The sequence below is a fragment of the Stenotrophomonas sp. TWI377 genome, from assembly GCF_039674525.1.
Lineage (GTDB): Bacteria > Pseudomonadota > Gammaproteobacteria > Xanthomonadales > Xanthomonadaceae > Stenotrophomonas.
Genome location: NZ_JBDJNT010000001.1, coordinates 230,687 through 346,029 on the forward strand (window position 1 = coordinate 230,687; position 115,343 = coordinate 346,029).

A 115,343-nucleotide genomic window follows, 5' to 3' on the forward strand; every position below is an offset into this window, starting at 1 on the left:
AGGCTGCAAGGGCGTCCAGATCGGACCCGGAGCGACCGCGTTCACGCGGACGCCGCGCTGGGCCACCTGCTGGGCCAGGGCCTTGGTAAAGTTCACAATGGCCGCCTTGGTGGGAGCGTAGTCCAGCAGGTTGGGCGAGGGCTGATAAGCCTGGATGGACGCGGTGTTGATGATGGTGGCGCCGGCCGGCAGATGCGGCAGGGCAGCCTTGCACACCCAGAACAGCGCGTGCACGTTGGTGCGGAAGGTGGCGTCGAATTGCTCGGAGGTGAGGTCTTCGATCTTTTCCACGGCCAACTGTTTGCCGGCGATGTTGGCGACCACGTCCAGCCCGCCCAGGCCCTTGACCGCCTGCGCCACCAAGTCGCCGCAGAACTGCTCGTCCTGGAGGTCACCCGGGATGGCGATCGCCTTGCGGCCTTCGGCTTCAATCAGCGCCACCACTTCGGCAGCGTCGTCTTCTTCTTCGGGCAGGTAGTTCAGCGCCACGTCGGCGCCTTCGCGCGCGAAGGCAATGGCCACCGCGCGGCCGATGCCGGAATCGGCGCCGGTCACCAGCGCCTTGCGACCCTTCATGCGCCCCAGGCCTACGTAGCTTTTCTCGCCATGGTCGGCCGCCGGCTTGAGCTCATGAACAGTGCCGGGCGGGGTTTGAACCTGGGCCGGGTAGGTCGGCTGTGGGAACTGGGTCAGCGGGTTCTGCATGTCGTATTGGTTGCGGGACGTCATTGGAATCCTTGGGGGAGGAGGGAGATACAGGCCTTACAGGGTGACCGCGCCGCCGGAGACGGTAAGCAGTGCGCCGGAGGTGTAGCTCGCGCTGTCGGCAGCGAGCATCACGTAGGCCGAGGCGAGCTCTGCCGGCTGGCCGGGACGACCGAACGGGGTCTGGCTGCCGAACTGCTCAACTTCCTCTGCGGCCATGCCGGCGGGAATGAAAGGCGTCCAGATCGGGCCGGGCAATACTGCGTTGACACGGATGCCCTTCTCGGCGAGAAGACCGGCCAGGCCGATGGTGAGGTTGGCCACCGCGCCCTTGGTGGCCGAGTAAGGCAGGATGTTGGGCGTGGGCTTCTTGGAGTTCACGGAGGCGGTATTGATGACCGAGCCGCCGTCCTGCAGGTGCGGCACGCACAAACGGGTCAGGTTGAAGACGGCATGCACATTGGTATCGAACGTCTTTCGCCAGTCGTCCAACGTGATGTCATCAAAGGATTCGTAGTAGCGCTGATACGCGGCGTTGTTGACCAGAATGTCCAGGCCCCCAAGTTCGCGAGTGACCTGCTCGATGAGCGCTTCAGCCTGGGCGTCGTCGCTGATGTCGCAGGGGCACAGGACGGCCTTCTGGCCCGCCTCTTCTATGAGGACCCCAATGCTGGCGGCATCCTTCTCCTCGCCCTCAAGGAACGCGATCGCCACATCGGCGCCTTCCCGGGCGTAGGCAATGGCTACTGCCGCACCAATACCGCTGTCGCCGCCGGTAATCAGCGCTTTCTTGCCTTTCAGCATGCCGTGACCAACGTAGCTTTCCTCACCGTGGTCTGGCCGAGGATCGAGCTTGTCGGTCTTGCCGGGAAACGACTGCTGCTGCGCCTTGAACGGCGGCCGGGGATAGTTGGGCACGGGCATTTGCTGAGCCTCTATTGGGTTGAGGAAGGTCAGTGTGCGGACGCCTTGGTAAACGTCGCGGCCCAGTGGTGTCGATGCGATGTGCAGGGGTCGGATCGACCGGAGGGTCAGAGCGGGTAGGCGATGGTCGTCATGATGCTGTTCTCGGCTTGGCGTGAATCAAGCCGGGTGTGCTGGACGACGACCGGAACATCGGATTCGATGACGCACGAAAAACCCACGCCACGGGGCACCGGGGCAGGCACCTCGAGATCGTTGAAGCGCTTGTGACACGTGCGCCGGGCGGGGACGGTGAAGCGGTAAGGGCCCTGCGGGTCGCGATCCTCGAAATACAGCGTCAGGGTGATCGCCGCATCGGTGGAACCGGTGTTGAGGATGCAGCAGGTCTCGTGGCTTTGCAGCTCTGGTTCCGGCCCGTTGCTCCACGCAGGGATGTAGCCCTCGGCGATAGCCCAGCACCGCCGACCGAGGGACGTCCGCTCATTGAGGTTCATCCGCGACGTCCCCTTGGCTTGGCGCCCCCGGCAGCCCATTGTGTGATGAGGGCAGCACTGCCGACGGCAATGGCGTCTTCCACGGCGCCGGTGCTGCTTTGACCGTAGCGGGCGATCGCCCGCATGCGCAGGTTGAAGGTCACGTAGGCCATACCAACGGCGGCGCCTGCACCCAGAAGCGCGCCCAGCTTTCGCTGCCGATGGGGAGCGAGCGCTGCGCCTGCAATCATCCCGGTAGCGACGCGCGCAACCATGCCTGCCGGAACGATGCGGTCGGGGGCCGTTTTCATCTTGTCACCAACGAGCTCACCGCCTGCCAACGCGAGCATCCCTGCGGAAGCGAGCTTGTTGGCCAGAAGGCGAGGGGCACCGTTATCGGCCGGCAAGTTACCGCTCCGCGCGGCGTTGGTCACCGCGGCCAAGGGGGTCATCGCGCGCATTCCTGCGACGGCTCCCATCAAAATCGAATGGATCAAGGCCATCTGGCTCTCCTGAATAGGGTGGAATCGCCGGAGCCGGCCCTCAGGGCTTTGCCGGACGCTCGTAATCTTCCGGTTTGGCGGTGTGCTCCGCCTCAGGCATGTCCTTGTCTTTCCACGTGGCGTCATCGTTCCGGAGCTTGTCCGGGGTGTGCGCTTTATCCTGGTCATCCACGTCGGCGCCGGGATTAAGGGGCAGTTTGCTCATGGGTCGCTCCGTGTTGGTGTCAACCTCTATGCTGCTCCCGCCGCCATGAGAACGGCGTTTGGGCGGACTCCACATTTTCACGACGCCGCGGTCACCGTCTGGCTACGTTGACGCGGGTATCTGTTCGTCGCAACGGACGGAGGACCTTACGATGCATGGACCGACCAGGGAGGGCCTGCGGTGATCGCAGTGATAGTTCCGGCCCACAATGAGGCAGCAGACATTGGCCGCTGCCTGGAATCAATCACCGTGGCCGCCAGGCATCCTGGACTTCGAGGCGAGCCCGTAGTGGCAGTCGTGGCGCTCGATGCCTGCACCGATAAAACGCCAGACGTATGTTTGCACCACGGTGCCGTGGCCATCTCGATTGAGGCACGGTGCGTGGGCGTGGCACGTGCGGCGGCTGCCAGCCATGCCCTTGGCTTGGGTGCGCGCTGGATAGCCAGCACTGACGCCGATACGCACGTCCCGTTTGACTGGCTCTGGAAACAAGCAAGCTGTGGGGCCGATGCGTTTTGCGGCGTAGTGGAGGTGCGTGACTGGCTTGATTACCCGGCTGCCGTGCGCCAAGCATTCGCTAGGCGCGAGCATGCGCGCGAAGGCCATCGCCATATCCACGGTGCCAACATGGGTGTCAGTGCTGCGGCCTATCGGGAGGTGGGCGGCTTCTCACCGCTGTTCACGGGGGAGGATGTGGCGCTGGCTCAGGCGCTTCAGCGCTCGGGGGCCAGCATCGCTTGGCGAGCTCGACCAGTCGTCACCACGAGTGCCCGCCGGTCAGCCAGGGCACCTCACGGGTTCAGTGGCTTCCTGCGTGCCTTGGAACGCGAAGTGCTCGAAGCGGGTGGGGCGTTGTTACCATCGCGGGAACTGGTGCGATGACGCTGAGGCCAGAGGAAGTCCAGACCCCAGGTGGATGGCTCCGCTGCCCGGTCTCCGTATGCGGGGACAATGTCCGGTGCTTTCCAAGCTCCCGGCAGTCCGGGGGTGCATGGTCTCGCGTGACCATCTTGGGCGAGGGGCATTCGTCCACAAGGTGGAAAAGCGGGACGAGGGCAAAGTTGGAGCATCTACGAATAGCCCCAAGTTGCACGTGGGAGCAGGGATGCTCATGTGCGCCCTGAATCGCCATAGCTGCACTAGGGCCTGAGCCTACTCACCAGGTGCAGAAGCTCTTTGACACTGAACGGTTTGGTGACAAATGGCGCGCCCTGATGCCGCTTCGGAACCGCTTGAAAGTAGACAGCGGAAGCGAATAAGAACGGGATTCCACGAGCCGCCATTTGATCTGCAACAGGGAACACCGGCCCGTCTCGCAGCTCAACGTCCAAAATGGCCGCATCAACGGTGTGGCTGGCAAGGGAGCTTAGCGCATCGGCAACAGAATACGCAGGCACGACCCGAAATCCCGCATCGCCTAAAGCCTCGACAAAAAGCCTGGAGAGCTCGATCTCGTCCTCGACTACCAAAATGACACTGCCTGATTCAGATTCAGCCGGACGGGTCATGAACTAATGAAGTTGCGGAGAGAATCGAATCGTCCTCTTCGACGTGTCAACGTCGAGCCAAGGGCTTTTGGCTCTGCGTTGACATGCACGCGCCGATAGGCGATGGATTCGTGGCTCAATTCAATTGTTCGTGGATCGCAGTGATGAGCTGTTTGAAGCGGTAAGGCTTCGGCAGAAAACGCACGGACGCAGGAATGGGGGGGAGCTGGGAGCGCTGGAGCCCGGACACCACCAACACACGGGCGCCGGGCTGCGTTTCGGCGACCGCAGCCGCCACCTCAAGGCCTGAAACACCACCCGGCATGCTGACATCCGTAACCACCACGGCGTATTGCGTTTCACCCCTCAACTGGGCGATCGCTTCTATTCCATCGGATGCGGGAGTGACCGCGAAACCCTGATCGGACAACGCTTGGGTCACCACCGAGCGCAAATCGGCTTCGTCTTCAACGAACAGCAAATTAATGGGCATATCAAGGCTCGTGGATAGGAAAGCAAAGCACGATGCGGGTCCCTTTTCCCGGAACGCTGCTCAGTTGGGGAAAGCCGCCTGATTGTTTCGTGAAACCAAACACCTGGCTAAGCCCTAGACCGCTGCCCCGTCCCACGGGCTTTGTGGTGAAAAATGGTTCGAACACGCGTGCCTGCTGGGCGATTGGAATGCCCTCACCATCATCCGCAACGGTCACGCAGACGTGAGGCGCAGGGGCGTGACCCTCTGAGGCAGGATCGAGGGTCTCCTTGGCGCTGGCTGAGATGGTGATAGTGCCGCCGTCGGGCATCGCATCGCGGCTGTTGCACACGAGGTTTAGGACCGCTGCCTCAAGTTGTGCCTTGTCGACGAATACCAAGGGGAGATGCTGGTCGAGGTCGAAGGTCACCTCGACCCCGTCTCCCGCCGAACGCTGCAAGAGTTCATGGGATTCTCGCAGCGCGGCGGCGACATTCAAGGGTTCGGGAGACAGCTTCTGGCCTCGGCCAAACGTCAGTAGTTGTCGCGAGAGCAGCGCCCCACGCTCCGCCGCCCGTAGGGCCGTCTCTATCAGCTTCGACGCAGGGCCGTCCTTAACCCTCAAGCTGATGAGGTCAAGGCAGTTGACAATGATGGTCAGGAGGTTATTGAAGTCATGGGCCAATCCAAGGGTCAGCTTGCCGATGGCTTCCATTTTCTGTGCTTGCAGCAGGCTGTGCTGGACCTTTTCTAGCCGCTCTTGAGCGTCATGACGCTCAGTGATGTCTCTGGTCACTTTGGCGTATCCCACCAACGTGCCGTCGATCCAGATGGGATCGATCACTACGCTTGCCAAGAAGCGTGAACCGTCTTGCCGGACCCGCCACCCCTCCTCGATACACCGTCCCTCCGCGGCTGCTGTCCGCAGGTTGCGCTGAGGCACGCCCGCAGCGGCATCCTCGGGGAGGTAGAACCGGGAGAAATTTGTTCCAATGACATCTTGGGCGGTGTAGCCCTTGATCCGCTGCCCGCCCGGGTTCCAAGTCCGAATTACGCCATGCTCGTCAAGCATGTAAATTGCATAGTCAGTGACGGAGTTGACCAAGAGGACGAACTGTCGGGACTCGTCATTCAACACGTCTTTGGGGTGTTCCAACTGTGTCACGTCCATCTCCCCGGCATCGCGTCACCCTAAGGGATGGTTTGTAAAGAAATCGTAAAAATGCGTGCTCCCGTGCTCGCTTTGATGTGGCCTTTACACACTGATGCTGCGTCATGGTCACACTGTATCTGCATGGACAGAACGCGACACGCGGGAGGGTGGCCGTATGGCAGACGGAATGGGAGCAGTGAGTGTATTCCTGGTAGAGGATGAGCCGAGCTTGATGTATGTGCTTGAGGAGTCGATCAAGACCCTTGGTTACGCGGTCATTGAGAAGGCGGAGTACCTGCCGGACGCTCTGGAGCGCGCGAAAAGTGTCGCGTTCGATGTGGCAATGCTGGACGTCAATCTGCATGGGCAAGAGTCCTTCCCTGTTGCAGACGTTCTGATGGAGCGGGGAATCCCGTTTGTCTTTACAACGGGGTTTGGTAAAACCACTTTGCCTGAGCGCTTCAAGCGCGCCCCTCTGATGGAGAAGCCGTTTCGTCTCAAAGACATCCATCGCGCGATCACTGAGCTTCAAGGGAAGCTGTCGGCTTGACCGGGTCTTTATAACTTCGCCTGGTCTTCACCCAAACATCGCCTCCCGGCGATGCCTCGCTGGATAGGGTGCGTTCTCCCTTGTCCAACCAGGAGATTTCCATGGCCGAACCCAAAGAGAACCTGCTTGACTGGCTGCGCGACGCCCATGCAATGGAGCAGCAGGCGGAGACGATGTTGAAGGGGCAGGCGTCCCGTATTGAGCACTATCCCGTGCTGAAGGCGCGGATCGAAGAGCACATCCAAGAGACGATCGGACAACGAGAGCTGCTCGAGGGCTGCATCAAGCGCCTCGGCGGCTCTCCATCCACCATCAAAGACGTGATGGGAAAAATGGCCGCATTCGGCCAGGCGCTGGGTGGGATGACCGCATCCGACGAGATCGTGAAAGGCGCGATGGCCGGCTACGTGTTCGAGCACTTTGAAATTGCCTCATACACCGCTTTGATCGCAGCGGCCAAGACCGCCGGTGACCCGGAAACCGCACGCGTGTGTCAGGAAATTCTGGTCCAGGAAGAGGCGATGGCCGACTGGCTTGCAACGCATTTGCCGGAAGTTACCGAAGAGTTCCTGGTGCGCGATGCCGCCCCTGGTGTTGAGGCAAAGAAGTAAAGTCCCGCTCATCATTGCCGACGCCCCGTCGGAGGGGTTTCACTCTCCGACGGGGCGACGAGGACGCCCGGTTTATCTTGTCCGCCGGTAGCTCAAGCATCGACGGAGTTCACCCAGGGCCGGCAAGACCACCAGAAGCATCGCGGGCACAAGCGCAAAGGCCCATAAGGCGGCTGGCGCCGGGTCAAACGCCACGACTGGTCCGACATGGGTGCTGGGCAGTGACCAGTAAACGGCACCTACCGCGACCCACGGCGCTAAGTCCAGAATACTGTGAACGTGCTGCTCCAAGGGGCGAATCGCGCGCTTGGGATAGGCCACCCGCGTGTCCCAATAGCCTGTTATTGCGTGCAGGCACACCAGTGCCAAGAGGATGGCGAAAAGCCCATGCGAGGCTCCGAATCCCAGCCAAAGAGCCGTCGCCAGCCCGAGGATCGCAATCTGAGCCAAGTGCAGCCTTGACTCCGGAATGCCCGAGGTGGATTCGATACTGCTGGCCCTGTGCAGCCAGAAATCCATGGCGCCCGCAACCAACCAAAGGACATACAGGACATGCCAGGCCGTTACGTCCATGGCGGGATCGGGCTTTCGATGTTGAAGGTCCGGCTGCGTCTAAAGCTCATAGCGATTCCTCCTGACAGGTCAAGCATCGGTTGGTCCGGAAATTCTAGAAAAGCCGCTCGCACGACGATGTGTTTTCGGCACGAGGGACTTACCCGTTCCGCTTGACGGGCCTGAGATTCCCTCGGTTTGACGGACCCTTGACGCCACGCTGACACGCCGTGCCGTCTGGGGAGCGGATATTCGTCTTCAACCTTGTCAGGAGAAACGTATGAGTGCTTATCCACAATTTACGGCAGCAACGCCGCGGGTAACTCGGATGGAGATGGCTGATCTGTACGTGGGCGATGACACCACCGTGGTCCAGCTGGACGCGCTCCCCTGCGAGGCCTGGATCAAGAACCTCCGAGAATTGGTGAGTCAGTGCTCAGAGCTCGCCGGAGCAAAGGTGGAGGTGGAGGGCTCGTGGGTCCACTTCATCGGAGTACGGAAGGCTTTTGGCCCTGTTGCGCCCCGCGTATTGGAAGTCATCGCAGCCGCAGGCGAGATGGCCTATGCCCCCCACACCGTTCGGCCGTCATTGTTTACCTCGGCCGCGGACTTAGCGATGCAGTGACACGGCGCCAGTGACGCCGACCGCCCAAATGCTTCCAAGGGCGCTCACGGGATGACCATGGCTGATGACAAGAGACTGGACACGGTATCGATTCCCTGCGCGGTGTTATCCAGCCGGAATAACTCAACTAGACTCTAGTACCCCCGGGGGAGATCGAAGGTGCAGAGGGTTCAGATGAGCGAGCGCATGACCCTCAGCCATGCCACCCATGCCACCCAATGCGATGGCGCTCCACACAGGCGGCCAGTTCCCGGCGGACTACCTGGGATCCGCTCGTGGCCAGAAGTGGACCTTGGCCCCACGGATAGCACAAGGGACCTGCTATCCAATTTTATCGCTTTGGTGACGAGGCAACAGGCGCCCCTATTTGGATGCACCCTTGGTCACTCGCCGCGCCTGTCTCAAGTGTCGGGGCGTCCGCTGGCCAAAATGGGGTGCAGGCTCGGTCTTAGCTTTCTCGCTCAACGGGATCGGTTAGGGATGTTTATCGGGGGTAGGCGGAGTTTCGCTACTGGCAGAAGCAAGCGTTCCCCGAGCAATGGATCAGGGCTCCAGATCACGACTAAGGTTGACGAGACCACACCGTCGCCCGCGCGTCCCCGTTTGCTAGAGAAAGCCCTTAGTCCAACTATTCCTACTAGTTCCTTAAACATGCGGGAGCAGATACTGCTGATCACCAAGGCAGGAAGCTTCTGCACGGTCAGGACTGACGTTGGCAGACCACCTCCACGTTGACGCCATCTGGGTCCAGCACGTAGGCGGCGTAGTAGTGCGGGTGATACTGCAGCCGTATGCCAGGTGGCCCATTGTCGACACCACCAGCGGCCACCGCCTCACGGTGGAATGCGTCGACGGCTGCCCGGCTGTCGGTCGCGAACGCGATGTGCGTGCCCGTCCCCGGTGCCTCATGGTCGTGAATCCATAGGCATGGATAGCCCTCCTTGCCGAAACCATGGCGGGAGCCGCCGGTGCGAGTGCGCTCGGGGCCAATGGTGATGACGAGGAGGATTTCTAGAGGAGCCAGGGCGGCTTCGTAAAAGCGCCGGGATGTCTCAGCATCGCTGACCGCAAACTCAATGTGATCAAGGATCGTCATGACGTGGATTGCTCCGAGGTAGCTAAGAACGTTTCGAAGGCGAGGCCGGCAAGTTTGGCGACCGAAGTCACTCGGGGCCTGGACAATCCGGCGCGTGCCGAAGCAGACAAGCCCTGCAATGTCGTCACGACGTAATCGGCCAGTTCGCGCGCACGCTGCGGCTCTGACCGGCTGATGTAATGCTCGATGAAGGTGGCAGAGGCGTCCGCGTAGGCACCGGCCAATGCACGCGCCTGCGGATCATCAGCGCGCATCCCTTCGGCCGCCATGCAGCCACGCCGGGATTTCGATCTGGTATAGAGGGCTGCGGCATGCAGCAGGAGGTCGCTGATGGCCTCACCCAGCTGCCGATCAGGCGTCAGGATCCTGTCTGCTGGCAGGTTCGCCTCTTCCACATAAACCGCTAGACATCGCTCGAACAGGCCAGCCTTGTTTCCATAGGCGGCGTACAGACTCGGTGGATTGATGTCGAGCGCGCGGACGAGCTCGGAGATGCCCACCGCGTCATATCCCCGTTCGTGGAAAAGATCTTTTGCGATGAGAACGCCCGCCTCGCGGTCAAAGGGGCGCCGTGATGGCCGCGCCGACGAAGGCGAATCCTTGAAGCGGGTCGATCCTGGAAGTTTCTGGCTCATGGTTTCCTCCGACGTCGGCGTAGCTGCGTGGGTGGCGAAGTGTTGCGAGGACGCAGTGGCATGTTTGCGTCCGTTGCTTTAGTGGTCACTATATACTAGATTAGTGATCACTACAACGCGGAGCGTGCAATGTACAACTTGAACAATAAAACAGCTGTTGTGACTGGCGGTGGCAGTGGAATCGGCCTGGCGATCGCCAAACGGCTGACGCAGGAGGGGGCCCGGGTGGTCATCACAGGCAGGCGCCAGCAGGTACTGGATGAAGCGCTTGCCACGCTGGGCGAAAACGCGGTCGGGCTGGTCGCCGACGTCAGCAGCGCGTCCAGCCTGGAGGCGCTGTATACCGAGGTGAAACGGCTTTTCGGCGGGATCGACGTGCTGGTGGCCAACGCAGGTGGTGGTGTACATGCACCACTTGGAAAGATCACCGAGGAGCAGATCGACCAGCAGTTCTCGACCAACGTAAAGGGCGTAGTGCTGACGCTGCAGGGTGCGCTGCCCCTGCTTGGCTCCGGATCGAGCGTGGTGATCATCGGGTCGACGTCCTCCATGGATCCGGGCCCTACCATGAGCATCTACGGCGGTACCAAGGCGGCAGTTCGCAACATGGTCCGGAGCTGGACGGCCGAACTCAAAGGGACGGGGATCCGGATCAATATCCTGAGCCCTGGGCCGACCAATACGCCATCGCTGCGCGAAGCTTTCGGAGACGATGCCGAGGCGGGCATGGCGTTTCTGACGGCAAAAAGTCCGCTGGGCCGCATCGGCGAGCCGGAGGAAATCGCGTCGGCCGTCGCGTTCCTGGCAAGTGATGCAGCCAGCTACGTCAATGGCGTAGAGCTGTTTGCTGACGGTGGCGCTTCCCAGAGCTGACCGGGGGCAGGGCTGCACCCGCCGGCTAGGCGAGTGCAGGTCCGCGGACGCTCGCCATGATGCGTGCAGCGTCCCGGGAAGGCGGCAGACCGAACGCGCGTACGTACTCTCGACTGAACTGCGTCGGGCTTTCGTAGCCCACATCAAGCGCGGTCGCGGTCACGCTCTTGCCATGCGCCGTCAACAGCTGGCGTGCCTGCAGCAGGCGCAGCTGCTTCTGGTACTGAAGCGGACTCAGTGCGGTGGCGGACTTGAAGTGACGGTGGAAGGCCGACTCGCTCATTGCCACCTGTTCGGCCAAGGCGGCGATTCGAAGCGGTTTGGCGTAGTCGCTACGGATGCGCTGGATCGCGCTGCTGATACGCGCCAGCGCCGAATCCGGCGTGGCCAACTGTCGCAGCATGCATCCGTGTGGTCCCTGCAGCACGCGGTACAGGATCTCGCGCTCGTAGGCCGGGGCCAGTGCAGGTATCTCGCCGGGGCGTTCCATCAGGCGCAGCATGCGCACCCACGCATCCATCAGCTCCGGGGTGACGGCAGCGACGTTGAAGGCCTCGGTCTGGGTGGAGGGCTCGCCGCGCCCGGTGGCGGCATCGGTGGTGTCGCACAGCAGCGCTGCGAGGATGCTCGGGTCCAGCGTGAGGCTCACCGCCAGGTACGGTTCGCCGCTGCTGGCCGGGTGCACGGCACCCACCGCCGGTAGGTCCACGGACATGATGAAATAAGTGGCGGGGTCGTAGTGGAGCGTCTTCTCACCCACCGTCATGGATTTGGTGCCCTGCAGGATCAGGTTGATCATCGGCTCGTATACGGCCGCCAAGGCATGCTCCGGGATCTCCCCCTGCACCATGGCCACACGGGGAATACCCGTATCAGTGCGGCGATTTTCGGCATGCGCCGCGAGCCGGCGCAGTTCATCCAGTGCGTTTTCCATGGCCACATTGGACACCCACCGGAGCGGGCTGGCAAGGCGAGGAGCAGGAATAGGCAGGAAATAGCGAGGATCAGGGCGGCGCTCCACGGCCAGCGAGCCTAGCCTGTGGATCACCCTTCACTGCACAGGAGTACCTGCATGAAAAATGTACTGATCACCGGCGGCAGCCGTGGCATTGGTGCCAGCGCCGCGTTGCACTGCGCGCAGCGCGGCATGGGCGTCGTCCTCACCTACAACGCCCAGCCCCATGCTGCCCAGCAGGTGGTGGAGCGCATCCAGGCAGAGGGCGGTACGGCAGTGGCCCTGCAGCTGGATGTGGGCAAAACCGGCAGCTTTGCGGCGTTTGCCGCGCAGGTGAAGGACACCTTGCAGGGCACCTGGGGCGCCTCCGCGCTGGATGGCCTGGTGAACAACGCCGGGTTCGGGCTGTTCAATCCGATAGAGACGGTGACCGAGGAACAGTTCGACGGTCTGTTCAACGTGCACCTGAAGGGGCCGTTCTTCCTTACCCAGGCACTGCTGCCGCTGCTGGGTACTGGCGCGAGCATCGTCAACGTCACCAGTGCCACCACGCGTGTGGCCACCGCCGGGGTGGCGCCATACGCCGCCTTCAAGGGCGGGTTGGAGGTGCTTACCCGCTACATGGCCAAGGAGTTCGGCGAGCGCCGCATCCGCGTCAACGCCGTCGCACCCGGGGCGATCCGTACCGAACTGGGCGGCGGCCTCAATGATGAGTTCGAAGCCCTGCTGGCCGCGCAGACGGCGCTGGGCCGGGTAGGCGAGCCGGACGACGTGGGCCGCGTAATCGCTGGGCTGCTCGGTGATGAGCAGGCCTGGGTCAATGCGCAGACCATTGAAGTTGCAGGCGGCTACAACATCTAGTTCGCAACGGGAGTACGACATGCTCGACCACATTTTCCTCACTGTCACTGACACCACCCGCTCGGTCGCGTTCTACACGGCCGCGCTGGCCCCGCTGGGAATCGTCAACCGGCTCGACTACGACGGCCGGCAGGGCCCACCCGGCCACCCGGACCTGAAGGGCTTCGGCGCAGGCGGCCGGGTCTTCTTCTGGCTGCGCCAGGGCGTGGCGGCAGCGCAGGCGGCACATATTGGATTCGTGGCGGATTCCAGCGCGATGGTCGACGCGGCTTATGCCGCCGCGATGGCCGCCGGCGCCAGCGAGATCCATCCGCCTGGCCCGCAGCTGCACTACGACCCCCGCTACTACGCCGCGCAGGTGCGCGATCCGGATGGCTACAGCCTGGAGTTCGTCTACAAGAGCTGGCAGCACGGCCATGAATGACGGCGTCGAGTCGCACCCCCTGCAGGCCACAGTGGTGGCCTTCATCAACGCCACGAACGCCTTCGATATCGAACGGGCCCTGGCGTTGTTCAGCACGACGGCAGTGATCGATGACCCTTCCACCGGATCCACCTTCAACAAGCATGCCGGGGTGCGCGACTATCTGGAAAGGTACTTCCTGGGTTACCACACGGTCACCCGGCTGCTGTCGCTGGAACGCCTTGGCGATGTACGCGCACGCGTCCGGGTCGATTTCACCGGCGATTTCGGTCACGAGATCGGATTGCTTCTGGTGGCCGTGGATTCCGCAGGCCGCATCTCCCGCATTGACGCCTCACTCGAATAGGGTGGCGAGGAACACACCATGAAAACATTGATGATCTACGGTGCATCCGGCTACACCGGGCGCATGGCTGCAGCACACGCGAAGGAAGCTGGGCTGAAGCTGGTATTGGCAGGGCGCGACGAAGCTCCGCTGCAGGCGCTGGCCACACGCCTTGGCGTGGCGTACCGCGTGTTCGCGCTGGATTCCGCTGCCGATGTGGACTACGGATTGCAGGATATCGCGGTGCTGCTTAACTGCGCAGGTCCGTTCGCGCATACCGCAGGAGCGCTGATCGAGGCGTGCCTGCGCGCCGGCGTCCACTACCTGGATATTGCCGCCGAGCTGGACAGCTACCAGTTGGCCGAGCGCCATGACCTGAACGCCGCAAAGGCCAGGGTAATGCTGATGCCGGGCAGCGGGGGCAGCGTGGCGATGCTTGGCAGCCTGGCCGCGCGTGCCGTGGAGCGTGTGCCGTCACCGGTGGCCATCCGTATCGCGTTGCATGTAGCAGGTTCGATGTCGCGCGGATCGGCTATCAGCGCCAGCCAACACGTAACGGCCACGTGCCTTATGCGCAAGGACGATGTGCTCACGGCACGTGCCCCGGACGCGCTGCGCGACATCGATTTCGGCAACGGGCCGGTGAGTTGCTTTCCAGTGACGCTGCCTGACCTGATCACCATCGCCCGGCAAACCGGGGTGGGCGATATCGAAACCTACGTACATGTTTCTGGCAGCGCTTTCCCCGAAGGCGGCATCGATGCACTGCCGGATGGTCCCACCGCGCAGGAGCGCACCGACAACCGGTACCAGGCAGCGGTAGAGGTAGTCGGCGCCAACGGTACCGTAACCCGCGCAGTGCTGGATACGGTGAACGGCTACAGCTTCACTCCCCTTGCCGCGGTCGTGGCTGCGCGCCGTGTGCTGGCAGGGGAGGCGCGTCCAGGCTTCCAGACGCCTGTAGGTGTATTCGGCAGCGGCTTCGCTGAGACCATCGCCGACACCCGTATCACTCTCATTGACCCAACCACCCCCACGGCTCGCTAAGGAATCCACTTCATGTCGCTGCACCTCAACGCTCCCGATACTCTTCACGACATACATGCCGTGGTCGACACGCTGTACCGCTTCGCCGCAGGTATCGATCTTCGCGACCGCAAGCTGCTCTCGTCGGCCTTTACAGAGGACGCCATCTCCGACTTCCGCCCCGCTGGCGCAAAGGCGGGCTTCGAGTACCCGGTGCTGCAGGGGCGGGAAACCATCGTCGAGGCGCTGTCCACTTCGCTCAACGGGCTCGATACCTCCCACTCGTTCAGCAACCCGAGGGTGGCGGTGGACGGTGATACGGCCCGGGTGGATGTGTTGGTCGAAGCGCAGCACGTATCGAGGGTCGACGGCACACGCCAGTATCTGATGAAGAACCGCTATGACGTTTTCTTGGCCCGCCGCGACGCGGGGTGGGAGATCAAGCATGTGATAGTGGACAACGTCTGGAGGACCGGTGATCCGGGCGTGCTCGCCGGAATCTGAGCGGAGTGGGTGGTCAGTGGTCCGCTTCTGGCCGGAAGCGGACCCTGGCCCAACGGGTAGGGTAGGGGAACTGCAATCCAGCATTAGGATCAGGGATGGTTATCAGGGGTAGGGCGGATGTCCGTTTCTGGCTGAAAGCGGACGAAGGTCGAGGCTCGAGTTGAACTGCCAATCGGCCTGTCGCTGGCGCATTGCGCGCGGCGAGCAATCCACAGCCTGTCCGCGACCAAGCATCGCGCGACATCTGCCGTCTGAACACTATCTCCGCAACGGGCAGTAGGTAGTTGACCCTGCCGACGTGATCCGTAAAATTGACTTACGGCGTGTGCTGCGTGCGCCCGGGGGTAGGTCCCGATTACGGAGAACGACCTGTCGTTTTCCGAGTCTACGCATGCTGATACTCCAAAGTTCCGACCATCTCGATGTCTCACAGCTCTCACAGGCTTGGGCTGGATGGCATCTTCCACACCTCGATCAACCATGAGCTGACGAACCCTTCAGGTGCGTCGAGTCTGGTCGTACCTATCCGGTTTGTTCTCTCCTTGCTTTAAGGGAGCACGATGACAACGATAGACCGACCGCCCAGCATCTTTGCGCGCATGCTCGCCAACGAGGCATCTGCGGGTGTCGCACTAATGATGGCGTCGATGGTCGCCATCTTGCTGGCCAACAGTCCAGCTGCGGGCAGCTACTTAGCATTTTTGCATGCTCATGCCGGCCCGGTTCTCAGTTAGAAACTCGGGCCAATGACGCCGCATCTTTGGATCAACGACGGGTTGATGGCGATCTTCTTTCTTCTTGTCGGCTTGGAGATCAAGCGCGAGCTTATCAGTGGGCGGCTGTCCTCCTGGCAGCAGCGCAGACTACCAGCTGTGCCTGCGCTGCTCGGCATGGCACTTCCTGCTCTGATCTTTCTGATCGCATCTCGGCACGAGTCCTCCCTGTCCAACGGCTGGGCCATTCCTGCGGCCACAGACATTGCCTTTGCGGTGGGGGTGCTGGCGCTTTTGGGGCGGCACGCGCCTCCCAGCTTGAAGCTCTTGCTGCTGTCGGTGGCCATCATCGACGACATGGGTGCAGTGGCAATCATTGCCCTGTTTTACACCTCGTCCCTCGACATCGGAGCTCTGGCGGCTGCAATCGGCGCGGGGCTTGCCATGGATGCGCTAAAGAGAAGCGGTGTGGAGCGGCTCTGGCCCTACTTGGCTCTGCTCTTGGCCATGTGGTATGCCACGCTTCTTTCAGGCGTCCACGCCACGATTGCAGGCGTTGTCGGTGCATTCCTGATCCCCTACGGCGCCAGTGCCAAGTCGCCACTGGTTCGCTTGGAGCACGGCATTGCTCCTTGGGTTGGCTTCGTGATCGTGCCGATCTTTGGCTTTGCCAATGCCGGCGTGGATCTGTCTGGAATTTCGATGAGCGCCATTTTGGCACCGCTGCCGTTGGGAATCGCTGCTGGGCTCTTCGTCGGCAAGCAAATTGGTGTGTTCGGTGGCGTTGCCCTTGCGGTCAAGACCGGGCTTGCTGAAAAGCCAACGGGCGCATCGTGGCTACAAATCTACGGCGTGAGTTTGCTCTGCGGGATTGGCTTTACGATGAGCCTCTTCATCAGCTCGCTCGCGTTCCCATTGGACCCTGCGTTCGTTGAGGACGCCAAGGTCGGTATTTTGCTCGGATCGCTGCTTTCCGCGCTGCTGGGAGCAGTCCTATTGAGGTTTGCACCCCGAAGCTAGAACAGGTTGCCGATCTGTATCTAAGGCATCTTGGCCCAGGTCCCGGCCAACCGAATCCGGTTGGCCGGGGCATTGATCAGCGAACGTGATCCAGGAACTGGCGGTGGCGCTCGTATTGGTCCAACACATCGTGGATCAACTGCACCTTTGGCCAGCCCATAACGTCGTAGTCTTGCCCGCCTTCGCGCAGGTAGACCTCAGCCCGATAGTGGCGGGTGCCCTCGCTCACCGGGCGACGCGGGTCCTGCAACGCAAAGGTGGGCGGCTCGTAAGGCTGGGGACGCACGGAGTAGAAGAAGTCCATTTCCTCGCCATGGCCTACGCGAAGCCAGGCGCGCCCATCCTCTCCCTGGGTAACTTCAACCGGAAGATCCTGCTTGCGCAGCTCCACTGCGACCTCTTGGAGTGCGGGCAGCACCTGATCCTTGATAAAGCCAACGACCTCGATCTTGACGGGGTTATGAGCGAGGAGTTTGAGCCTGGCGCGCCAATCGTCGCTGGTGCCCGGAAGCAATCGTGCATCACGAGAAATCGAGCGCTTGGTTGCGTCCAGATGCATGGCTTTCAGAAGCCCCCAACACATCAAGATCATGACGATCGTAAAGGGGAGGGCGCTGGCAATAGTCGCAGCTTGGAGTGATTCAAGACCGCCTGCAATGAGCAGGGCAACAGCGATGCCGCCGACCAGTAGCGCCCAGAAGATGCGCTGCCAAACCGGAGACTCTTCCTCACCTTTTGAGGTCAGCATGTCTATGACCAGGGCGCCGGAGTCAGCGGAGGTGACGAAGAATAGCGCGACAAGGACAACGGCAAGCGAGGAGGTGATCATCGTCAGTGGAAGGTGACGCAGGAACTCAAACAACGCCATGGAGCTGTCATTTGACACCGCCGTGACGAGCTCTTGAACACCTTCGGAGCGGACCATGAACAAGGCGGAGTTGCCGTAGATGGTCATCCAAAGGAACGTAAAACCGAGTGGCACCAGCAAGACGCCAACCACAAATTCACGCACTGTGCGGCCTCGCGAGATGCGGGCGATGAACATGCCAACGAAGGGCGACCACGCAATCCACCAACCCCAGTAGAACAAGGTCCAGCCGCCAAGCCAGCCACTTGGCTCATAGGCATACAGGTTGAAGGTCATTGAAAAGAGCTGGGAGGCATACATGCCGGTGTTCTGGACAAATGCCTGCATCAGGTGGACAGTGGGGCCGCAGACAAGCACGAATGCAAGCAGTGCCACGGCCATGATCATGTTGATCTCAGACAGGCGACGGACACCACTGTCGAGTCCAGCGACGACCGACCCTGTCGCCACAAGGATGATGATGCCGATCAACGACACCTGCACGACGGTGCTCACTTCCAGGCCAAACAGGTAGTTCAGTCCGGAGTTGATCTGCATTACCCCCAGGCCAAGCGACGTGGCCAGGCCAAAGATGGTCCCAAGGGCCGCAAACGTATCCACCGCGTGTCCGATGGGGCCGTGGATGCGTTCTCCGATGAGCGGATAGAGCGCTGATCGCACCCGCAACGGCAGGTTGTGGCGATAGGCAAAGTAGGCCAGTGCCAGCGCAACAACGGCGTAGATGGCCCACGCATGCACGCCCCAATGGAAGAAGGTGATACGCATCGCCTGGCGAGCTGCCTCGGCAGACTCGGCCGTGCCTGTCGGCGGGGTGGCGTAGTGCATGATCGGCTCAGCCACACCGAAGAACATCAGGCCAATTCCCATGCCTGCGGCAAAGAGCATGGCAAACCAGGAGGCATAGCTGTAATCAGGGCGACTGTGGTCTGGGCCGAGCTTGATGCGCCCGTAGCCACTGATCGCTACACCGACCACAAACACCAGGAAGCCTGCGACCGATAAGATGGTGAACCAGCCCGCGTCATTGGCGGTCCAGTTCTTGGCCGCTGTGAACCAAGTCGTCGCTTTTTCTGGAACGAAGATGGATAGCGCCAACAGTAAAAGCACGATGGCCGCAGTGGGAATGAACACCTGCGGCAAGATGCGCTGGCGAACAGGAGTGGATGGCGGAGCTAGGCTCTGCATAAATTCCTCCGGTTGATGATCGTTGAAGCAGGAGTGCGACTTGCGCTTAGAAATAGAACCCGATGTTGAGGTTGAGTCGGCTATGCCAGCGGGAGGGGCCGCCGTCATCGATTCCGATGCCGTCGCCGCCTGCAAACCACATGTTCTTGCCAGCAATCCAGTCTACGTAAGTCAACATGATCCCTTTTTGCAGGCTGCATCCGGTGACGTTCTGCCATGACTCCCTCACGCCTTGGCTGCGTCCCACCGGGCGCGTCATGCTGAGGTTGTTGTAGCAGGTGATGTCATCAAGCCAACGCTTCTCACCGAAGGAGTAGGCCACGTTTGCGCTGGGGACATCGGCTTCCGACGCAATCTCGAAAGGGGCAAGAAACGCTGACATCGCAATCCTGTCGCCTGGCACGCTGTAACGGTAGCGAGCCCATTGCAGCTGAGTCGTCCAGCCATCGCGTTTCCACTGGGCATGCAGCGCTGCACCCTGGTGGCCATAGTGACGGCGGGTGGTGGTGTTCTGAACCTGACCGCTGAATGCAGAAGCCCCGAGCAGCAGCTCACCGTCATGCAAGGAGCTGGTGTGTTCGTATCTGAAATGAACGCGCTCCCGCTCCTTGTAGGGCAGATCAGCGGTCTGGGCCACGTCAAAGGAGTATCGGTCGTAGCGGGAGCCGCTTCCGTATTCATCGCCCGAGAACCAGCCGGCTATCCAGTGATGGTCGCCACTCCGATGGCTAACCGTCACGCCCGGATCGTAATCGTCTTCAATGCCAAGGTAGTAGCCTGAGCCGAACCAAAAGCTCTGGGAAACGGTAGGCAGAAGTCCGAAGGGGACCTGCTGGATGCCCGCTTTGAGCTGCGTTTGGTCGTTGAAATTCCATCCGGCGTAGGCATGATGGACGGCATCGAAGCCGTCATACCAGCGATACTGGGCCGATAAGAAAAAGGGACCAGCGCCGGCTTTGACGTCTGCGCGAAGCAGTTCAAGTTGCAAGCGACTTGTGGGGCCGTAGTCCAGCCAGCCATAATTGAACCGGACGGCGCCACCCACATCGACAAACGGTTCAACCTGAGTGTCGGGCGCTGCTTGAGCGTGGATTGTGCCTGTGGCCGTTGCCGCAGCACACAGAAAAATCAGGGGAAATACCTTCACGATAGTGTCCCGTGGCCTCCATTTTGCGAATGAAAGCGTCCAAGTCTAGCGCGTTGGCGCGAGCCACCCAAGCGAGGGCTATCTTCCGCATGGTGCGCGCGGCATGGTTAGGCGGCAACTGGGACGCATTGGGGCGGTATAGAACCATGATGCCCGTGAAAACGAGGGGAGGGCGTGGCGGACGACTGTCGGAAGTAGTGATACATCGCGCGTGCGGCAAGTTGAAGGAGAGCAATGTGCCCAATCGAGTGCGGTTTTACGATCGCGACGGAAATGGAATACGATTGCCTGAGGGGTGGTGGTTGGATCTTGATAGAGAGATCCCTTCGCTGGTGAGCGTCGCAAAGAAGATTGATCTTCCTGTTTCCATTCGGAGCGACCAGCCCAATCTCAGCCCGTCATTCCTAGTAGAAATCTTGGCCCAAGTTCCAGATGCGGTCAGGATTGAATAACGCCAAGTGGATTCGATTGAGCTCCATCGACATCAGTTCGGTTGCGCTGCGGCCTGGGGGGCGACAGCCTGTTGCGCCCTTCTGTGTTCTAGGGCGGCGATGGTTCGAAGCTTGTCGCGATCCTGAGAGAACCGAAGCGTCTGCAAGGCGCGCTCCAGAGACAGATCAGCATAGCGCCGTGCCGCGTGGCGCGTCGTGGATGAGCAGCCAGCAGACAATGCGGCGAAAGCCTTCTGGAGCCTGATGTTGACTTCAAGCGACCCTGCTGCATCAGTCGATATGGGCGCGAACACATCTTCAAACAGGTCATCCACATCAAGCTGAGCCATGTGCACGAACGGATATTGAACGTCCTTGGCCTCGGATCCGGTTGACAAGGCGTCCCATCTGAACAGCAGGCGCACACAGGTGCCGATGACCGTAATGCACGTCCCTGGATCATTGACGGCCGGCGACAGCGCTCGCACACCAATCTCAGCAAGGACGACCAAGCCGTAACGCGGATCGTTCTCTATTCGACGAGAGCCGCCGATGGTGAAAGCTGCAAGCAATTGCGTTCTCTGGTCATCGTGAAGGGTGCCCCAGACACTGAGCAGCGCACGGTTTGGGGTTGCAAACGTGCCGGGCTGACAGGTCACATAGATGATGAGGTCGTGTTGTTCTGCAACGGCGTTGAGGCGCTGCACATCGATGTGTTCGACGTGGCCTACGTCCGCAGCGAAGACATCGATTGTGTTGCTCGGAGCGAGGCCGGCGTAGGGGGTAGCGCCAAGGAAGGGCTCTTCTGCGCGCTGCTTCATGGATTTCAAGGTGGCTTGTTCGACAAGATCGACCGTTTCGCCAAGTCGCCCAAAGCGGGAAAACTGCTCAATGGCGCGAAGAAGCGTGACAGTGATGACGATGATGACCGCGATGGTCGCGCCAAAGAGAACAAGTCTCCCGCTGTCACCGTAGATGCCGGTGCTCAGCGCAATGAGCCCGACGATGGAGAACAAGAACGCACCGATAAATGTGGCAAGCGTGCCCTGCGCACGCGTGTCTTCAATCAGGAGCCGGGACGCGCGGGGCGTAGCGTTGGTTGACGCCGAGCCGTAGGCAGCGACCATGGTGGATAGGGCAAAGGTCGTCACCGTCAGCATTGACGCCGCAAGGATGCCAAGGATGTTGCCAACTGAATCGGCACCAATCTGCGTCGCCAGCCCCTCCGGGAGCACGAATTTGGCACCCGCACCCGCCAAGGCAGTAGCCACGCCTAGCACGCCGTAGAGGGTGGATCGGAACCACATCCTCTTGCTGATCCTGAATAGGGCCAGCCGCCACTTTGTCATCATCGGACGCTTGCTCTGTTGTCTGTGCGGGCAGTATCCCAGTCGATCAGGCCTTTGCGCGTCAATACCAGGTGAGCGGGCTGCAACGCTCTGGCGTCCATGCCATACGGTGGCACTCCCTGCCAGAGGCCTTTAAAATTGACCTTCTCAGACCGATTCGGAGCTTGGGTTTTTGACATTGGCACATGTCCTGTCAGCCCTTTATCCATGAAGATTATTGTGTGCGGCGCGGGGCAGGTGGGGATGACGATCGCGCGCCAGTTGGCCTCGGAAGGTGTGGCGATCACGATCATTGACACCGATGCCGAGCTGATCAGGCGGGCGGATGAAAGCCACGACATTCGCGGAGTCGTCGGGCATGCCTCTTACCCGGATACGCTCCGGGAAGCTGGCGCGATGGATGCTGACATGCTGATCGCTGTGACGCGTTCGGATGAAGTCAATATGGTCGCCTGCCAAGTCGCCTACTCGCTTTAAAGTAAAGCGCCGAATCGCCCGTCTTCGCCATGTTGGATACACCGCGCGCGATGCAAACGGCCTGTTTGCGGCTGAGCATCTGCCCATTGATGTGATCATTTCCCCGGAGGCTGAGGTTGCCGAGGGAATTACCAGGCGGCTTCGTACGCCAGGTGCCTTTACGATCCTCCCCTTGGCTCGCGGACAGTTGGAAGTGATCGGAATCGGCGTGACGGATCCAGATTGTCCGGCGATGGGTGAGCGCATCTGTGACCTCGAGTCAAACGGAAAGTTTGAGCACATCACGGTCCTCGCCATAACCCGCAAGGGTATTACGTTCATTCCCACGCCGCAGGATCGCGCTGAGCTGGCGGACGAACTTTACATACTCGCGCGGTCAGAGCGGCGCAAGGCGACCATGGCGCTTTTCGGGCACCGCGAGCGCCCCGTTGCCGAACTTGTGATCGCAGGTGCTGGCAATGTGGGCATGCACCTGGTTCGAAACATCCGGGCCTTGCTTCCAAAGGCGCGCATGACGGTCATTGAGCGGGATCGGGATCGGGCGCGCTACGCGGCCGAAACACTTGGCAGCGATGTTGTCGTGCTCCATGGTGATGCGCTGGATCGGTCAGTGCTTGAAGAGGCTCGGGTCGATCAGAAGGAAACTCTGGTTGCCGTCACCAACGATGACGAGTCCAACATCTTCTGCTCGCTCTTGGCGCGCAAATTGGGCTGCCGCCAAGCCGTGACATTGGTCAACAAGAGCACCTACGCCACACTTCTTCCCGGAATGGGCATCAACGCAGTCGTCAGTCCGAGCGCGGTGACGGTCTCCACCGTGCTGCGGCACGTCCGTCGAGGGGCCATTGTCGGTTTGCAGACGTTGCGCGAGGACTTTGGTGAAGTCATTGAAGCCACGATTGATGCCGGAAGTTCGCCACTTTTAACGCACACCATCGGTGCGCTCGGTCTACCAGAAGGCATTAAAGTCGGTGCCGTCATTCGAGAAGACCACCCACTTGACCTGACAGGCGAGACCCGGATCAATGCCGGTGACAGGGTCGTGCTGGTCGTGGCATATGGCGAGATCGATGTTGCAGAGAAGCTTCTTGGCGGAGCGGGCGGGCGGTCGTTTTGAAAGCGAACGGTAGCGGGATGCGTTGGGCACCAGGTCAGACGTCGATACCACGCAACGGCTTTCGTCTGGTGGGGGCGATCATTGGGCAAGTGCTGTTGGCAACAGCTGCCTTCATGCTGCTGCCCATGGTGGCGGATCTCTATTACGACAACCGGGATTGGTTAGCATTTGGGATGGCCTCTTTGGTTTCAGCCGCCTGTGGCAGTGTGCTGAGCTGGGGCTATTGGCGCTCGGGTGGGAAATGGGGGAAATCGGGTCTGACATTGAGGCAGGCCTTCGCCTTGACGCCGCTGAGCTGGGCTGCCGTCTCCGCCGTGAGTGCGCTGCCGTTTCTATTCTCGGAACACCCGCAGCTTCGCGGACATCTTGCCAACGCTCTTTTTGAAGCCATCTCCGGCATTACAACGACCGGCGCCACGGTCATGACGGGTCTTGATACCGCGCCGCCAGGCTTGTTGCTTTGGCGAGGGCTGCTTCAATGGATGGGGGGCATCGGCATTATCGCGACTGCCATTGCCATCTTACCCGCGCTCGGCGTGGGCGGCATGCAGCTGTTTCGCACCGAGTCCTCAGATCGCTCGCAAAAGGCCATGCCCCGGGTTCGGCAGATCGCCTCGACGATCGGGTATGCCTACATTGGTCTGACGGTTGTGGCCGGTGTGGCCTATTGGCTGGCAGGCATGAACCCCTTTGATGCCATCGTGCACGCGCTCACCTCGATTGCGACGGGCGGATATTCGACCTCAGATCAATCGTTCGGTCGATGGCAAGACAACGGGATCCAGTGGCTTGCCACGCTCTTCATGCTGTCAGGGACCTTGCCCTTCGTCTTGTATGTGCGGTTCTTGGCTGGGGACCGTAGGGCGTTCTTTGATCGCCAGGTCAAATCTCTGTTGGGGCTTCTGGCAGTGTCGGTGGGTGGGATTGGAACGTGGTTGGCTGCATCCGGCCACTATGGATTTGAGCAGGCTTATCGATACGCGGCTTTCAGTGTGGTTTCCGTGGTCACCACCACAGGCTATGCCGTAACGGACTATGGCCAGTGGGGAGCGGCCATAGTAGGAGTGTTTTTCTTGCTGACGTTTGTTGGCGGGTGCACAGGCTCCACGAGCGGGGGCATCAAGATCTTCCGCTTCGAGGTCATGGCAGTGATGCTTCGCGTCCACTTCCTACGCCTGCTTTATCCCAATGGGGTCTTTCCTCGGTCCTACGACGGCAAGCCGCTCTCCGACGAGGTGATCGGCTCAGTGGTGGCATTTTTAACAGTGTTTTTGGTCTGCTATGCCGTCATTACGGTCGTTCTGCTTGGGCTAGGGTTGGACTTCCTAACCAGCGCCAGCGGCGCGGCCACGGCGCTGTCCAACGTAGGGCCGGGATTAGGGGAGACCATTGGGCCAGCAGGGGCGTTCGCCTCGCTGCCAAGCGCAGCCAAATGGGTGCTGTCGTTCGCGATGCTGCTGGGGAGACTCGAGCTCTTCACGGTGTTGATCATCTTCCTGCCTCGCTTCTGGCGGGGATGACGTATAGTTCGTGCATGTGCGGATGCTTAATTTCCCCGTGCCGAAAGACCCTTTGTCCCCACACGCAGCTCGACCAATGCCGCACTCGTATTTGATCTCCACGAGCCTTGTCGCGCCGGGGCTAGAGAGCAAGAACTTTCCCGAGCTTTGGAGAGAGGCGGAGCGGGCGAATGCAGGGTGGGGTGTCACGGGCACCGTGGTCTTTGATGGTGCAATTTTTTTGCAGTATCTAGAAGGTCCGAAGTCAGGCTTGGACGTAATCTATCGAAGACTGCTTCGAGCAAGCTCCCATCGAGATACCACGATTATTGACCGTGGTCTTACGTCTTATCGCCGTTTTCCTGAGCCCCGCCTCGTTTGCTTGACTGTGACGCCAGAGGCCATGGCTCAGGCGCTTAAGCTACGTGGCTTTCTTTTCCGGAGAAGGGGCCGGGCTGCAAGAGCACTGCATCTTCTTGAGCAAACCGTGACGTCCTATTCCTCTCCGCACTGGGCGGCCCAGTCAAAGCTCTGAGCCACTTGGGGTCGCCCTCGTTACCCCGTATTTTTTTTGGGCAAGCGATCGTCGGATGACCGCGCTGGCCATTCTGGCTAGTCTCATGACCAGTGCGAGGGCATCTATTGGCCGTCTTCTACGATGGCGATGTACTGGCAGGAAGCGTACATCGGAGGGCAGGGGATTAGGAAGATTTATCGGGGGTAAGGCACAGGTAGTTCTCCACCAAGAGCGGACCCTAAATGGCCCTGTAAACCACTACTCAGGCACTACCAACGCCTCGACATTGTCTGCGCCGAACAGCTTCGTAGCCGTCGTCAATGACGTGGCGGACAAAGTCTGCGTCGCTAGCACCGCGAGCCGCTTCATGGGCCTGGATATGGCTGTCATCTGAGCAACAAAAACCTCAATTAAATCAATGGCTGGCAGGGTTAAGGGTAAAAATGACAACAATTAGGAAAGCCGACACCCACGTGGTACCTCACTGCCGCTGCCAGTCTCTTTACATAATATACATTATGCGAAATGCCGTTTGGCAGTCTGAGACTGGTCTGGCTGTGGATCCGAGTCTTGCCTCCCTTGACGCAGCAGGTAAATCTGTAACCCGGCGCCACGTAAATCTGCAATTACTTCAAGCAAAGTGCGTTCAAAGACGGCGCAGCAGTTCGTTTGTGTTCCCACAATGGCAGCTCGATCCAGCCAGTGCTTCTGGACATGGGAAGCGCCAGAATGGCCAACAGGTAATAGCTGCTGGCCCACGCAATGATCTGGCCCACTCCCAGCGCAACGATCAGCCGGGGCAGCTTTTGCGGCTGCTTGGACGCGCTTTGCATGCTCGCGAACTCTCCCTGCCACTTGGCAACTCAGCGGACGCGCTTGCCGTCCTGATCGATCACCACTTCGCCATCTTCCTTGGTAAAGGGCTCGTGCACTGCTGGCAGGATGTCCAGAACCACCTCGGAGGGCCGGCACAGGCGCGTGCCCATGGTGGTCTGGACGAAGGGTCGATTGATGAGAATAGGATTGGCCAGCATGGCATCCAGCAGTGCGTCCTCGCTCAACGCGAGATCGTCCAACCCCAGTTCCAGATAAGGGGTGCCCTTCTGGCGGATCGCGCTGCGAACATCCAAACCGGCGGCGGCAATCAGCTCGGCAAGGCGCGCTCGGCTGAGTGGGGTGACCAGGTACTCAATGACTTCAGGCTCAATGCCGGCGTGGCGAATCAACGCCAAGGTGTTTCGCGAGGTGCCGCACTTGGGGTTGTGATAAATGACAGCGTTCATGCGTTCTCCTTTTCATTAAGTGCAGTCTCGACGACACCGGCCGCGGCGGTAAGCGCGGCAGCTTCGACAGCCCCCTTTCGTTCGCTGTAGCGATCAACCAGGTAGTCACTGCGGCCACGCACCAGGAGGGTGAACTTGACCAGCTCTTCCATCACATCCACGACGCGATCGTAGTAGGCCGACGGCTTCATGCGCCCCTCGTCATCGAACTCCTGCCAGGCCTTGGCCACCGAGGACTGGTTCGGAATCGTGACCATCCGCATCCAGCGGCCGAGAACGCGCAACGCGTTGACCACGTTGAAGGACTGGGAGCCACCGCAGACCTGCATCACTGCCAGGGTGCGACCTTGGGTCGGGCGTACGCTGCCCTCTTCCAGCGGTAGCCAGTCAATCTGGTTCTTGAACACGGCAGTCAGCGTCCCGTGCCGTTCCGGGCTGACCCACACGTGCCCTTCGGACCACAACGAGGCCTGACGCAGCTCCTGCACCTTGGGGTGGGAGGCGGGCACCGAATCGAGCATCGGCAGCGCATGCGGATCAAACACTCGGGTCTCTGCGCCCAGATGTTCCAGCAACCGCTGTGCCTCCAACGCCAGCTTTCGGCTGAACGACTGCGGGCGCAGGGAACCGTACAAGATCAGGATGCGGGGCCGGTGCGGCGCGGCATTCGGCTCGCTCAGCTTTTCGGCCACCGGAGGGTTCAAGGCGCCCGGGACGACATTGGGAAGGTGTTGCATGGGGGGTTGTTCTGCTTATTCGCTTCGACTATTCTCGAATCATGGAACATAAAAATGCAACTCACGCCCTGGCCGCCCTGGGTCACGCCACCCGGCTTTCTATCTTCCGCCTGCTGGTCCAGGCCGGAAGTGGCGGCAAGCTGGCCGGCGACATCGCCCAGTCCCTCTCCCTTCCCGGCGCCACCCTCTCCTTCCATCTGAAGGAGTTGCTGGCCGCTGGCCTGATCACCGCCGAGCAGCGCGGTCGCACCATCTGCTACCGGGCCGAGTTCGAGGCAATGAGCGCGCTGGTGGCCTACCTGACCGAAAACTGCTGCGCCGACGAACAAGCCTGCGAACGTCCTGCTGGCTGCTGACCTTCCCCCGTCATAGAGATCGCTCAAATGACCCGTCGTGTTCTGTTCTTGTGTACTGGCAACTCCGCCCGCAGCGTGCTTGCCGAATCGACCCTTAAAAAAATGGGGCGAAGGCCGCTATCTCTCCTTCAGTGCGGGCAGCCAGCCGGCCGGTCGCGTCAATCCCTTCGCCATTGCCCAGCTGGAGCGCGAAGGATTCCCGGTCGAGGGCATGCGTAGCAAGTCCTGGGACGAATTTGCCGAAGCCGATGCCGCTGCCATGGACCTGATCGTCACCGTGTGTGACAGCGCGGCCGCCGAGGCGTGCCCGGTGGTGTTTGGTGACTTCGCCCGCGTGCATTGGGGTCTGTTCGACCCGGCCGGCGTGGAAGGTTCGGATGCCCAGAAGGCAGAAGCCTTTGATCGTGCCCATCAGATCATCAAGCGACGCCTGCAGGCCTTCCTGGAGATTCCTGACAGCGCCTGGGACGACCGCGTGGCGCTGAAGGCCCGCCTCGACCCGATCGCGCAGATTGACTAAGCGCTTTTCCGAGACCTGCCATGACTACTGATTCCCCCCGCCTGTCCTTCCTGGACCGGTACCTTACGCTCTGGATTTTCCTGGCGATGGCCCTGGGCGTCGGCTTGGGCGCGATGTTCGAAGGCGTGCCCAGCGCGCTCCACAGCCTGTCGATCGGATCGACCAACATCCCGATCGCCATTGGCCTGATCCTGATGATGTATCCGCCGCTGGCCAAGGTGAAGTACGAAGAGCTGCCCAAGGTGTTTGCCGACAAGCGCGTACTGATGCTCTCGCTGGTGCAGAACTGGATCATCGGTCCGTTCCTGATGTTCGGCTTGGCGGTGCTGTTCCTGCGCGACTACCCCGAATACATGACCGGCCTGATCCTGATTGGCCTGGCACGCTGCATTGCCATGGTGCTGGTCTGGAACCAGCTCGCCCGCGGTGATGGAGAGTACGTGGCGGGCTTGGTGGCCTTCAACTCGATCTTCCAGATCGCGCTATTCACTGTCTATGCCTGGTTCTTTCTGTCGTGGCTGCCGCCGGTGTTCGGGCTGCAGGGCAGCGTGATCGACGTCAGCTTCTGGACCATTGCCGAGGCGGTGTTGATCTATCTGGGCATCCCCTTCCTCGCAGGGTTCCTCACCAGCCGCTGGCTCAAGGCGCGCAAGGGCGTGCGTTGGTATGAAGATAAGTTCCTGCCGGCGATCAGTCCGATCACGCTGGCGGCGCTGCTCTTCACGATCGTTGCCATGTTCAGCCTGAAGGGGGGCGATGTGCTGCGCATCCCGATGGACGCAGTGCGCATCGCGATCCCGCTGACACTCTATTTCATCATTCAGTTCGTGCTGAGCTTCTTCATGGGCAAGTTCATTGCCAAGGACTACCCACGCACGACTGCAATCGCTTTCACGGCGGCTGGCAACAACTTCGAGCTGGCCATTGCCGTCGCCATCGCCGCCTTTGGTCTGGCTTCGCCGGTCGCCTTCGCTGCAGTCATCGGTCCGTTGGTGGAGGTGCCGGTGCTTATCCTGTTGGTCCATGTCGCCCTGCGGCTGGGCAAGCGCTACTTTCCTGCCGACGCACGGAGTCATTGAGTCATGAGCACGATCCGACACATCCTGCTGTTGATCCTCGGTTCCGGCCCGGCCGGCTGGACCGCCGCCGTCTACGCGGCGCGCGCCAACCTCAAGCCCGTCGTGATCACCGGCCTGCAGCAGGGCGGCCAGCTGATGACCACCACCGAGGCGGACAACTGGCCTGGAGATGCACACGGCCTGATGAGCCGCATGCAGGCGCATGCCGAGCGCTACCTGGATGCACTCAAAATCTCCGATCAACAGCAGCGTAAGAACGCCGCCTGAGCGCGGCGGCGCGAGGGAGCACAGATGGACAGCGTTGATGTGGTGGTAATTGGAGGTGGCCAGTCGGGTCTTTCAGCCGGCTATTTCCTGCGTCGCAGCGGGCTGTCCTATGTGATTCTCGATGCACAAGCGTCGCCCGGCGGCGCATGGCAGCATGCCTGGCAATCGCTGCATCTGTTTTCCCCGGCGGGCTGGAGCTCCATTCCCGGATGGCCCATGCCCGCCAGCCAAGGCCCCTACCCTGCGCGTGCGGAGGTGCTGGCCTACTTGGCGCAGTACGAACAGAAATATGCGCTGCCGATCATTCGCCCCATCGGCGTGCAACGAATCACCCGCGTCGGCGAACGGCTGCGGGTGGAGGCCAGCGACGGTCGGCAATGGTTGGCGCGGGCGGTGATCAGCGCCACCGGAACATGGGGAGAACCCTACACGCCTGAGTACGAGGGGCTGGACTCCTTTGCCGGGATCCAGCTGCACTCTGCCCACTACAGTGCCGCTACGCCTTTTGCCGGAATGCGGCTGGCCATCATGGGCGGTGGCAACTCCGGTGCGCAGATTCTGGCTGAAGTATCGATGGTGGCTGAAACCACCTGGATCACCCGGCACGAACCGGCTTTCCTGGCCGATGACGTCGATGGCCGCGTGCTGTTCGAACGCGCCACTGAGCGATGGAAGGCGCAGCAAGAAGGCAGGGAGCCCGAGCTGCTGCCAGGTGGTTTCGGCGACATCGTGATGGTGCCGCCGGTGCTCGACGCGCGGGCGCGAGGGGTACTCGCCGCGGTCCCACCGCCTGCCCGCTTCTCCCCCGCCGGCATGCAATGGGCCGATGGCACCGAACGGCCGTTCGATGCGGTGATCTGGTGCAACGGCTTCCGCCCGGCGTTGTCGCACCTGAAGGGTTTGGACCTTGTAACCCCGAAGGGCCGGGTGGAGGTCGACGGCAGCGGCCTGCGCGCGGTGGCGATGCCCTCAGTTTGGTTGTTGGGATACGGGGATTGGAATGGTATGGCCTCTGCCACGCTGATTGGGGTCACGCGTTACGCACGCGAGGCCGTCAGGCAGGTCACTGACTATTGCGTACCCAATGACATGTAGCGAAGACCCGTGTCGACAGTAGCCCCGGCGCTGCTTGCCCGTTTCAGCGAACAGGGGGAGCAGTTGATCCCTGCCGTGTCCCACTGATGTCTGACCGCCATCGACGCCCTAGCCATCCTTGGCCATGCGCCTGTGCTGAAATCAAGCCGATGCTTTCGCGGCAATCTTGATCGACTTGACGTTCACAAACTCCTTCAGACCTTCCGGACCGTGCTCGCGACCATAGCCCGACGCCTTCACACCACCAAACGGAAGCGCTGGCGATGCCACGTCGAAGGTGTTGATGAAGATCATGCCGGTGTCGAAGTACTTGGTGGCCAGCTCCCGGGCACGCTGCACGTCGCGGCTGAAGATGCCGCCGCCCAGGCCGTAGCGGCTGTCGTTGGCGATGCGCATCGCATCCTCATCGTTCTCGGCGCGGATGATGGCCGCAGCAGGGCCGAACAGCTCATCTTCGTAGGCCACCTGCCCCGGCGCCACATCCGCCAGCACCGTGGCCGGGTAGAACCAGCCGGTGCGGTCTGGTACTTCGCCGCCAACCACCAGACGTGCCCCCTGGGAGACACTCTTGGTCACCTGTTCGTGCAGCTTGTCGCGCTGCGCCTTGGAGACCATGGGGCCGAGCTGGGTGTCGTCGGCATTCGGATCGCCCATGCGGATCGCTTCGAACGCCTTTGCATAGCCGCTGACGAAGGCGTCGTAGTTCTTCTTTGTCACGATGAAGCGCTTGGCATTGACGCAGGTCTGCCCGTTGTTGAACAGGCGGCCTTTCACACAGGTCGCCACCGCCAGATCCAGGTCGGCATCGTCCAGCACCAGATAGGCGTCGTTGGAGCCCAGCTCAAGCACGGTCTTCTTGAGGGCCGCGCCGGCCTTGGCCGCCACGGTGCGCCCCGCCGCCTCGCTGCCGGTCAGGGTCACCGCGCGCACCAGATCGTTTTCCACGATGTCATTGGATTGGTCGTGGCTGATCAACAGCACCCCGAACAGCCCCTTGGGCAGCCCGGCGCTTTCGTAAATATCGCGGAGCAGCAGCCCACTGCCGGTGCAGCTCTCGGCATGCTTGAGCAATACGCCATTGCCGGCCATCAGGCTGGCGATGGAATAGCGGATCGCCTGGTAGGCCGGGAAGTTCCATGGCTGAATACCGTACACAACGCCGATGGGCGCGTGGGTCACGATGCCTGTGGCACCGTCCACGTCGCGCTCCTCATCGGCCAGAGCGACCGGACCCTGCTTGGCGGTGTAGTCACAGATAGCGGCACACAGCTCGATTTCGGTGCGGCTGTCTTCAATGAGCTTGCCGACCTCGTCGGTCATCAGCTGTGCAAATTCTTCCTTGCGCTCACGAAGCGCCTTGGCGATGTTCGCAATCATCTTTGCGCGCTCATCCAGGCTGCGCAGACGCCATTGCAAATAGGCTTCATGGCTTGCCTTCACGACGGCGGCGGCTTCGGCGTCAGACATGTAGGAATAGGTGGCGAGCACTTCTTCGGTCAGCGGATTGATCGTGGTGAGTTGCTTGTTGGGCATGGAAAGAGACTCTTCACTTCAAAAGGCGGTCCGTAAAGGGTCGCTTTCGTGCAGTTCCTCTGCCGTGAATTCTTCAGCAGAGGGCATCACTGGAGGTTCACTGGACCCCATTGCTACAGTGCGCCTTCGGCTTGTCCTGACGAACTCCCTGCATGCGCTCTTGGTTGCGAACAGTCTCCATCACTCTGACGGCGACACTGGCTACCGCCGCGGTTGCCAGCCTGCTGCAGACCCAGATCAATCTGCATGCGCTGACCCAGCTCGGCCTGGAGGTCGGCTGGCAGGCCCGGGCTGACGTTACCGTGGAGGATCTGGCCCGGTTCGGGCCGGTGATGTTCGGCTTTTCACTGGCAGGCGGCGTCCTCGCGCTGGGTCTGCAAGCAGGCCTGCGGCGCCTGGGGTTGAGCGCCCTGCCCTGCGCGCTGCTCGCCGGTGTGGCCGGGCTGGCCATCGTGCTGGCGCTGCTGCGCAGTGTGATCCCGATGCCGGCGATCGCTGCGATCCGGGAGATGCCGGGCTTCGCCGCGCTCAGCTTGTGTGGGCTGGTCGGAGGATATGTGAGCCACGCGCTGGCGGCGCGTGCCGTGCGCGGGCCGCGTCTGCACCGTGTCCGTGCTTACCTGCTGCCTGCTTGCCTGGTGTTGCTGCCGCTTACGTCGTTCCTGTTGATGCGCCCGACGCCGAAACAGCCGCCTGCGGCGGCGGGATACCAAGCCACCATCGTCGCTGACGGCCTGCAGTCGCCGTGGTCGTTGGCGGAACTGCCGGACGGAAGCCTGCTCGTCACCGAAATGGCTGGCCAGCTTAAGGTGATTGACCGGGCCGGCAAACGTGTGGGCGTCAACCTTTCCAGGATACCCGCGGGATATCAGCGGGAGCGTGTGATCGGCCTGATGGACATTGCCCTTTCACCGGATTTCGAGAGAGACCACCGCATCTATCTGACGCAGGGCTACCGTGATCCTCGCGGCGTTGGCGTCCGTTTGATTCGTGGCGCGCTGATGTTCGCCGACGGTGAGTGGTCCGTAGATCAGGTGGAGGTTCTATTCGAGTCCACGCCAAAACCCAGCGACGGCAATAACGGCGGGCGCTTGGCGTTTCTTGGCACGCACACCGTGCTGATGACGGTGGGCGACGGCAGTGCACGCCGGGAAGACGCCCAGAACGAAAACAACTCGCTGGGCAAAGTGATGCGCATTTCTCTCGCCCCGAATGCCAGCGGCGCGACCGTTTACACCTCAGGGCACCGCAATCCGCAAGGCATCGTGCGTGACCCCGTCACCGGCGCCATCTATGTCAGCGAACATGGGCCGCGCGGCGGCGATGAGCTCAACCGGCTTCGACCGGGTGGCAATTACGGCTGGCCTCTGGTCAGTCACGGTATCGACTACCCGTTTGCCCGGGTGAGCCCGTTTACGCAGCACCAGGGGTTCGAGGACCCGGAGGTGATCTGGTCGCCGTCCATCGCACCTTCTGGCTTGACCGTCTATCACGGCACCCTTTTCAAGGGATGGCAGGGAGATTTCCTGGTGCCTGCATTGCGTGAGCACAGTATCCGACGCCTCGTTCGCGACGGTGATCGGGTGGAACGCCAGGAGCTGTTGCTGGCTGAACTAGGTGCACGCATTCGTGACGTCAAGGTCGCCGCAGACGGTGCCATCTACGCGCTCACCGACGGCGCGGATGGGAAACTGCTGCGGCTGGTGCCGAAGGACATCCCTTGAGTGTGCCCACTAGCTGCCGTGATCGGCCAATGCATCGTGAAAGTCTAGCTCGTGGACGATGACGACCCGTGATCCTGCTTTGCGTAGCTCAATGGCCTTCTCGACCTTGCGTCCGTAGCATGCAAATGCCCAGCAAGGATTGCCTTCCGCACCGATGACCAGGTAGTGGACTTTCTTCGACGGAGATGAATGGGCTGATCCGCCCAGCTTTTCAACGGCGCGTTGGAATTCGGCGCGGGTGAAGCGCGATGACGCGCCTGTAAAGCAGAACCCCCTGTCCAGGAAGCTGATCTCTGGGTCTACCGCGCATAGGCCAACGATCTGCCGCCCCTGCAATACGGGCGGACTGGTGATTGTGCGATCGTCAAGCAAGGGCGTGAACTCCGCGAAGAAAGCCTGCAGCAACGCGTGTTCCTTCGCGTCTATCTGCTTGTCGGCGAGCACGCCTGTGATCAGGCTGCCCACCTCGTCGAAGGGCCAGAATGTCTTCAGGTGCTCGTGATCTGCCATCCACTCGGACAGGGCGCGCAGCTCTTCCACGGAGATATGCGTGTCCGCAACGATGCCCCCCATGATGGCGTGCAACCGCTGCAGGTCCGCAGTCACGTCGTCGTAGAACTCAGTCGAGCGCAGACGTTCACACAGCCACACGATGTCTGCATGCTCTTCCTCGGTCAGGACGCCGTCGGCTACCGCGGCAGTGACAACCGGCACGAGCTCGCTGAAGGGGTGCTGGTCACGCACGGCGTCGTGCTCGGCCAGCCACAGGTTGAGGTAGTCGAGCTCAAGGGCGTTGATCTGGCCGTCGATCACGATACCTTCGACGATGCCGATGAGCGCTTTGACGGACTTGTCCAGGCGGGCCTTCGAAGTGAACTTGAAGTAATTGCGGTGATCCGTGTGCATTGAGCTACGTCCCTGTTCGACGCCGTCCGGCGGCGTGTTATGGAAACTTACCGCCTGAATACGGTATCCAACCTTCCCGTGATGTGGGGCTGAAGCTGATACGCGTCACAGCCAAGACTACATCAGCTTTGAATCGGTCACGGGCGATCTGGCGCATTTGCGGCACGTCCACGTGCTATCTCTAGGCTCTTGAGGTCGCTCGCTGGCAGAAGTAATGTCGCTTTTCGCGCCATATCCCAAAAAGCATAGGTGTCGCCCAAGCGGCCAATCAGATTCAGCCCATCAAGCGTCTTGGGGCCGACCGTCACGCTTGCGACGTACTTTCCGTCCCCTTGTATGATCTTTTCCGCACGCTCAGCGCCCAACCAGCTCGAAGCTGTCGAAACATAAACAAGCATCGCTACAGCGGACGTCAGCAAGGGCGAGCTTTTTACTGAGCTGGGCACTGCCGGTGCATTCATTACTACAACTAGGCAGACAACCGTGAGCAGACCGCCCAGCAGGATGGTCCATGCGCTTGCCCACCAGATGATCGCTCCCGTCCCTATGAGTAGAGCAACTGGTGCGATCCGCGTGAGCACTCTGCGATCTGGGCTGGTGCTGACTAGCTTGCCCTCCAGCCAGCCTCCCAACAAAATGGCAACAAGCATGAGGCCGAGCACCACTCCAATACCCGCTAGGCCGGCCAGTGCAATCTCGCTCACGGCGACAAACTGGAATGGATCTACGCCGAACTGGCTCCAGTACGACTGCAGATAAAGCGCGCCCTGGACGAGCCCGAACGTTACGAGGCCAGACCCCCAGCCGGCGACGTCGGCGATCGATAGTTCCTTCTTTATCCGCTCCATCAGCTATCCCCCACCCTGAAGTTCAACTATAGCGATGTGGGCATAGTTCGGCGAATTGAATGGATCTGCGACGTTGGCAGATCGCGGGGCCACGCGGGGCGTGTTCTACGCCTTCGCGCACTCGATCATGAGGTTCAGCTCAAGCGTCTGTCCTGGCTCCAGCCGCTTCGGCGCCAACGTAAACCCATCAGGCGGCCCGGTCTGCGGCTCCACACACGTCGCGTGCGCAGCACCGTCATACACCACCCAGTGATCCGTATCCGCCCGCAGCTGCAGCCGCTGGTCTCCTGACACCAGCGTCACCTCAGCCTGGCTGATGAAGCAGTCATCCCAAGGCCCAGGCGTGGGAGCAATACAGGGCAATACAGCTATGCCCTCCCCGTCCCGTGGATACATCGCACTCGGCGAGAACAGCACCTGATCGGGCTTCCGAAACCACGGGTGCCATCCAAGCGTCGCCGGCATCGCCTGGTCGCCGGCTTGCACCGCAAGGCGCAGCTCCAGACGGTCAGCCAGCATACGGATTACCTGAGTCGCGCGCCCCCCGAAGGGCCAATACCCATCCTCAGGCAACTCGAGCGACAGGGTCGCGCTATCCGCCCCGAGACTGTCGACCTGCCACGGCCGTGAAAAACCCACCCCGTGGATCGCATGCCCGCCGAAGTTCGTCGGCAGCGCATATCGGTTTCCATCAAACACAAAGCGCCCGCGCCGCAGGCGCCCCGCCCACGGCACCATCGGATAGCACCCCCATCCGATCGCAGCTGCCCCACCCTCCTGCTCGCCCACCAGCCAGTCCACACCGTCGTACCGCATCTGGGCAACGCGTCCACCGGCGTCCGGTGCAAGCGCGACCTCCAGCCTTCCTGCCCGCAACCAGTACAGGCGCCCAGCAGGCAACGGCGCCTGCGCATCGTCTTTCGGTGATGCGGTTTCAAGCGCCATACGGATCGATCGTCCGGATGCTGCCGTCCGCCTCCATCTGCAGCGGCGTGCACTTGACCGAGCGCAGGTGGGTCACGCCGCCGGACAACAAGGCGTCGTGATAGAAGAGGTACCACTGCGCCCCAAACGCGCAGATGGAGTGATGCGTGGTCCAGCCCACCACGGGTTTGAGGATCACGCCGGTATAGGTGAACGGTCCATATGGGCTGTCACTGATGGCGTAGCACAGCAGATGCGTATCGCCGGTCGAATACGAAAGGTAGTACCGCCCCTGGTATTTGTGCAGCCACGGCCCTTCGAAGAACCGACGCGCATGGTCGTCAGCCCGCAGCGGCTGTCCGTGCTCGTCCAGGATGACGATCTCGCGCGTGGGCTCCGCCAGCCGTGTCATGCCCGCGTCCAACCGGCCGACTCGCGGGCCGAGTGCCGGCGCGTCGCCGGTGGGCTCCTCATGCGCCACATCAAAGCGGTTGTCCCGGTACTTCTGCAGTTGGCCGCCCCATATGCCGCCGAAGTAGAGGTAATGGGTGCCGTCATCATCCTCGTACACGGCCGGGTCGATCGAGTACGTGCCCTCCATCGGCTCGGGCTCCGCAGTGAACGGGCCCTCGGGGTGATCTGCCACCGCGACGCCTATGCGGAACATGCCCTGCGCGTCCTTGGCCGGGAAGTACAGGTAGTAACGGCCGTCGCGGTGCGCCGCATCCGGTGCCCACATCTGCTGCGCGGCCCAGGGCACGTCGCGCACATGCAGCGCCACGCCGCAATCGGTGGCCTCGCCCTCGGGGGAGTCCATCCGCAGCACGTGGTAATCCTCCATGCGGAAGTGGCCACCCTCGTCGTCGAAGGGCGCGCCGCCGTCGATATCGTGCGACGGATAGATGTACAGGCGCCCTTCGAATACATGGGCCGAGGGGTCGGCCGTGTAGATGTGGGTCACCAGCGGCGGGGAGATGGCATGCGCCTTGAGCTGATCAAGAGTGGGTCCCTGCCGACGCAGGTGCAGGTCCTGCTCGATGCGCGTCTCCATGCGCTTGTCGATCTTGTAGAAGAAGAGCAGCGCGACCGCGACCAGGAACGGCAGGGAGCAGTAGATGCTTACGGTCAGGCGGATGCCGTCCACCACGGCCTGGGGCTGTTGTTCCGCGCCGGCCTGATAGCCGTGGTGCGCAAGAATGCCGGCAACCAGCGCACCGCCGATGCTGAGCCCGATCTTCAGCCCGCACAGCATCGCGGAGAAGATGATTGCCGTGGCGCGGCGATGGTTCTTCCATTCGGAGTAATCGGCCACATCGGCGATCATCGCCCAGAGCAGCGGGATGGTGATGCCGTAGCAGAACCCGTGCAGCATGAAGGCGCCAAAGGCCACCCCCACCGCTGTAGGCGGAAACAGGTAGAACACCAGCAGGAACACGGTAGAGACCAGCAGCGCGCCACCGAACACATCACGCTTGCCGAAGCCGTCGGCCAGGCGCCGGGAGACCCCGATGCCCAGGATCATGCAGAGGATGCCGCAGGCGTTGAACAGGCTGAAGGCCGAGGTCGCCGGATCCTCCGGCCAGGTGAAGCCGGACAGGCCCCATCCGTTGAGGGTCGCGTTCAATCCGCCGATGAAGCGGTTGAAACCGGAAGCATCGAGAAAGCCCGCCAGCGCGGCCTCGCTCATGTAGTACTGGAAGTAGTAGATGTAGGTGCCGCCCTTCAGGGCCAGGTTGATGAAGACCAGCACGGTGAGAGCCAGCATCACTTTCCACGGCCGGTTGTGCAGCAGGTCGGTCAGATCCTGCAGCACCCCGCCCGTCTGTTCCTTGGCAGGCACGATGCGCTCGCGCGTGGTGGCGAAGGTGATCAGGAAGAACAGCGTTCCCACTACCGCGAAGACGGTCATCACCCGTTCGAAGCCCTGCACGCGATCGCCGTCGCCCAGGATCAATACCAGCGGCAACAGCAGCACCTGGATGATGAACTGCGCGATCATTACCGCCACGAAGCGGTAGGCCGAGAGGCTGTTGCGCTGGGCCATGCTGCCAGTCAGCACGCCGCTGAGCGCGGAGTACGGCAGGTTGTTGGCCGCGTACACGAACATCAGCAGGCCATAGGTCACCACTGCATAGAGGACCTTGCCCTGTGCGCCCAGGTCCGGCGTGCTGAAGGCGAGCAGTGACAGCACGCCGAACGGGATCGCCGTCCACAGGATCCACGGCCGGAACTTTCCCCAGCGGCTGGCGGTGCGGTCGGCGGCAATGCCGATCAGCGGGGTGAACACGAAGGCACCCAGCAGGCCGATCACGAAGATGATGGTGGCCGCCGTGGCGGGCGGCAACCGGTACACATCGGTATAGAAGAACGCCAGGTAGGTGATCAGCGTCTGGAAGATCAGGTTGGCCGCGAGGTCGCCCAGGCTGTAGCCCAGCTTCTCCCGGACGGACAGCGTGTGCTCGGGGGTCTCCCCGTGGCGGGCATCAGTCACGATTCGCCTCCACGGTGAAGCGGCTCCGCACGCGGGCATCGGCGCTTGAGCCGCCTATCCGTACCTCATACGCCCCGGGCAGCACGGCATAGGTGCCGCGCGCGTCGTCGTACTCGCGCAGCGCCTGCTGCGCCTCGAGATCGAACGCCACGATGCGCCGCTCGCCCGGCGCCAGATGAACGCGCTGGAAGCCGCGCAGCGTCTGTTGCGCATCGCCTGCGCCGGCCGCCAACCGCCGGACGTACAGCTGCACCACTTCATCGCCCGCACGCTCGCCGGTGTTGGCCACCTCCACCTGCACCTTGAGCGCGCCGTTGTCGGCGATGCGGGATGCGCCGAGGCTCAGCTTGCCGTAGTCGAAACGGGTATAGGACAGCCCGTAGCCGAAGGGATACAGCGGCGTGCCGCGGAAGTAGCGGTAGGTGCGGCCCTCCATCGCGTAATCATCAAATGCGGGCATCACCTGGTCTGCGCTGTAGAACGTTACCGGTAGCCGGCCGCCCGGGTTGACGTCGCCGAACAGCGCTTCGCCCACGGCGGTGCCGCCGCGTTGCCCGGGATACCAGCTCATCAGGATCGCGGACAGGTTCGCCTGGGCCCACTCCACCGCCAGCGCCGATCCTCCCGTCAGCACCATCACCACCGGCGTGCCCGTGGCGTGCAGCGCGTCCAGCAGGGCGCGCTGGGTGGCGGGCAGGCGCAGGTCGGTGCGGTCGCCGCCGGCGAAGCCCGGATAGTTGACCGTCATCTCTTCGCCTTCCACGTCGCCGGTCAGGCCGCCGACGAACACCACCACATCCGCGCTGCGGGCGGCATCGACGGCTTCTTCGAACGGCGGCTTCGCCCCGGGCATGCGCCAACCCAGCCGCACGCCGGCGTCGCGCTCGGCATCGTAGTACTCCAGCGTCAGTTCATAGGCACGGCCCGCCCGCAGGTCCAGGTCCACCCCGTCGCTGCGCAGGCGATCGCTGTTGGCCCAATGGTCCAGCACCCGCTTGCCATCCACGTAGAGACGGAAGCCGTCATCGGCGGCCGCCTCGATCCGGTAACGGCCCGAGACCGGCGGCAGCAGCTGGCCACGCCAGCGGATGCTGAAGCCATCGTTGGGAATGCCCTGCCCCGGCGCCGCTTCACCGCGGGCCAGCAGGTTGTCGGTCGGCGAGCCGCGGTCCCAGCGGAAGCCGATCTGCGCATCGGTGCGGACCAGCGCCGGTGTCCCGGACAGATCGGGCGTACGGAAGTACTCGCCGCGCAGGCCGCGTTCCGGGGAGTCGGCCGAGGGTCGCAGATACGCCGCCTCGATCAGCGGCGTCGCGCTGGGATCATCGCGTCCTTCGACCAGATCCACGCCGCGTGCATAGCGCACCTCGATGCCCTTCGCCGCGTCGCGGATGCCCTGCAGGATCGTCACCGGTGCCGCCGGTGTGCCGAAGTAGTTGCCGAGCAGTGCCATGGTGTCATCGGCAGTCGGGCCGACCACGGCAATGCGCTTGAGGGTGCGTGACAGCGGCAGCACGCCATCGTTCTTCAGCAGCACCAGCGATGCCTGGGCGGCCTTCAACGCCAGCGCATCGTGTGCCGGGGCCTGGTTCACCGACGCGGGAATCCGCGCCCAGCGGACGCGCTCGGGTGGATCGAACATGCCCAGCCGCATCCGCGCGGTGAACAGGCGCGTCACCGCGTCGTCGATCTCCGCCTCGCTGATCAGGCCCTGGCGTACGGCTGCGGGCAGCGTGGCGTACTCCTGGCCGCACTCCAGCTCGGTGCCATTCTTGACCGCCAGCGCCGCGGCGGCCTCGCGGGTCGGCACGATTTTGTGATGCTTCCAGATATCGACGATGGCCCAGCAGTCGGACACCACGTAGCCCTTGAAGCCCCAGTCCCGGCGCAGCACGTCGCGCAGCAGGAACTTGCTGGCGCTGGCGGACTCGCCGTACACCCGGTTGTAGGCGCCCATCACCGCGTCGACCTGGCCTTCCTTGACCAGTGCCTCGAAGGCCGGGAGGTAGGTGTCGTACAGGTCGCGCTTGCTGGGCCGTGCGTCGAAGTGGTGGCGATCCGCTTCGGGACCACTGTGCACCGCCAAGTGCTTGGCCGTGGCGTCGAGCTTGCGGTACACCGGGTCGTCGCCCTGCAGGCCGTGCACGAAGGCGACGCCCATGCGCGCGGTGAGGTACGGGTCTTCGCCGTAGGTTTCCTGGCCCCGGCCCCACCGCGGATCGCGGAAGATGTTGATGTTCGGCGACCAGTAGGTCAGGCCCTGGTAGCGGCCATGCGAGCCCTCGCGCACGAACTGGTGATGCTTGGCGCGTGCCTCGTCGCTGATGGTGGTGGCCACCTGCCCCATCAACGGCACATCGAACGTGGCGGCCAGCCCGATGGCCTGCGGGAACACCGTGGCCTGTCCTGCCCGCGCCACACCGTGCAGGCCCTCGTTCCACCAGTCGTAGGCCGGAACGCCCAGGCGCTCGATGGCCGGCGCGGCGTTCTGCATCTGGGCGGCCTTTTCCTCCAGGGTCATCTGCCCCACCAGCGCGGCGGCGCGGGTTTCAAAGCTGGCCGAGGTGTCCAGCCACGGCTGGGTTTCCGCGGCATGACCGGCGGTCGCCGCTGCCATGGCAGCGCACAGCACCAGGGTGCGGAAGGTGGGGCCACGACGGCCACTGCAGAGGTAAGGCGCACGCGTCATCATTTGCTCCTCAAGGCGCGCTCGTCGCGCGCGAATGGTCCCAGCAGCGCGCCGACAAAGCCGCCTGCGCGATCCGTACTCAACACCGTTCCGTCCACGTCGTCGGCGAGCGTCTGCCAGCCCTGCCCATCATCCGTGTCGAATGCGAACGCATAGCGGCCCCCGTCACCGGCGATCTTCAGGCGCAGCGACGTGGACGCCGTCGCGGTGCGCGTGGCCAGGGTGCGGGTCACGCCGCTGCCATCGCGCCCTTCCAAGAAGATCGCCACGCGATCCCCGCCGAGGCTTCGCACGCCCAGGAAGTACCAGTAACGCTCGCTCTGGAACGCAGCAAGGCCCGCCGCCACACCCGTCGCCGGCCGCGTCATGTCGGTGCTGGCCTCGAAGCGCAGATGCTGCTGACGGCGGCCAAGGAAGGCGGGGTTGCGCAGCGTATCCAGGTTCTCCGGCAACGGATGCACGGCCAAGCTACCCGGACGCAGGCCCAGGTCTGCCCACGCCTGTTTGGGGACGCGTACCCGCAACCATCCCATGCCGAGCGTCGGTGCATCGAAGCCGTCGCGATCGACGAAGTTGCCGGTTGATGGGGCCTGCGAGGCATCGCCCTGCATCCACGACGGCGCCTTGACCACGTACGGAATGGCCTGGTTGGCCGGCAGGATCACCGGCCAGCCATCCCGCCATTGCACGGGCAGCAGATACGTCTCCCGCCCCGTGTTGTAGTGGCGCGTCTGGTAATTGCGACTGGCCAGGAACACCGCCCACCAGGCCCCGTCCGGACCTTCCACCAGATCGGCATGGCCGGCGTTGGTGATCGGCAGCGGCCGGTCGTCCGGCAGGTCGCGCTGGGTAAGAATCGGATTGCCCGCATACGGGAGGTAGGGTCCCCAGACCTCGCGGCTGCGCAGGACCACCTGGGAATGCTGCGGCCCGGTGCCACCCTCGGCATCGGAAAGGTAGTACCAGCCATCGCGCTTGAAGACATGCGGACCTTCGATCCAGATCGGGTTCTTCGCCGGCTCCACCCCGCCGTCGATGAGCACCCTGCGCGGCCCCACCGGCTTGAACGCAGCCAGATCGATCTGCTGCATCCAGATGGCGCGGTGGCCTTCGTAGCGCTGCGGACCGGGTGGCACATCGTTGTTGACCAGGTAGACGGCGCCGTCTTCGTCGAAGAACAGCGACGGGTCGATGCCCTCCACGCTGGGCAGCCAGTGCGGGTCGGACCAGGGGCCGGCAGGGTCGCGCGCGGTCGCGATGAAGTTGCCGCCACTGTCGACGGCCGTGGTGACCACATAGAACATGCCGTCGTGGTACTCGATAGCCGGCGCGAAGATGCCGCGCGATACGTTCAATCCATCGAAGTCCAGCTGCGTCGGGCGGTCGATCACGTTGCCGATCTGTTTCCAGTGCACCAGATCGATGCTCTCGAATACCGGAATGCCCGGGAAGAACGTGAAGCTCGAATTGACCAGATAGAAGCGGTCGTTGGCGCGGACGATGCTGGGATCCGCATGGAAGCCGGCCAGGATCGGGTTGCGGTAGTGACCGGCGGGCAGCGGTGCTTCAAAGGCCGCGTCGTGACCCGAATAGTCGAACCAGTCGAAATAAACCGGCGGCGCAGGCGCAGGCGCAGCGCCCAGTGGCGACACTGTCGCCGACAACAGCAGAACGACCGTGGCCATCAGCAGGCGCATCAGCGAACCTCCGCAGCGTTAAGGGAAAGCTCGAAGGGCCCGGCCGGCGCACCGCTGCTGTCGCGCAGCGTGCAGACCGGACCGTCCGCCCAGCAATAGCGCACACGCAACGCGCCGCTCCGGTCGTGCCGGCCGCTGGCCGGCTCCGCGCAATCCGCGCAAGAAAGCACAACCTCACGCCCCTCCAGCACCGCGTCGGCATAGCGGCAGTGCCGTGCATCGGCGTCACAGAGCTCGAATCCTATGGGGCCGTTCGCACCGGTCGTGACCAGGGTGCCGGTGACATTGTCGAACGCAATCCTTGCTTCGCCCTGCCCGCGCGACACGGTGCGAACCGTCGGGCCGGAAGGTGCCAGCGCCCGTTCGCCGTAGGCCACGTGACGTGCCACCCGGGCCAGGCGCCGGCCCAGCTCCTGTTTGTTGGGCGGGTGGATGTCGTACGCATCGCCGATGTCGATGGCCACCGCGAGCCCGGTAAGCGGGTCTTCCGCCGCGACGCGACGCTGCGCCTCGCGCACCTGCGCCCAGCCACTCTCCACCGGCGCCTGGGGCGGCTGCCCATAGCCGGCCAACTGCACCACCAGCAACGGCAACCGCGCACCGAACCGGCTGCGCCAGTCATCGCGCAGGCTGCGCAGCTGGTTGGCATAAGCGGCACCGTCCGCCGTGTTCGACTCGCCTTGGTACCAGAGCATCCCACGCAGGCCATAGCCGCCGAGCGGTGCGATCATGCCGTTGTACAGCGTCGACAGACCGGTGGCGGCATGCCAGGGCGCCACCGGCGGTGGTTGTGTGCCGGGCGCCACCCGGTAGTGCCACGGTGCGTCCAGGACGATGCGCGTGCCGTCGTCCAGCTGCACGGCGTGAGCGTCGGCCGGTCCCGACAGCCCGCCCTCGCCGTAGGTATCCAGTACGTTGATCACCACCGTGTTCTCACCGGCGTTCAAAAGCCCGGCCGGAAGTGTGTAACGCCGCGCCTCCCCGGCACCGTACTGGCTGCCCACCGCCACGCCGTTGACCCAGGTCATGTCCGTCTCATCGACGGCGCCCAGCGCAAGCCGTGCACCCTGCGCCGCCTGCGCGGCGGTCAGCGTGACCTGGGTGCGGTACCAGACCATGCCGTTGTACGCGGCAAGGTCCGGCACGCCCCAACGCTCCCATGCCCCCAGCGCGGCGGGGGCCGTGTGCCATGCCGTGTTGTCTGCGCCTGGCTGCCAGGGAGTGTCGCCTTGCCGGGTTCCGTCGCGCGTCGACCACCACTGCTGCCATACCTCGCCCCAGCCCGCGGTTGCCGCCGCAGGGTTGCTTGCGTAGAGCGCGAGCAGGTCAAGCGCGGGGTCCATGCCGCCCTGCGTATGCAGCGCGTCGGCGCTGGTCCACGCCTCGATCCGCGAGCCGCCCCACGCCGCCTGGATCAGCCCCATCGGGACGTTGACGGTCTTCTGCAGTTCACGCGCAAAGTAGTAACAGGCGGCGGAAAAGTCGCGCACCGCGGCTGGCGACGCCGGCCTCCACGCCGTCGGCGCCGGGAACGTGCTCTGCGGCGTAACGGCTGCGGCCTTGGGCACGGTGAGCAGGCGAATCGTCGGGTGCGTGGCGGAGGCGATCTCACTGTCTGCATCAAGCGCGCGCCAGACCGGCAGGTCCATGTTCGACTGCCCGGAACACAACCAGACATCGCCCATCTGCACGTCATGCACGTTCCGGGTGGCCTGCCCTGCGCGGACGGTCATGTCGTGAGGGCCGCCAGCGGGGATGGGCTGCAGCGTTGCACGCCACTGGCCGCCGGCATCCGCGCGCGTGGTGACGGTTTGGCGTGCGAACGCCACGGAAACCGGGGTGCCCGGCGCAGCATGGCCCCAGACCGGAATCGGCTGGTCGCGCTGCAGCACGGCGTGATCCTGGAACAGTGGATGCAGCAGCGGTGTGGCCGGTTCCTGTGCCACCGCCGGCATGCCAGCGCATGCCACGGCGGTCGCCAGCATCCAGACGATCACCCGTGTCCGACTCATCGCCCGTCTCCCGGCGCGGAAGGAAACTGCAAACGCTGGTACCAGGTCAGCGCGTGTGGCGGCGCGGTTTCGCCCGCAGGCAAGGGCCTGCCGCTGATCGACTGGAAGTACGCCACACTGGCATCGCGCCACCACTGCGCTTCGCGCCGCTGGATGCTGAGGAAGGCGGCGACCTGCGCATGCCGCTGCGCATACACCCTGCCCTGGAGGCCTGCCCAGGTGGCCTGCATTCCTTCCACCTGACGCACACCCAGGGAGTAACGCCCCACCAGTTCGTCCCACAACGGTCGTCCTGAAGCCATGCGGTGATCCCACGGGACATGGTGGAACCACAACAGCAGCGGCTCCGGCACCCGCGCCAGGTCGCCGTACACGGTGGCCACCTCGGGGGCGTACTGGGCCACCGCGTTGCTGCCGCTCGCGGTGCGATCGAAGCCGATGCCATCGCGGTCGGCGCGGTGGTAGTACACGGCGGTCCAGTCCGCGCGCGGACCGCCGTCCACCCAGGGGCCGGGCCCGTAATGGTGCCCGCGCGCCATCAGGTGGTGCAGACCCAGCGGCGTCATGTAGTTCACCGCGGCCTCGCGCGAGACCATCATCATGTCGACGATGGGCACGACCACCTCGGGATCCGGCGCGAACGTCATCGCGGCCCAGTCCGCCGCGATGTCGCGGGCGGACTGGGCCGGATTCCAGGCGAGACGGCCGAAGGCGTACCAGTTGGCCTGGTCGAAGTGCGACCCACTCCAGGTGCGATCGCTGCCGATGTTGGCGACGCCGGCGATCCCGGTCAGAAACTGCGCGACCGTGGCGCCCGCACCGCGTGCGTGGGTGTCGGACTGCAGCACCTCCTCGTACAGCGGCCCCAGGTAGACCAGATGCGTGGCGAAGCCGAGATACTCCTTGGTGATCTGGACCTCCATCATCAGCGGCGTGCGTGGCATGGCCCCGAACAGGGGATGGAACGGCTCCCGCGGCTGGAAGTCGATGGGCCCGTTCTTTACCTGCACGATCACGTTCGGGCGGAAGTCACCGTCCAGCCCGGCAAATTCGGTGTAGGGCTGCGTGGCGCGGTCCTCGGGCAGTTCATGCGCGTAGACGAAGGCGCGCCACATCACCACGCCGCCATGCGGTGCCAGCGCGTCCGCCAGCAGATTGGCCCCTTCCGCATGCGAACGGCCATAGTCCTGCGGTCCGGGCTGTCCTTCCGAATTGGCCTTGACCAGGAAGCCACCGAAATCCGGAATGCGCGCGTAGATCTCGTCAGCCTTGTCGCGCCACCAGCGCTGCACGTCCGGGTCGAGTGGATCGGCGGTCTTCAGCCCGCCCAGCTCGATGGGCGCGCTGAAGCGCGCGCTCAGGTATACGCGGATGCCGTACGGGCGGAACCTGTCTGCCAGCGCGGCGGCTTTGATGAGATATGCCGGCGCAAGGCTCTGCGCGCTCGCGTTTACATTGTTCAGTACGGTGCCGTTGATGCCGAGCGAGGCGTTGGCACGCGCATAGTCCGTATAGCGTGGGTCCCGCCACTCCGGCAGGGTCTGCCAGTCCCACAGCGAGCGGCCCGCATAGCCGCGTTCCACATAGCCGTCCAGGTTGTCCCAGTGGTCGAGCACGCGCAGTCGGAGGCGGGGTGATTCGCGAACCTCGAGGGCATCGAGTGACGCGCCGGTCTGCAGCAGTCGCAGCAGATGGAACACGCCATACAGGACGCCGATATCCCGGCGCGCGGCCACCAGCAGCACCTCGCGCCCGCCGATGTGCGCACGCCTGAGCAGGTAGCCATCGTCGCCGAGTGAGCCAATCTCCTGGCGGAGGGGCGCGATCACGGCTGACGAATCCGGGGTGCCCAGCACCACGGTGGGGTCTGCGCTTGGCGCGATCTGCATCCGCGGCGCGCGACCCAGCAGGCCGGTGAGGCCACGCACAAGTTCCTCGCGCGCGGCGCGTTGCGTCGGGGTCTGATCGGGAGCCACGACCCCGCCCAGCCGTGCCCGGTCGTCCGCCGCGAGCGCAGGTTCCAGCGGTGCGTAGCGCAGCCATAGGGCGTAACCGTCCTCTGCGCGCACGGTGCCCGAGCAGGCGAAAAGCGCCACGGCGACACCCAGCATCCAGTGACACCGCTCGACATTCCGGCGCAGCAGCAGCGTCGCCAGCAAACCTTGTAAGCTGGGGAGGTGCCCGCCTCGCGGCAGCGTCACAAAGAAGAAAGGCAACACGCATTGGACAAGCCGAAGAAATCGGTCCGCCGCAAAACCAGTGGCGTGACGATCGACGAGGTGGCTGCCCTGGCCGGGGTATCGCCGATGACCGTGTCGCGCGCGATCAACCAAGGCAAGGTGCGCGATGTCACGCGCGAACGGGTGATGCGCGCGGTGCGCGAACTGGGCTACACGCCCAACCTGGCCGCGAGTTCGCTGGCCGCGGCGCAACACACGCGGATCGCGCTGATCTACACCAATCCCAGTGGCGCCTACCTGCGGGAGCTGCTGGTGGGCCTGCTGCGTGTCGCGTCCAACGCGGCCATCCAGCTGGTCATCCATTACTGGGACAACTTCGACCCCGAGGCCGAGCGCAACGCTGCACGCGCCTTGGCCGGACGTGTGGATGGCGTCATCCTGCCGCCGCCGCTGTGCGAGTCGCAGGCGGCCGTCACCGAACTGGTCAGCGCCGGCATCCCGGTGGTCGCGATCGCATCGGGGCACCTGAGAGACGATCTTTCCTGCGTCCGCATCGACGACTTCCACGCGGGCAAGGAGATGGCCGAACACCTGATCCAGCACGGGCACCGACGGATCGGCTTCATCTGCGGCCGCAGCGACCTCAGTGCGAGCGCGCGTCGCTACGATGGGTTTGTCACCGCCCTGCAGGAGGCAGGGCTGCAGGTCGAACCCGGCCTCGTCGAACAGGGGGATTACACCTACCGTTCGGGGCTTGCCGCGACCGAGAAGCTGCTGTCCCAGCGTCGGCCGCCCACGGCCATCTTCGCCAGCAACGATGACATGGCCGCGGCGGCCATCTCCGTTGCACACCGACGCGGCCTCGAGGTGCCCCGCGATCTGTCGGTCGTGGGCTTCGATGACACCTCGGCGGCAACGACCGTCTGGCCCGAGCTCACCACCCTCCATCAACCCATCGCCGCGATGGCCGACGCCGCCATCGATATCCTGCTGCGTACCATCCGCCGCAAGGGCGACGACACGCGCGTGCTGACCGATCACGTCATGCCGCACCGGCTGGTGGTGCGCGACTCGGTCGCGCGCCCGCCCAAGCGCTGAGGGCGCAGGCCGCATCGTCACGCGCCGGGGCATGCGATGGTGGCCTCCGCTTCATTCAAGGCGCCCAGGGCAACGCGTGACACCGAGAGCGTCATCGCGCCTGCCGTCCCGAGCGACCAGGGGCGATCCAGCTTGCCGACCTCCGCGCCGGCCGCCGCCAGACACTTCAAGGGCACGCCCACGCGGGTCCATTGGCCCACGGGCAGCGTTGCCAGCGCCGGTCCGAGCGCGACGCGTGCCGAACAACCCGTGCCGCAGCCCACGGACAACCACGCCTCGCCCTGGGGTGCGGCGTCGACGCGCATCGTCGTCAACAGCATCAGGTCGCCGTTGCTCTCGCGCTGCAGGTCCAGCGGCGTGTGCGACTGCAGCGCGACGATCGCCTCACCCTTGCCCGACCACGCCAGACGGCGACCATCTTCCTGTGCCAGGTGATCCACGCCGGTGACCTTCAGCAGGTCGCCCTCGAGGGATTCCGGCACCTGCGTGACGGTTACCCCCTGCCCGGCGCTGCCCTCCAACCGCAGGGCCATGCCGGAGCCGGCATCCCCGCGCGCGAAGAACACCCCGGCGGCCCCTTCGTTGCCCGTCACGCCCGAGGCTTCCGGCAGCGCGGCCAGATCGCCGTTGTCGGCATAGGTCAGGCCGAAGCCGAAGGCGAACAGGGGGTTGTAGTCCTTCTGCCCGACATTGTTGGCGTACTGCGTCGCGGTGCGCGGCCAGCTGAAGCTCAGCTTGCCCTTGAAGTCGTGCTGCACGCTGCCATCCGGCCTGCGCAGCAGCACATCGGCAATGCCGGCACCTTCCGAACCGGGCAGCCAGGCCGCCACGAAGGCATCGGCGGCGTTGATCTCACGATTCACCCAGAGCGGGCGTCCGCTGAGGAACACCGCGATCACGGGGATGCCGTCGGCCTTGAGCCGCTTGATCAACGCCAGATCCGCGTCGTCCCCCGGCTTGTAGGCAAGGGTCGCCAGATCGCCCTGGAACTCCGCATAGGGGTTCTCGCCGAACACCACCACGGCCACATCCGGTTTCGTGGTGTAAGCGCCATCCACCGCCAACTGCGCTTCGCCGCCAGCGGCCGTGGCCTGCTGCGCAATGCCCTCGTAGATCGTGTCCGCGTTCGGGAAGTCTTTGCGGGTGGTGCCGGTGCCCTGCCAGTTCAGCGTCCAGCCGCCCGCCTGCTTGCCCACGTCGTTGGCACCGTCACCGGCCACCAGGATGCGTTGCTTCGGCGACAGCGGCAGCACGCCGCCCTGGTTCTTCAGCAGCACCAGCGATTCGCGCACCGCCTGGCGTGCAACCTGACGATGCTCCGGCGCACCGACCAGTGCGAACTGCCCACCGACCGCGCGCGACGATGGCTTGCCCGCCTCGAACAGGCCCAGCCGCATCTTGACCCGCAGAATCCGGCGCACTGCGTCGTCCAGGCGTTGCTGGGGAAGGGAGCCGTCCTTCACCGCGGCCAGCGTGGTCTCGTAGAAACCCTTCCAGCTGTCCGACGCCATGGCCATGTCCAGGCCGGCATTGATCGTGGCCGGACAATCGGTGGTGGTGCAGCCCTTGACCTGCCCGTGGCCGTTCCAGTCGCCCACCACGAAACCACCGAAGTGCATGCGCCCCTTCAGCGCATCGGTCAGGTACGGCTTGTTGCCGTGCATTTTTTCGCCGTTGACGCTGTTGAAGGAGGCCATCACCGTCTGCGCGCCCGCCGCGATGGCGGGCGGATACCCGGCCGCGTGGATGCGCACCAGCTCGGCCTCGCTGATCCGGGTATCGCCCTGGTCCTTGCCGTCGGTGGTGCCGCCATCACCGAGGAAGTGCTTGACCGACGCGATGACATGGCGACCGTCAAGGAAGCCTGGCGAGCCCACCTTGCCCTGCAGGCCCTCGACCATCGCGCCGGCATAGCTGGCCACCACCTCGGGCGACTCGGCGTACCCCTCGTAGGTACGCCCCCAGCGGTCGTCCTGCGGTACTGCCACGGTCGGCGCGAACGCCCACTCCATGCCCGTCGCACGGGTTTCCAGCGCGGTGATCTCACCGATACGGCGCAGCAGCTCCGGGTTACGGGTCGCGCCCAGGCCGATGTTGTGCGGGAACAGGGTCGCGCCGATGATATTGCTCTGCCCGTGGACGGCGTCGATGCCGAACAGCACCGGAATCGCCTTGCCGCCCTGCGAGGTGTCCATCGAAGCTGCGTAGAACGCATCGGCCAGCGCCAGCCATTCGGCCGGCGAGGCATCATAGCGGCCGCCGGGATCGGAGTTGCCGCCCGCGAGGATCGAGCCGAGCCGGTAGGTGCGGAGGTCCTCCGGCGTGATGCTGGCAATGTCACCCTGCACCAGCTGACCCACCTTTTCCTCCACCGTCATGGTGTCCATCAGGTCGGTGATCCGCTTGTCCAGCGCGCCATCCTGGGGCAGTGGCCAGGCCACCTGCGGCCACGGATCCGGATCGGCCGCCGCCGGTGCAACGGCCTTGTCATCGTTCCCGCAGGCAGCCAACACCCCCATCAGCGCGGCCAGCAGCACGCCACGGCGGGCGTGGGCAAGGCGTCGATTCGTCATCGTGTTCATCCTTCCATCTGCTCCAGTTCCTTGCCCTTGGTTTCGCGCACGTACCTGAGCACGAAGAAGACCGAGATGATGGCCGAGGCCAGGTAGAGGCTGTAGGTCGCCGCGAGCCCGATGGCGGCCAACAGGATGGGGAACGTCACCGTGACCGCGAAGTTCGCGGTCCATTGCGCCGCACCCGCCACGGCCAGTGCCGAGCCGCGGATCTGGTTGGGGAACATCTCGCCCAGCATCACCCACATCACCGGCCCCCAGGAAAGATTGAAGAACACCACGTAGGCATTGGCCGCCACCAGCGCCAGCGTGCCCATGCTCCCGGGCAGCTGCAGGCGCCCATCGACCAGCGAGCCACTCGCGAAGGCGACCACCAGGAGCGCCAACGACACCGACATGCCGGCCGAGCCGATCCATAGCAGCGGCTTGCGCCCGATGCGGTCGATCAGCAGCACGGTGACGACGCAGGCGCCAATGCTGAGCGCACCAGACAGCACGTTGATCAGCAGTGCGTCGTTCTCGGAAAAACCGACCGCTTGCCAGAGCACGGCGCCGTAGTAGAACACCACGTTGATGCCAACCAGTTGCTGGAAGATGGCCAAGCCGATGCCGACCCAGACAATCGGCCGCATCCTCCCGGTGACCTTGCTGCGCAGGTCCGACAGCCGCGGGCGATGGTGGTCCGTCGACAGCGAGGCGTCGATCTCGGCCAGCTTGGCCTGTGCCTCCGCACCGCCGAACAGCCGCGTCAGCACGTGCAGCGCCTCGTCCTTGCGGCGCTTCACCACGAGGTAGCGTGGGCTCTCCGGAATGGTCAACAGAAGCGCCAGGAACAACAGCGATGGCACCGCCTGCATCCAGAACATCCAGCGCCACGCCGCGTACCCGCCCCACAGCGCCTCGGTCGAGGCACCGGCGGTGGCCGCCAACAGATAGTTGGAGAGGAACGCGACGGTGAGGCCGCTGATGATGGCGATCTGCTGGACCGTCGCGAGGCGGCCACGGTAACGCGCCGGCGCAACTTCGGCGATGTACGCCGGCGAGATCACACTGGCTGCGCCGACCGCAAAGCCCCCCAACACCCGCGCGATGATGAACAGGGTCGAGGACGCCGCCGCGCCTGCCCCGATCGCCGACAGCAGGAACAACACCGCCGAGACGATCAACACGTTGCGGCGTCCCAGGCGGTCGGACAGCCGCCCGGCGCTGAAGGCACCGATGGCGCAGCCCAACAGCATCGAGGCGATCTCGAACCCCTGCATCCACTCGCCTGACCGGAACGTCTGGTGCAGGCCGTCCTGGGTGCCGTTGATCACGCCGCTGTCGAAGCCGAACAGGAATCCGCCAATCGTCGCCACCACGCTGATCAATACGATCAGCCGGGTGTTCTCCCTACCGCTCACTGCCTGGTTCATTGCCCTGCCCCTCCCCGGTTCGGTGTCATCGCTGCGAGCTGTCGCGTTCAGCGCAGCAGGTACTGGTTGAGCAGGTTCTCGTAGCGTTCCTGCTTGCCGCTGGTCTGGTTGGGCTCACCGCCCTTGGCACCCAGTGCGGCCAGGTCCGTGAGGCTGAGCGCGCCTTGCGCGAACTCCTTGCCGGCACCAGTGTCGAAGCTGGCGTAGCGCGCCGTGCGCCACTGTTCCAGCGGGGAGTCGTTGAGCAGCGCGTGGGCCACTTCCAGCCCGCGTGCGAACGCGTCCATGCCGCCGATGTGGGCGATGAACAGGTCTTCCATGTCGGTGGATTCGCGACGCAGCTTGGCGTCGAAGTTCAGGCCGCCCTCCAGGCCGCCCTGCCGCAGGACGACCAGCATCGCGCCCACGGTGTCGTAGAGGTCGGTCGGGAACTGATCCGTATCCCAGCCGTTCTGCGCGTTGCCGCGGTTGGCGTCGATGCTGCCCAACAGGCCGTGGTCCGAGGCGACCTGCAGATCGTGCTCGAAGGTGTGGCCGGAGAGCGTGGCGTGGTTCGCCTCGATGTTGAGCTTGAAGTCCTTGTGCAGGCCATGCTCCTTCAGGAAGCCCGCCACGGTCGCGCTGTCGAAGTCGTACTGGTGCTTCATCGGCTCCATCGGCTTGGGTTCGATCAGGAAGTTGCCCTTCAGGCCGATGCTGCGGCCATAGTCGCGCGCCATCGTGAGGAACCGCGCGAAGTGATCGACCTCGCGCTTCATCTGCGTGTTCGCCAGCGAGGCATAGCCTTCGCGGCCGCCCCAGAACACATAGTGTTCGCCGCCCAGTTCAACCGTCGCCTCCAGGGCGGCCTTCACCTGCACGGCGGCGCGCGCCACCACGGCGAAATCCGGATTGGTGGACGCACCGTTCATGTAGCGCGGGTGCGAGAACAGGTTGGCTGTGCCCCACAGCAGTTTCATGCCGGTCGCATCCTGCCGCGCCTTGGCCAGGCCCACCATGTGCTTCAGATTCTTCTCGTACTGGCCGACGTCGTCCGCATCCGGCGCCAGGTCGATATCGTGGAAGCACCAGTACGGCACGCCGAGCTTGGTGAAAAATTCGAACGCCGCGTCCACCTTCGCCTCGGCGGTCGCCATCGGCGAGCCGGTCTCCCACGGGAAATTGCGGGTGCCCGGACCGAACGGATCATGCCCGGCGTTGCAGAACGTGTGCCAATAGCAGGCCGCGAAACGCAGATGCTCCTGCATGGTCTTGCCACCGATGACCTTGTTCGCGTCATAGACCTTGAACGCGAGCGGGTTGTCCGAGCCGCGGCCTTCGAAGGGGATGCGGCCGATGCCGGGGAAGTATTCCTTGGCGCCGATGAAGGGTTGATTGCTCATGGTGCGTCTTCCTGTCGTTGTGCGAGGTGGTGCGTAAAGGGATCAGCCGCGATACAGCGGCGTGAGCGCGTCGAGATGTCGCAGGAAACGTGCATAGGCCGCGGCATAGGCGTGCGTACGCATCGGATCAGGGTGAGCGGACTGCAGCGGGTCGACCGCAACGTGCCGGTCCGCGATGTCGGCGATGGAGGCAGCGTCACCGCGTGCGTGACCCAGTGCCCACAGGGCCTGCAATGCCGCGCCGAACGCCGCCCCCTCGGACTGGGTCGGTACGTCCACCGGCAGGCCGAAGACATCGGCCACCATCTGCCGCCACTGCGCGCTGTTGCTGCCGCCACCGGTCAGCACGATGCGGTCGAACCGCATGCCCGCGCGGACAAAAGCGTCGTACCCATACTTCAGGCTGTACGTGGCGCCTTCCATGGCCGCGCGGTAGAGGTGCGCCGGGGTCATGTTCGTCGTGTCCAGGCCCGCCAGAACGCCCTTGCCCAGCGGCAGGTCCGGCGTGCGTTCGCCATTGAGGAACGGCAGCATCACCAGGCCGTCGGCACCGGGCGAGGTCGCCCGCAGGTGTCCATCGCCATAGCGGGTGCTGAAACCGAAGGCGTCGGCGACCTGTTCGGTCACGACGGTGCAGTTCATCGTGCAGATCAACGGCAGCCAGCCACCGGTGGACGAGCAGAACGCGGCCCAGGCGCCGTCCGGATCGACCACGGGGGTGTCCGAGTAGGCGAACAAGGTGCCCGAGGTGCCGAGGCTCATCGCCAGGCGGCCGGGCACGACGCAGCCGGTACCGATGGCGGCCATCATGTTGTCGCCCCCGCCGACCGCTACCTTCACCGTCCCGGGAAGCCCCAGTACGCCCGCCGTGGCCGGATCGATGGCGAACAGCTCGTCGGGTGCGGCGATGCGCGGCAGGCACAGGGCCAGGTCGCGCGCCGGATCGGTCGCGCGCAGCAGCGCGGCCGACCAGGTCCGGGTGCGCACGTCCAGCCAGCCCGTGCCCGACGCATCCCCGTACTCGCAGAAGCGCTGGCCGGTCAGCACGAAGTTGAGGTAGTCGTGCGGCAGCAGGATCGTTGCGAGCCGGGCGTAGGCGTCGGGCCGATGCGTCTTCGTCCAGGGCAGTTTGGACGCGGTGTAACCGGTCAGGATGGGGTTGCCGGCCAGCGCAATCGTGCGCGCGGGTCCGCCGAGTGCGTCCATGATCTGCACGCACTCGGCCGAGGTGCTGGTGTCGCACCACAGCTTGGCCGGTGCCAGGACCTCCCCCGCGGCGTCGACCGGTACGAAGCCGTGCTGTTGCCCTGAGACCGCCAGCGCGGAGATGCGGGAACGCACCTTGGAATCGATCGCACGGAAGCAGGCCTGAAGGGCGGCGACCCACGCGGCCGGCTGCTGCTCACGGCTGCCATCGGCGGCGGACGCCAGCTCCAGAGGTGAGCTCGCGCTGGCGATGAGATGCCGCCCGGCAGGGTCGTACACCACGACTTTCAGACTCTGCGTACCTGCATCGATTCCTGCAACCAGATCCATCTATCTCATCCCGTGGGTGTATGGAGGTAGCGCTACCATTTCTGTGCAACAGCGAGCTGCCCCGTCATGCCAGGGCTGAGACCCGTGGCCAGACGTCCCGCGCCGCCCTGCAGTAGCGTTCGATGAACGCTGCCTGCGACGGCATCGTCGCGACCGCCTGCTCCACTGGCTGGCGGATCCGCATCAACAGCGTGCGCAGGTCCGCGTCGCTGATGGCAGCGGCAAGCGGATGCGGAGGTCCCGGCTGGATCCCCTGCCCCATCAGCACGCTCGTCCAGGAGTCGACCCGGAACAGCTCGCCGGGGTCCTGCCAGGCATGCGCACGTTCGCGCCAGGCCCGCAGCCGGACCGCGAGCGATTCGGGCAGGTCCATGTCACGACAGGCCTTCCACATCGGCTCGTCGCGCTGGTTGGCGTGGTAGTGCAGGATGATGAAGTCGCGCACGTGCTCCATCTCCTGCCGGCTGACCTCGTTGTACAGGTCCACCAGCGCCGGGCTGATGCCGTCGGATGGGAACAACTGGATCAGGCGCACCACCGCGCTGATGGTCAGGTGGATGCTGGTCGATTCCAGCGGCTCGATGAAGCCACTGGCAAGCCCCAGTGCCACCACGTTCTTGTTCCATGCCTTCAACCGGCGCCCGCTGCGGAACGGCACCAGCCAGGGGTCCCGCAGGGGCGGGCCATCAACGTCGCGCAGCAGCTTGGCGTGCGCCTCGTCATCGGACATGTGGCGGCTGGAGAACACCAGCCCGCAGCCGACCCGGTGTTGAAGCGCGATATGCCACCGCCACCCGGCTTCGTGCGCGATGGCGCGGGTATACGGAACCGGCGGCGCGACCGATGCGGTCTGCACCGCAACGGCACGATCACTGGGCAACCATTCGTGCCAGTCCTCATAGCCGGTATGCAGGGTCTGCTCGGTCAACAGGCCGCGGAAGCCCGTGCAGTCGATGAACAGGTCGCCCTCGATGACCTGCCCGTCTTCCAGCACCAGGCAGGCAATGGAGCCGTCGTGGGCATCTTGGCGGACCTCGCGGATCTTGCCTTCGACCCGTCGCAGCCCGTGGCCTTCGGCTTTGCGGCGCAGGAATTTCGCGTAGAGCCCGGCGTCGAAGTGATAGGCGTAGTTGACCTGGGGCTGGGTCTCCAGCGTAAACCGGTCATGCCACGAGGCCGCGCTTTCCAGGCAGAAATCGCCCAGGTCCGACGGCATGCCGCGGCGCAGGCTGTCCAGCCAGAAATGGTGGAACGGTGTGGCCCAGGTGCCCTGCCCGATCGTGCCGAACGGATGGATGAAACGTTCCCCGGGGCGACGCCAGTTCTCGAACGAGATCGAGAGCTTGAACGTGCCGGCGACGGCCTGCAGGAACTCCTGCTCATCGATCTGCAGAAAACGGTGAAACGTGCGGATGGGGGGCACGGTCGACTCGCCGACACCCACCGTGCCGATCTGCTCGGACTCCACCAGGGTGATGTCCAACTGATCACGGAACTGGTGCGCCAGCGCACAGCCGGCCAGCCAGCCGGCGGTGCCGCCACCGGCGATGACGACCTTGCGGATGCGCCCTTGCGTTGTGTTCGCCACGTTCAATGCGGTGCTCCCATCAGCGGTTGAGTCGAGCCAGCAGCTGGGCGCGCATGCGGCGCGCCTGCGGCTCGTCGAACGGTGCCAGGTCGCCCCGGGCGGCGTCGGGCAGGTGGTGTCCTGCACGCTCACCCGGGCCGAAGACGTAGTACTCGAAGATCGTTGCCCAGGCCTGCTTCTCGCGCGCCGGCAGGTCGCGCACGGCCCACATCGCGTGGTGGAGTGCCGGTAGCGGCGAGGACAGGAAGGCCGGCGAGCTGCGCCACCAGTAGTTCACCAGCACATTGAAAGGCGCGAGGCTGCGCACGTGGTGCCACCACAGGCTGGGAATGAAGATCGCATCGCCGGGTTCCAGCTCGGCGGTCTGTGCGCTTGCCAATGCATCACGGAATCGCGGGTGGACCGAGAAGTCCGGGCGGTCGAAATCCACCACGCTCACTACCTGTCCGCCCGGGGTGGGTTCCAGCGGCCCGGGATACAGGTTGTCGATCTGCTCCGGCGGAAACAGCGTGAACCGGCGCCGACCTACGGCGCAGCACGCCAGGTTGTCGGGCGTGTCGAAATGGCAGGAGGCGGTCACGCGGTTGCCGATCCAGATGCTTGCCGAAGCGTCGATGCCCTGCCCGGCCAGGCCGGCATCGTTGTGCTGCGCGAACCCGGGCAGCGCTCGATCGATCAGCAAGGACGCGACATAGTAGGTGGGCGGCCGCGGTGCCTCGAGGGTGGCTTCTATCTCGTCCAGCACCTGCGTCAACAATCCGCGCCGGACCTCGACGTTCAACCGGGTGAAATCCTCGTTATAGAACGGGCGCCCCTCGATCTCAGGCCCGCCGTAGGAGTACGGGACCGGCACACCTGCCTCGAAGCCGCGCAGATAGCCCAGTGCCGCCTGCGTGGAGCGTAACCCGGCCTGCACCAGCGCCCAGTCGCGCGCGATGCCGCGCAGTACCACCGGCTCGCCGGCGGCCACCAGTGCCTCCAGCGGAAGCGCGCCAGGTGCCAGACCTTCCAGTGTCCGCATGGAAATGCCGTCCAGCACCGGTCAGTTCCTGCCCGCCGCAGCGGCGGCATCCTGCAGACGCAGACGTTTCTGTTTCTCTGCGATCAGGCGACGCATGTTGTGCAGCGACGCCAGCATCAGGTACGCCCCTTCCAGGTAGCCGGCGCGATTGAGTTCGGCCAGCGCCGGACCGTCCAGCTGGGCAAGCCGGTCACGGTCGATGGCGTGCAGGCCGTTGACACCGACCCGATGCTCCTGGGCAACCTGCACGTCGAGCGTGATCGGGTGAATGAGGCCTTTAGCATCCAGCTCGGCAAACATCGCCGCCCCGAAGGCGTGTCCCTCGTGGATACCGCGCAGCACGCCTGCGATGTGGTCCAGATAAGGTGTGTTTCCCCCCTGCGGCAGGAATACCGGCTCGCCCTGCATCGCCGTCACGCGCGGGTGATCCAGATCCACGTGCAGCACCGCTTCCTGGGTGAGCGTGCCATCGATCCGGTTTTCCTGGAAGCCGATCAGGAACGGCCCCTTGGCCGCCGCCCCGGGCAGGTAGGACGCATTCCAGCGGCCGTCCTGCAGGTAAAGATTCTCGTGCTGCTCAAACCCAAGCAGGACCACGGACTGCCACTCACCCGTGGCGGCGTCCCTGCGAAGGAAAATGGGGTATTCGCGCTGCAGTTCGGCGAACTCGCTCGGGTAGGCCGGCACCATGCCGACCGCATCGCCAAACGCGGACCCGAAATCGGTGGCCACGCGCAGATCGCGGTGGGCGATGTTGTTGAGCATTTCGTAACGCGGCATGGTGTTCTTCCAACCCCATCAGGACCCTTGAACGGGTGCCGCTGCCAGGGCAGCGGCACCCCCACACGTCAGAACCTGTAACGAACGCCGAGCATGTAACGCGGGCTCTGGTCAGCCAGCTTCACGATCATCTGCGAGGTGCGCGAGCGCCAACGGACGTCCTCACCGGTCAGGTTGATCGCCTCAAGACCGAACGACCAGTGATCATCCAGGGTGTAGTTCACACTGAGATCCCACTGTTCATACGCTTCCACGTAGTACGGATTGCGACTGGTCCCCTGGTTGGCGAGGATCAGGTACTGGTCGCGCCAGTTCCACGCCAAACGCACCGACCAACCATATTTTTCGTACATTAGCACGGCGTTTGCGGTGTCACTGAGGCCGGTCAACGAGAACTGGTCGATGCCCGGGTCGCCCCCGTTGTTGTAGCCGACATCGCCATCCACCAGGGTGTAGTTGGCGAGGACGCCAAAGCCGGTATCGCCGAAGAAGTACTGACCCCCGAGCTCCCAACCGTGCAGTTTTGCCTGGTTCTGGTTGATGGGACGGTTGACGCTGAACTGGTAGAGCGGATCATCGCCCTCCCCGTACAGGTCATAGGCCGCTTCGGTGGCCAGGACCTGCGCGTCGGTACCGTTGTAGGCGCCCAGTCCGGCCGGATTGTTGCGCAGCAAGGCCAGCGCGGTGAACAGGGCCGTATCGTTGGCCGAGCAGGCCGCCGCATTGGCCGCGCCGACCTGGGTGATACAGGCGCCGCTGTTGAGGAACGCCAACGCGGCCTGCGCATCCGGGCCGGCGGTAGGATCCCTCAGCCCATACAGGTTCTCCTGCACGATGGTGTTGCCGATGAAGTTGTTGACGGACTTGTTCCAGTACGTCAACGACACGTAGCTCGCATCGGCGAAGTACCACTCCAGTGCCAGGTCGAGGTTGTCCGACTCCAGCGGCTTCAGCTGCGGGTTCTGTGCGGTGCCGCTGGCCCGCGAAGACGGATCGATCAGCACCGAGCCAAACGGTTGCTGTGCGGTCGGGCCTGCGTAGAGGTTGCCGATCGGCGCGCGCGCGATACTCTTGCCGAACGAGACGCGTGCCTTCAGATCGTCCATGAGGTCGATGCTGAAATCGAGGTTGGGCAGGATGTAGCTGTAGCTGTTCTTCTCGGTGAACGGCTGCTGCTCATCGGACAACACCACGCGGAAGTCGTTGTTGGACTGCCATTCGATGGCTTCCGGGATGGCGATGACCGACGTCGACACCACATCGGTGGTCTCATAGCGCACGCCCAGGCGGGTATTGGTGCGCAGGCCGCCCAGCTCGCCGTCCAGCTCGACCTGGAAATAGGCCGATTTGGTCTTCTCTTCCACCAGGTTGTCGGCGGCGCGCTGCGGGCTCACGCCAAGACTGGCGCCATAGTTGTCCGCGGCCCATTGCGCCAGGCGGCCCGCATCGCCGCGCCAGGCGGTGAAGCTGTTGGCATTGAAGTCGTTGAACAACCCGACGATGTTGACCGGCTGCAGCAGGTCCATCAGCCCGTTGGCCACATCCCCGTCAACGTTGGCCACGCCCCAGTCGCCCAGAGTGTTGTAATTCTCCGCGGCCTGGATCCGGTGGGTGGTCTGCTTGCTGGAGTCCACGCCAAACTGGAAGCGCCCCCGGTCGAAGCTCCATTCACCGTCGACGCGTCCCTGCTTGATCTCGCTGACCTGGGTCTGCGAATTGATGCGCAGCACCTGCGAACCAATTTCGCCCGGCACGAAGCCCGGGTTGACCACGCCGTTGGTCTTGGCGATGGCATCGGCCGTGCTCGGGTACCAGACCTGGGTGCCCACGGGCAAGCCGTTGTTGAAGTTCATCTCCTGTACCCACGACCCACCGCAATGCGGCCCGGTAGTGCAGTTGTTGGTGCCGGCGATGCTGCTGAAGATGGAGCCGCCGCCGGTGAGCGGGTCGTTGGGTCGGCTCTCGTTCTTTGAATTGTGCGCGTCGAAGGTCAGCTTGAACTGGTCGGTGACGTTCCACAGTGCATTGAAGCCGAGGGACCCCAGCTTGTACTTCTGCATGCTGCGCTGCTGCTCAAGCCCGAAATCCTTGGTGCCCGCGATTTCACGGATATAGACCGGCGTCGCAACCGCACCGCTGGTGTCGAACGTGACATCGGTGTAGTTGCTGTTCTGCAACCACATGCCCTGTTCGCCACGATTCTCGGTGATCTCGTTCGTCGAATAGGTGTAGTCCAGGGTCAGGGTCACCGCGTCGGTCGGCGCAAACTGCAGCACCGCCTGACCATTGATGCGCTCACGCTCGAACTCGGAGAACGCATAGCGAAGGTCGTTCGGACGACCGTAAAGCGCGCCCACCGCCGGTGCATTGACCACGGTCGGGTTGCCGGGCATCGTGCCGGTCCACGGCTGGATGTTCCAGTAGTTGTTGGTGGCCTGCACCGAGCCACCCTTGCGCTTCTGGTAGCTCGCACTCACGCCAACGCCGAAGGTCTTGTCCGGGTTGCTGTAACTGAAGATGCCGGACAGTTCAGGCGTCAGGTCGCTGTCGAATGGCTGGCTCTGGTCGGAGACGACCTTGGCACCGGCGCTGGCGACGGTGCCGTCATGATCGAACGGGCGTCCGGTCAGGATGTTGATGGTGGCGCCGATACCGCCGCTGGGGACATTGGCCTGGCTGGTCTTGTAGACCTCGATGCCATTGATGGATTCGGCGGCCAGCTGGGCGAAGTTGAAGGCACGGGTACCCCCGTCGACGCCGCCGATGGCGACCTGCCCAGAGGCACCGAACGCATCTGCGCCCGGCATCTGCCGTCCGTTGAGCGTGACCATGTTGAACTGGGGGCCAAAGCCGCGTGCCGTGACCTGCGCGCCTTCACCATCACGACGTTCGATGGAGATGCCGGTGATGCGTTGCAGCGATTCGGCCAGGTTGGTGTCCGGAAACTTGCCGATATCCTCGGCACTGATGGCATCCACCACGCCGGCCGAGTCACGTTTGATGTCCATCGCCTGGCTGAGGCTGTTGCGGATGCCGGTGACCTGCACAGTATCCAGCTGTGTCGGGCTGGGCTGGGCCTGCGGCTGGGCGACGGGCGCGGGCGTTGGCGCGTCCTGTGCAAACGCGGGATTGATGACCAGGACGCCACCGACAAACGTAAACATGGCCCTGGAGGTGAACTTCGCCAGCGTGCGGCTCATGAACGAGCCCCCCGGCATTGGGTACGACGGAACGTAGAAGCGCTCATGACTCTCCCCTCTGACATAACGATCGAATGGATGCACCGCCCCTCCTGGGGGCACGTACGGGCGATGCCCGTCTTCCACACCGAACATCGCAGCGCGCTGTGCGCGTGCTGCGACTTACACTCGCTTTCAGGCTTGCCAGAACAGCCGCGTGGTAAAGGGGGGGTACCCGTTGGCCCTTACCCCGGCCAAGTGGTAGCGCTACCATCACGTCACGGCCGCAGACTAATCATCCGGGGTCGCGCTTGTCATCATGCAGCGCAACAAAGGAGCGCGTGTCCTGAAAAACAGCCCGAAAGCCGTGCGTCGGAAAGCCAGCGCCATCACCATCGACGACGTCGCGGCGCACGCCGGCGTGTCCGCCATGACGGTGTCGCGCGTCATCAACGGCCATGCGGGGGTGCGTGACGGCAACCGGGAGCGTGTCATGCGCAGCGTGCTCGCACTGGATTACCGCCCCAACCTTGCGGCGAGCGCACTGGCCGCGGCGCAGCACACCTGCATCGCGTTGATCTACACCAATCCGAGCTCCAGCTACCTGCGCGAACTGCTGGTGGGCGCGCTGCGTGGCTCCACCCGGGCAGCGGCACAGCTGGTGATCGCCACCTGGGATGAACTGGGCAGCCAGCAACGTCGCGAGGCAGCACGGCAATTGTCCAACAGCGTGGCGGGCGTGATTCTTCCGCCGCCCCTGTGCGAATCACAGGACATCGTCGACACCTTCGTGACCGCCGGCATTCCCGTCGTCTCCATCGCATCCAGCCATTTCAGCGACCGGCTGTCGTGCGTGCGCATTGATGACCGCCAGGCAAGCCACGACATGGTGTCGCATCTGATCGCTTACGGGCATGCCCGCATCGGCTACATCACCGGCGATCCAAATCAGACCGCCAGCGCGCACCGCTGGCAAGGCTACCGGGATGCCTTGGCTGACGCCGGCATCGGCTACGACGACACGCTCGTCCAGCCGGGATATTTCACGTACCGCTCCGGGCTGGAGGCGGCCGAACGGTTGTTGACGCTGCCCCAGCCGCCCAGCGCGATCTTCGCCAGCAACGATGACATGGCGTCGGCCGTGGTTTCCGTCGCCCATCGCCGCGGGTTGGAGGTGCCAGGGGATCTTTCGGTGGTGGGCTTCGACGACACCTCCGCGGCAACGATGGTGTGGCCGGAACTGACGACCATCCATCAGCCGGTGGCCGCGATGGCGGACACGGCCATCGATATCCTGCTGCGCGCGATCCGGCATCCCGCGTCCTCGGCGCGCGCCACCGTGAACCATGTGCTGCCCTACCAGTTGATCACGCGGGCGTCTGTTTCGAGGCCTTTGCTGGCCCTTTAGCCGACGACTGCTTCACAAACGGCGGTCAAGAACCTGACCCGGCCAACCGTCTATGTTGAAGGTCGACAACCGTTCGTAACCGCACGATTCGTAGAAACGCACCAGGTCGCCACTGCCCCCGGCATAGCAATCCACGCGCACGTAAGCGACACCCGCGGCACGTGCCTGCTCGTCGGCGAACGCCATCAGCCGGCGGCCGATACCGCGCACGCGCGGATCGCGCGAAGCAATCAGCACACGCACGTAGAGCTCTGGCTCGACCGCTGCCGGCACGTAAGGCATGGCGTCTCCCAACGCCAGGAACGCACGCACCTCGCCCTGTGCGGTCTCCGCTACCCAAGCACCCGGCAGCGCGCAGGCGTCGCTCACCTGGGTGATACGGCGTGGAATCGATGACCACGCTTCGCTACCCCACTGCTGTGGGTTGCCGATGGCCACGAACCAGGCAATCACCTCGTCGAACAACCGCAGTACAGCGGGCGCATCGGCCACGCTGGCGCGGCGCATCGTCAGTGTTTGTTTTGCTGCATCAGTCACGCATACCTCTCCTGCCTGGTGGCGCTACGCCACAACCAGCAGCAGTGTGCCGCCATCGGTGGCAGACACCAAGCCTCTCGCGAGATCGATGTTGGCATCGCAGAGACGGGGCGTGTAACGCCAGGTGGCCTCAGCCGGCCGCTTCCAGCGCCGAGCGCGGCATGGCAAGCCGCGAGGCGCGCAGGTATCGCAGGTACTTTCCGATGAAGACGCCGGTGAACCCGCCCGACAACAACAGATAGGCGGCGCGGAAGCCGACATCGAGGTTGAGCGAAGGGGAGACGGAAAGCGCTACCTCGAAGCCGTACTTCACCACAAACGTGAGCAGCAGCAGCGGCAGCAGGCTGTAGTCCGCACTGCGCCACAACCTCCCCGTGGATATGTTGACGGTGAGCGTTGCCCGTCGCAGCAGCATCCACCCAAGGCCCATGCCCGCACCGATGCCGACCACCCATTCCCCCCACGCCTCCCAGGAACTGCCGAAACGGTGGCCGAGCGACCAGGCCCCCCAGGCGGTGAAGAGCGCCGGCACGATGGCCAGTTTCGTGAGCGAGGTTTCACCGGGTCTCATGGCAGCGATGCCGCGGCTGACCAGGAAGACCAGGAGCGCCCAGACCCACACAGGGGTGTTCGAGATGAGGTGCTGCAGCATGATCACGGGGAGTCCTTGATGTGGGCGGGTGCCGGCGATGCACGCCGCGCGGGAATGGCTCCATTCTCGCTTTGCACCGACCCATCACAAGTGACAGGTGTCAGGCATCAGTAAGTACGACCATCATTTCCCTGGCGTCGAGCCATGGCGCGTGTAGAGGGTCAGGTCCGCTGCAACTCATAGTTGGCCACCATCCTGTCCAGAAGGTCCAGTTCGTTGGGAGGAACTGGCGAGGCGGTATCACACACAATCGACGAGGCCAGATAGTACTCGGTGTCATTGCGGAGGCGGCCACGCCGCAGGAGAGCCTTGTAGTGACGAGAGCGGCGCTGCCAGAGCTGACTCATCGTCGGTGCACCAGCCCCGGCTAGAGAGGCATCTGCTGCAGCGATCTGCTGTGGCGAGAAATCCCCGAAGTCCTCCAGGATGTCATTGACCGCTTGTTTCAGGCCTGGCAGGACACGTGAAACACCCAGCTGGCGCTCGTAGACCGCAAGCACATTGATTGGATTGTGCGGGTGCTCGAGCCCCAACACCCGTTGCGGCGTGAGATGTGTCTCCCAGTGAACAAAGAAGCGCTTCAGTTCGTCGTACTCACGCTGCTTTTCTGCAGATACCGACCTGACCATATGAGGTTCAACTCCGCCGCATCAGAATCATCTTCTCCTGCGACATGTCCCGCATCGTGTACGGAATCCCGCCCGTGCCATAGCCCGATTCGCGGCGGCCGGCGAAAGGCATCCAGTCCGTGCGGAACGCAGTCGGATCATTGATCATCACGGCCGAGGCATCCAGCCGGTTGGCGGCGCGCATGGCGATGTCGATATCCTGCGCGAACACGCTGGCCTGGAAGGCGGTGGGCAGGGCGTTGGCGCGCGCGATCGCCTCGTCGAGGTCGGTGTAGCGATAAACGGCCACCACCGGGCCGAAGACTTCCTGCGTGGTCACCCGCGCGTCGCTGGCCGGATCGAGCAGCACGGTGGGCTGCAGTGTGGTCTCGGAAAGTCGCTTGCCGCCGGTGGCAAGCTGCGCACCGCCGCTCACCGCTTCGTCAATCCACTCGGCCACGCGGTCGGCCTCGCGCGGCTGGATCAGCGGGCCCACCTCGGTGTCCTTCAGGGTCGGGTCGCCGGTACGCAGCCGTTCAACCCGGGCGACGAGGGCCTGGGTGAAGGCGTCTGCAATGTCGTTGTGGACGAAGATGCGCTGTGTGGACACGCACACCTGGCCGGCATGGTAGTAGCCGCCCTTGACGATCGGCTCGATGATCCTGGCCAGGTCAGCACTGCGGTCGACGAGGGCGGGCGCAACCCCGCCGTGCTCCAGCGCCGAACGTGCGCCGTGTGCCAGCTTGGCGTGCAGCGACCACCCTACCCTCGCCGAACCGATGAAGCTCAGAAAGGCAATGCGCCTGTCGGTGGCCAGCGCCTCGGCCAGGTCGTTGCCTTCGGGGAGGAAACTCTGGCACCACGGTTCGGGCAGCCCGGCCTCATGCACCATCGCCACGAATTCCAGGCAGGACAGTGGCGTTGCCGAGGCCGGCTTGATGATGACCGGGCAACCCACGGCGATGGCCGGCGCGACCTGATGGACGATCAGGTTGAGCGGGTGATTGAACGCCGAGATGGCCGCCACGATGCCGATGGGCTCCCGGGTCGTGAACGCCCAGCGGCCTTCGGACGCTGCGGAAAGACCCATCGGGATTTCGCGGCCGGCAAAGTTGCGCAGCTCGTCGGCCGCATTGTGGACGCCATCGATCGCACGTGTGGTCTCGATGATCGCATCCTGGAGCGGTTTGCCGCCCTCGCGTGCAATCTGCAGGGCGAGGTGGTCGCGTTTGGCATCCATCAGGGCGGCAAGCTTGCGCAGGATGGCGATACGCTGGTGCGGGGCGAGCCAGCCGTCGCGGTTCTTGAAAACCCGCTCGGCGGCACTGAGCTTGCGCTCCAGCGCGGCGGCGGTATCCAGTCCGATCTCAGCGATAGGGGCGCGGTCAAAAGCCTGTACGACGGTCAACATCTTGAGCTCCTTGCGGAAGGGTCAGCGAGGGCGATCACGCGCAGCCCACGTCCGGCGTGCGGTTGCGCAGCTCGTCCACCAGCACGCGGGTGTTCTCGGCATAGTCGATCGGCACATCCAGCACGTGGACACCGCCGCCTGCGAAGGCGGCTTCGATCATGGGCACCAGGTCGCCTACTGCGGTCACCCGGCTCCCCTTGGCGCCGTAGGCCTCGGCATACTTCACGAAATCCGGATTGCCAAAGCGCATCCCGAAATCCTCGAAGCCATCCACCGCCTGTTTCCAGCGGATCATGCCGTAGGCGCTGTCGTTGAGGATCACCACCACCAGGTTGAGTCCGAGGCGCACGGCGGTTTCCATCTCCTGCGAGTTCATCATGAAGCCGCCGTCACCGCATACGGCCAGGACGCGCCGCTTCGGGTACAGCATCGCGGCCATCATGGCGGACGGCAGGCCGGCCCCCATCGTGGCCAGCGCATTGTCGACCAGCAACGTGTTGGCGACATGCGTGCGGTAGTTGCGCGCGAACCAGATCTTGTACATACCGTTGTCAAGGCAGACGATGCCGTCGTCCGGCATGGACTGGCGCACGTCATGTACCAGCCGTTGCGGCGTGACCGGGAAGCGGTCCTCCTCGGCACGGTCGTTGAGACGGGCCAGGATCTTCTGGCGCAGCGCGATCATGCCTTCGTCAGTCGCCAAGCGGCCTTCCAGCCGCCCGGCCAGGGCATCCACCGAAGCCCCGATGTCGCCCAGCACCTCGATATCGGGGTGATACACCTGCTCCACCGTGGCGGACTGGAAGCTGATATGGACGACCTTGGGGCCGCCGCCGCTCTTCATCAGGAAGGGCGGCTTTTCGACCGTGTCATGGCCAATGGCGATGATCAGATCAGCACGGGCAACGGCTTCGTGGACATAGTCGCCCTCGGAGAGCGCGGCCGTTCCCATGTACAGGTTGGAACCGCCGGTGACGGCGCCCTTGCCCATCTGCGTGTTGAAAAACGGCAGGCGGGTCCGCGTGACGAACGCGGAAAGCGCCTCGGCGAGCCACGGGCGGCTTCCCGCCGCACCGATCATCACCAGCGGCCGTTTGGCGGCCAGGATGGCCGCTTCTGCGCGGTCGAGCGCGGCAGACGGTGCGATCGGACGCTCCAGCGGATGAACCGGGATGACGGGGATATCCTCCACCTCCTCGCCGGCGACATCCTCCGGGAGCTCCAGATGCACCGGCCCTGGGCGCTCTTCCATGGCCACGCGGAAGGCATCGCGCACCGTGGCCGGAATCGCGGCCGGGCTGACGATCTGACGCGTCATTTTCGTGAGCGGCTTCATCGAGGCCACGATATCCACGATCTGGAACCGTGCCTGCTTGGCGCTCATCACCGGCTTCTGCCCCGTGATCAGAATCATCGGCCACGCGCCGAGGTGGGCATAGGCCGCGCCGGTGGAGAAATTCAGCGCGCCCGGGCCGAGCGTGGCCAGGCATACACCTGGCCTGCCGGTGAGCCGGCCGTGGGTGGCGGCCATGAACGCGGCCGCCTGCTCGTGGCGTGTGAGCACCAGCTCGATGTGCGAGGTCCGGAGCGACTCAAGGAAGTCCAGATTCTCCTCGCCCGGCACACCAAAGATGCGGTCGACGCCTTCGTTCTCCAGCGCCTTGACCAGTAGATCCGAGCCCTTCTGCATAGCTTCGATCCTTACGGTGAAGTCAGGATCACTATACCCGGGCCGATGTCAGCGCTGCGTCGGATGTCTGCGGGAGGCTGTGCGCCCCGGGTGCCGGTAGTTTTACTGACCTCACCCCGCACGTATTGCGGTTGAGCACGTGGAGCGCTGTGGCCAGACTCGAGTCACACCCGGTGCCCGCCATGCGTGGCGACGTCGTGCATGTAGATCAACACAGCACATCATGGATAAAACGTGGAGACTTCCCGATCTGGTCGCCGAGCAGCCTCCGGCGTGACGTGTGCGGGTACGTTCGTGTCACCGCAATCGATCCGCGGCAGCCTGCTCGTGGTCGGGCTGGCTGCGTCGGCGCCCTGGTGCGCATTGGCGCAGAGCGTGGACGCGGCCAGCTGTATCACGGTACCGGCAAGCGTACCCGCCCAGCAGGTCCGCGCGAACGGCACGGTCCTGACGGTCGCAAGCGGCACCTACGCGCCGACCACCGTCGGTGCACCGGCCTTCTATGCCGCCAATGCCGGCGTGATCAACGCTACCGGCGCGGTGGCGTTGATCACCAGTGCCGCCAACACGGCCACGGTCTGCTCGACCAACGCGGGCGCGGTCAACTTCCTGGCGGCCGGCTCCACCGTCAGCCGGCTGGGCGCCGGGGGGCCTGCTGCCCGCCTGGAGGCAGGCACCACGCTGACCTCCAACGGCACGCGTTTCTACACGTCCCTGGCCAACAGTGAAGGCATCCAGGTCGCAGGCGGCCGCTTCACCGGCAGCGGCGATGTCATTGCCACCGGGGTATTGCTGGGGACGCAACCCGGCAATCCCGCCACCTACGGTCTGCCGGTGGACGCCAGCGGCAATCTCGTCACCGATCCCGATGCCTACGTGGGCAAGGCCGCAACGGCGGCCCACGGCATCAGTGCCATTGACGGCACCGTCCGGTTGAATGTGGACAGCGCCGGCGTTCCCACGGGTGGCACCACATCGATCCATATCCTCGGCACCGGCGCCGGTGCAACCAATGGCAGCCACGGGTTGCTCGGCGCCAGCGGCGCGCAGTTCGACGTGCATGCGGTGAACATCCTCACCCGCGGCAACAACAACAGTGGTGGACGCTTTGCCACCGGTTCGCGCCTCCAGGCATCCCAGCTTTCCATCGATACCACCGGCACCGGCGCGACCGGCCTGGTGTTCGCTGATGCGCAAGGCACCTTGTCCGGGCTGACCATCAACGCCACCGGCATCACCGCGCACGGGCTGTCGGCCACCGGCACCTCCCAGGTGCAGGTTGATGGGCTGGACATCCGCGTGGCCGGGCAGAATGCGCACGGCGTGCTGGCCGGGAGCGGCAGCACGGTCACACTGGCAGGAGCGCCGGGTGTCGTCATCGCTGCAGGACAGACCGGCAATGCGCTGCGCGCCGAAGGCGGTGGCAGCGCGCTTACGGCAAACGGGCTTCGCCTCTCAACGCTGCTCAACGGTGCCATCGCTGGCCATGCGCTGACATCAGGCACGCTCACGCTGAGCGGCAGTGCGATCTACACCTCCGGCATTGCCGGCGGCAACGCGGCGGTTGGCCTGCAGGCCGCCAGCGGCGGTACCGTGGTCAGCCAAGGCAATGCCCTGCTGACCGGCGTACAGCTCGGCACGGATCCTGCCGCCGCCAGCTATGGCCTGCCGGTGGATGCCGGCGGCAATGCCACCACGGATCCTGCCGCCTATGTGGCCACCGGCACCACCGGGGCGAACGGCGCGCAGGTGTCCTCCACGGGTGGCACGCTGCGGCTGGACGTGGCGGCCGATGGCTCACCATTGGGCACCACGACCCGTATCGAGACCTACGGCAACAACAGCACCGGCGTGCTGGTAGCCCAGGCGGCTTCCGCGACCTCGCGGCTGCAGGCAGCAGACACGGTGATCACCACGCACGGGATGAACGCCAACGCCGTGCTGGTCCAGGGCGCCGTCGGCGGGGTCGGACCACAGGCGGCGTTGCTGCGCCTGGACACGCGCACCACCGATCTCAATGCCAACGGCGTGTATGGCCAGGCTGGCGCGCAGGTCAGCGTCACCGACAGTATCCTGACCACCTCGGGAAGCGGGGGCGGTATCCGTGCCGATGGCGCGGCAACCCGCATCACCGCGCGCAATCTCTACATCGGCGGCGGTGGCGCGGGTGGCATCGGGCTGAACGCCACCGGCGGCACCATCGACAGCGCTGGAACGACCATCATCAACTCAGGCCGCCCCGGGATGACGCTCAACGCCAGCGGTGGCACCGCGGGACGCCGCTGTCCCGCTCCTTCCCCCGGACCTTCCGCCCGATGATCCGCCAGTGCCCCTGCCGATGGCCTTACCGGCGCCGCAGGGTGTGTTGCCGGCCGCCGACACCCCGACCCTTGCCAGCATCACCGCGACCGGCAGCGTGCTCACCGGCGCCGCGATCACCCTGCCCGGCAGCCTCTCCAATGTGGCGCTGCATGACACGCTGTGGAACCTGACCGGCAGCTCCACGCTCACCACGCTGCTCAATGATCGCAGCCGGATCGCGTTCGCGGTGCCTGGCGGAGATCCCGTCCAAGTGGTCAGCTACAGAACCCTGACCGTGTCGCGCTACAGCGGTAATGGCACGCTCGCGCTGAACACCTGGCTGGGCGACGATGCCTCGCCCTCGGACCAGCTGGTCGTGGTGGATGGCAGCAGCAGTGGCCCGGGCGTGCTGGAGATACACAACACCGGCGGACGTGGCGACCGGACGCTGGCCGATGGCATCCGCGTGGTGCAGGCAAGCAACGCCACCAGCACGCCCGACAACTTCGCGCTGGCGGCACCGGTGGTGGCGGGTCCGTACGAGTACTTCCTGTTCCGCGGTGGCGCGGCCACGGTCTCCGGCGCGGATGTGGAGAACAGCTGGTACCTGCGCTCGGTGATCGACTGCGCCAGCCCGGGCGCGCCGGTACCGCCCTGCCCCGCCCCTCCTCTCCCGCCGCCACCGGATCCTGCTCCGCCGGATCCCGTGCCCCCTGAACCGCCCAGCCCCTCGCCGCCCCCGGCCTATCGCCAGGAGGTGTCGCTGATCGCGGCCGTACCGGCGATGGCCCAGGTGTACGGCCGCACCCTGATCGATACCCTGCACGAACGGATCGGCGATGAGCAGCTGCTGCATCAGCGCGGCGACCTGGATACCGAACGTAGCGGATTCAATGGCGCCTGGATGCGCTATCTCGGCCACGACGGCGAACATGATGGTGGCCGGCGCGGCATCTATGGCGATCGCGGGCCCGACTTCGACTACCGTTTCGATGCGTTGCAGATCGGTACCGACCTCTACCGGCGCGTGGATGCCGATGACCTGCGCCGCCGTCACGCCGGTGTCTACCTCGCGTATGGCAAAGGCAAGGGCGAGGTGCGGCACAACCTCCTGGATTACCGCTTCCATGCTGGCACTGACCGGTTCAAGGCCGGCTCGGTCGGCGGCTACTGGACAGCGTTCTCCGCCAAAGGCGCCTATATCGACGCCGTGGCCCAGTACACCTGGTATGACATGCGCCTGCAGTCCCCGCGCACGTCCGACAGTTTTGTCGATGCCGATGGGCTGGCGCTGTCGCTGGAAGGCGGCTGGCCGTTCATCCTCAACGAGGGCGACGGGTCCTCCGGCGAGGACGGGCGTTGGCGTCTGGAGCCGCAGGCGCAGGTGATCTGGCAGCAGATCGACGTCGACGACCTCGATGATCACACCGCGCAGGTGCACTTCAGCGACGGTGACTCGCTGGTCGGGCGCATCGGCGCGCGATTGAATCGCACCGGCCAGCACGAGACCGCGCAGGGTGAGGCCCGCAGCAGCAATGCCTGGCTGCGCGCCAACGTGTGGCACGAGTTCCGCGGCACGCCCCGCGCCGCGTTCGCCACCAACAGCGGCTACGTGCCGTTCGCCGTGGATATGGGCGGCTCATGGGGCGAAGTGGGCATCGGCGGAACCTGGCAGGTCACCCAGACCGGCTACCTGTTTGCCGATCTCGATTACAGCTGGAGCTTCAATGGCGACGAGAACGCGTGGAACGGCAAGCTGGGCATGCGCTGGAACTGGTAGACGCTGTGATTCCAGGGGATGGTGACAGCCGATAGTGCCTGTGAAATCATGCGCGGTTGTCCGCCCGGCGAGCTTGCATGTTTCAACGACTCTTCAGGAAGAGCCGCACGACTGTGGCAGCGACCGCTGCGCTCGACGTCCGCAGTCAACGCCCTTCAGCGGGCGAGATCCGGGTTGAAGGCGCGACCGAGACGCTGTTCCTGTCTCCCTTGCCGGTGTACACCGGGCAGGTGCAATCCTCCCGTCGCCATTTTTCGGACATCAATGATGTGTTCCTGGACCTGGGAGGGAGCAACTGGGGAACCGTAGAGGGCGGCAAAATGCTTGCCGGCGGAATCGTCGGCCTGCTCGTGCTCGCGTTCATCGTGCCCGCGCTCATCATGCTCTACCTGGTGCTCGCCTACCCGGAGAACTTCCCGACGGCATGGGCGGATTTGAAGATGTTCATTCAAGTGTTTTCTGCCGGCGCGCTTCTCGGCATCCTCCCCTTGGGGGCATTCGCCTACGGGATGTTCTCGGATGAGTTCAAACGCGCAAAGCCCTATCCGGTGCGCTTCAACCGTCAGCGTCGCGAGGTGTGCTACATCGACCGCGAGAGCGGCCGTGCCCTGATCGTGCCCTGGGAGAGCATCGTTGCCTGGGTGTCCAATTCACAAGGCATCACCCCGTATGGCACAACGCGCCAGTACACCTTCGGCATGGGCCTGGAGGATAAAGAGCGCGACACCGTGCAGTTTGTCCTGCTGCCACAACCCAGTGATTCGCACTCACTGGGCCTGTGGGCGTCGATCCGGAACTACATGGAGGACGGGCAGTTGTTCAATGCACCCAACCCATGGTTCCAGGCATTGGGGTTGGTCCCGACCAAGGATCGACTGAAGCCGTATGAGGGCATGCACACCTTTGAGATCGAGCGTGAGGATGCTCGCGCGATGGGTTCGCTCGACGATGGCGGTGATGATCTGACGCTGGAACAACGGGAGAAGTATGGCTACGACAAACGCTCCTACTGGCCGCTCCGTCGCTGGTACGCGTGGCGTGTCCTTACCTTCTGGAAGCTGCCCTACCTGCTCGCCGAATGGGTCCATCGCCGCGGCCGTCCTTCGCTGCCGGCCGTGGTGGAAGCCTGGTCCCAGGCATTGCCGGAAGCGCAATGGGCCACCCCCAGCGGGGCGCTTGTGAACGCCAGCAAGCGCGTGAGAACGGCCATGGATAAACAAGGCGCGACGTTCGTCGATGCCTGCAAGGCAGCCGGCTTCAAGTGAAGTGACTGCTCCAGAGCATCTCGCGGGTATTGAACGGCAGCGGACGTGATCCACCACTTCAAACAGGCGATCCGTGCCTGCGGCGAGCAAGGCGATACAACACGGTGCCAGCCAGTACCGCGGCCACGGCCCCTGTCAGCGGTACTGATGCCAGCGTTGCATAGCTGATCGTGAGGCTGCCCATGGCGCCCCCGAGCGCGGTGCCCAGGTTGAAGGAGGCGATGTTCAACCCGGCCGCGACCGGGCTGTAGGCGGGAATCAAGCGCTGCGCCTGCTTGAGCAGACGCAGCGTCAGCAGCGTCACGATGCAGAAGAAACAGATGCCCAGCGTGCCGATCAGCAGCATCATCATGGCCGGCATGCTGGCGAACACGTAGAGCCCGAGCAGATTCAACGCCAACGCGCACAGTGCCAACTGAAGGCTGCGGTCCCCGTCCATCGCGTCGCCCAGCGCTCCCCCGAGCAGGTTGCCTGCGATCGCACAGACGCCGAACAACAGCATGCCCAGGCTTAGCCACTGCACGTCCACACCAGTTACCTGCTGCAGATACGGCGAGACGAAGGTGAAGAACGAAAACGTCGCGACGCTCACCAGCGCGCCGATGCCGGCCGTCGTCAGGAGCTGGGGATGGATGATGGCCTGGATGCCCTTCCATGCGCCGCCGCGGGACGGGGCCGAACCGGCAGCTCCCCTCGGCATGCACAGCGCCAGACCCAGCATGCCGACCACGCTGAGGACGCCGATGGACAGGAAGACCACGCGCCACGACCAGAGACTGCCCAGGTACGTGCCGATCGGAACGCCGAACGCCAGCGCGAGGGTCAACCCGATCCACACGACCGACAGCGCCCGGCCGGATCGCTGCGGGTCCACGAGCCGGGTCGCCGCGTCGGAGGCGACCGCCATGAAGACGCCGTGGCCGAGGCCGACCACGAAGCGGATGGCCAGCAGTGTGACCAGATTGGGCGAGGCGCTCATCAGCAGGCTGCCCAGTCCGAGCAACGCCGTGGCCAGCAGCAGGATCTGCCGGTCCCGCCAGTGCGCGACCAGCGCGGTGATGAACGGTGCGCCGATGGCCGCGCCCAGTGCATAGGCGGCAATGGCCGTGCCGACGAGGGATATCCGCGCCCCGAGGTCATCGGCAATGGTGGTCAACAATCCCGCGACCACAAACTCGGAGAGCCCGAACGCGAACGCGCACAGGGAAAACACATAAATGGCAGCAGGCATCGCAGGTCCTATCCAGCAGAGCTGCGGAAGCCTAGTGCCTGGCCATGTGCGGGTGAAGGACGGTTTACATACTGCAGCAAGACGCCGCGCGTCTTGTCACCTCAGGGCAGAGAACGGGTCTGCAGAATCGCCTGTATCAACCGGTCGCGGATCGCTGAGGTCCGGGTCTCGTTCCACGCCATGAACAGCTCCAGCCGTGACACGTCCTCCGCCGCTTCCACCTGGAGCGGACGGAACACAACGTCCTCGCGCGTTTCCGTCGCCAGCGAAGCGGGAAGCAGCGCGATACCGAACCCCGCAGCCACCAAGGCAATCAAGGTCTGCATCTGCCGGCCGTGCTGCACGATGTCGGGCACGAACCCGGCTGTCTGGCACAGGCCGATCAGCTGGTCATGAAATCCTTTGCCGAGTGTCCGGGGCGAGGCGACGAATGCTTCGTCCCTGAGCAATGCCAGGTCGATGCCCGCCTTCGCCGCCAGCGGATGACCGGCCGGCAGCGCGACGCAGATCCGTTCGCTCAGCAGCCTTTCCATGCGCAGGTGCGGCGTCGTGGTGCCCGGTGTCCGCATGAAGCCGATATCCGCCTCTCCCTGCTCCAGGGCGTTGACCTGCTCCTGGGTGCTGGCCTCCCGCATCGTGAAGGCGATGCCCGGGTTGAGCTCGCGAAAGTGGCGCAACGCCTGCAGCAACGAGGCATAGGGGGCGATGTTGATGAAGGTCAGGGTCAGGTGGCCCTCCATGCCCTGGGCCACGCGGCGCGTCTGGGCGACGCCCTCCTCCAGCGACTGCACGGTACGGCGCGCGGTCTCAAGGAAGGCTGCCCCCGCCGGTGTCAACGCGACGCTGCGAGGGGTGCGCTCGAACAACGGGGCTCCGACGGCGCCCTCCAGCTTGCGGATGGCCTGGCTCAGCGGCGGCTGCGCCATGTGCAGCCGCTCGGCGGCGCGATTGAAGTGCAGCTCCTCGGCCACGGCAATGAACTGTTGGAGCAGGCGGGTCTCTATCACTGAAACACCAGACCTCTGGAATGCCGGAATTGAGGGTGTTCAACATACCAAATCTCTACGTTGTCCAGAGCGCGCCAGCAGGCGCCTGCTGGAGGGACTGGTCATGATGCTGCTGCTCGTCAGCGATGCTCGACGAGGGGCCGGACAGCGTTACTTCGTGGCGTCGCGCGCTGTCGCGTCCGCTTCCATCAGCTCCCGGCGCTGGGCCTCGATCCAGGCGTCCCCGGCGGCACGTGCCTGGGCATCGAGTTCCTTGTTCTGCCGGTCGTTTTCCTGGTACTGCGCCCACACCTCGGGCGTGATCGTCTCCAGTCGATGATCGGGGCGCAGCTGGATCGAGGGGGACGCCCCCATGGCCACCGTGAAGTTATCGAACAGCCATTGGCGGCGCAGCTCAGGCGAGGCATACAGAAGGTCCGGCTCCGCATAGGTCCGCATCGGCAGTGCCTGCTCGGCGAGGGGCGTGTCGGACGAAATCCTCGCCAGCCTGACGACCAGTCGCTCATGGTCCCGGTCTTTGTGATACAGGGCGGCGATGTCGCCATCGATCCACAGGACGTACGCGTACCCCGCGATGGGATGGACCTGGAACGGGTGTTCACGGACCAGGATGAGATCACTGCGGTCTGTGTAGAGCGCCCGCCAGCCCGGCGGTGCCGGACGGATGCCGCAGTCGACGGTCCCTGCCGTGATCTTCTCCAGCGTCGCCCTGCTGCGGCTCGCGGAAAGCCGCGTTGTCCAGCAGCGTGAGCTGTCACGATTGTGCGATGCCATCAGAACTGCGTCTTCGTCCAGCACCACCGCATCGGTATGCACAAACGGGGCGTCTGTGGCGTCATGATCCTGCAGCAGCGTCGCGAAGTCGCTATCTGACAGCGCACTGCCATTCACGTAAACGGCGTACGTGGTGTGGTGCTGGTACTTGCTGCTGTTGATATCCAGCCTGCTTTCCGTCACGGCCACGACCTTCAGCGTGTCTGACGAAAACACGGTCTCCCGCTGGGTGCGTGCACATCCAGCGGTGAGCAGCGCTGCACACAGCAGCAGCGCAGCAGAAAGCAGGACGGAACATCTTCTGGCGTGCATCGCGCTGCTGCCTGCGGGTCGGGATGGGATGGGATCCGTGCAAGCATATCCGCTTCGGCCACGGTTACCGGGCAGCACGGCCCCAAAGGGGCCGCACTGCCCTGCCCCGCTGGATCAGAAGCTGTAATCCAACGAAACACCCACGGTACGCGGCTGCATCATCACCGCATTCCAGCGCCGGTACTGCTGCGCGCCCGCGGCAGGAATCGTCCTGCCAGCGGCGACGTAGATGTCCTTGTTGGTGAGGTTGGTGATGAAGAAGCGCACGGTGGTGTTCTGGCTGCTCACTTCGGCAGTCAGGTCAACGGTGGTGTAGCTGGGCAGGTCGAAGGACTGCGTTGAGGCCACCGATGCCGCACGCTCGCCGTAATAGCGCAGCGCGCCACCGACGCTCCAGCCCCATTCGCCGCTCGTCGGGAACTGGTAGTCGGCCTGCAGGCTGCCGGCCCATTCGGGCACCTGCGGCAGCTGGGCGCCGGATTCGGCCTGGTTCGGGCCGCCCGGACGGGCCGGGGGAATCGGAGCCGTCAACGTGGCGTCGGTGTAGGTCAGGCTGCCGCTCAGGCGCAGGCCGTCGACGGGCATCAGCGCGCCGGTGAATTCAACGCCCTGGCTGCGTGCTTCGCCCCCATTGACACCATAGGAGATGCCCTGCGCCGTGAGCAGGTTCAAGCGGATGTCGTCCCAGTCGATCCGGAATGCCGCCACTTCCACCAGCGCACGACGATCCCAGAAGTGGCTCTTCAGGCCGGCTTCGTAGTTGATCAACGTATCCGACTTGACCTGCGCGGGCACCTCCGGGGCGGCCGGCAGGATGGGATTGGGGCTGCCGGCGCGGTAGCCGGTGGCGACCCGCACGTAGGCCATGGTGTCTTCGCCCAGGAACAAGCGCGGGCTGGCGCTCCAGGTGGTCACGCTTTCCGAGGAGTCGGTGATGCGCTGCACGCCATCGCCGCCCAACGGACCGCCGAGTGTCTGGCGGAATTCCTGGTCGTTGCGCGCATGGCGCACGCCCAGGGCCAGATCGAAGCGGTCGGTGAACTTCCAGGTGGCATTGCCGAACAGGGCCTTCTCTTTATACGTGGTCAGCACCGAGGCGGTGAACAGATCAAGCACCGGATTGAATGCCGGGCTCAGTGCACTGCCGCGCTCGATGTAGGCGGCATCTTCATCGGTATAGAACGCGCCGAGCTGCCATTGCAGGCGACTGTCGCCCTTGGAGGTCAGGCGGAATTCCTGGGTCCACTTCTTCAGCTCGATATCCGTGTCCAGGCCGGCGTACGCCATCACCGGGCCCACGCCGGGCTTCTGCCCCAGCAAGGGGATGTACTCCACCGACTGGTCCTGCAGGCGCCATGAATTGGATTTCATCCAGCTGCTGGCGGAGGTGAAGTCGGCCCAGCCCAGATCCCAGTCCACCGTCAGGCCGTACACGTCGTACTTGATCGTGCTCGGCTGCAGGAACAGATACTCGTTTGAGTAGCCGGGCAGCTTCGGCTTGAAGGTGGCCGGGTCGAGCGCGACCGTCGCGAAATTGTCGCCCTTGTTTTCCTGGCGCATCGCGGTGAGCAGCACGTCCACCGTATCGGAGGCCTTCCACAGCAGCGAAAGGCGGCCGGCGTTCTGGTACACATCGTTGGTGTCGCGGCGATGCAGGACGCTGTTGTCGATCCAGCCCGGACTGGTCTGCTCGGCGTAGCTGGCGCGCAGGGCCAACTGACCCTTCACCAGTGGCACATTGACGGCGGCGCGCTCGGAATGGCCCACCCGGCCGCCATCGTCGACAACGCGCATCGTGGCGCCGGCGCGGCCCGAGAAGTACTCCAGGTCCGGCCGTTTGGTGACGTACTTGACCACGCCGCCCAGCGCACTGGCACCGTACAGCGTGCCCTGCGGGCCGCGCAGCACTTCCACGTTCTGCACGTCGTACGGCAGCAGGTCGAACATGCCGGAGGTCGCACCGGACAGTGAGCCATTGGCGGTGAGCGGCACGTCGTCAACGTAGATCGAGGTCGAGGCGGTATTGCCCATCGGGGTGATGCCGCGGATCGAGATCGTCGAGCGGCCCGGCGCACCGAGGCTGGTGATCTGCAGGCCGGGAACCAGCCCGGCCAGGTCATTCATGTTGTTGACCTGGAGGCGGTCGAGCTGCTCTTCGCTGATGACGCTGATGGACATCGGGATATCGGTGACCACTTCCACGCGTTTCTGCGCGGTCGCGGTCACAGTGCCCAACGTATGTACGTCGTCGCGGTTGGGGTTCTCGGCGGCGACCTGTGCCAGTGCCGTGGCGCTGCAGCCCAGGGCCAGGATGCCTGCAGTGCAGGCCAGCGACAACGCGTTCATTCGGAGCGAACAGTGACTCATGTGATGAGACCTCGGTAGCGAAGCTGGACGCCCACGGCAATGGGCACGGAATGCGGCAGTCAGGGCACCCCGTCGTGCTGGGGTGGGGGCCGGCCTGGCAGTGACGCTCCTGGGATGAATGGCTATGCGTAAGCCCATGTAGGACACAATAGTCCTGTTCAGAGAACTGTCAATCCTGCGTCGCAGCATTGACATGAATTCATGCGCCAGGCCCGCCCCGGACCTCAGCGTCCGGCGCCCCAGACTGCTTCGTCACACCAGATCGTGCCGTCGCGATAGAGCACCCCGGGCGTGCGGTCCTGCTTGAGGAAGGTGGGCCCGTCCAGGTCGACGAGATCACACAACTGCCCGACCACGAAGCCCGGCGCAGCGCCCAGGCTGCTGCAGACCATGCACCCGACCATGACGCCAAGCCCGGCCTCGCGCGCCGCGGCGGCGATCAGCAGCGCCTCGGTCAGGCCGCCGCATTTGTCGAGCTTGATGTTGAATACGTTGAAGCGACCCTTCAGGCCGTCGACATCGGCCAGGGTGAGCGCGCTTTCATCGGCGGCCAGAGGAATCGGCGACACGAATCCGTCCAGATCGGCTTCGCGCCCCCGGGCCAGCGGCTGTTCGATCAGCGCTACATCGGCGTCCACCATGGCTGCCACCAGCCGCTCGAGACCGCCGACCTGGTAACCCTGATTGGCATCGACCCCCAGCCATACCTCGGGCCGCGCCTGACGGATCGCCGCGACGCGCGCGATGTCCAGGTCGAGGTCACCGGTCAATTTGACCTTGATCGAACGCGCCTGGCGATACGCGACCGCGGCGGCCGCCATCGCCGTCGGCTCGTCGGCGCCGACCGTGAAGGTCGTGGGGAGCGGCCGCGGCGGCGGCAGCCCTGCAAGCGCCCATACGGGCTTGCCTGCCTGCTTCGATTCCAGCTCCCAGAGGGCAGCATCAACCGCGTTGCGAGCGCCACCGGCTGGCAGGATCGCGCGCAGTTCCTCGCGCGTGGGGTGTGCCTCGATGGCATCACGCACGGCTTCGAGCTGGAGGCGCATGGTCTCGATGTCTTCGCCCAGGTAATAGACGCCGGTCGCCTCACCGCGGCCGACGTGCGTGCCGTCATCCAGGGTGACAAGGCAGGCCAGCCGGCTGTCGAAGACGTGGCTGGCGATGCGGAACGGTGCGGCCAGACGCAGCGCGTCGACGGCGATGCCGAGGGTGAGGCGGGCCATCAGGCGTTCACTCCGGATGCGGCCACGTCACGCGCCACAGCGGGCGTTGCCAACAGCTTGATCGAGCACATCTGCTTTCCCTGCCTCAAGGTGATTAATTCTCACATCGAGACATTAGTTCTCCGCACGGAGAACTGTCAATGGGCGCCGTGTCCGGCGCCCCTCCCTCGTGCCTCGTTACGGCTTACTTCGCAGCTACCGGGGCCGGTGCCAGTGCGGCCGCGATCTGCGACAGATACTTGTTCCAGTCGAACTTCTGCCCTTCCGGTGTCCAGCCCAGACGCACGATCACCGCATCCTGCGAGGGAATCACCGCCATGATCTGATGGTTGTGGCCCATCGCCATGAAGGCATCGGGAGGCACGTCCTGCAGCACCTTCCGACCTTCTTCTGCAGCCGCGGCCCGGTTCAACCACAGCTGCGCGCCGTATGAGGGGCGCGGTGATGCTGGCGTGGGCGTCACCGCGAACTGGAGCCATTCCGGCGACAGCAGCCGCTTGCCATCGGCCTCGCCGTGGTTCAGATGCAACAGCCCATAGCGCGCCCAATCCCGTGCCGTTGCATACCCGTAGGAACTGCCGACCAGGACACCGGACTCGTCCGGCTCGATCAGCGCGCTGCGCATGCCGGCCGGCTCGAACAACCGTGTCTGTGCAAATCGGGTCATGCCTTCCAGGGTGCCGCCGGTGGCCTCGAAGACGATCCGCGACAGGATGTTGGTCGTACCCGAGGAATAGCTCCAGTGCGTGCCTGGCGCATGTTCAAGCGGCATCGCGGCCGCCAGCGCGCCCATGTCACCGGCCTCGAACAGCATCTTGATCGATTCGTTACCGGGCTTGTAGCTCTCCACGAAGGCCAACCCGCTCGACATCGTCAGCAACTGGCGCAGCGTGATCGCGCCGCGCGGATCGCCTTCGCCCTTCCATTCCGGCACCGGCGCGGGGTCATCCAGCTTGAGCACGCCGTCATCCACCAGCAGGCCAACCAGCGTGCCCATGATGCTTTTGGTGGCCGACCAGCCCAACATGCGGGTGTTCTGGTTGAAGCCAGGCGCGTAACGCTCGGCAACGATCGCCCCACCCTGCACCACCACGATCGCACGGGTGTCCGGGTAACCGCCCACGTTCTGCTCATCGAAGGCCGCACTCACGGCCGCGTCCAGTGCGGCACGGTCGAGCTTCCCTTCTGCGGCGGCCTGCAGCGCCGGCACAGGCCGGTCACCCTGTGGCCAGGGGCGCGCCGCCAGTGGCGATAGTGGCGTGAGCTGGGCCGCCTGGGCCTTGAGCGCCGCGAGCGGCACGTCGCCCGTGGTCAGCGTGCAGCCGACCGCCGGGCGATGCAACGCGGTCCGGCTGGCCGTCCCAGGCGCGGAGGCGGTGACCGTCCCTGCCTTGCGATCGACCGCCAGCGCCACCGTCCTGGTGAATGGCGCCAGTGCGTGGATGTCGTCGCGCAGCACGTCGGCCTCGGCGCGGTTGGCCACGAAGATGCCGGCGCAGGCGATCTGTGCCGAGACCGCGGTGCCCAGATCCTCCGCGCTGGTGATCGGTGGTGCGGCGGCCAGTGCTGGCGCGGAGGCGGCGAGCGCCAGAGAGAGAAGACTCCAGCCGGAGGCGTGTCGGATCATGAGGTGTGTCCCGTGTTTGTTGGAGCGCGCACGTGGATCAGCGCGTGCGGCATGGGTGGCGCAGCGCCGAGCCCGCCCGGGCGCCGGTGTGTTTGCCACCCTCGAAACTCACCACACCGTTGACGATCACGGTTTCGATGCCGGTCGGCGCGCCGGCGGGCGCGTCCCAGCTCGCCACATCGTCCAGCGTGTCCAGATCGAACAGCACGATATCGGCGCGCATCCCCTCGCGGATCAGCCCGCGATCGCTCAACCCCATCCGCTGTGCGGGCCAGCTGGTCATCTTGCGGATCGCGTCTTCCAGCGTCAGCACATGACGCCGCTTCACATACTCGGCGAGGATCCGCGGGAAGGTGCCATACGCGCGCGGGTGTGGCAGGCCGATGGCGCCGTCGCTGCCGTAGTTCACCGCGGCGGCCGCGTCACTGCCAATACTCACCCAGGGCTGGCGCAGCGCGAGCTGCACATCCTCTTCGCTGATCATGAAATACAGCGCGACCGCCCGATTGGGCAACCCTTCAAGCGCGATGTCCCAGGCCGCATCCGCCGGGTCCAGATTCAGTTCGGCACCGATCTCGGCCAGCGTCTTGCCATGGAAGCGCCGGTACTTCTCACTGAAGCTGTTGGCCAGGCGCACGTTCTGGAAGCCACCCGACGCATGCACCAGGTTGGACCAGCCCGGCATCGAACCGGCGGCGACCTCCTTTTTCATGCGCTCGCGCACCTTCGGATCGCGCACGCGCTCGATACCTTTCTCAAGCCCGTCGGCCCAGACCCAGCTCGGCGCGATGATCTCCAGCCCGGTGCCGCCGGCGGTGTAGGGATAGAGATCGGCGGCAACATCGACGCCGCGGTCCCGCGCTGCATTGATCGTCGCCAGTGCCTGGGGCATCAGCTTGCCCCACTCCGGCGCATAGGCAGCCTTCAAGTGGAAGATCTCCACCTTGACGCCGCCCTTCTCGCCGATCTCGATGGCCTCTTCAATGGCCTTGACCACGCCCTCGCTCTCGTCACGCATATGCGTGGCGTAGAAGCCGTCGCATTGCGCGGCCACCTTGGCCAGCGAGACCAGATCGGAGGTGCTCTGGAAGCTGCTGGGTGCATAGATCAAGGCGCTGGAGATACCGAACGCACCGGCCTCCATCGCAATCTTCACCTGCTCGCCCATGGCATCGAGCTGCTTCCTGGTCGGCGCACCAGCGGCATCGCCCATGACGTGCACGCGGGCCTGGGTGGAGGAGTAGTACGTGCCGAAGTTGACCGCGATACCCTGCGTTTCGAGCTGCTTGAAGTAGCCCGGCATCCCCGCCGCAGGCACCGGCGGTCCGCCCTCGCCGCCGATCAGCGTGGTCACGCCCATCCGCAACTTGTTCTCGGCCGCGCCGTCCTTGAGCAGCGCCGCGCCGGACTGATCCATCATGTCGATGAAGCCCGGCGACACATAGCGCCCCGTTGCGTCGATCTCGCGGGTGCCCTTGCCGGGGACCTGGCCGACCTGGACCACCCGCCCCTCCTTGACCGCCACATCGGCACGGACCCACGGATTGCCGGCACCGTCGAGCACGCGTCCACCGCGGATCACCAGGTCATAGTCGGCCGCGGCCGCGTTGGCGGCGAACAGCATCGATACGCCCGCCCAGAGCAGGGTGCGCTTCATCATTGCATCTCCTTGTTGGTGCGCGCCTGCGCACGCACGTCATCCACGACCTCGCGAACCGCATCCACCACGCGATCAGGCTGATCGATCTGGATGTAGTGGCCGGAATCGCTCACGATCTGTTGCTGCCCGCGGCTGGACAGGGCGGCCTGCTCGGCATGCAAGGTGCGCCATTCCTGCTTGAACCGGGCGCCCTCCTCCGCCGTCAGGCCCATCTTCTTCAGCTCGTCGGGCTTGAACGGCTTCAACGCGGTCAGCACGATCACCGGGCGGTCGCCAAACGACGTAACCGCGCGGGCATCGTCCATGGTGCTGTCGAAGCCGTCGAGTTCTGCGGTCGCGCCTGTGACCGAGGCACTGGAGAAGGCGGTGATCTCCGCGGCCTCATCCTTCGGGCGTGGACCATGATCGGCGCGCGAGAACAGGAAGCGCACCAGGCCGGTCCGTGACAGTGCCGTGGCGGTATGCATCAACAGCGACACCTTCTTCGGGTGGACATCGATGCTCACCACGCTGCCGAGCCGGGCGATCTGATCCGGGTGCGAGGGGTCGACCATCACCAGCCCGGCGACCTGATCGCCGTAGCGCCCCACATAGGTCCGGATGTACGGCCCGCCGATGGAATGGCCGACCAGCACCAGCGGATCGGTGATGCCCGCGCCTTTCAACAGGGCGTGCAGGTCATCGGCCACGGCCGACGCACGCTGCGGGGTGTCCTTCGCATCGCTGCGCATGATGCCGGCGCGGTCGTAGGCACAGGCGCGGGTGAAGCGGGCGATCCGGTCGTGCACCCGGGTCCAGTCCATCGTGCCGCCCGTGCCGAGACCGGACTCGAAGATCACGGTCGGGGTGCCACTGCCGCGACACTCGATATGCATCTGGCGTCCGCCGACATCGACCATCTGGCCGCGCAGTGGATGATCGGTCGCCGCGCTCCGGCGTGCCAAGGCCTCGTAGACCACCCCGATGAGGGTGATCAGGATCACGACCGCCAGCAGACCCAGCGCGATCCACTTCACCCACCGACGAAACCGCCGCCAACCCTTCACTGCTGTCATGTCGTGCTCTCTTGAATGGCGTGCTGAAGCCTGCGTTGCGCCGCAGGCGGTTGAGAATCCTCTGACCTGCCTGCCCGGCCAACGCAAACGACCGGGGACAGGTGTAGGCCCATATAGGATATAAGCGTCCTATTTGGAGAATTGTCAATGTGCAATGCGGGGCGCGGGGCCAGCCCATGGGCCACTCCGGAGGCCACGCTACCCAGCGCCAGACTGCGACAAACCGTCGCAATCGAGCACGAACCGGGCATTTTCGCCGGGAATCCCGACAGACATGCCTTACCATCGGGCCGGTGCGTGCGTCCCTCCTCCACCGCTGGCTTCATGCATGGGCCTTGCTGGCGATTGCGCTGGTGATCGTGGCGCCCATGGTCAGCCGGGCATTGGCGCCGGTGAACGCGCCCGTCATGGAGGCCTCGCCGGCACCCGATCCGCATGCGGCGCATCACGCCATGACGGATGCCGACGCGCATGCGGGCCATCACGCGCATCACGATAGGGATCAGGGAAAGGCCAGCCCCGCTGCCGAAGCGCCTGCCGATCCGCATGCCAGCCATGAGATGGGCGTGGACTGCGAGTACTGCCTGATTGCGGCCCGTCTCATCAGCCTGCTCGTGGCGCTGCTCCTGCTGCTGACGCAATGGCCGGCCGTGTTTCGATCGCTGTCGGGTCTGGTCGACTGTCGCCGCGCCCCCGCACGGGGAACGCTGGGAGCTCGCGGCCCGCCGCTGCTGGCCTGCTGATCCGGTCCTGACCAGGTGCAGCGCTGCTGCGCCCTGCCCTGTCTGCTGATCCACCGTGTCCGGTGGGGCCAGGCGATGCCGGATTGGAACCGATGCCCCGCGCCATCCGGCGTCTCTGCCGGACCTTGTTCCTGCCCCGGTCGATCTGACCGTGGCGACCGATGCTGTGGACCATGACAACTTCTTTTTCGTATCGACCTTTGGCCAAGGCCATCACGGCCGTGCTTGCCGCTGCCCTTCTTCTTCCCGCCACCGTCGCCGCCCAGAACGGTACCGTGCTGACCCTGGGCACCGTGCAGGCGCGTTCGGCCACCGAGCGCGAGCTGTCGGCCCGCTCGGTCTTCACCTCGGTGGATCTCATCGGCGGCGATGTCCTTCAACCGCAGAAGGTCGACCATAGCTGGGAGCTGCTGATGAATGCCCCGGGCGTGCAGGTCACCCAGTTCAAGATGGGCACCGACGCCGGCCGTTTTTCGTTCCGGGGTTTCAACGGAGAGGGCCGCATCAACGCGGTCAAGCTGCTGATCGACGGCATTCCAAGCAATGAGAATTCGGGCGGCATGCCCTACCTGGATGCGGTGTTTCCGCTGGACATCGCCGCGCTCGAGATCGTGCGCGGCACCAACGATGCCCGCTACGGGCTGCATGCGATTGCCGGTGACGTGAATGTGTTGACCCGCCAGGGCGGCAATGACGGCCAGCTGAGCATCACCGCCGGCAGCTTTGGCACGCGGGATGTGCAGTTGGCCAAAGGGTTCGAGCGCGGCCCCTGGTCACAGAACTATTTCGTCGGCTGGCGCACGTCCGACGGCGAGCGCGACCATGCCAATGGCACGCAGCGCAGCTTCGCCGGCAAGTGGTTCTACACCGACCCTGACGGCCGATGGCGCGCAGGGCTGACCAGCCGCTACTACAAGAACGCCGCACTGGAAGCCGGCTACCTCAGCTATCCGGAGGTGCAGGCCAATCCGACGCAATCGCCGGCCTACGCACGCGATGACCGCAGTGAGCGCGAGACGGTCCAGACCGCCGTGCACATCGATGGCGCACTGGGCAGCGACTGGAGCTGGAACGCCAAGGCTTACCAGAACAACTATCGCAACCAGCGCTGGGTGACGTTCACCGCGGGAGGCGCTCAACAGGAACGTTTCAATGATGAGACCCATCGCGGCGTGATCTTGAACACCACCTGGCGCCCGGACTCGCGGCTGGCCGAGTTCGTCCTCGATGCCGGCGTGGATGGGCAGTGGCAGGACAACACGGCCCGCCGCTACAGGACCGTCGCGCGCGAGCGCCAGGCGACCCTGCGCGATTGGGACTACACCCTCGATACCCGGGGTGCCTACGTGCAGGCGGTAATCCGGCCGATGGACGCGCTGAAGATCGTACCCGCCTACCGGGTCGATCGCGTGTATGGCGACTTCCACAATGGGGCGACCGGCCTGCGCGCACCGGTCTACGACTACGGCCTGATCAAACAACCCAAGCTGAGTGTGTCCTACGATCTCAGCCCGACCACGGTCGTGTACGCCAACTGGGGGCGAACGTTCCAGATCGGCAGCGGCAATGGCGCGTATCGCACGCAGCTGAACGATCTTGCTCCCTCCCTCAACGAGGGCTGGGAGGCCGGTATGAAATGGGCGCCCGTGCAGGGGCTGCAGACCCGGATCGCGTACTGGGAGCAGCGGGCCAGCGATGAGGTCGCCACCGTCCTGGGCGTCAATGGCGTGGTCGGGGCCAATGAGGTCGGCAACGTGGGCCAGACGCTGCGCCGCGGTTGGGACGCCCAGCTGACATGGCAGGCCAGCGCCCAGTGGCGCGCCTGGGCCGCGTACTCGCGGCAGAAGGCGGTGATCGAGGTGCCCGACCCCAGTGCGCCGCAGACCCGCGGGCGGCAGATCGAGAACGTGCCGAACTGGCTGGCCAGCGCGGGGGTGGACTACGCCCCGACGGCCGACTGGGCCTTCAGCGCCTGGGGCAATGGCCAGGGCGACTACTTCGTGGAACGAACCAACACGCTGGGACGCTACGGCGGCTATGCACTGTTGAACCTGAGCGCCACGTACCGCCTGGACGCGCGCAACAGCCTGGCCCTGCAGTTGAAGAACGCGACAGATCGTTTCTACGTGTATGCCTGGTACGACAGCGGTTCCTCGGGCTACTCACCCGGTGATGGCCGGGCGCTGTACCTGAGCTGGACCCGGGAGCTCTGACATGCCAACCCCCGCTACCCCGCGTGCATCGGATCGCTGGCGTTTCTACCGCGCGGTGTGGCGGTGGCACTTCTATGCCGGCCTGTTCGTGCTGCCCTTCATCGCCTGGCTGGCGTTGACCGGGGCCGTGTACGTCTACCAGAAGCCGATCGATCGCTGGATCCATCACGATCTGAAGGTCGTGGAGACCGCAGCGCTGCCACCCTCGCCTGCCAGCGCTCAGCTGGCGGCCGTCAATGCCGTCAGTCACGGGGAGATCTTCCGTTACACCACGCCGGACTACGCCGACGGCACCATCGAGATCGGCGTCCAGGAGGCCGACGGTCGACGGCAGGTCTACTACGTCGACCCGGGCACCGCGCAGGTGCTGGGGCACCTGCCCGACAAAGGCACGTTCTCGGGCGTGGTGCGGCAGCTCCACAGCCTCGATCTGCTCGGCGATTACGCCAGTGCCCTGATCGAGATCGCCGCTGGCTGGGCCATCCTGCTGGTGGCGACCGGCGTGTACCTGTGGTGGCCGCGCGGGCAGAACGGTGGGATCACCACGGTTCGCGGGCAGCCGCGACAGCGGCTGTTCTGGCGCGATCTGCATGCGGTGACCGGCGTCTGGGTCGGCGGTGTGCTCGTGTTCCTGGCCGTGACCGGCATGCCCTGGTCGGTGGTCTGGGGCCATCAGGTCAATGCCTGGGCGAACGGTCACGACTATGGCTACCCGACCGGGGTGCGGGTGAACGTGCCGATGTCCGCGCATCGGCTTGCCGACACCACCACGCCAGCCTGGTCGATGGCGCAGGCACAGCTACCGGTCTCAGCGGTGCCGCATGCCCAGCACGCCGCTGTCGATGACGGGCATGCCGCACATGGCGGCGGTCCACTCGGGGATCTGTCGCCGCAGCCCGGTGCGCTCGGCATCGACGCGGCCATGCGCCGGTTCAGCGCACTGGGGCTGGCACCGGGTTACAGCATCGCGCTGCCGCGTGGGCCCATGGGGGTCTACACCGCCTCGGTCTATCCGGAGGATCTGTCGCGCCAGCGGGTTGTGCATCTGGACCAGTACAGCGGCCGGGTTCTGCTGGACATGGGCTACGCCGATTACGGTGCGCTTGGGCGAGGACTGGAATGGGGCATCAATGTCCATCTCGGCAACGAGTACGGCACGGTCAACCGTGTGGTGCTGATCATCGCGTGCGCAGCGATCCTCCTGCTCTGCCTCAGCGGTGCGGTGATGTGGTGGAAGCGGCGGCCCATCGGCGGGATCGGCGTGCCGCCACTGCCGAAGCACGGGCGAAGCGTGGCGGGTGTCTTCGTGCTGCTGTGCATCGGCGGCGTGGTGTTCCCGCTGGTGGGCCTGTCGCTGTTGGTCGTGGGGCTGCTGGACCACCTCGCCACCCGTGGCTGGCGACGGACGTGAAGACCCGCACTTCACGCGGCGCACACTACCCTCTTGCCGTCACACCCCATGGAGCTGCCCCCTCGTGAGCCGGCATTGGCCGCCAACGCGCGCATTAAAAGGACTTACCTGTCTCTCCCTGCTTTGCATGAGTGGCGCTGCCATCGCCCAGCCCGTACCGGACGGCGCCGCTGTTCCCGCCTTGGATTGGCAGCAGTCCCAGCAGCGGCTGGAGCAGGTGTCCGATGCCCTGGCCGCGGCGGATGCGTCGGTGCGCAACAAGCAGGACCTGCAGGACGCCACCCGCCTGCTGCGCCTGCCCGAGATCACCGGTGAAGTGCGCCGGTTGCAGTTCCAGAAGACGCTTACCCTGCCGCTGGGGTCCTTGGCGCCGGTCGCTGAGGCCTTCGGCATCGACTCGCCGTTGCAGTTCACCGAGCGCGACTGGCGCACCCGCCCGGTGGTCACTGCGGTACTGCCGTTGTACACCGGTGGCTTGATCCCGGCCGCCCAACAGGCCGCTGCCGGCGCGACCGATCAGGCCAGCGCCGAGCGCGAATCGCAGCGCCAGTCACTGAGCGTGCAACTGGTCCAGGCCTATTTCGGCCAGCGCCTCGCCGAGCAGGCGGTGGACGTGCGCCGCGAGGTGCGCGATGGGCTGCAGCGTCACCTCGATGATGCCCTGAAGCTGGAACGCGAAGGCTTTGCCACCCGCGCGCAGCGCCTGCAGGCCAATGTGGCCCGCGACAAGGCCGAGCGCGAGTACCAGAAATCGCTGAATGATCTGCAGACGCTGAAGGCCGCATTGGCCACCCTGCTGCGCAGCGGTGGCGACGTCCGCCCGCTGTCGCCCTTGTTTGTGCATCGCGCGCCGATCGGTGCGCTGCCTACCTTCGAACGCGATGCACAGGCCCGGCAACCGCAGATTGCCCGCCTGCGGGCCCTGGTGGCCCAGGCCGAGCAAGGCGTGCGCGTGCAGCAGGCCAAGCTCAAGCCCACCGTGTTCCTGTTCGGCCAGTACGATTTCCGCCGCCGCGACGAAATGTTGACCGACCCGGACTGGGCGTTCGGCATCGGCCTGAAGTACACCTTCCTGTCGCCCACCTCGCGTCCTGCCCAGATCAGCGCCGCCCGCGCGCAGCAGGATCAGGCCGAAGCCGGCCTGCGCGAAGCCGAGAACCAGGTGACGCTGGGCGTGCGCAAGGCCTGGTACGAACTGGATACCGCCCGCCAACAGTTCCTGCTGCTGGACAGCAGCATCGAACAGAACCGCGAGAACCTGCGGCTGCAGGAGCTGGCCTTCCGCGAAGGCCAGGCCACCTCGCTGGATGTGATCGATGCGCGCCTGGGGCTGGGCGGCGCACAGGTGGAACGCGCGCAGGCCGCGTATCAGTACGACGTGGCGCTGGCACAGCTGCTGGAGATCAGTGGACAGATGGACCGATATGAAGAATTCCGCCGCCGGGGCGACGAGGTGATCGCGCATGAATGACACATTGCAGGCGCCGGCCGACGCGCCGCCGCCGAAGAAACGCAAGGCCGGCATCCTCATCGCGCTGGTACTGGCGATCGTCGTCGTGGTCGGGCTGTGGCTGGCCTGGCGCACGCCGGCCGAACAGCTGCAGGGCATGGCCGATGCCGACACCGTCAACGTGGCGGCGAAGATCACCGCGCGGCTGGCCGAGCTGAAGGTGCGCGAGGGCGACCGGGTCACCGCCGGCCAGGTGCTGTTCGTGCTGGACAGCCCCGAAGTGGCAGCCAAGGAGCAGCAGGCCCAGGGCGCGCTGGAAGCGGCGCGTGCGGTGGCCGACAAGGCCGACCAAGGGGCACGCAGCGAGGACATCCGTGCTGCGCAGGCCAACTGGAAACGCGCCGAGGCGGGTGCCACCCTTGCCGATGCCACCTATCAGCGCGTGCAGAACCTGTACAACGAAGGCGTGATGACGCGGCAGAAACGTGACGAGGCCTTGGCCCAGGCGCGCAGTTCGCGCGAGCTGTCCAATGCCGCGCGGGCGCAGTACGACCAGGCGCTGGCCGGCGCGCGCGACCAGGACAAGCGCGCCGCGCAGGGCCAGGTTCGCCAGGCGCAGGGCGCCGTGGCCGAGGTGGATGCGGCCCGCGACGAGATCAACGGCCGCGCGCCCATGGCCGGTGAGATCAACAAGCGCATGTCGGATATCGGCGAGCTGGTCCCGGCCGGCTACCCGGTCTTCACCCTGGTCGACATCGACCGCATGTGGGTGTCGGTGAACCTGCGCGAATCGCAGATGCGGGGCCTGAAGGTGGGTACCCGCCTGCGCGGCAACGTACCCGCGCTGGATCGTGATGCCGAGTTCGAGGTGTATTTCATCAATCCTGCTGGTGACTACGCCACGTGGCGTGCCACCCGGCAGTCGTCCGGCTATGACGTGCGCAGCTTCGAGATCCGGCTGCGCCCGGTCGCCCCGGTGGAAGGCTTCCGCCCCGGCATGAGTGTGCTGTTCGGGTGGCCGCAGGGATGAGCCGGTCGGTGTGGGCGAGTGCCACAGCCTCGTTCCAGCGCGAGCTTGAGCACCTGCGCCGCGATCGTGCCGATCTGCTGCTGGTCACGCTGCTGCCGGCCGTGATGCTGGGGTTGATGGCATGGCTGTTTGCCGCCTCGGTGATGCGCGATATCCCCATCGCCATGGTCGACCTCGACCGCAGCGCGGAAAGCAGACAACTGGCCCGCATGCTGGATGCCAGCCCCGGCGTGACCATTGCCAGCCAGCCGTCCACCCTGGCCGAAGCGCAATCGCAGCTGCGCCGGCTGGAGGTGTTCGCAGTGGTGCTGGTGCCGCGCGATGCCACCCGGCAGGCGCTGCGTGGTGAACAGGGCACGGTGTTCGCGTACTACAACGCCACCTACCTCACCACCGGCCAATCCGCCGTGCGCGATATCGTCGAAGCCGTCAGCGCCTGGAATGCGCGGCTGCTGGGCGAGCGCATCGGCAAGCAGGTCGGCCCGGCCACGCTGCGCGCCCCGCCGATCGCCGTGCAGTCGGACATCCTGCACAACCCGGCACGCAGCTATGAGCTGTTCCTGCTGCCACTGCTGTTCCCGGCGATCCTGTCGCTGGGGCTGGCACTGGCCGTGGCAGCCAGCCTGGGCCGTGAGGTCCGTGATGGGCACCTGCGCGATTGGCTGGGCGACACCCCGTGGTCGGCGATCGCCGGCAAGGTCGTGCCATACGTGCTGCTGTTCTCGATGTACGGTGCACTTGGGGTGCTCTACCTTGCCCTGCTCCGTGGCGATGGCATCGCCGGCAGTGCGCTGTTGCTGATGCTGGGGCAACCGGTGTTCTACCTGGCCTGTGCGGCGGTAGCCCTGCTGTTTGTCGGGCTCACCCGGGACATGGGCACATCGCTTTCCGCGATCGGCTTGAGCATCGGCACCGCGCTGGCATTTTCCGGCGCCACCTTCCCGGTGGTCGATGCGCCGCTGTTCACCCGGGTCTGGAATCTCCTGCTGCCACTGACCGCCTACGTGAAACTGCAGACCCAGCAGCAGTTCGTCGGCGCGCCTTGGAGTGTCTCGCTGTGGCCGCTGGGCACGCTGCTGCTGATGGGGGTGGTGGCCGGTGGCATCGGTGGCTGGCGGCTGATTGTTGCCGCGCGCAGCGCCGATCCAGCATTGCCGGGCGCACCGCGCGAGGCCGGTGCATGAGCCGCTTCGTCGACAGCCTGCGCCTGACCCTGCGCACGGTGCTCACCGACCGCTATGCCGTCGTGTTGATGGTCGGCGCGGTGGTGCTGTACTCGTTCTTCTACCCGGCGGCCTACCGCCATCAGGTAGCCAGCAACCTGCCCATCGTGGTGGTTGACCACGACCAGAGTGCCACCAGTCGAGAATTGCTGCGGCGGGTGGACGCGCTGCACACGGTCCGCATCGTCGATCAGCCGGCCAGCATCGACCAGGCACGCCATGTGCTGGAAACCGGCAAGGCCGAAGGCATTCTGCTGATCCCGGCCAACCTTGAACGCGACATTCTGCGCGGCAGCCACGGCTATCTGGTGTTGATGGGCAACGGTGCCTACCTCGGCCGCGCCAGTTGGGTGCTCGGCGGCGTGGCCGAGGCCCTGACCGCGTTCGCGCGCGAGGCGGCCGTGTCGCAGGCGGCGTTCATGGGGGCACCCCAGGCACCGCCGATCACGTTGGTGCAGCGCCCGCTGTTCAACACGCAGGAAGGCTACGGCAGCGCCATCGTGCCCGGCGTGGCCGAGCTGATCGTGCATCAGACGCTGCTCATGGGCATCGGCGTGCTGCTCGGCGCGCGGCGGTTGGCGTTGGGCCGGCGCCTGCGCTTTGACATGCCGACACTGGCCGGTATGGCGATTGGCTTCGGTGCCATCGGCCTGCTCGGGCTGCTGTATTACGCCGGTTTCACCGCGTGGGTGCAGGACTACCCGCGTGGTGGCAATCCACTCGGGCAGTTGCTGGGCGGCACGTTGTTCATCGCCGCCACGGTGGCGTTCGGGCTGTTCATCGGCAGCTTTTTCGCGACCCGAGAACGTGCCTTCCAGGTGGTCGTCGCCTGCTCCATCCCGCTGTTCTTCCTGGCCAACCTGTCCTGGCCGGCGGTCACCTCCCCGCCCGTGCTGGTGGCCCTGGCCCACCTGCTGCCGACCACGCCCGGCATCAACCTGATGGTGCGGTTGAATCAGATGGATGCCAGCCTGGGTGAAGTCAGCCACGAGCTCTGGACCCTGCTCGCGCTGCTGGCGCTTTACGGTGGTCTGGCGATATGGCGGCTGGGCGCACGCAGGCCGAACTGACCTTGAGCCTCGCTGGTGGCCCAGCGCTGCTAGATGAGCACCTGCCGGGTGCTGCGAAGAAACTGATGGATCTCCTTCTCCACCGATTCATCCAGCATGTAGACCGGCCGCTGGCCGTTGGGGCAGCGCAGGCTGGGGGTCGTCCCGAACATGCGGCAGATCAAGGGGCGTTCTTCGTAGACCTCACAGCCCTGCTTGCCCAGATAGGGACAGCTCAGGTCCGCCAGCGCGGCAGCGTGCTCGGCATCGCTCTTGACCGGCAGCCGCGCCACTTCCTCACTTGAGGCGGTGACCGGGCCACAACAGTCCGTACACCCCACGATGCAGCGGAAGGTCGGGATCTGCTCGCGCAGCCGCTGGATCGCGTCGCGGGTGGTGTATGGCATTGCGATGGGCCCTGGAACGGCGTCGGCGGTGTGCCATTTTAACGCGTTGGCGCAGTGTTCACGCCGACAGGGTCGGTGGGCCGGCTTGCGGCCACCTGAACGCCGCGGACGCGCCGCTTGAATCTGTGGCGGACAGACGCATTGAACCAGAGCGCCCGCGGTTGGGCGCTCTCAGGAGAAATGCATGCCGCACCATGAAAAGGTCGCCCTCGCCGGCGTCATCGAACACGTGTTCGCGCACCGCTTCACCCTGATCTGCAACGATCAGGCGTATCTGGCAGACCTCGGCCCCAAAGGGGCAGAGGCGTTTGCGCTCAAGGACGGCGTTGCCGTCAGGCTGGAAGGGGAACGGCGTCCGTCGGAAATCAAAGTGGCCCGTATCGCCAGGAAGGGCGGCAGCTTTGTAGAGGTGGAGCACAAGAAGCCGCATCACGGCCCCAAGCATCGTCACCCGGAGGGGACGGCGGATCCTCGTGTCGCCGTGGCCGCAGTGAAGAAGGATGGCTGGACGCCAACCGGCGAACCCGCGCGCAAGCCCAAGCACTTCGAAGTGCTCGCACGCCGTAAGGGTGGCGAGTGGACCGAGCTCCATGTGGACTTCTCGGGTCTGATCTACAAAGAGAAGCACGCCGACCCGGAGAAGTGGGGGCTGTAAAACCCGGTCGGTCTGAAGCACATGGTACCCAGAGCCCTGGAGATTCCGGGGCTCTTCTGCGTGTGGCGCCACACGACCATCACAGGCGGACGCGCATAACATGCGCGCCCCACCGGCATCGGGGCTGACCCAGCGAGCATCGAGCCAACGCACGTGAACCCACCTCCCCCTGCCCCCTTGCCCGTGCGCTCGGCTGATCGCGCGCTCGACGCCGTGAACTTTTTCCTGGCCGATGTCCGCGATGGATTGGGGCCGTATCTTGCGATCTACCTGTTGGCCGTGCACAAATGGGACCCAGCCAGCATCGGCCTGGTGATGACGGTGGCGGGACTCGCTGCCCTGCTGGCGCAGACGCCGGCAGGCGCGCTGATGGATCGGGTCAACGCCAAGCGGGCCACGGTCGTCATCGCTGCCCTTCTGGTCACCGGCAGTTGCGTCGTGCTGCCGTGGATCACCTCGTTCACGCTCGTGGCCGCGACCCAGGCTGTCAGCGCCGTCGCGGGTACCGTCTTTGCCCCGGCGATCGCGGCCATCTCGCTGGGCATCGTCGGGCCACGGGCGTTCGCGCGGCGCATGGGTCGCAATGAGACGTTCAATCACGCAGGGAACGCCGTTGCGGCGGTCCTGGCCGGGGGGCTGGCGTACATCGGAGGCCCGGTCGTGGTGTTCTACCTGATGGCCGCACTCACCCTGGCCAGCGTGGCCGCGGTGCTGATGGTGCCGGCCAAAGCCATTGACCATGAGCAGGCGCGCGGATCGCCGGCCGCACCGGAGCGACAGCCGGGGCCATCCTCCTTTGGCATGCTCCTGCGCGACCGTACCCTGCTCATGCTGGCAGCGTGCTGTGCGCTGTTCCACCTGGCCAACGCGGCGATGCTGCCCCTGGTTGGTCAGAAACTCTCCCATACCAACCCTGCGTTGGCCACCACCTTGACGGCGGCGTGCATCGTCGCGGCACAACTGGTCATGGTGCCGGCCGCGATGCTGGTCGGAACACGGGCCGATGTGTGGGGACGCAAGCCACTGCTGTTGGCCGGCTTTCTGATCCTGCCGATCCGTGGCGTGCTTTACCCACTGTCCGATGCGCCGGCATGGCTGCTGGGCGTGCAACTGCTGGATGGCATCGGTGCGGGTATCTTCGGGGCGCTGCTCCCCGTCATGGTCAGTGATCTGGCCCAGGGAACCGGCCGATTCAACGTCACGCTCGGTGCAGTCTCGACGGTCTTCGGGCTGGGTGCTGCGCTCAGTCCGGGCTTGGCCGGGGTGATCGTGCAGTTCGCTGGGTATGATGTCGCGTTCCTGACCCTGGCGGCGATTGCAGCCCTGGCCTTCGTGCTGGCAATGGCCATGCCGGAGACCCGACCTCACACAGGCCGCGCTTCCACGGTGGCAGCACCGACGGACGCGACCTGACGCCAGCCACTGCGTTATTCCTGAGCCATGCATGCACGTCCCCACAACCTCCCTGATCATCTGGATGGTGACCGCCGTTGCCACCAGCGGTGTCATCTTTCGTCCTTGGCGGATCCCCGAGTATGTCTGGGCACTGGGCGCTGCCGTGGTGCTGGTGGCGACAGGTCTGGTGCCCATCCCCACTGCCATCGCGGCGGTGGCCGAAGGCGGCGACGTCTACCTGTTCCTGATCGGCATGATGGTGCTGGCCGAGCTGGCGCGTCACGAAGGCCTGTTCGACTGGCTGGCCATGTATGCCGTCCAGCACGCCAAGGGATCCGGGCGGCGCCTGTTTGATCTGGTCTTCCTGGTTGGCACGCTGGTGACCATTTTCCTGTCCAACGACGCCACCGCCGTGGTGCTCACACCGGCGGTTTACGCGGCCTGCAAAGCGGCCCGCGCCAATCCACTGCCCTACCTGTTCGTCTGCGCGTTCATTGCCAACGCAGCCAGCTTCGTGCTGCCCATCTCCAATCCCGCCAACCTTGTGGTGTTCGGCAGCCACATGCCCTCGCTGCCAGAATGGCTGCGGCAGTTCAGCCTGCCGTCGCTGGCGGCGATCACCATGACGTATCTGGTGCTGCGCCTGGCTCAGCGCCGTGAGATCGCGCACCCGCTGGCGGAGCGGATCGAGCACCGCGCCCTGTCCGAGGGCGGTCGCCTGTGTGCCATCGGTGTCGGGCTCACCGGCATCGTGCTGCTGGTGACCTCGGCGATGAACGGCCCGCTCGGCGTGACGACCTTCTGCGCAGGTGCGCTCACCTTGGCGGCGGTTCGCCTGCGCCAGCGTCGCAGCCCGCTGCCGATACTGCGTCACGTCGCCTGGGGGGTGCTGCCCCTGGTGGCTGGCCTGTTCGTGCTGGTCGAAGCCGTTGCCCAGACCGGGGTGATCCGCACGGCGGCGCACGCATTGGATGCGCTGGCACGGACCTCACCTTCGGAAGCCAGCTGGGTGGCAGGGATCGCGGCAGCGGTGGCGAGCAATCTGGCCAACAACCTGCCCATCGGGCTGGTGGCCGGCTCGCTGGGGCAGATGGCGGACCTGCCGGTGCACACCCGCGCGGCGCTGCTCATCGGCGTCGATCTGGGGCCGAACCTCTCGGTGACCGGGTCGCTGGCCACAATGCTGTGGCTGGTCGCGCTGCGTCGGGAGGGCGAGAACGTCAGCGCGCTGCAGTTCTTCAAGCTGGGCATGCTGGTGATGCCACCGGCATTGATCGCGGCGTTGCTGCTGCTCTGATGATCGCGTGGCGTCGCGGCAATGCCGTGACGCCGACACGCTCAGGCGGCTTTAGGGGTCCACTGGCGCAGCGTGGCGGCTTTGAGCGACTGCTCGCCGCAGCCGGTCGGGCAACGCAGTACCCGCGCGGCCGAGGTACTGACAAAGCCAGCGCCTTCCTGCGCCTTGAAGATCACCTCACACGACAGGCAGCGCGCCACCATCGAATACAGGTGGACGATGCGGCCGCTGCAGGGGTCCTGCAGCGCGCTCACATCCAGCAGGTCGAAGTGGCAGCTGTCGGGCATCGCGCGACGGGGGAACGGAAGGGAAACGGTCGTCTGCAGGTTCACGCGTGCCAGCCTCGATGAAGTGGCACCCACTTTAGTGAGCCCGCTGTGGAGCGTGCGTGCACTGGACGACCGTGTCGTGTGATCAGAGCGTAGCCTGCGCCTGCAGCGTGAACACCCAGCTGTCCGGGCGGCTCTCATACGCCCCGGGACGGGCTACATACTGCACCGCAGGCCGCAGGATCAGCCACGGGGTCACCTGCACACCGTAGTTGAGCTCCAGGAACTGCTCGTTGCTCTGCACGTCCTTGCCGGTGATGCGCTGGTACTGGGCAAGACGATCGGAGATGTCCAGCCGGGTCCACGCCAGGCTCAGCACATCATCCTCGCGCGAGGCCACCACACCGCGCCAGCTCAGGCCGGCCTCCCACGAGTACCGCATGAGGCCGGTCCTGGCATCCGCACGCGTGGCCACGCCGAATACCGACAGACCGCGCACGGTGTCGCCTTCGGGCTTCAGCACGCGCTGCGCCAGCTGGATGTACGAACCGCTGCGATGCGACGCGCGCGGTGCGGCCGGATTGCCGATGTCGTCCGCGTTGGACGTGTCCAGGTAATAGCCGACCTTGTAGGTGCCACCGTAATGCTCGCCGGTGTTGCCGTGGCTGTAGCCCACTTCCACGGGCAGGAACAGGCCGGTCTTGCCACGGTCGGACACGCGGAAGCCACTGCCCTCCTGCTTGCGCATCGGCACGACATCGTAAATGCCGGTCTGTGCGTACCAGCCCGAGGGGTCAGCCCACTTCACCCGCAGGCCCCACTGGCCGGTCGGATTGTCCAGCCAACCGGAGCTGTAGATCGGGCCCAGCGGATGACCACACTGGCCGTTGTTGTTGAAATTGCAGGTGTACGGCAAGCCGCCGAAGTCGTTGCCCATCGAGTAGAAGCCGCCCTTCAGGCTCAACCGCTTGTCCAGCAGCCAGCGCTCGTAGGAGAGCTCGTTGAAGCGCAGGTTCTGCCCTTGGCCATAGAACGCCTGGTTCTGCACGTAGGAACCGGTCGAGCGGTCATTGACCGCATTGCCGAAGCGGTCGGAGAACACCACCCGCATCGTGCCGTCGAAACCGAAGGCCTTGCCGGTATCGATCATGGCACCGAAATCAACGTGCTCGGCCGTGGACCAGCCGGTGCCCTTGTAGCCATCGCTGTTGACGCCCGTGGCGATCACGATGCGTGCGCTCGGGGTCACGCCACGGTCCTGCAGCCAGATGCGGGCCGCCCAGTCCGCACTGAGCGGTGTCTGGGCAATGGTGTCCACGGCCTTGGGTTTGGGGACCTCTGGTTCAGCCGCCCATGCCGGCAAGACGGCCGCGGAGGCCATCAGCCCGAGGCTTACAACGAAGGAGGTGCGCTTCATGCCGAAGCCCTCCGCTGCTTGCGCCTGGTCCACGCGCGTCGCACCAGCAGGATCACCACCACGAAAGCCGCAAGCCCCAGGATGAGCAACGGTAGCCAAAGGCGCGCGATCTTGGCCAGCAGCGGCTTCTCACCGCCGTCGCGGATCAACGCGACCTGCGCTTCGGTGACCTGGTCACCCGGGCCGAAGGTGGTCCGCACGTACGTGGCGACGGCCGCGATGTCCGCGTCACTCAGCGCCTGCACGTACGAGCCCTCGGAGAAATGCGGCATCAGTACATGTTCGCCATCCACTTGGCGGTCGATGCCGCCGATGATGGTGGCGACCAGATTCTGTGGCCGGACCATGCCCACGGTGCTGTTGTGCACCAGCGACGGGTAGTAGCCGTCGTTGCTGCCCTCGCCACGCGAGCCATGGCAGCTGGCGCAGAGGCCGGAATACAGCACCGCACCGGAGGCGATGGGCGCGTCCGTGCCGCGAATCGCGGGCTCGCCCGGCGCCGTGGCGGCATCGCCCCAGGCGAAGGCCGCGCGGGTGGCGTCCTTGTCGGCCACGGCCGGCACCGTCCGCAGATAGTTCACGATCGCGCTGATGTCTTCGTCGCGCAGTTTGGAAAGGCTGTTCGTCACCGCCTCGGCCATGCCGCCACCGGCCTGCCCCTTGCCTTCAGCTCGGCCGGTCTTCAGGTACTGGGCCAGTTCGTCATCGGTCCACCCGCCGATCCCGCTGATCGGATGCGAGGTGATGTTGGGCGCGTACCAATCGCCCAGCGAACCACCGGCAAAGGCCTTGCCGCCCACTTCCTGCATCATCAGGCCGCGTGGACTGTGGCAGCTGGAGCAGTGCGCCAACCCTTCCACCAGGTAGGCACCCCGATTCCACTGGGCACTCTGCGCCGGATCAGGTTTGAAGGGGGTCTTGTCGAGGAACAGCAGATTCCACACCGCCATGGACGAGCGCACGCTGAAGGGGAATGGCAGTTCGGTGGTACGTGCCTCCTCATCGACCGGGGCGACCGCCTGCATGAAGTAGACGTACAGCGCGTGGATGTCCTCGTCGGTCAGCTTGGCGTACGAGGTGTACGGCATCGCCGGATACAGATGGGCACCATCCTTGCGCACGCCCTCCCGGACCGCCTTGGCGAAATCGGCCTCCGTGTAGTTGCCAATGCCGTGGGACGTGGACGGGGTGATGTTGCTCGCCCAGATCTCACCCAGCGGCGAGGCGATCGCGTAGCCGCCGGCGTAGGGCTTGCCCTGCTTCGGGCTGGTGTGGCACGCCACGCAGTCCGCGGCCACGGACAGGTAGCGCCCACGTTCGACGGCGTCGTCGGCGCGCGCGGTGTGGCTGACGCCGGCCAGCAGGCCCAATGCGATGAGCAGGAAGGTCTTCATGCCGCACGCTCGATGGCATCGGCCGCGCGCAGGGCCAGCGCGGCCATGGTCAAGGTGCTGTTGACGACGCTGGCCGAGACCATCGCGCTGCCACCTGGGAGCCACAGGTTCGGGTGATCATGCGCGCGGCAATCGCCATCCACCACGGAATCGCGCGGGTCCGCGCCCATGATGGTCGAGCCCATGATGTGGTTGTTGGCATTGAGCGCCGTGGTGATCACGAATTCTTCGGCGTTGAACAGCTTGCCGATGTGCCTCAGCTGCTCGCAGGATTTGTCGTAGCCCTTGCGCGCGTAGTCGCCCAGCGAGTAATGGATGTCCGGGCACGCCAGGCCGTGGCCATCGACGCGGGTCGTGGACAGCGTCAGGCGGTTGGTCGGGTCGGGCAGCGGCTCCAGGCTGATCGACAGGTCCACGCCGTAGATCGCGCGCCGTCGGATTTCCGCGTCCAGCGCCTCACCGGCTAGCCCCATCTTCAACGCCTGGTCGGTGGCGATCGCCACCCGGCTGATGTTGTTGAGGATGATCTTGGTCGCCGAATACTCCGACCGGAACGCGCCATCGCGTGGCCCGACCATGCAGCTGGACTGCGCCGGGCCACGCCCCAGCCAGATCGGGCGGTCCGCAATGAAGGAGCAGTGGAAGCCGGAGTGGTCCAGCATGTTGCGCCCGACCTGGTCGGACGAATTGGCGATGCCGTTCGGGTTCTGTTCGTTGGCAGCGAGCAGCAGCAGGCGTGGCGTTTCCAGCGCGTTGCAGGCGATCACGAAACTGCGGCCGGTAGCCTTGTGGCTGACCTTGTCGCTGTCATACCAGTGGATGGCGGTGACCCGGTTCTGCGCATCGGTGTCGATTTTGTACGCCACCGCTTCGGCCAGCACCTTGGCGCCCAGCGCTTCGGCGGCCTGCACGGTGTGGACGCCGTTGTACATGGCCCCGATCGGGCAGATCGGCTGGCAGTTGTTGTTGCCACAGCACGCGGGGCGATCATTCCAGGGCTTGATCATGCGCCCCTGCGGAATCGGCACCAGGTTGTAGCCGTGCGGATTGACTACCTCGGCAAACACCTTGTCGCCGTTGCCCCACGGAATCATGTCGGCCAGGTACGGCCTGGAGCGCTCCGAGGGGCTCTGCTGCGCGGGGTCGTTCGGCCCGGATACGCCCATGGCCTCTTCAGCGCGACAGTAGTACGGCTCGATGTCCTCGTAGCTGATCGGCCAATCGCGGCCGACCCCGTAGGCGGACTGCATCTTGAAATCGACTGGCAGATGGCGCCAGCAGGAGGCAGCCCAATGCCAGGTGGTGCCACCGACCGCCTTGATGAAGCCCTGATGGAAGCTGCTGGCATCGGGGCCGGTCAGGCCGACGTAGTCGTTGGCGGGGAAGTACAGTGGCGCGGTGGCGAATTTCGATTGCGGGAACGGCCCTTGGAAATCGCTGCCGATGCGCCGTTCGAAGCTGACGTTGCGCCAGTTCTCGACCACGTCGGAACGGTTCAGACGGGGGCCGGCCTCAAGGACCAGGACCGATTTGCCGGCGCGCACCAATTGGTGGGCGATCAATGCACCGACAACGCCCGAACCGACGATCACGACGTCGGCATCGGCGTCGCCATCACGGAAAACCGGAGCTTTCATGGGAGGGGTTCCAGATCGATAACAGGGAAAAAAGGACCGCGCAGGCTCAGGCGTGGGCGCGAATCGGGGCCGGCGGCTCAGCGGTCCACCAGGCGGGGCCACCTTGGGCGTAGGTCGGCGGTGAAAGACCGTCATCCACGCAGCGCTGCATCAGCGCATCGCGGTAGGACACGGTCACGGCATGCACGCCTTTGCCAACGGTGCCCGTGTACCACGCGGTGATGATGGCCAGGGCCGCGGGCTTGGCATCGCCAGCGGCCGCGATCAGCGCCTGCGCGCCACTGATCTGTCCTGCCAGGGTGACCAAGGCGGGGAACTGCGCATGCAGCGCTGGCTGAAGGGTGGCAAACGCCTGTTCGATCCGGTCGGCCGTGGCCGGGTCCAGATCGGTCTTGCCGATCAGGGCATGAGAGAGGTCGAGGAAGGCGGTGTCGGTCTCTGCCGCAGGCGCCGTGGCAGCCGGCGCTGCCACCGCAGGCGCTTTGTCACGGCAGGCCGCGAGCAGCGACACCGAACCGACCGCAAGAAGGAAGCCTCGTCGTGTGAGGCCCTGCCCCCGACGATGCCCGTCCAATCCCTCGGGAATACTCATGATGTGAACTCTGCTCCGTAACACGCCGGCTCCCCGCCCGTAGACCACGGAACGGCTAAGCATCGACGGCGGCAAGGGTACTCCATGCGGTTGTCGTCAAAGAGTGATCAACGGGGTGATCACGCATCGCCAACGGCGTCGGCGCTACAAACCGGATTCGTCATCACTGCAGGAGAATCGCCATGCGAATCGTGTTGTTGAGTGCCCTCGCGACCCTCGCGCTGTCGGCCTGCAGCCAGGATGAGCGTAACGAGCAAGGCCAGCATGCCGATGCGATCGAGCAGCCTGCCGCCGCGACGGCGCCTGCGGGTGGTGAGGCCGCGCGTAACGTGCCCGGGGGCGGCAGTGGCACGGCGGCCTCCGAGGAGCAGGACTCCGGCCATGGCACCGAGAGCTCCGCGGAGCCGAAACACGCAGCGCCGCCGAAGCCGTAGCACGTCATGACGCCACTCGATAAACCACTGCGCCGGGAAGTCCAGATCGGCGACGAGACCTATACGCTGACCATCGATCCAGACGGGATGAAGCTGGTGTCCAAGGGCAAACGGAACGGCCTCACGTTGAAGTGGACCGAGCTGGTGAATGGTGACGCGGCGCTGGCGACGGCGCTGCAGGCTTCGCTCCAGGTGCGCTGAAGCCCCCAGGCCGGCGGCAACCAGCTGCAATGACCCCCACGGCCATCTGCACATCAGGCTGCATGGGTCCCGGCCTGCCGCGGACACAGTGCGGCGAAGACACAGGGCCGAAGAACTGCCTGATCAGCACCAAATCCCAGGATCAGGGACAATAGCCTCCCACCGTATGCCCCGGGCTGCTGGCGGATGCCCCCTCAGGGGCCGTCGCGCGGCGCCCCATGCCCGTCATCCTGCCGCTTTTCCCGGATCTGAATTGAATACCACCGCCCTGCCCCTTGCCGACGACGACCTGCCCCTGACCGACCGCCTGCGCGCCGCGCTGGACCTGCTGGAGGCCATCGAAGCCGACCGCAGCGTGCTCGATACGCTGCCCGAGGCTGATCGCGTCCGCCTGCACCAGGTGGTGGCCAAGGTGTATCACCCCGAGCCCAAGGCCCGCCGGGCCAAGCTGAAGCAGCAGGCCAAGGCGCGGCATCAGGAAAAGGTGGCCAAATCCGAGGCGCTGCTGGCGCAGACCGGTATCCGCGCCCTGCGCCGCAAGCCGGTATTCAGCACCCCGAACTACTTCCCGCCGCACGCGGCCGGTCTGCATGACGCCTCCAACGGCGAGAATGCGGCAGCCACGCCGGAACCGGTGCATTCCCCGGAACTGCGCCACTGCTACGTGTGCAAGCAGAAGTTTACCCAGCTGCACCACTTCTATGACCAGATGTGCCCGGCCTGCGCCGAGCTGAACTTCGTCAAGCGCACCGAGACGGCGGACCTGACCGGTCGCGTCGCGTTGCTGACCGGCGGCCGGGTCAAGATCGGCTACCAGGCAGGCCTGAAGCTGCTGCGGGCCGGTGCCGAGCTGATCGTGACCACGCGCTTCCCGCGGGATTCGGCCGCGCGTTACGCCGAAGAGCCGGACTTCGGCGTGTGGGGCCACCGCCTGCAGGTGTACGGCCTGGACCTGCGCCATACCCCGAGCGTGGAGGCCTTCTGCAACGAGCTGCTGGCCACCCGTTCGCGCCTGGATTTCATCATCAACAACGCCTGCCAGACCGTGCGCCGACCGCCGCAGTTCTATGCGCACATGATGGCCGGCGAAACCGCCGCGCTGCATGAGGTGCCCGAGACGCTGCGCAAGCTGATCGGCGATTACGAGGGGCTGCGCAGTGCCGAACTGCTGGGCACGACCGCCTCGGCCGCGCTGCCGGTGGTCCAGGGGCGCGATTTCAACGCCGCCAATGGCCTGACCCGTGCCGCCGAGCTGTCGCAGGTGCCGCTGCTGGAGGACGAGCTGGTCGCCCAGCAGCACCTGTTCCCGGATGGCCGGCTGGATCAGGACCTGCAGCAGGTGGATCTGCGCGGTCGCAACTCCTGGCGCATGCTGATGGCCGAAGTGCCGTCGGTCGAGCTGCTGGAAACCCAGCTGGTCAACGCCATCGCGCCGTTCATCATCAATGCGCGCCTGAAGCCGCTGATGCTGCGCACGCCCGAGCGTGACAAGCACATCGTGAACGTCTCGGCGATGGAGGGGCAGTTCTACCGCAACTTCAAGACCACCCGCCACCCGCATACCAACATGGCCAAGGCCGCGCTGAACATGATGACGCGCACCTCGGCGGCCGATTACCAGAACGACGGCATCCACATGAACAGCGTCGACACCGGTTGGGTGACCGACGAGGATCCGGCGGACATCGCGGCCAAGAAGGTGAAGGAAGAACGCTTCCACCCGCCGCTGGATATCGTCGACGGCGCCGCGCGCATCGTCGATCCGATCATCCACGGGTTCAACACCGGCGAACACGTCTGGGGCCAGTTCCTGAAGGACTACGCGCCCACGGACTGGTAACTGCATCCGGAACCGCGTTCGGTGCGTATAGAGTGGACAGCGGGCCGCTTGCGCCCGGCCCCCAGTCGATACGAAATGAGCCCCCCACCCTCCCCCCTGGATGAAAGACGCGCGGTGCTTTGCGCCATGCAGGTCGACGGCGTGGCGTCGTTGCCCGCGCTGGACCGGATCACCGCGCTTGCCGGCTACACGTTCAACGCGCCGGTGGCCTTCGTCTCGGTCCTGGGGGATGTAAAGCAGCGCTTCATTTCCCGGATCGGTCTGCCCATGGCGCAGACCGACATCCGCTCGTCGATCTGCGCCCACGCCGTCACCTCCGGCGGCGTCCTGGTCGTCCCGGACCTCGAGCAGGATCCGCGTTTCCGCGACAACCCGCTGGTGACGCACAGTCCCCACCTGCGTTTCTATGCGGGCGCGCCGCTGGTGGCCAAAAATGGCGTGGCCATCGGTGCGCTGTGCGTCATGGACACCCGCCCGCGCACCTTTGACGAGCGGGATCAGGAGCAGTTGGCCACTCTGGCCGAGCTGGTGATCGCGCAACTCGAACTACGCAACCTCTCCGGCAACCTCGACCCGGTCAGTGGCCTGCCCAGCCGGCACCAGTTTCATACGGATCTGCCAGGCGTTCTTTCGCGCTGCGCGGAAGGAACGGCTTACGCCGTCGCGGTGGACGTGCTGGATATTCCGCGTGCCAGCCAGGTCGGCCAGGTGTTGGGCCTGCGCCCGTTGGAAGCACTGATCCGGCGTGCCGGCGTCCGGCTGCGCACCGCGCTGGAGGACGTGGCGACCGTGTACCACGTCGGAGTGACCCGGTTTGCCTTCGTGGTCGAGATGCCGACGGCAGGCCACGTCGAGAGCCTGGTCCTGGAGCTGAGGACGCGCATGTTGCGTCCGTTGATGGCCGCCGCCGTCCCGATGTCCCCCCGCTTCCATGCGGGTATCTGTGCGGTCGATACGGATGAGCAGGACAGCCATGACCTGCTGCGGCGGCTGCTGGTGAGCATGCAGGGCGCGTTCGATGCGCGGCAGCCATTCTGCTGGTATTCCGCACAGCGCGACGAGAAGATGCACCGCGCCTACCGTCTGGCCTCGGATGCCGAACGCGGCCTGCAGAACGGCGACTTCCATCTGGACTACCAGCCGCGCTTCACCCTTGACGGTCGGCGCCCGGTCTCGGCCGAAGCGTTGATCCGGTGGAACCACCCCACCCTGGGGCCGATCAGCCCGGGCGAGTTCATTCCGGTTTTCGAGCGGACCGCACTGATGGATGAGGTGACCAACTGGGTGCTGGACACGGCGCTGGATCAGGTCCGGGCGTGGCGCGCCCAAGGGCAGGACATTCCGGTCTCGATCAACCTGTCCAGCAGCTATCTGTCCAATGCCTCGGCCTGGCAGGACATCCGCAGCAAGCTTGAGCACAGGGCGCTGCCGTTCTCGATGATCGAACTGGAGATCACCGAAGGCGAATGGCTGCGTCCGGGGTCGCCGGCCATCGGCCACATCGCGGCGATGGCACAGGCCGGCATCACGGTGGCGATCGATGACTTCGGCAGTGGCTACAGCAATTTCAGCTACCTGTCCGACCTTCCCATCCACACCGTCAAGCTGGACAAGTCACTGGTCGATGGCATCGCCAGCAGCTCGCGCGCCCGCGCCAAAGTTTCGGCCATCCATCATCTTGCGCACGAGCTGGGCTATCTGACCGTGGCCGAAGGAGTTGAGCAGGAGGCGCAGATGGACGTGCTGGCAGACATGGGGATCGACGAAGTTCAGGGCTACCTGCTTGCCCGGCCCATGGCGCCGGCCGCGGTGATGCAGGTGTTCGAACAGGCCGCGATCACACCGCGCCCCGTCAGAGTTTGAACACCTGCTGCAGCTTGCGCGCGAACCACCCGCTGAAGACCAGCGGCGCATCCAGCGCTGACACACAGATGCACGCCACACCGGGGGTGGTCACGGGCTGATGCTCGACGTCGCTGTCTAGATCGGCCACATCGCCGGGGGCAAAATGCCCCAGGGAATCGTCATAGGCGCCGCGGAGAATCTGGGTCAGCTCGCTGTTGCCATGGCTGTGCATGGGCAGGCATTTGCCGGGGGCGATCTTGAGCATGATCAACGAGGGGTGCGCCGGTGCACGGATGCAGTGGACACCCGGGGCCATCCACCGCCATTTCAGCGAGCGGTAGGACGTCCCGAAATGCGGTGCCAGCGCGGCCGGCAGTTGATCCGGATCGTGACCAGCGGCGCTGCAGGCCACCGTTTGGTCCTGCACGCCACCCGCAGGCGCGGCAGTATCCAGGCGCTCCAGCATGGTCTGCCGCAGTGCGGCCTGGCGATCCTCCGCGGACGGCGGCGACAACTGCTGCTCCAGCAGCAGTCCGCCCACCCGTTCGGCCGAGCGCAGGTGCTGCCGGCAGTAGGCGCAGGCTTCCAGGTGCGCGGCGGCGACCACGGACATTTCCGGCGCCAAGGTGCCGGTGGCAAAGCCCAGGACGGTGGTCGGATCCAGATGGTGACGAGGGTTCACTGCCGCTCTCCCATCAAGGACTGCAGCTGAAGAAACGCACGTCGGATATGGGATTTCACAGTGCCCAGTGGCATATGCAGCTCGTTGGCGATCTCGGCGTGGGTTTTTGCTTCGAAGTAGGACATCCGGATCAATCGGGCCTGCGTTGCGGAGAGTTCGTCCAGCCGCTGCTTGAGCCTGACGTGCTCGGCATGCCGTTCGGCCAGAGAGCCACCGCCATCCTCTTCCTCCGCCGCCTGCTCGACCACCTCATGGGCATGCACCCAGATATGTTCGCGACGTACCCGGTCGATATGCAGATTGCGCGCCACCCGGTAGAGCCACGTGCCCAGGCTGCTGCGCGCCGGATCATAGAGCTCGGCCCGGTTCCACAGTTTCAGCAGCACTTCCTGGGCCAGATCCTCGGCCACGCCATCGGGCGCCCCCAGCCCACTCAGGTAGCGGCACAGGCGCGGCATGAAATGATCGTAGATGCGCATGAAGCACTCCCGATCGCGCGACGTGGCGACGCCGGCCATGTCGGCCGCCCAGGTTTTCAGCTCCGGGCCGGGTTGAGCGGGAACGGCAATCATCCGGGCTGCCTCGAAGGGCGTCATCCTGGCGGTGGACGGGTCAGTGTCCATCGTAGGCGAGTTCCGGCAGATCGGGGACATGGGCTTCATGGACGTGTGTACGGACGGCCGCGCGGTTTGGATGCAGCCGCTACCGGACCCGGCACCGCGGCCGGGCCAGAGGCGCCACTGTCGATACACCGGCTGCTGATATAGTCAGCCGAGCATGGCGGGCACGGTGCCCGTCCACGAATCGCAGGGAGTGTGTCATGGGTCTTCGTCAGGCAGTGGCAGGGGCAGTCGGTGGCGTTCTGGCCGACCAGTGGAGGGATTTCTACACCGTGCCGACGGGCCTGCCCTCCACGGCAGCGCTGTTTGCGGCGGTGCCGCGCGGCACCAATGCCGGTCGTGGCTCCAACACCAGCGCCTCCTCCAACATCATCACCAACGGCTCGAAGATCGTCGTGCCCGAAGGGTACGGCCTGCTGCTGTTCCAGGACGGCGCCATCACCGGCTTTGTCGCCGAACCGGGTGGCTATGAATGGCGCTCGGATGACCTGAACTCGCAGTCGATCTTCGCCGGCGACGGTTTCGTCAGCCCGCTGATCAAGCAGAGCTGGGAACGCTTCAAGTTCGGTGGCCAGCCGGGGTCGCAGCAGGCGGCGTTCTTCGTCTCCCTGAAGGAACTGCCGGACAACCGCTTCGGCACGCAGTCCGAAATCTACTGGGACGATGGTTTCCTCGGCACGCAGGTCGGCGCGGTCACGCGCGGCTCGTACACTCTGAAGATCGTCGATCCGATCCTGTTCGTGAAGAATTTCGTACCCGCCAGCTACCTGCAGCCGGGCCAGGTGTTCGACTTTACCGATCTGGACAACGCGGCCGCCAGCCAGCTGTTCAATGAAGTGGTGGGCTCGCTCGCGCCAGCCTTCAGCCTGTATACGAACGACCCGGGCAAGGGCAACCGCATCACCAAGCTGCAGCAGGATTCGCTCGGCTTTGCGCAGAGCCTGTCCGCTGCCGTCGAGCAGGGCTACCAGTGGAAGTCCGACCGTGGCCTGGCCATCGTCAAGACCGCCATTGTCTCGATCGAGTACGACGCCAACACCCGCGAACTGCTCAAGACCGTACAGCGCGCCGATGCGCTGGCCGGCTCGCGCGGCAACTCCAACCTGCAGGCCAGTGTTGCCCAGGGCATCCAGTCGGCGGGCGAGAACGGCGGTGCTGCCGGCCTGGTCGGCGTGGGCATGGCCTCGGGCATGCTCGGGGTCGGCGGCATGCAGCAGCCGGTTGCTCCGGCGGCGGATGATCCGGTCGCCAAGCTGAAGAAGGCCAAGGAGATGCTCGACCTCGGCCTGATCACCCAGGACGACTACGACAAGCTCAAGGCCAAGGCGCTGGGGCTGTAAGACACCGAGCGCATCGACACCATGTCCGACCCCAAGATGCCACCGCCGATCCCGGCGGCTCCGCCACCGTTGCCGCCCTCTCCGGCGGCGCCGGTCTCCGGCCCGGGCTCGCCCCGGGAGGTCCCGCCGTTGCCGGGCAGTTTCCCGGTGGATCCGGCCACCCTGCCCCAGCCCATCCGCGATGAGGTGCAGGCCCCGGATCCGGTCGCGCTGGACACCGCCGCGGCCGAACTCAAGGACGGCCTCAACCGCTGCCCGAAGTGCGGCTCCAGCGATATCCGGCTCAAGCTGGGCACCGATGTGCTGGTCTGCCAGTTCTGCCGTCACGAATGGCACGGCGAGCGCGTTGAGGAGGCCTTCGGCTTTGGTGAAGGCATCGACCAGCTGCGCGGCACCGTCATCGCCTCGGGCGCGCGTGACATCGCCGCCGATACCGCCAGCCTGATGAGCTTCAAGTGCACCGGTTGCGGCGCCGAAGTCACGATCAATACCGAAAGCACGATGACCGCCCGCTGCCACTGGTGCCGGCATGTGTTCGGGGTCAACGAGCAGATCTCCAACGGCGCGGTGCCCGATGCGGTACTGCCGTTCCATATCAGCAAGGACGATGCGGTCGCGCGGATCCGCCAGTTCGTGGACAAGCGCCGCCTGTTCGCGCTCAAGGCGTTCAAGGATCAGTTCACGCCCGAGAATGTCTCCGGCGTCTACCTGCCCTACATGGTGGTGGACAGCAATGTCAGCGCCAGCGTCTCCGGCAAGGGCGAGATCCAGACGCGGCAGTACACCCGCGGCACCGAGAAGAACAAGAAGACGTATTACGACGCCGACGTGTACCAGGTGGATCGCCAGGTGGATTTCACCGTGGACGATCTCACCCTGGAATCCTCGGCCGAGCGTGGCAACCTCGATACGCAGACCAACACCAACAACATCATCAACGCGATCCTGCCGTTCGATACCAAGAACGCCCTGAAGTGGAACGCCTCCTATCTGGCCGGCTTCACCTCGGAAAAGCGCAACCTCGACGTGGAAAAGCTGCGCCCACGGCTGGAAGACCAGCTGCTGTCGATCGCCCGCGCCCAGGTGGAGGGCTCGGTACGCCGCTACGATCGTGGCGTGCGCTGGGAACGCGAGCGCGTGGATGTGCACGGGACGCGCTGGGTATCGATGTACCTGCCCGTCTGGCTGTACTCGTACCACCAGCCGGGCCGCAATGGCGGCATGCTGCACTACATCGCGGTGAATGGCCGCACCGGTGAAACCATGGGCAGCGTGCCGGTGCAGCAGTGGAAGCTGCTGCTGGCCGCGCTCACCACCGGCACGATCATTGAAGCCCTCGTTCTCTTCTTCCTGGTAGCTGCCTCATGAGCGATGACAGTGGACTCTGGCTGCTTGCCGCCGGCCCCGCCGGCGCGACGGCGTTGTACTGGGCGTTGTACCGGTACTACCGCAATACCGACAAATCGCATGCGTTCGAGCGTGATACCGCCATCGAGGCCAAGCCGGTCACGGGCGCGGACCGAAAGGTCGATACCGTGACGGGCACGCAGGAGCGACGCATCCGCGGAGACAACGTGGCGGCGTATCGCACGCGGGTACAGCGCGACAGGGACAGCCCCCCACCCTTGTGACGCGTCACGGACGCGGCTCGACGAACCCGGGCGGTATCATGTGGCGTCAGTTTTCCGTAGGACGCCCCCATGCGCACGCTTTATCCAGCGATCACGCCCTTCCTCACCCATCAGGTGGCGGTCGACGACCTGCACACCTTGTTCGTCGAGGAGTGCGGCAATCCTGACGGCATCCCCGTGGTGTTCCTGCATGGTGGGCCCGGCGCAGGCGTATCGCCGACCCACCGGCGTTTCTTCGATCCGTCGCGTTATCGCATCGTCCTGATCGACCAGCGCGGCAGCGGTCGCTCCACGCCGTTCGGTGAGCTGCGTGACAACACGACACAGCACCTGGTCGCGGACGTAGAAATCATCCGCGCCCTGCTGGGTATCGAGCGCTGGCTGGTGTTCGGTGGATCGTGGGGCTCCACGCTGGCACTCGCCTACGCCCAGACCCATCCGGAACGTGCAACCGGCATCATCCTTCGCGGGGTCTATCTCGGCCGTGCCGAAGAGAACCGCTGGTTCGCCGAATCCGATGGCGGTGCACGCTGGGTGTTTCCGGAGCGCTGGGCGCGCTACGAGGCACATATCCCTGAAGACGAACGCGGCGACATGATCGCCGCGTACTGGCGTCGTCTGGACAGTCCGGACCAAGCGACCCGCATCGCCGCCGCCCAGGCCTGGCTGGGGTGGGAAGATCACGCGGCCACGCTGGAACACGACGTCGATGCCGTGTCGGGTGATGACCCACTGCACACCCTGGCCAAGGCGCGCATCGAAGCGCACTACTTCCGCAACCACGCCTTCCTCGAGCATGCGCAGCTGCTGCGCGATATCGACCGCATCCGGCATCTGCCCGGCGTGATCGTGCAGGGTCGCTACGACATCATCTGCCCGGCGCGCAGTGCCTGGGACCTGGCCTGTGCCTGGCCCGAGGCCTCGCTGCAGATGGTGCTGTCAGGCCACGGTGCGACGGAACCCGCCACGGCAGATGCGCTGGTGCGCGCGACGGATGCGTTCGCAGAGCGCCAGTAAGGAGGCGTCGTGGATTCGATCTACCTGATGGTGGCGCTGGGCGCCATCGTGGCGGGCTTCGTGCAGGGGCTGTCGGGCTTCGCCTTCGGGCTGGTGGCCCTGTCCTTCTGGGCCTGGGTGCTGGATCCCAAGCTCGCGGCCACCCTCTCCGTGTTCGGCGCCCTGACCGGCCAACTGCTGGCGGCCTTCACCGTGCGCCGCGGCTTCAATCTGAAGACCCTGCTGCCCTTTGTTCTGGGTGGGCTGGCCGGCATTCCGCTGGGCGTCTACCTGCTGCCCATGCTCGACATGAACTGGCTCAAAGCGATCCTGGGCACTCTGCTGGTGCTGTGGTGCCCGGCCATGCTGCTGTCACGCCAGCTGCCACGGGTCACGGCAGGCGGGCGCGCGGCGGATGGCGTGGTGGGCTTTGCCGGCGGCATCATGGGCGGCTTGGGCGGCTTCACCGGCACCCTGCCGACGCTGTGGTGCACGCTGCGCGGTTACGAGCGTGACGTGCAGCGCTCCGTGGTCCAGAACTTCAACCTGTCCATGCTGCTGGTGACGATGGGCACCTATGTCGGCACCGGCATCGTCACCCGCGAGATGCTGCCGATGTTCGCCATCGTGGCACCCGCCATGTTGATCCCGACCCTGCTCGGCACCCGCCTCTACATCGGCATCAGCGACCTGCGGTTCCGGCAGATCGTGCTCAGTCTGCTCACCGTGTCGGGGATCGCGTTGCTCGCCTCGTCGTTGCCGGCGCTGCTGGGCGGGCGCTGAGGCCGCGCTGCGACAACGGCAGACGGTTGCCGACGAAGTTGACCACGTTCTCCATCGCATCGGGATCGACATTGCTCAGCCCGATCACCACGTAGCCGTGGCTCGGCAGCACGATGAGCGCGGCGTTCGCACCGGGCGCCCCACCCTCGTGGCCATACTGATGCTGCTCGCCCTCGCCGCTCACCATGAAGCCGTAGCCGTACCACCCCTTGGTGTTCTGCGGTGAGGTGGCCGCGTCCAATGCCGAGGCCGGGATCAGCCTGCCACTGCGCAACGCCTCGGCGAACCGGAGCAGATCGTGGGCGGTGCTGTAACCGCCGCCCGCCGACGTACCGCGCAATGGCAGGGTCTTGGTCTCGCGCACCCACCGGCCGTCGCTCAGCGTGTAGGGCACCGCGCGGCCTGGCACCAGGGTCGCCTCGGGCGCCGATCCGGTGGCGGTCATGCCCGCCGGCCCGAAGATGTGCTGTTCGACGTAGGCGTCATACGACTGTCCCGATGCCGCCTCGATGATCGAGCCCAGCAGGATGTAGCCGTAGTTGGATACTGGTCCTGGGTGCCCGGCTGGAAGGCCGGTGCCGCAGCACCATAGACCTCCCAGTAGTCGGCCAACGTCTTGAGTGATGCTTTCCGGCGTTCGAACGCCTCGTCGAAGATCTCTCCCAGGCCACTGGTGTGGTTGAGCAGCTGCCGGATCGTGATGGATGTCGCGACCGCCTGATGGGGATAGTCCCTCAGGTGGCGGGCAATCGTATCGTCCAGTGTCAGCTTGCCAGCCTCGGCCAACTGCAGGATCGCCACCGCGGTGAACATCTTGTTCAACGAGGCGAGCCTGAATGTAGTGGAGCTATCGACCGGAATGCCCTGCTCCCGGTCGGCCCGCCCGCCCTGCCACGCCATCTGCACCTTGCCGTCCTGCGCCAGTAGAAAGGTGCCGGAGAGCTTGTCCTGTGCTGCCAGCGTGTCCAGACGGGCACGGCTCTGCGCGATGAGCGCGGGCATCTCAAGCCGCGCGGGTTTGAATGCGTCGGGTATCTCCACCCCTTCCAGCTGCAGCGTCTTCAGGTACGGCCGGTTCGCAGGATCGATGGCCACGGTGATCAGGATCCCGCGATCGCTTGAGGTGCCGCGCACGATCGCGGCGATCGTATCGGGCGTATCGACGGTCCTGGTCAGTACCTCAAACGGGCCGAAGGTCTCGCGGATGTCCAGATACCGCTGCGCGGTGTGGTCGATCCCGTGGCTCGACAACACCGCCTGCAGCGCCTGGCTGTCACCGGCGTTGTAGGCCGCCAGCCAGCGGCGGAATATCTGCTCGGCCTGCGCAGGGTCTGTGGGCACCCTGGCCCAGGTCGAGGTACTGAAGAGAAGCAGCACCACCATGAGTGTTCTGATCAGCAACATCCTGTGCTCCTTTCCGCTGGGCTGCCGCCCGGCAGTCGGACGGATTATGCAGCGGCGCGGGATCACTTGGATCGTGCCGCCTGCCTTTCAATCGTTTTTTGCATGCCCATCCAGCGGGCAGTCAATACTCCCAGCGTGACTGCGATGAGTGTCCAGCTGCTCAAGAAGATGGCAAGCCCTATCCAGATGCTGCTCATGATCCGATGTCCTCGTCGTAGAGCCGTTGATGCGATTTCGTGCGTGGTAGCCGGTCACTTCACAGGCATTTACTTTATGCGGTGC

102 protein-coding genes and 3 pseudogenes (1 of these 105 cut by a window edge) are annotated in these 115,343 nt (G+C 64.8%); 45 read left to right on the forward strand and 60 right to left on the reverse strand.

The genetic code is table 11. The features are described 5' to 3' along the window. The 5 genes from ABE546_RS00945 to ABE546_RS00965 form a co-directional block, all read right to left on the reverse strand. Nucleotides 1-729 carry the 5' portion of an SDR family oxidoreductase gene (locus tag ABE546_RS00945; protein WP_313218349.1) on the reverse strand. Its footprint begins 171 nt before the window's first position, so 729 of the gene's 900 nt are visible here — the first part of the coding sequence; it begins with the start codon at nt 727-729; its stop codon lies off the left edge, out of view. A gap of 33 nt (nt 730-762) precedes the next feature. Next, nucleotides 763-1,629, reverse strand: a complete 867-nt coding sequence (locus ABE546_RS00950) for an SDR family oxidoreductase (protein ID WP_282261701.1) — start codon at nt 1,627-1,629, stop codon at nt 763-765. Between the two features lie 107 nt (nt 1,630-1,736). Then, nucleotides 1,737-2,123: a sensory rhodopsin transducer gene (locus ABE546_RS00955; RefSeq protein WP_313218350.1), complete on the reverse strand. Its 387-nt coding sequence runs from the start codon at nt 2,121-2,123 to the stop codon at nt 1,737-1,739. Then, nucleotides 2,120-2,605 (reverse strand): DUF4126 domain-containing protein, encoded by a 486-nt coding sequence (locus ABE546_RS00960; RefSeq protein ID WP_282261699.1) that lies wholly within the window; start codon nt 2,603-2,605, stop codon nt 2,120-2,122. The genes ABE546_RS00955 and ABE546_RS00960 overlap by 4 nt, the downstream gene beginning before the upstream one ends. A gap of 40 nt (nt 2,606-2,645) precedes the next feature. Next, nucleotides 2,646-2,810, reverse strand: a complete 165-nt coding sequence (locus tag ABE546_RS00965; RefSeq protein WP_282261698.1) for a hypothetical protein — start codon at nt 2,808-2,810, stop codon at nt 2,646-2,648. 180 nt (nt 2,811-2,990) lie between these two features. Here ABE546_RS00965 and ABE546_RS00970 point away from each other — a divergent pair, with 180 nt between their 5' ends. Continuing rightward, nucleotides 2,991-3,692, forward strand: coding sequence for a glycosyltransferase (locus ABE546_RS00970; protein WP_282261697.1), 702 nt, complete (start codon nt 2,991-2,993; stop codon nt 3,690-3,692). Nucleotides 3,693-3,949: 257 nt separating this feature from the next. Here the strand turns inward: ABE546_RS00970 and ABE546_RS00975 are convergent, their stop codons facing one another. The 3 genes from ABE546_RS00975 to ABE546_RS00985 form a co-directional block, all read right to left on the reverse strand. Further along, complete coding sequence (locus ABE546_RS00975; protein ID WP_282261695.1) at nt 3,950-4,318, reverse strand: response regulator; 369 nt, start codon at nt 4,316-4,318, stop codon at nt 3,950-3,952. Nucleotides 4,319-4,433: 115 nt separating this feature from the next. Continuing rightward, complete coding sequence (locus ABE546_RS00980; protein WP_282261692.1) at nt 4,434-4,790, reverse strand: response regulator; 357 nt, start codon at nt 4,788-4,790, stop codon at nt 4,434-4,436. 1 nt (nt 4,791) lies between these two features. Further along, nucleotides 4,792-5,934: an ATP-binding protein gene (locus ABE546_RS00985; RefSeq protein WP_313218352.1), complete on the reverse strand. Its 1,143-nt coding sequence runs from the start codon at nt 5,932-5,934 to the stop codon at nt 4,792-4,794. A 175-nt stretch (nt 5,935-6,109) separates the two neighbouring features. Here ABE546_RS00985 and ABE546_RS00990 point away from each other — a divergent pair, with 175 nt between their 5' ends. Then, the gene (locus ABE546_RS00990) at nt 6,110-6,472 is read left to right on the forward strand and encodes a response regulator (RefSeq protein ID WP_313219194.1); all 363 of its coding nucleotides are present in this window, start codon (nt 6,110-6,112) and stop codon (nt 6,470-6,472) included. A gap of 101 nt (nt 6,473-6,573) precedes the next feature. Further along, on the forward strand, nt 6,574-7,083 hold the full coding sequence (locus ABE546_RS00995; protein ID WP_313218354.1) for a ferritin-like domain-containing protein: 510 nt from the start codon (nt 6,574-6,576) through the stop codon (nt 7,081-7,083). A gap of 72 nt (nt 7,084-7,155) precedes the next feature. Here ABE546_RS00995 and ABE546_RS01000 read toward each other — a convergent pair whose 3' ends face one another. Beyond that, nucleotides 7,156-7,656 (reverse strand): hypothetical protein, encoded by a 501-nt coding sequence (locus ABE546_RS01000; protein ID WP_313218356.1) that lies wholly within the window; start codon nt 7,654-7,656, stop codon nt 7,156-7,158. A gap of 259 nt (nt 7,657-7,915) precedes the next feature. On the opposite strand from ABE546_RS01000, the gene ABE546_RS01005 reads away from it, so the two are divergent. Further along, on the forward strand, nt 7,916-8,260 hold the full coding sequence (locus ABE546_RS01005; RefSeq protein ID WP_282261680.1) for a hypothetical protein: 345 nt from the start codon (nt 7,916-7,918) through the stop codon (nt 8,258-8,260). Nucleotides 8,261-8,960: 700 nt separating this feature from the next. Here ABE546_RS01005 and ABE546_RS01010 read toward each other — a convergent pair. Beyond that, nucleotides 8,961-9,356, reverse strand: a complete 396-nt coding sequence (locus ABE546_RS01010; RefSeq protein ID WP_192083497.1) for a VOC family protein — start codon at nt 9,354-9,356, stop codon at nt 8,961-8,963. Beyond that, nucleotides 9,353-9,991 (reverse strand): TetR/AcrR family transcriptional regulator, encoded by a 639-nt coding sequence (locus tag ABE546_RS01015; RefSeq protein WP_192083498.1) that lies wholly within the window; start codon nt 9,989-9,991, stop codon nt 9,353-9,355. Before ABE546_RS01015 ends, ABE546_RS01010 begins: the two co-directional genes overlap by 4 nt. Before the next feature lie 129 nt (nt 9,992-10,120). Here ABE546_RS01015 and ABE546_RS01020 point away from each other — a divergent pair, with 129 nt between their 5' ends. Next, on the forward strand, nt 10,121-10,864 hold the full coding sequence (locus ABE546_RS01020) for an SDR family oxidoreductase (RefSeq protein ID WP_192083499.1): 744 nt from the start codon (nt 10,121-10,123) through the stop codon (nt 10,862-10,864). A gap of 25 nt (nt 10,865-10,889) precedes the next feature. Here ABE546_RS01020 and ABE546_RS01025 read toward each other — a convergent pair whose 3' ends face one another. After that, nucleotides 10,890-11,798 carry an AraC family transcriptional regulator gene (locus ABE546_RS01025; RefSeq protein ID WP_192083500.1) on the reverse strand — a complete coding sequence of 303 codons (909 nt, stop codon included), beginning with the start codon at nt 11,796-11,798 and terminating at the stop codon, nt 10,890-10,892. 138 nt (nt 11,799-11,936) lie between these two features. Between ABE546_RS01025 and ABE546_RS01030 the strand changes: the two genes are divergently transcribed. The 6 genes and pseudogenes from ABE546_RS01030 to nhaA all read left to right on the forward strand — a co-directional run bounded on the left by ABE546_RS01030 (nt 11,937) and on the right by nhaA (nt 16,692). Next, a complete protein-coding gene (locus tag ABE546_RS01030; RefSeq protein WP_313212622.1) occupies nt 11,937-12,680 on the forward strand; it encodes an SDR family oxidoreductase in 744 nt (247 codons plus the stop codon). 19 nt (nt 12,681-12,699) lie between these two features. Beyond that, nucleotides 12,700-13,104 carry a VOC family protein gene (locus tag ABE546_RS01035; RefSeq protein WP_313212623.1) on the forward strand — a complete coding sequence of 135 codons (405 nt, stop codon included), beginning with the start codon at nt 12,700-12,702 and terminating at the stop codon, nt 13,102-13,104. Beyond that, a complete protein-coding gene (locus ABE546_RS01040) occupies nt 13,097-13,450 on the forward strand; it encodes a nuclear transport factor 2 family protein (RefSeq protein ID WP_313212624.1) in 354 nt (117 codons plus the stop codon). Before ABE546_RS01035 ends, ABE546_RS01040 begins: the two co-directional genes overlap by 8 nt. An 18-nt stretch (nt 13,451-13,468) precedes the next feature. Continuing rightward, nucleotides 13,469-14,476 (forward strand): saccharopine dehydrogenase NADP-binding domain-containing protein, encoded by a 1,008-nt coding sequence (locus tag ABE546_RS01045; protein WP_313218361.1) that lies wholly within the window; start codon nt 13,469-13,471, stop codon nt 14,474-14,476. Between the two features lie 12 nt (nt 14,477-14,488). Next, the gene (locus tag ABE546_RS01050) at nt 14,489-14,959 is read left to right on the forward strand and encodes a nuclear transport factor 2 family protein (RefSeq protein ID WP_313212626.1); all 471 of its coding nucleotides are present in this window, start codon (nt 14,489-14,491) and stop codon (nt 14,957-14,959) included. 599 nt (nt 14,960-15,558) lie between these two features. Next, a pseudogene (nhaA, locus tag ABE546_RS01055) lies at nt 15,559-16,692 on the forward strand (Na+/H+ antiporter NhaA). A gap of 76 nt (nt 16,693-16,768) precedes the next feature. Here nhaA and betT read toward each other — a convergent pair. The 3 genes from betT to ABE546_RS01070 form a co-directional block, all read right to left on the reverse strand. After that, a complete protein-coding gene (gene betT / locus ABE546_RS01060; protein ID WP_346462332.1) occupies nt 16,769-18,745 on the reverse strand; it encodes a choline BCCT transporter BetT in 1,977 nt (658 codons plus the stop codon). Nucleotides 18,746-18,791: 46 nt separating this feature from the next. After that, nucleotides 18,792-19,892, reverse strand: a complete 1,101-nt coding sequence (locus tag ABE546_RS01065; RefSeq protein ID WP_313212629.1) for a hypothetical protein — start codon at nt 19,890-19,892, stop codon at nt 18,792-18,794. Nucleotides 19,893-20,376: 484 nt separating this feature from the next. Then, entirely contained in the window at nt 20,377-21,630 is a 1,254-nt protein-coding gene (locus ABE546_RS01070; protein ID WP_346462334.1) for a DUF2254 domain-containing protein, read from the reverse strand. A 249-nt stretch (nt 21,631-21,879) separates the two neighbouring features. On the opposite strand from ABE546_RS01070, the gene ABE546_RS01075 reads away from it, so the two are divergent. The 4 genes from ABE546_RS01075 to ABE546_RS01090 all read left to right on the forward strand — a co-directional run bounded on the left by ABE546_RS01075 (nt 21,880) and on the right by ABE546_RS01090 (nt 25,300). Beyond that, the gene (locus tag ABE546_RS01075) at nt 21,880-22,149 is read left to right on the forward strand and encodes an NAD-binding protein (RefSeq protein WP_313212801.1); all 270 of its coding nucleotides are present in this window, start codon (nt 21,880-21,882) and stop codon (nt 22,147-22,149) included. Continuing rightward, nucleotides 22,106-23,266, forward strand: a complete 1,161-nt coding sequence (gene trkA, locus ABE546_RS01080) for a Trk system potassium transporter TrkA (RefSeq protein ID WP_313218365.1) — start codon at nt 22,106-22,108, stop codon at nt 23,264-23,266. The genes ABE546_RS01075 and trkA overlap by 44 nt, the downstream gene beginning before the upstream one ends. Before the next feature lie 113 nt (nt 23,267-23,379). Continuing rightward, nucleotides 23,380-24,786, forward strand: a complete 1,407-nt coding sequence (locus ABE546_RS01085; protein WP_313212797.1) for a TrkH family potassium uptake protein — start codon at nt 23,380-23,382, stop codon at nt 24,784-24,786. 76 nt (nt 24,787-24,862) lie between these two features. Then, the gene (locus ABE546_RS01090) at nt 24,863-25,300 is read left to right on the forward strand and encodes a BLUF domain-containing protein (RefSeq protein WP_313218366.1); all 438 of its coding nucleotides are present in this window, start codon (nt 24,863-24,865) and stop codon (nt 25,298-25,300) included. 608 nt (nt 25,301-25,908) lie between these two features. Here the strand turns inward: ABE546_RS01090 and ABE546_RS01095 are convergent. From ABE546_RS01095 to arsH, 3 genes are read right to left on the reverse strand one after another with little or no spacing between them, the layout of a single operon-like run. Continuing rightward, nucleotides 25,909-26,115: a hypothetical protein gene (locus tag ABE546_RS01095; RefSeq protein ID WP_346462336.1), complete on the reverse strand. Its 207-nt coding sequence runs from the start codon at nt 26,113-26,115 to the stop codon at nt 25,909-25,911. Between the two features lie 30 nt (nt 26,116-26,145). Beyond that, nucleotides 26,146-26,565, reverse strand: a complete 420-nt coding sequence (arsC, locus tag ABE546_RS01100; RefSeq protein WP_346462338.1) for an arsenate reductase (glutaredoxin) — start codon at nt 26,563-26,565, stop codon at nt 26,146-26,148. Next, entirely contained in the window at nt 26,562-27,302 is a 741-nt protein-coding gene (gene arsH, locus ABE546_RS01105; protein ID WP_346462340.1) for an arsenical resistance protein ArsH, read from the reverse strand. The genes arsC and arsH overlap by 4 nt, the downstream gene beginning before the upstream one ends. 41 nt (nt 27,303-27,343) lie before the next feature. Here arsH and ABE546_RS01110 point away from each other — a divergent pair, with 41 nt between their 5' ends. From ABE546_RS01110 to ABE546_RS01130, 5 genes and pseudogenes are all read left to right on the forward strand, one after another. Beyond that, nucleotides 27,344-27,658 (forward strand): metalloregulator ArsR/SmtB family transcription factor, encoded by a 315-nt coding sequence (locus ABE546_RS01110; RefSeq protein ID WP_046272489.1) that lies wholly within the window; start codon nt 27,344-27,346, stop codon nt 27,656-27,658. 27 nt (nt 27,659-27,685) lie between these two features. Next, nucleotides 27,686-28,178: pseudogene (locus ABE546_RS01115) on the forward strand (arsenate reductase ArsC). 20 nt (nt 28,179-28,198) lie between these two features. Continuing rightward, nucleotides 28,199-29,257 (forward strand): ACR3 family arsenite efflux transporter, encoded by a 1,059-nt coding sequence (gene arsB / locus ABE546_RS01120; RefSeq protein ID WP_346462342.1) that lies wholly within the window; start codon nt 28,199-28,201, stop codon nt 29,255-29,257. Between the two features lie 3 nt (nt 29,258-29,260). Next, on the forward strand, nt 29,261-29,524 hold the full coding sequence (locus ABE546_RS01125) for an FAD-dependent oxidoreductase (RefSeq protein WP_346462344.1): 264 nt from the start codon (nt 29,261-29,263) through the stop codon (nt 29,522-29,524). A gap of 24 nt (nt 29,525-29,548) precedes the next feature. Then, nucleotides 29,549-30,619 (forward strand): ArsO family NAD(P)H-dependent flavin-containing monooxygenase, encoded by a 1,071-nt coding sequence (locus tag ABE546_RS01130; protein WP_346462346.1) that lies wholly within the window; start codon nt 29,549-29,551, stop codon nt 30,617-30,619. 141 nt (nt 30,620-30,760) lie between these two features. Here ABE546_RS01130 and ABE546_RS01135 read toward each other — a convergent pair whose 3' ends face one another. Beyond that, the gene (locus ABE546_RS01135) at nt 30,761-32,152 is read right to left on the reverse strand and encodes an aldehyde dehydrogenase family protein (RefSeq protein WP_346462348.1); all 1,392 of its coding nucleotides are present in this window, start codon (nt 32,150-32,152) and stop codon (nt 30,761-30,763) included. A 152-nt stretch (nt 32,153-32,304) separates the two neighbouring features. Between ABE546_RS01135 and ABE546_RS01140 the strand changes: the two genes are divergently transcribed. Next, complete coding sequence (locus ABE546_RS01140; protein ID WP_346462350.1) at nt 32,305-33,876, forward strand: PQQ-dependent sugar dehydrogenase; 1,572 nt, start codon at nt 32,305-32,307, stop codon at nt 33,874-33,876. A gap of 9 nt (nt 33,877-33,885) precedes the next feature. Here the strand turns inward: ABE546_RS01140 and ABE546_RS01145 are convergent, their stop codons facing one another. From ABE546_RS01145 to ABE546_RS01185, 9 genes and pseudogenes are all read right to left on the reverse strand, one after another. Next, nucleotides 33,886-34,782, reverse strand: a complete 897-nt coding sequence (locus ABE546_RS01145; RefSeq protein WP_346462351.1) for a BRCT domain-containing protein — start codon at nt 34,780-34,782, stop codon at nt 33,886-33,888. 137 nt (nt 34,783-34,919) lie between these two features. After that, nucleotides 34,920-35,630: a hypothetical protein gene (locus tag ABE546_RS01150; protein ID WP_346462353.1), complete on the reverse strand. Its 711-nt coding sequence runs from the start codon at nt 35,628-35,630 to the stop codon at nt 34,920-34,922. Between the two features lie 105 nt (nt 35,631-35,735). Beyond that, nucleotides 35,736-36,575, reverse strand: a complete 840-nt coding sequence (locus ABE546_RS01155) for an aldose epimerase (protein ID WP_346462355.1) — start codon at nt 36,573-36,575, stop codon at nt 35,736-35,738. Further along, entirely contained in the window at nt 36,565-37,515 is a 951-nt protein-coding gene (locus tag ABE546_RS01160; protein ID WP_346462696.1) for a glycoside hydrolase family 43 protein, read from the reverse strand. Before ABE546_RS01160 ends, ABE546_RS01155 begins: the two co-directional genes overlap by 11 nt. A 48-nt stretch (nt 37,516-37,563) precedes the next feature. Next, nucleotides 37,564-39,045: pseudogene (locus tag ABE546_RS01165) on the reverse strand (MFS transporter); the annotation flags it as partial. Further along, entirely contained in the window at nt 39,038-41,662 is a 2,625-nt protein-coding gene (locus ABE546_RS01170) for a glycoside hydrolase family 3 C-terminal domain-containing protein (protein ID WP_346462697.1), read from the reverse strand. The pseudogene ABE546_RS01165 and the gene ABE546_RS01170, both read right to left, overlap by 8 nt. A 71-nt stretch (nt 41,663-41,733) precedes the next feature. Next, nucleotides 41,734-43,431, reverse strand: coding sequence for a glycoside hydrolase family 43 protein (locus tag ABE546_RS01175; RefSeq protein WP_346462357.1), 1,698 nt, complete (start codon nt 43,429-43,431; stop codon nt 41,734-41,736). Beyond that, on the reverse strand, nt 43,431-45,443 hold the full coding sequence (locus ABE546_RS01180; RefSeq protein WP_346462359.1) for a sialate O-acetylesterase: 2,013 nt from the start codon (nt 45,441-45,443) through the stop codon (nt 43,431-43,433). The genes ABE546_RS01175 and ABE546_RS01180 overlap by 1 nt, the downstream gene beginning before the upstream one ends. Then, a complete protein-coding gene (locus ABE546_RS01185; RefSeq protein WP_346462361.1) occupies nt 45,440-47,554 on the reverse strand; it encodes an alpha-glucuronidase family glycosyl hydrolase in 2,115 nt (704 codons plus the stop codon). The genes ABE546_RS01180 and ABE546_RS01185 overlap by 4 nt, the downstream gene beginning before the upstream one ends. A 111-nt stretch (nt 47,555-47,665) precedes the next feature. Here ABE546_RS01185 and ABE546_RS01190 point away from each other — a divergent pair, with 111 nt between their 5' ends. Beyond that, on the forward strand, nt 47,666-48,721 hold the full coding sequence (locus tag ABE546_RS01190; protein WP_346462363.1) for a LacI family DNA-binding transcriptional regulator: 1,056 nt from the start codon (nt 47,666-47,668) through the stop codon (nt 48,719-48,721). Nucleotides 48,722-48,738: 17 nt separating this feature from the next. Here ABE546_RS01190 and ABE546_RS01195 read toward each other — a convergent pair whose 3' ends face one another. The 8 genes from ABE546_RS01195 to ABE546_RS01230 all read right to left on the reverse strand — a co-directional run bounded on the left by ABE546_RS01195 (nt 48,739) and on the right by ABE546_RS01230 (nt 62,216). Next, nucleotides 48,739-51,303 carry an exo 1,3/1,4-beta-D-glucan glucohydrolase gene (locus tag ABE546_RS01195; RefSeq protein WP_346462365.1) on the reverse strand — a complete coding sequence of 855 codons (2,565 nt, stop codon included), beginning with the start codon at nt 51,301-51,303 and terminating at the stop codon, nt 48,739-48,741. Further along, the gene (locus tag ABE546_RS01200) at nt 51,300-52,709 is read right to left on the reverse strand and encodes a sugar porter family MFS transporter (protein WP_313209765.1); all 1,410 of its coding nucleotides are present in this window, start codon (nt 52,707-52,709) and stop codon (nt 51,300-51,302) included. The genes ABE546_RS01195 and ABE546_RS01200 overlap by 4 nt, the downstream gene beginning before the upstream one ends. Nucleotides 52,710-52,756: 47 nt before the next feature. Continuing rightward, nucleotides 52,757-54,091: a xylose isomerase gene (gene xylA, locus ABE546_RS01205; protein ID WP_313209767.1), complete on the reverse strand. Its 1,335-nt coding sequence runs from the start codon at nt 54,089-54,091 to the stop codon at nt 52,757-52,759. A 42-nt stretch (nt 54,092-54,133) separates the two neighbouring features. After that, complete coding sequence (gene xylB / locus ABE546_RS01210) at nt 54,134-55,627, reverse strand: xylulokinase (RefSeq protein WP_346462367.1); 1,494 nt, start codon at nt 55,625-55,627, stop codon at nt 54,134-54,136. A 64-nt stretch (nt 55,628-55,691) separates the two neighbouring features. Beyond that, nucleotides 55,692-57,221, reverse strand: coding sequence for a tryptophan halogenase family protein (locus ABE546_RS01215; protein WP_313218406.1), 1,530 nt, complete (start codon nt 57,219-57,221; stop codon nt 55,692-55,694). A 13-nt stretch (nt 57,222-57,234) separates the two neighbouring features. Next, on the reverse strand, nt 57,235-58,254 hold the full coding sequence (locus ABE546_RS01220; RefSeq protein ID WP_346462369.1) for a cupin-like domain-containing protein: 1,020 nt from the start codon (nt 58,252-58,254) through the stop codon (nt 57,235-57,237). A gap of 3 nt (nt 58,255-58,257) precedes the next feature. Then, nucleotides 58,258-59,016 carry a SapC family protein gene (locus ABE546_RS01225; protein ID WP_313209774.1) on the reverse strand — a complete coding sequence of 253 codons (759 nt, stop codon included), beginning with the start codon at nt 59,014-59,016 and terminating at the stop codon, nt 58,258-58,260. A 68-nt stretch (nt 59,017-59,084) separates the two neighbouring features. After that, nucleotides 59,085-62,216, reverse strand: coding sequence for a TonB-dependent receptor (locus ABE546_RS01230; RefSeq protein ID WP_346462371.1), 3,132 nt, complete (start codon nt 62,214-62,216; stop codon nt 59,085-59,087). 298 nt (nt 62,217-62,514) lie between these two features. Here ABE546_RS01230 and ABE546_RS01235 point away from each other — a divergent pair, with 298 nt between their 5' ends. Beyond that, nucleotides 62,515-63,603 (forward strand): LacI family DNA-binding transcriptional regulator, encoded by a 1,089-nt coding sequence (locus ABE546_RS01235; protein ID WP_346462373.1) that lies wholly within the window; start codon nt 62,515-62,517, stop codon nt 63,601-63,603. Nucleotides 63,604-63,615: 12 nt separating this feature from the next. Here the strand turns inward: ABE546_RS01235 and ABE546_RS01240 are convergent, their stop codons facing one another. The 5 genes from ABE546_RS01240 to ABE546_RS01260 form a co-directional block, all read right to left on the reverse strand. Beyond that, entirely contained in the window at nt 63,616-64,140 is a 525-nt protein-coding gene (locus tag ABE546_RS01240; protein ID WP_346462375.1) for a GNAT family N-acetyltransferase, read from the reverse strand. A gap of 130 nt (nt 64,141-64,270) precedes the next feature. Next, nucleotides 64,271-64,798 (reverse strand): DUF6622 family protein, encoded by a 528-nt coding sequence (locus tag ABE546_RS01245; RefSeq protein ID WP_313209782.1) that lies wholly within the window; start codon nt 64,796-64,798, stop codon nt 64,271-64,273. A 155-nt stretch (nt 64,799-64,953) separates the two neighbouring features. Then, complete coding sequence (locus ABE546_RS01250; protein ID WP_313209785.1) at nt 64,954-65,421, reverse strand: hypothetical protein; 468 nt, start codon at nt 65,419-65,421, stop codon at nt 64,954-64,956. A 7-nt stretch (nt 65,422-65,428) separates the two neighbouring features. After that, the gene (locus tag ABE546_RS01255) at nt 65,429-66,811 is read right to left on the reverse strand and encodes an aldehyde dehydrogenase family protein (protein ID WP_346462377.1); all 1,383 of its coding nucleotides are present in this window, start codon (nt 66,809-66,811) and stop codon (nt 65,429-65,431) included. Between the two features lie 34 nt (nt 66,812-66,845). Continuing rightward, nucleotides 66,846-68,501: an acetolactate synthase large subunit gene (locus ABE546_RS01260; RefSeq protein ID WP_346462379.1), complete on the reverse strand. Its 1,656-nt coding sequence runs from the start codon at nt 68,499-68,501 to the stop codon at nt 66,846-66,848. 294 nt (nt 68,502-68,795) lie between these two features. Between ABE546_RS01260 and ABE546_RS01265 the strand changes: the two genes are divergently transcribed. The 3 genes from ABE546_RS01265 (at nt 68,796) to ABE546_RS01275 (ending at nt 73,847) form a co-directional block, all read left to right on the forward strand. Then, nucleotides 68,796-70,820, forward strand: coding sequence for a hypothetical protein (locus ABE546_RS01265; RefSeq protein WP_346462381.1), 2,025 nt, complete (start codon nt 68,796-68,798; stop codon nt 70,818-70,820). 7 nt (nt 70,821-70,827) lie between these two features. Then, nucleotides 70,828-72,582: an autotransporter outer membrane beta-barrel domain-containing protein gene (locus ABE546_RS01270; protein WP_346462383.1), complete on the forward strand. Its 1,755-nt coding sequence runs from the start codon at nt 70,828-70,830 to the stop codon at nt 72,580-72,582. Nucleotides 72,583-72,659: 77 nt separating this feature from the next. Next, a complete protein-coding gene (locus ABE546_RS01275; protein WP_346462385.1) occupies nt 72,660-73,847 on the forward strand; it encodes a hypothetical protein in 1,188 nt (395 codons plus the stop codon). A gap of 58 nt (nt 73,848-73,905) precedes the next feature. Here the strand turns inward: ABE546_RS01275 and ABE546_RS01280 are convergent, their stop codons facing one another. The 8 genes from ABE546_RS01280 to ABE546_RS01315 all read right to left on the reverse strand — a co-directional run bounded on the left by ABE546_RS01280 (nt 73,906) and on the right by ABE546_RS01315 (nt 85,103). Further along, a complete protein-coding gene (locus tag ABE546_RS01280; protein ID WP_313209798.1) occupies nt 73,906-75,078 on the reverse strand; it encodes an MFS transporter in 1,173 nt (390 codons plus the stop codon). A 101-nt stretch (nt 75,079-75,179) separates the two neighbouring features. Then, nucleotides 75,180-76,085: a LysR substrate-binding domain-containing protein gene (locus ABE546_RS01285; protein ID WP_346462387.1), complete on the reverse strand. Its 906-nt coding sequence runs from the start codon at nt 76,083-76,085 to the stop codon at nt 75,180-75,182. 150 nt (nt 76,086-76,235) lie between these two features. Then, nucleotides 76,236-77,171 carry a hypothetical protein gene (locus ABE546_RS01290; RefSeq protein WP_346462389.1) on the reverse strand — a complete coding sequence of 312 codons (936 nt, stop codon included), beginning with the start codon at nt 77,169-77,171 and terminating at the stop codon, nt 76,236-76,238. A gap of 114 nt (nt 77,172-77,285) precedes the next feature. Then, the gene (locus ABE546_RS01295; RefSeq protein ID WP_346462390.1) at nt 77,286-79,538 is read right to left on the reverse strand and encodes a TonB-dependent receptor; all 2,253 of its coding nucleotides are present in this window, start codon (nt 79,536-79,538) and stop codon (nt 77,286-77,288) included. 224 nt (nt 79,539-79,762) lie between these two features. Then, nucleotides 79,763-80,761, reverse strand: a complete 999-nt coding sequence (locus ABE546_RS01300; protein WP_346462392.1) for a dipeptide epimerase — start codon at nt 80,759-80,761, stop codon at nt 79,763-79,765. A gap of 184 nt (nt 80,762-80,945) precedes the next feature. Continuing rightward, entirely contained in the window at nt 80,946-82,388 is a 1,443-nt protein-coding gene (locus ABE546_RS01305; RefSeq protein ID WP_346462394.1) for a serine hydrolase, read from the reverse strand. A gap of 37 nt (nt 82,389-82,425) precedes the next feature. Beyond that, nucleotides 82,426-84,045, reverse strand: coding sequence for a D-aminoacylase (locus ABE546_RS01310; RefSeq protein WP_346462396.1), 1,620 nt, complete (start codon nt 84,043-84,045; stop codon nt 82,426-82,428). Beyond that, nucleotides 84,045-85,103, reverse strand: coding sequence for an alpha/beta hydrolase (locus ABE546_RS01315; protein ID WP_313218430.1), 1,059 nt, complete (start codon nt 85,101-85,103; stop codon nt 84,045-84,047). The genes ABE546_RS01310 and ABE546_RS01315 overlap by 1 nt, the downstream gene beginning before the upstream one ends. 344 nt (nt 85,104-85,447) lie before the next feature. On the opposite strand from ABE546_RS01315, the gene ABE546_RS01320 reads away from it, so the two are divergent. The 7 genes from ABE546_RS01320 (at nt 85,448) to ABE546_RS01350 (ending at nt 94,243) form a co-directional block, all read left to right on the forward strand. Further along, nucleotides 85,448-85,846 (forward strand): hypothetical protein, encoded by a 399-nt coding sequence (locus ABE546_RS01320; RefSeq protein ID WP_313219202.1) that lies wholly within the window; start codon nt 85,448-85,450, stop codon nt 85,844-85,846. A 173-nt stretch (nt 85,847-86,019) separates the two neighbouring features. Then, nucleotides 86,020-88,059: a TonB-dependent receptor gene (locus tag ABE546_RS01325; RefSeq protein WP_346462398.1), complete on the forward strand. Its 2,040-nt coding sequence runs from the start codon at nt 86,020-86,022 to the stop codon at nt 88,057-88,059. Nucleotide 88,060: 1 nt separating this feature from the next. Continuing rightward, nucleotides 88,061-89,470, forward strand: coding sequence for a PepSY domain-containing protein (locus tag ABE546_RS01330; RefSeq protein WP_313209830.1), 1,410 nt, complete (start codon nt 88,061-88,063; stop codon nt 89,468-89,470). 127 nt (nt 89,471-89,597) lie between these two features. Beyond that, entirely contained in the window at nt 89,598-90,941 is a 1,344-nt protein-coding gene (locus ABE546_RS01335) for a TolC family protein (RefSeq protein ID WP_313209833.1), read from the forward strand. Continuing rightward, on the forward strand, nt 90,934-91,950 hold the full coding sequence (locus ABE546_RS01340) for an efflux RND transporter periplasmic adaptor subunit (protein ID WP_346462400.1): 1,017 nt from the start codon (nt 90,934-90,936) through the stop codon (nt 91,948-91,950). Before ABE546_RS01335 ends, ABE546_RS01340 begins: the two co-directional genes overlap by 8 nt. Next, nucleotides 91,947-93,134, forward strand: coding sequence for an ABC transporter permease (locus tag ABE546_RS01345; RefSeq protein WP_346462402.1), 1,188 nt, complete (start codon nt 91,947-91,949; stop codon nt 93,132-93,134). Before ABE546_RS01340 ends, ABE546_RS01345 begins: the two co-directional genes overlap by 4 nt. Beyond that, nucleotides 93,131-94,243, forward strand: a complete 1,113-nt coding sequence (locus ABE546_RS01350) for an ABC transporter permease (protein WP_313209839.1) — start codon at nt 93,131-93,133, stop codon at nt 94,241-94,243. The genes ABE546_RS01345 and ABE546_RS01350 overlap by 4 nt, the downstream gene beginning before the upstream one ends. Nucleotides 94,244-94,272: 29 nt before the next feature. Here the strand turns inward: ABE546_RS01350 and ABE546_RS01355 are convergent, their stop codons facing one another. Then, on the reverse strand, nt 94,273-94,629 hold the full coding sequence (locus ABE546_RS01355) for a YkgJ family cysteine cluster protein (protein WP_123729320.1): 357 nt from the start codon (nt 94,627-94,629) through the stop codon (nt 94,273-94,275). Between the two features lie 184 nt (nt 94,630-94,813). Between ABE546_RS01355 and ABE546_RS01360 the strand changes: the two genes are divergently transcribed. From ABE546_RS01360 to ABE546_RS01370, 3 genes are all read left to right on the forward strand, one after another. Continuing rightward, on the forward strand, nt 94,814-95,284 hold the full coding sequence (locus ABE546_RS01360; RefSeq protein ID WP_346462403.1) for a hypothetical protein: 471 nt from the start codon (nt 94,814-94,816) through the stop codon (nt 95,282-95,284). Between the two features lie 153 nt (nt 95,285-95,437). Continuing rightward, nucleotides 95,438-96,697: an MFS transporter gene (locus tag ABE546_RS01365; protein WP_346462405.1), complete on the forward strand. Its 1,260-nt coding sequence runs from the start codon at nt 95,438-95,440 to the stop codon at nt 96,695-96,697. 31 nt (nt 96,698-96,728) lie between these two features. Beyond that, nucleotides 96,729-97,976, forward strand: coding sequence for an arsenic transporter (locus ABE546_RS01370; RefSeq protein ID WP_346462407.1), 1,248 nt, complete (start codon nt 96,729-96,731; stop codon nt 97,974-97,976). 41 nt (nt 97,977-98,017) lie between these two features. On the opposite strand, the gene ABE546_RS01375 is transcribed toward ABE546_RS01370, so the two are convergent. The 5 genes from ABE546_RS01375 to ABE546_RS01395 all read right to left on the reverse strand — a co-directional run bounded on the left by ABE546_RS01375 (nt 98,018) and on the right by ABE546_RS01395 (nt 103,285). Further along, nucleotides 98,018-98,308: a hypothetical protein gene (locus tag ABE546_RS01375; RefSeq protein ID WP_346462409.1), complete on the reverse strand. Its 291-nt coding sequence runs from the start codon at nt 98,306-98,308 to the stop codon at nt 98,018-98,020. Between the two features lie 82 nt (nt 98,309-98,390). Then, entirely contained in the window at nt 98,391-99,662 is a 1,272-nt protein-coding gene (locus tag ABE546_RS01380; RefSeq protein ID WP_346462411.1) for a carbohydrate porin, read from the reverse strand. Then, the gene (locus ABE546_RS01385; RefSeq protein WP_346462412.1) at nt 99,659-101,056 is read right to left on the reverse strand and encodes a cytochrome c; all 1,398 of its coding nucleotides are present in this window, start codon (nt 101,054-101,056) and stop codon (nt 99,659-99,661) included. Before ABE546_RS01385 ends, ABE546_RS01380 begins: the two co-directional genes overlap by 4 nt. Further along, the gene (locus tag ABE546_RS01390; protein WP_346462414.1) at nt 101,053-102,693 is read right to left on the reverse strand and encodes a GMC family oxidoreductase; all 1,641 of its coding nucleotides are present in this window, start codon (nt 102,691-102,693) and stop codon (nt 101,053-101,055) included. Before ABE546_RS01390 ends, ABE546_RS01385 begins: the two co-directional genes overlap by 4 nt. A 46-nt stretch (nt 102,694-102,739) precedes the next feature. Further along, on the reverse strand, nt 102,740-103,285 hold the full coding sequence (locus tag ABE546_RS01395) for a sugar dehydrogenase complex small subunit (protein ID WP_346462416.1): 546 nt from the start codon (nt 103,283-103,285) through the stop codon (nt 102,740-102,742). 182 nt (nt 103,286-103,467) lie between these two features. Between ABE546_RS01395 and ABE546_RS01400 the strand changes: the two genes are divergently transcribed. The 4 genes from ABE546_RS01400 (at nt 103,468) to ABE546_RS01415 (ending at nt 107,623) form a co-directional block, all read left to right on the forward strand. Then, nucleotides 103,468-103,719: a hypothetical protein gene (locus ABE546_RS01400; protein WP_313209861.1), complete on the forward strand. Its 252-nt coding sequence runs from the start codon at nt 103,468-103,470 to the stop codon at nt 103,717-103,719. 6 nt (nt 103,720-103,725) lie between these two features. After that, the gene (locus tag ABE546_RS01405) at nt 103,726-103,920 is read left to right on the forward strand and encodes a hypothetical protein (RefSeq protein ID WP_313209863.1); all 195 of its coding nucleotides are present in this window, start codon (nt 103,726-103,728) and stop codon (nt 103,918-103,920) included. Nucleotides 103,921-104,173: 253 nt separating this feature from the next. Next, nucleotides 104,174-105,760 carry an SDR family oxidoreductase gene (locus tag ABE546_RS01410; protein WP_346462418.1) on the forward strand — a complete coding sequence of 529 codons (1,587 nt, stop codon included), beginning with the start codon at nt 104,174-104,176 and terminating at the stop codon, nt 105,758-105,760. A gap of 126 nt (nt 105,761-105,886) precedes the next feature. Further along, complete coding sequence (locus ABE546_RS01415; RefSeq protein WP_346462420.1) at nt 105,887-107,623, forward strand: sensor domain-containing phosphodiesterase; 1,737 nt, start codon at nt 105,887-105,889, stop codon at nt 107,621-107,623. On the opposite strand, the gene ABE546_RS01420 is transcribed toward ABE546_RS01415, so the two are convergent. Next, on the reverse strand, nt 107,613-108,287 hold the full coding sequence (locus ABE546_RS01420; protein WP_346462422.1) for a ChrR family anti-sigma-E factor: 675 nt from the start codon (nt 108,285-108,287) through the stop codon (nt 107,613-107,615). The genes ABE546_RS01415 and ABE546_RS01420 overlap by 11 nt on opposite strands. Beyond that, a complete protein-coding gene (locus ABE546_RS01425) occupies nt 108,284-108,910 on the reverse strand; it encodes a sigma-70 family RNA polymerase sigma factor (RefSeq protein WP_346462424.1) in 627 nt (208 codons plus the stop codon). The genes ABE546_RS01420 and ABE546_RS01425 overlap by 4 nt, the downstream gene beginning before the upstream one ends. A 197-nt stretch (nt 108,911-109,107) precedes the next feature. Between ABE546_RS01425 and ABE546_RS01430 the strand changes: the two genes are divergently transcribed. From ABE546_RS01430 to ABE546_RS01450, 5 genes are all read left to right on the forward strand, one after another. Further along, the gene (locus tag ABE546_RS01430; protein WP_346462426.1) at nt 109,108-110,247 is read left to right on the forward strand and encodes an SPFH domain-containing protein; all 1,140 of its coding nucleotides are present in this window, start codon (nt 109,108-109,110) and stop codon (nt 110,245-110,247) included. A 21-nt stretch (nt 110,248-110,268) separates the two neighbouring features. Continuing rightward, on the forward strand, nt 110,269-111,615 hold the full coding sequence (locus ABE546_RS01435) for a TFIIB-type zinc ribbon-containing protein (RefSeq protein ID WP_313218460.1): 1,347 nt from the start codon (nt 110,269-110,271) through the stop codon (nt 111,613-111,615). After that, entirely contained in the window at nt 111,612-111,878 is a 267-nt protein-coding gene (locus ABE546_RS01440; RefSeq protein WP_313209877.1) for a hypothetical protein, read from the forward strand. The genes ABE546_RS01435 and ABE546_RS01440 overlap by 4 nt, the downstream gene beginning before the upstream one ends. Before the next feature lie 69 nt (nt 111,879-111,947). Next, on the forward strand, nt 111,948-112,895 hold the full coding sequence (pip, locus tag ABE546_RS01445; RefSeq protein ID WP_346462427.1) for a prolyl aminopeptidase: 948 nt from the start codon (nt 111,948-111,950) through the stop codon (nt 112,893-112,895). A gap of 9 nt (nt 112,896-112,904) precedes the next feature. Next, nucleotides 112,905-113,657 carry a sulfite exporter TauE/SafE family protein gene (locus tag ABE546_RS01450; protein ID WP_313209881.1) on the forward strand — a complete coding sequence of 251 codons (753 nt, stop codon included), beginning with the start codon at nt 112,905-112,907 and terminating at the stop codon, nt 113,655-113,657. Here the strand turns inward: ABE546_RS01450 and ABE546_RS01455 are convergent. From ABE546_RS01455 to ABE546_RS01465, 3 genes are all read right to left on the reverse strand, one after another. After that, complete coding sequence (locus ABE546_RS01455) at nt 113,596-114,186, reverse strand: serine hydrolase domain-containing protein (RefSeq protein ID WP_346462698.1); 591 nt, start codon at nt 114,184-114,186, stop codon at nt 113,596-113,598. The genes ABE546_RS01450 and ABE546_RS01455 overlap by 62 nt on opposite strands. Further along, the gene (locus ABE546_RS01460; RefSeq protein ID WP_346462429.1) at nt 114,099-115,061 is read right to left on the reverse strand and encodes a serine hydrolase domain-containing protein; all 963 of its coding nucleotides are present in this window, start codon (nt 115,059-115,061) and stop codon (nt 114,099-114,101) included. Before ABE546_RS01460 ends, ABE546_RS01455 begins: the two co-directional genes overlap by 88 nt. A 62-nt stretch (nt 115,062-115,123) precedes the next feature. Then, the gene (locus ABE546_RS01465; protein WP_313209886.1) at nt 115,124-115,258 is read right to left on the reverse strand and encodes a hypothetical protein; all 135 of its coding nucleotides are present in this window, start codon (nt 115,256-115,258) and stop codon (nt 115,124-115,126) included. Nucleotides 115,259-115,343 lie beyond the last annotated feature (85 nt).

Bases quoted from the DNA above. Each gene is read 5' to 3' on its own strand.
- ABE546_RS00950 (WP_282261701.1), bottom strand. From the start codon at position 1,629: ATGCCCGTGCCCAACTATCCCCGGCCGCCGTTCAAGGCGCAGCAGCAG.
- ABE546_RS00955 (WP_313218350.1), bottom strand. From the start codon at position 2,123: ATGAACCTCAATGAGCGGACGTCCCTCGGTCGGCGGTGCTGGGCTATC.
- ABE546_RS00960 (WP_282261699.1), bottom strand. From the start codon at position 2,605: ATGGCCTTGATCCATTCGATTTTGATGGGAGCCGTCGCAGGAATGCGC.
- ABE546_RS00965 (WP_282261698.1), bottom strand. From the start codon at position 2,810: ATGAGCAAACTGCCCCTTAATCCCGGCGCCGACGTGGATGACCAGGAT.
- ABE546_RS00975 (WP_282261695.1), bottom strand. From the start codon at position 4,318: ATGACCCGTCCGGCTGAATCTGAATCAGGCAGTGTCATTTTGGTAGTC.
- ABE546_RS00980 (WP_282261692.1), bottom strand. From the start codon at position 4,790: ATGCCCATTAATTTGCTGTTCGTTGAAGACGAAGCCGATTTGCGCTCG.
- ABE546_RS00990 (WP_313219194.1), top strand. From the start codon at position 6,110: ATGGGAGCAGTGAGTGTATTCCTGGTAGAGGATGAGCCGAGCTTGATG.
- ABE546_RS00995 (WP_313218354.1), top strand. From the start codon at position 6,574: ATGGCCGAACCCAAAGAGAACCTGCTTGACTGGCTGCGCGACGCCCAT.
- ABE546_RS01000 (WP_313218356.1), bottom strand. From the start codon at position 7,656: ATGGACGTAACGGCCTGGCATGTCCTGTATGTCCTTTGGTTGGTTGCG.
- ABE546_RS01005 (WP_282261680.1), top strand. From the start codon at position 7,916: ATGAGTGCTTATCCACAATTTACGGCAGCAACGCCGCGGGTAACTCGG.
- ABE546_RS01010 (WP_192083497.1), bottom strand. From the start codon at position 9,356: ATGACGATCCTTGATCACATTGAGTTTGCGGTCAGCGATGCTGAGACA.
- ABE546_RS01015 (WP_192083498.1), bottom strand. From the start codon at position 9,991: ATGAGCCAGAAACTTCCAGGATCGACCCGCTTCAAGGATTCGCCTTCG.
- ABE546_RS01020 (WP_192083499.1), top strand. From the start codon at position 10,121: ATGTACAACTTGAACAATAAAACAGCTGTTGTGACTGGCGGTGGCAGT.
- ABE546_RS01025 (WP_192083500.1), bottom strand. From the start codon at position 11,798: ATGGAAAACGCACTGGATGAACTGCGCCGGCTCGCGGCGCATGCCGAA.
- ABE546_RS01030 (WP_313212622.1), top strand. From the start codon at position 11,937: ATGAAAAATGTACTGATCACCGGCGGCAGCCGTGGCATTGGTGCCAGC.
- ABE546_RS01035 (WP_313212623.1), top strand. From the start codon at position 12,700: ATGCTCGACCACATTTTCCTCACTGTCACTGACACCACCCGCTCGGTC.
- ABE546_RS01040 (WP_313212624.1), top strand. From the start codon at position 13,097: ATGAATGACGGCGTCGAGTCGCACCCCCTGCAGGCCACAGTGGTGGCC.
- ABE546_RS01045 (WP_313218361.1), top strand. From the start codon at position 13,469: ATGAAAACATTGATGATCTACGGTGCATCCGGCTACACCGGGCGCATG.
- ABE546_RS01050 (WP_313212626.1), top strand. From the start codon at position 14,489: ATGTCGCTGCACCTCAACGCTCCCGATACTCTTCACGACATACATGCC.
- betT (WP_346462332.1), bottom strand. From the start codon at position 18,745: ATGCAGAGCCTAGCTCCGCCATCCACTCCTGTTCGCCAGCGCATCTTG.
- ABE546_RS01070 (WP_346462334.1), bottom strand. From the start codon at position 21,630: ATGTGGTTCCGATCCACCCTCTACGGCGTGCTAGGCGTGGCTACTGCC.
- ABE546_RS01075 (WP_313212801.1), top strand. From the start codon at position 21,880: ATGAAGATTATTGTGTGCGGCGCGGGGCAGGTGGGGATGACGATCGCG.
- trkA (WP_313218365.1), top strand. From the start codon at position 22,106: ATGAAGTCAATATGGTCGCCTGCCAAGTCGCCTACTCGCTTTAAAGTA.
- ABE546_RS01085 (WP_313212797.1), top strand. From the start codon at position 23,380: ATGCTGCTGCCCATGGTGGCGGATCTCTATTACGACAACCGGGATTGG.
- ABE546_RS01090 (WP_313218366.1), top strand. From the start codon at position 24,863: ATGCCGCACTCGTATTTGATCTCCACGAGCCTTGTCGCGCCGGGGCTA.
- ABE546_RS01095 (WP_346462336.1), bottom strand. From the start codon at position 26,115: ATGCAAAGCGCGTCCAAGCAGCCGCAAAAGCTGCCCCGGCTGATCGTT.
- arsC (WP_346462338.1), bottom strand. From the start codon at position 26,565: ATGAACGCTGTCATTTATCACAACCCCAAGTGCGGCACCTCGCGAAAC.
- arsH (WP_346462340.1), bottom strand. From the start codon at position 27,302: ATGCAACACCTTCCCAATGTCGTCCCGGGCGCCTTGAACCCTCCGGTG.
- ABE546_RS01110 (WP_046272489.1), top strand. From the start codon at position 27,344: ATGGAACATAAAAATGCAACTCACGCCCTGGCCGCCCTGGGTCACGCC.
- arsB (WP_346462342.1), top strand. From the start codon at position 28,199: ATGACTACTGATTCCCCCCGCCTGTCCTTCCTGGACCGGTACCTTACG.
- ABE546_RS01125 (WP_346462344.1), top strand. From the start codon at position 29,261: ATGAGCACGATCCGACACATCCTGCTGTTGATCCTCGGTTCCGGCCCG.
- ABE546_RS01130 (WP_346462346.1), top strand. From the start codon at position 29,549: ATGGACAGCGTTGATGTGGTGGTAATTGGAGGTGGCCAGTCGGGTCTT.
- ABE546_RS01135 (WP_346462348.1), bottom strand. From the start codon at position 32,152: ATGCCCAACAAGCAACTCACCACGATCAATCCGCTGACCGAAGAAGTG.
- ABE546_RS01140 (WP_346462350.1), top strand. From the start codon at position 32,305: ATGCGCTCTTGGTTGCGAACAGTCTCCATCACTCTGACGGCGACACTG.
- ABE546_RS01145 (WP_346462351.1), bottom strand. From the start codon at position 34,782: ATGCACACGGATCACCGCAATTACTTCAAGTTCACTTCGAAGGCCCGC.
- ABE546_RS01150 (WP_346462353.1), bottom strand. From the start codon at position 35,630: ATGGAGCGGATAAAGAAGGAACTATCGATCGCCGACGTCGCCGGCTGG.
- ABE546_RS01155 (WP_346462355.1), bottom strand. From the start codon at position 36,575: ATGGCGCTTGAAACCGCATCACCGAAAGACGATGCGCAGGCGCCGTTG.
- ABE546_RS01170 (WP_346462697.1), bottom strand. From the start codon at position 41,662: ATGGCAGCGGCGACCGCCGGTCATGCCGCGGAAACCCAGCCGTGGCTG.
- ABE546_RS01175 (WP_346462357.1), bottom strand. From the start codon at position 43,431: ATGCGCCTGCTGATGGCCACGGTCGTTCTGCTGTTGTCGGCGACAGTG.
- ABE546_RS01180 (WP_346462359.1), bottom strand. From the start codon at position 45,443: ATGAGTCGGACACGGGTGATCGTCTGGATGCTGGCGACCGCCGTGGCA.
- ABE546_RS01185 (WP_346462361.1), bottom strand. From the start codon at position 47,554: ATGCTGGGTGTCGCCGTGGCGCTTTTCGCCTGCTCGGGCACCGTGCGC.
- ABE546_RS01195 (WP_346462365.1), bottom strand. From the start codon at position 51,303: ATGAACACGATGACGAATCGACGCCTTGCCCACGCCCGCCGTGGCGTG.
- ABE546_RS01200 (WP_313209765.1), bottom strand. From the start codon at position 52,709: ATGAACCAGGCAGTGAGCGGTAGGGAGAACACCCGGCTGATCGTATTG.
- xylA (WP_313209767.1), bottom strand. From the start codon at position 54,091: ATGAGCAATCAACCCTTCATCGGCGCCAAGGAATACTTCCCCGGCATC.
- xylB (WP_346462367.1), bottom strand. From the start codon at position 55,627: ATGGATCTGGTTGCAGGAATCGATGCAGGTACGCAGAGTCTGAAAGTC.
- ABE546_RS01225 (WP_313209774.1), bottom strand. From the start codon at position 59,016: ATGCCGCGTTACGAAATGCTCAACAACATCGCCCACCGCGATCTGCGC.
- ABE546_RS01230 (WP_346462371.1), bottom strand. From the start codon at position 62,216: ATGAGCCGCACGCTGGCGAAGTTCACCTCCAGGGCCATGTTTACGTTT.
- ABE546_RS01235 (WP_346462373.1), top strand. From the start codon at position 62,515: ATGCAGCGCAACAAAGGAGCGCGTGTCCTGAAAAACAGCCCGAAAGCC.
- ABE546_RS01250 (WP_313209785.1), bottom strand. From the start codon at position 65,421: ATGGTCAGGTCGGTATCTGCAGAAAAGCAGCGTGAGTACGACGAACTG.
- ABE546_RS01255 (WP_346462377.1), bottom strand. From the start codon at position 66,811: ATGTTGACCGTCGTACAGGCTTTTGACCGCGCCCCTATCGCTGAGATC.
- ABE546_RS01260 (WP_346462379.1), bottom strand. From the start codon at position 68,501: ATGCAGAAGGGCTCGGATCTACTGGTCAAGGCGCTGGAGAACGAAGGC.
- ABE546_RS01275 (WP_346462385.1), top strand. From the start codon at position 72,660: ATGTTTCAACGACTCTTCAGGAAGAGCCGCACGACTGTGGCAGCGACC.
- ABE546_RS01280 (WP_313209798.1), bottom strand. From the start codon at position 75,078: ATGCCTGCTGCCATTTATGTGTTTTCCCTGTGCGCGTTCGCGTTCGGG.
- ABE546_RS01290 (WP_346462389.1), bottom strand. From the start codon at position 77,171: ATGCACGCCAGAAGATGTTCCGTCCTGCTTTCTGCTGCGCTGCTGCTG.
- ABE546_RS01295 (WP_346462390.1), bottom strand. From the start codon at position 79,538: ATGAGTCACTGTTCGCTCCGAATGAACGCGTTGTCGCTGGCCTGCACT.
- ABE546_RS01300 (WP_346462392.1), bottom strand. From the start codon at position 80,761: ATGGCCCGCCTCACCCTCGGCATCGCCGTCGACGCGCTGCGTCTGGCC.
- ABE546_RS01305 (WP_346462394.1), bottom strand. From the start codon at position 82,388: ATGATCCGACACGCCTCCGGCTGGAGTCTTCTCTCTCTGGCGCTCGCC.
- ABE546_RS01310 (WP_346462396.1), bottom strand. From the start codon at position 84,045: ATGAAGCGCACCCTGCTCTGGGCGGGCGTATCGATGCTGTTCGCCGCC.
- ABE546_RS01315 (WP_313218430.1), bottom strand. From the start codon at position 85,103: ATGACAGCAGTGAAGGGTTGGCGGCGGTTTCGTCGGTGGGTGAAGTGG.
- ABE546_RS01325 (WP_346462398.1), top strand. From the start codon at position 86,020: ATGACAACTTCTTTTTCGTATCGACCTTTGGCCAAGGCCATCACGGCC.
- ABE546_RS01330 (WP_313209830.1), top strand. From the start codon at position 88,061: ATGCCAACCCCCGCTACCCCGCGTGCATCGGATCGCTGGCGTTTCTAC.
- ABE546_RS01335 (WP_313209833.1), top strand. From the start codon at position 89,598: ATGAGTGGCGCTGCCATCGCCCAGCCCGTACCGGACGGCGCCGCTGTT.
- ABE546_RS01340 (WP_346462400.1), top strand. From the start codon at position 90,934: ATGAATGACACATTGCAGGCGCCGGCCGACGCGCCGCCGCCGAAGAAA.
- ABE546_RS01345 (WP_346462402.1), top strand. From the start codon at position 91,947: ATGAGCCGGTCGGTGTGGGCGAGTGCCACAGCCTCGTTCCAGCGCGAG.
- ABE546_RS01350 (WP_313209839.1), top strand. From the start codon at position 93,131: ATGAGCCGCTTCGTCGACAGCCTGCGCCTGACCCTGCGCACGGTGCTC.
- ABE546_RS01355 (WP_123729320.1), bottom strand. From the start codon at position 94,629: ATGCCATACACCACCCGCGACGCGATCCAGCGGCTGCGCGAGCAGATC.
- ABE546_RS01360 (WP_346462403.1), top strand. From the start codon at position 94,814: ATGCCGCACCATGAAAAGGTCGCCCTCGCCGGCGTCATCGAACACGTG.
- ABE546_RS01370 (WP_346462407.1), top strand. From the start codon at position 96,729: ATGCACGTCCCCACAACCTCCCTGATCATCTGGATGGTGACCGCCGTT.
- ABE546_RS01380 (WP_346462411.1), bottom strand. From the start codon at position 99,662: ATGAAGCGCACCTCCTTCGTTGTAAGCCTCGGGCTGATGGCCTCCGCG.
- ABE546_RS01385 (WP_346462412.1), bottom strand. From the start codon at position 101,056: ATGAAGACCTTCCTGCTCATCGCATTGGGCCTGCTGGCCGGCGTCAGC.
- ABE546_RS01390 (WP_346462414.1), bottom strand. From the start codon at position 102,693: ATGAAAGCTCCGGTTTTCCGTGATGGCGACGCCGATGCCGACGTCGTG.
- ABE546_RS01395 (WP_346462416.1), bottom strand. From the start codon at position 103,285: ATGAGTATTCCCGAGGGATTGGACGGGCATCGTCGGGGGCAGGGCCTC.
- ABE546_RS01400 (WP_313209861.1), top strand. From the start codon at position 103,468: ATGCGAATCGTGTTGTTGAGTGCCCTCGCGACCCTCGCGCTGTCGGCC.
- ABE546_RS01405 (WP_313209863.1), top strand. From the start codon at position 103,726: ATGACGCCACTCGATAAACCACTGCGCCGGGAAGTCCAGATCGGCGAC.
- ABE546_RS01415 (WP_346462420.1), top strand. From the start codon at position 105,887: ATGCAGGTCGACGGCGTGGCGTCGTTGCCCGCGCTGGACCGGATCACC.
- ABE546_RS01425 (WP_346462424.1), bottom strand. From the start codon at position 108,910: ATGGACACTGACCCGTCCACCGCCAGGATGACGCCCTTCGAGGCAGCC.
- ABE546_RS01430 (WP_346462426.1), top strand. From the start codon at position 109,108: ATGGGTCTTCGTCAGGCAGTGGCAGGGGCAGTCGGTGGCGTTCTGGCC.
- ABE546_RS01435 (WP_313218460.1), top strand. From the start codon at position 110,269: ATGTCCGACCCCAAGATGCCACCGCCGATCCCGGCGGCTCCGCCACCG.
- ABE546_RS01440 (WP_313209877.1), top strand. From the start codon at position 111,612: ATGAGCGATGACAGTGGACTCTGGCTGCTTGCCGCCGGCCCCGCCGGC.
- pip (WP_346462427.1), top strand. From the start codon at position 111,948: ATGCGCACGCTTTATCCAGCGATCACGCCCTTCCTCACCCATCAGGTG.
- ABE546_RS01460 (WP_346462429.1), bottom strand. From the start codon at position 115,061: ATGTTGCTGATCAGAACACTCATGGTGGTGCTGCTTCTCTTCAGTACC.
- ABE546_RS01465 (WP_313209886.1), bottom strand. From the start codon at position 115,258: ATGAGCAGCATCTGGATAGGGCTTGCCATCTTCTTGAGCAGCTGGACA.